108 protein-coding genes and 1 other RNA gene (1 of these 109 running past the window's edge) are annotated in these 113,398 nt (G+C 62.0%); 69 read left to right on the top strand and 40 right to left on the bottom strand.

All coding sequences use genetic code 11. From position 1 onward, the window contains the following. Positions 1-17 precede the first annotated feature (17 nt). Together CO657_RS21345 and CO657_RS21340 are read left to right on the top strand one after the other, a co-directional pair. Positions 18-227, top strand: coding sequence for a KTSC domain-containing protein (locus CO657_RS21345; RefSeq protein WP_003589248.1), 210 nt, complete (start codon positions 18-20; stop codon positions 225-227). Positions 228-604: 377 nt separating this feature from the next. Beyond that, the gene (locus CO657_RS21340; protein WP_054182157.1) at positions 605-844 is read left to right on the top strand and encodes a CrpP-related protein; all 240 of its coding nucleotides are present in this window, start codon (positions 605-607) and stop codon (positions 842-844) included. Here the strand turns inward: CO657_RS21340 and pncB are convergent. The 7 genes from pncB to CO657_RS21305 form a co-directional block, all read right to left on the bottom strand. Continuing rightward, a complete protein-coding gene (gene pncB, locus CO657_RS21335) occupies positions 826-2,130 on the bottom strand; it encodes a nicotinate phosphoribosyltransferase (RefSeq protein ID WP_054182158.1) in 1,305 nt (434 codons plus the stop codon). The two genes, CO657_RS21340 and pncB, sit on opposite strands and share 19 nt — an antisense overlap. A 187-nt stretch (positions 2,131-2,317) precedes the next feature. Next, positions 2,318-2,683, bottom strand: a complete 366-nt coding sequence (locus CO657_RS21330; RefSeq protein ID WP_197283870.1) for a hypothetical protein — start codon at positions 2,681-2,683, stop codon at positions 2,318-2,320. Positions 2,684-2,875: 192 nt separating this feature from the next. Next, complete coding sequence (locus CO657_RS21325) at positions 2,876-3,835, bottom strand: 2-hydroxyacid dehydrogenase (RefSeq protein WP_003589254.1); 960 nt, start codon at positions 3,833-3,835, stop codon at positions 2,876-2,878. 8 nt (positions 3,836-3,843) lie between these two features. Beyond that, positions 3,844-5,481: an ABC transporter ATP-binding protein gene (locus CO657_RS21320; protein WP_054182159.1), complete on the bottom strand. Its 1,638-nt coding sequence runs from the start codon at positions 5,479-5,481 to the stop codon at positions 3,844-3,846. After that, positions 5,478-6,626, bottom strand: coding sequence for an ABC transporter permease (locus CO657_RS21315; protein WP_054182160.1), 1,149 nt, complete (start codon positions 6,624-6,626; stop codon positions 5,478-5,480). Before CO657_RS21315 ends, CO657_RS21320 begins: the two co-directional genes overlap by 4 nt. Beyond that, positions 6,626-7,714: a microcin C ABC transporter permease YejB gene (locus CO657_RS21310; RefSeq protein ID WP_003589260.1), complete on the bottom strand. Its 1,089-nt coding sequence runs from the start codon at positions 7,712-7,714 to the stop codon at positions 6,626-6,628. The genes CO657_RS21315 and CO657_RS21310 overlap by 1 nt, the downstream gene beginning before the upstream one ends. 150 nt (positions 7,715-7,864) lie before the next feature. Further along, positions 7,865-9,697 (bottom strand): extracellular solute-binding protein, encoded by a 1,833-nt coding sequence (locus CO657_RS21305; RefSeq protein WP_054182161.1) that lies wholly within the window; start codon positions 9,695-9,697, stop codon positions 7,865-7,867. A gap of 247 nt (positions 9,698-9,944) precedes the next feature. Between CO657_RS21305 and mepA the strand changes: the two genes are divergently transcribed. The 6 genes from mepA (at position 9,945) to CO657_RS21275 (ending at position 15,956) form a co-directional block, all read left to right on the top strand. Next, the gene (gene mepA / locus CO657_RS21300) at positions 9,945-11,021 is read left to right on the top strand and encodes a penicillin-insensitive murein endopeptidase (protein ID WP_054182162.1); all 1,077 of its coding nucleotides are present in this window, start codon (positions 9,945-9,947) and stop codon (positions 11,019-11,021) included. A gap of 101 nt (positions 11,022-11,122) precedes the next feature. After that, complete coding sequence (locus CO657_RS21295) at positions 11,123-11,503, top strand: methylglyoxal synthase (protein WP_003589264.1); 381 nt, start codon at positions 11,123-11,125, stop codon at positions 11,501-11,503. A 17-nt stretch (positions 11,504-11,520) separates the two neighbouring features. After that, positions 11,521-12,546: a glucokinase gene (locus tag CO657_RS21290; protein ID WP_054182163.1), complete on the top strand. Its 1,026-nt coding sequence runs from the start codon at positions 11,521-11,523 to the stop codon at positions 12,544-12,546. A gap of 125 nt (positions 12,547-12,671) precedes the next feature. Next, positions 12,672-14,459: an ABC transporter ATP-binding protein gene (locus tag CO657_RS21285; RefSeq protein WP_003589266.1), complete on the top strand. Its 1,788-nt coding sequence runs from the start codon at positions 12,672-12,674 to the stop codon at positions 14,457-14,459. Positions 14,460-14,474: 15 nt separating this feature from the next. Continuing rightward, the gene (gene dapB, locus CO657_RS21280; RefSeq protein WP_054182164.1) at positions 14,475-15,299 is read left to right on the top strand and encodes a 4-hydroxy-tetrahydrodipicolinate reductase; all 825 of its coding nucleotides are present in this window, start codon (positions 14,475-14,477) and stop codon (positions 15,297-15,299) included. Between the two features lie 21 nt (positions 15,300-15,320). Next, a complete protein-coding gene (locus tag CO657_RS21275) occupies positions 15,321-15,956 on the top strand; it encodes a 2,3-bisphosphoglycerate-dependent phosphoglycerate mutase (RefSeq protein ID WP_003589269.1) in 636 nt (211 codons plus the stop codon). A gap of 166 nt (positions 15,957-16,122) precedes the next feature. On the opposite strand, the gene phnF is transcribed toward CO657_RS21275, so the two are convergent. Next, a complete protein-coding gene (gene phnF, locus CO657_RS21270) occupies positions 16,123-16,860 on the bottom strand; it encodes a phosphonate metabolism transcriptional regulator PhnF (RefSeq protein ID WP_054182165.1) in 738 nt (245 codons plus the stop codon). Positions 16,861-16,973: 113 nt separating this feature from the next. Between phnF and phnG the strand changes: the two genes are divergently transcribed. The 15 genes from phnG (at position 16,974) to CO657_RS21195 (ending at position 29,595) form a co-directional block, all read left to right on the top strand. After that, positions 16,974-17,450: a phosphonate C-P lyase system protein PhnG gene (gene phnG / locus CO657_RS21265; protein ID WP_054182166.1), complete on the top strand. Its 477-nt coding sequence runs from the start codon at positions 16,974-16,976 to the stop codon at positions 17,448-17,450. Beyond that, complete coding sequence (phnH, locus tag CO657_RS21260; RefSeq protein WP_054182167.1) at positions 17,450-18,058, top strand: phosphonate C-P lyase system protein PhnH; 609 nt, start codon at positions 17,450-17,452, stop codon at positions 18,056-18,058. Before phnG ends, phnH begins: the two co-directional genes overlap by 1 nt. A 4-nt stretch (positions 18,059-18,062) precedes the next feature. Then, positions 18,063-19,169, top strand: a complete 1,107-nt coding sequence (locus tag CO657_RS21255) for a carbon-phosphorus lyase complex subunit (protein ID WP_054182168.1) — start codon at positions 18,063-18,065, stop codon at positions 19,167-19,169. Then, positions 19,166-20,041 carry an alpha-D-ribose 1-methylphosphonate 5-phosphate C-P-lyase PhnJ gene (locus CO657_RS21250; RefSeq protein ID WP_054182169.1) on the top strand — a complete coding sequence of 292 codons (876 nt, stop codon included), beginning with the start codon at positions 19,166-19,168 and terminating at the stop codon, positions 20,039-20,041. The genes CO657_RS21255 and CO657_RS21250 overlap by 4 nt, the downstream gene beginning before the upstream one ends. Continuing rightward, the gene (phnK, locus tag CO657_RS21245; protein ID WP_054182170.1) at positions 20,038-20,814 is read left to right on the top strand and encodes a phosphonate C-P lyase system protein PhnK; all 777 of its coding nucleotides are present in this window, start codon (positions 20,038-20,040) and stop codon (positions 20,812-20,814) included. Before CO657_RS21250 ends, phnK begins: the two co-directional genes overlap by 4 nt. Positions 20,815-20,840: 26 nt before the next feature. Continuing rightward, positions 20,841-21,548, top strand: a complete 708-nt coding sequence (phnL, locus tag CO657_RS21240) for a phosphonate C-P lyase system protein PhnL (protein WP_054182171.1) — start codon at positions 20,841-20,843, stop codon at positions 21,546-21,548. Continuing rightward, the gene (locus tag CO657_RS21235) at positions 21,545-22,189 is read left to right on the top strand and encodes a DapH/DapD/GlmU-related protein (protein WP_054182172.1); all 645 of its coding nucleotides are present in this window, start codon (positions 21,545-21,547) and stop codon (positions 22,187-22,189) included. The genes phnL and CO657_RS21235 overlap by 4 nt, the downstream gene beginning before the upstream one ends. An 88-nt stretch (positions 22,190-22,277) precedes the next feature. Further along, complete coding sequence (gene phnC, locus CO657_RS21230) at positions 22,278-23,123, top strand: phosphonate ABC transporter ATP-binding protein (RefSeq protein ID WP_054182173.1); 846 nt, start codon at positions 22,278-22,280, stop codon at positions 23,121-23,123. A gap of 88 nt (positions 23,124-23,211) precedes the next feature. Beyond that, a complete protein-coding gene (gene phnD / locus CO657_RS21225) occupies positions 23,212-24,117 on the top strand; it encodes a phosphonate ABC transporter substrate-binding protein (protein WP_054182174.1) in 906 nt (301 codons plus the stop codon). A gap of 65 nt (positions 24,118-24,182) precedes the next feature. Beyond that, positions 24,183-25,142 (top strand): phosphonate ABC transporter, permease protein PhnE, encoded by a 960-nt coding sequence (phnE, locus tag CO657_RS21220; RefSeq protein ID WP_054182175.1) that lies wholly within the window; start codon positions 24,183-24,185, stop codon positions 25,140-25,142. 7 nt (positions 25,143-25,149) lie between these two features. Then, complete coding sequence (phnE, locus tag CO657_RS21215; protein ID WP_012559518.1) at positions 25,150-26,493, top strand: phosphonate ABC transporter, permease protein PhnE; 1,344 nt, start codon at positions 25,150-25,152, stop codon at positions 26,491-26,493. 141 nt (positions 26,494-26,634) lie between these two features. Beyond that, positions 26,635-27,330, top strand: coding sequence for a DUF1045 domain-containing protein (locus CO657_RS21210; protein ID WP_054182176.1), 696 nt, complete (start codon positions 26,635-26,637; stop codon positions 27,328-27,330). A gap of 13 nt (positions 27,331-27,343) precedes the next feature. Then, the gene (locus tag CO657_RS21205; RefSeq protein ID WP_054182177.1) at positions 27,344-28,483 is read left to right on the top strand and encodes an alpha-D-ribose 1-methylphosphonate 5-triphosphate diphosphatase; all 1,140 of its coding nucleotides are present in this window, start codon (positions 27,344-27,346) and stop codon (positions 28,481-28,483) included. Further along, positions 28,480-29,076, top strand: coding sequence for a phosphonate metabolism protein/1,5-bisphosphokinase (PRPP-forming) PhnN (gene phnN, locus CO657_RS21200; protein WP_054182178.1), 597 nt, complete (start codon positions 28,480-28,482; stop codon positions 29,074-29,076). Before CO657_RS21205 ends, phnN begins: the two co-directional genes overlap by 4 nt. Before the next feature lie 15 nt (positions 29,077-29,091). Further along, the gene (locus CO657_RS21195; protein WP_054182179.1) at positions 29,092-29,595 is read left to right on the top strand and encodes a GrpB family protein; all 504 of its coding nucleotides are present in this window, start codon (positions 29,092-29,094) and stop codon (positions 29,593-29,595) included. 15 nt (positions 29,596-29,610) lie between these two features. Here the strand turns inward: CO657_RS21195 and CO657_RS21190 are convergent, their stop codons facing one another. After that, a complete protein-coding gene (locus CO657_RS21190) occupies positions 29,611-30,582 on the bottom strand; it encodes a LysR substrate-binding domain-containing protein (protein ID WP_245292946.1) in 972 nt (323 codons plus the stop codon). Positions 30,583-31,039: 457 nt separating this feature from the next. On the opposite strand from CO657_RS21190, the gene CO657_RS21185 reads away from it, so the two are divergent. The 4 genes from CO657_RS21185 (at position 31,040) to CO657_RS21170 (ending at position 35,231) form a co-directional block, all read left to right on the top strand. Further along, a complete protein-coding gene (locus tag CO657_RS21185) occupies positions 31,040-32,089 on the top strand; it encodes an ABC transporter substrate-binding protein (protein ID WP_054182180.1) in 1,050 nt (349 codons plus the stop codon). A 112-nt stretch (positions 32,090-32,201) separates the two neighbouring features. Further along, complete coding sequence (locus tag CO657_RS21180; RefSeq protein WP_003589295.1) at positions 32,202-33,275, top strand: ABC transporter ATP-binding protein; 1,074 nt, start codon at positions 32,202-32,204, stop codon at positions 33,273-33,275. Next, a complete protein-coding gene (locus CO657_RS21175; RefSeq protein ID WP_054182181.1) occupies positions 33,272-34,441 on the top strand; it encodes an ABC transporter permease in 1,170 nt (389 codons plus the stop codon). The genes CO657_RS21180 and CO657_RS21175 overlap by 4 nt, the downstream gene beginning before the upstream one ends. 1 nt (position 34,442) lies before the next feature. Further along, entirely contained in the window at positions 34,443-35,231 is a 789-nt protein-coding gene (locus tag CO657_RS21170) for an ABC transporter permease (protein WP_003589297.1), read from the top strand. 40 nt (positions 35,232-35,271) lie between these two features. On the opposite strand, the gene CO657_RS21165 is transcribed toward CO657_RS21170, so the two are convergent. Both CO657_RS21165 and polA read right to left on the bottom strand, forming a co-directional pair. Next, entirely contained in the window at positions 35,272-37,635 is a 2,364-nt protein-coding gene (locus CO657_RS21165) for a DNA translocase FtsK (protein ID WP_054182182.1), read from the bottom strand. Positions 37,636-37,806: 171 nt separating this feature from the next. Beyond that, a complete protein-coding gene (gene polA / locus CO657_RS21160; protein ID WP_054182183.1) occupies positions 37,807-40,806 on the bottom strand; it encodes a DNA polymerase I in 3,000 nt (999 codons plus the stop codon). Between the two features lie 406 nt (positions 40,807-41,212). On the opposite strand from polA, the gene CO657_RS21150 reads away from it, so the two are divergent. Next, positions 41,213-41,629, top strand: coding sequence for a MarR family winged helix-turn-helix transcriptional regulator (locus CO657_RS21150; protein WP_003583451.1), 417 nt, complete (start codon positions 41,213-41,215; stop codon positions 41,627-41,629). 19 nt (positions 41,630-41,648) lie between these two features. Here the strand turns inward: CO657_RS21150 and CO657_RS21145 are convergent, their stop codons facing one another. Then, a complete protein-coding gene (locus tag CO657_RS21145; RefSeq protein WP_054182184.1) occupies positions 41,649-44,033 on the bottom strand; it encodes a bifunctional diguanylate cyclase/phosphodiesterase in 2,385 nt (794 codons plus the stop codon). Positions 44,034-44,258: 225 nt separating this feature from the next. Here CO657_RS21145 and CO657_RS21140 point away from each other — a divergent pair, with 225 nt between their 5' ends. The 7 genes from CO657_RS21140 (at position 44,259) to CO657_RS21110 (ending at position 53,986) form a co-directional block, all read left to right on the top strand. Further along, positions 44,259-45,647 carry a dipeptidase gene (locus CO657_RS21140; protein WP_054182270.1) on the top strand — a complete coding sequence of 463 codons (1,389 nt, stop codon included), beginning with the start codon at positions 44,259-44,261 and terminating at the stop codon, positions 45,645-45,647. 403 nt (positions 45,648-46,050) lie between these two features. After that, positions 46,051-46,749 carry an SH3 domain-containing protein gene (locus CO657_RS21135; protein WP_054182186.1) on the top strand — a complete coding sequence of 233 codons (699 nt, stop codon included), beginning with the start codon at positions 46,051-46,053 and terminating at the stop codon, positions 46,747-46,749. A gap of 540 nt (positions 46,750-47,289) precedes the next feature. Continuing rightward, positions 47,290-47,511: a hypothetical protein gene (locus CO657_RS21130; protein WP_012559505.1), complete on the top strand. Its 222-nt coding sequence runs from the start codon at positions 47,290-47,292 to the stop codon at positions 47,509-47,511. Between the two features lie 196 nt (positions 47,512-47,707). Further along, a complete protein-coding gene (locus tag CO657_RS21125) occupies positions 47,708-50,053 on the top strand; it encodes a transglycosylase domain-containing protein (protein ID WP_054182187.1) in 2,346 nt (781 codons plus the stop codon). Positions 50,054-50,334: 281 nt separating this feature from the next. Further along, positions 50,335-52,254: a molecular chaperone DnaK gene (dnaK, locus tag CO657_RS21120; RefSeq protein ID WP_003589308.1), complete on the top strand. Its 1,920-nt coding sequence runs from the start codon at positions 50,335-50,337 to the stop codon at positions 52,252-52,254. 85 nt (positions 52,255-52,339) lie between these two features. Continuing rightward, positions 52,340-53,470, top strand: a complete 1,131-nt coding sequence (dnaJ, locus tag CO657_RS21115; protein WP_012559503.1) for a molecular chaperone DnaJ — start codon at positions 52,340-52,342, stop codon at positions 53,468-53,470. Positions 53,471-53,785: 315 nt separating this feature from the next. After that, positions 53,786-53,986, top strand: a complete 201-nt coding sequence (locus CO657_RS21110; protein WP_003589312.1) for a hypothetical protein — start codon at positions 53,786-53,788, stop codon at positions 53,984-53,986. A gap of 48 nt (positions 53,987-54,034) precedes the next feature. Here the strand turns inward: CO657_RS21110 and CO657_RS21105 are convergent, their stop codons facing one another. Beyond that, positions 54,035-54,400: a helix-turn-helix domain-containing protein gene (locus CO657_RS21105; RefSeq protein WP_003589313.1), complete on the bottom strand. Its 366-nt coding sequence runs from the start codon at positions 54,398-54,400 to the stop codon at positions 54,035-54,037. A gap of 375 nt (positions 54,401-54,775) precedes the next feature. On the opposite strand from CO657_RS21105, the gene recF reads away from it, so the two are divergent. From recF to CO657_RS21090, 3 genes are read left to right on the top strand one after another with little or no spacing between them, the layout of a single operon-like run. Beyond that, the gene (gene recF, locus CO657_RS21100) at positions 54,776-55,900 is read left to right on the top strand and encodes a DNA replication/repair protein RecF (protein WP_054182188.1); all 1,125 of its coding nucleotides are present in this window, start codon (positions 54,776-54,778) and stop codon (positions 55,898-55,900) included. Then, positions 55,897-56,721, top strand: a complete 825-nt coding sequence (locus CO657_RS21095; RefSeq protein ID WP_054182189.1) for a molybdopterin-synthase adenylyltransferase MoeB — start codon at positions 55,897-55,899, stop codon at positions 56,719-56,721. The genes recF and CO657_RS21095 overlap by 4 nt, the downstream gene beginning before the upstream one ends. Then, a complete protein-coding gene (locus tag CO657_RS21090; RefSeq protein ID WP_054182190.1) occupies positions 56,718-57,206 on the top strand; it encodes a GNAT family N-acetyltransferase in 489 nt (162 codons plus the stop codon). The genes CO657_RS21095 and CO657_RS21090 overlap by 4 nt, the downstream gene beginning before the upstream one ends. Positions 57,207-57,219: 13 nt before the next feature. Here CO657_RS21090 and CO657_RS21085 read toward each other — a convergent pair whose 3' ends face one another. Beyond that, a complete protein-coding gene (locus CO657_RS21085) occupies positions 57,220-58,221 on the bottom strand; it encodes a 2-hydroxyacid dehydrogenase (RefSeq protein ID WP_003589319.1) in 1,002 nt (333 codons plus the stop codon). A gap of 184 nt (positions 58,222-58,405) precedes the next feature. Here CO657_RS21085 and CO657_RS21080 point away from each other — a divergent pair, with 184 nt between their 5' ends. Next, positions 58,406-58,945, top strand: coding sequence for an SH3 domain-containing protein (locus CO657_RS21080; RefSeq protein ID WP_003589321.1), 540 nt, complete (start codon positions 58,406-58,408; stop codon positions 58,943-58,945). Here the strand turns inward: CO657_RS21080 and CO657_RS21075 are convergent. Next, positions 58,938-59,930 (bottom strand): adenosine kinase, encoded by a 993-nt coding sequence (locus tag CO657_RS21075; protein ID WP_054182191.1) that lies wholly within the window; start codon positions 59,928-59,930, stop codon positions 58,938-58,940. The genes CO657_RS21080 and CO657_RS21075 overlap by 8 nt on opposite strands. Before the next feature lie 474 nt (positions 59,931-60,404). Here CO657_RS21075 and CO657_RS21070 point away from each other — a divergent pair, with 474 nt between their 5' ends. Beyond that, positions 60,405-61,352: an AEC family transporter gene (locus CO657_RS21070; RefSeq protein ID WP_003589323.1), complete on the top strand. Its 948-nt coding sequence runs from the start codon at positions 60,405-60,407 to the stop codon at positions 61,350-61,352. A gap of 175 nt (positions 61,353-61,527) precedes the next feature. Here the strand turns inward: CO657_RS21070 and CO657_RS21065 are convergent, their stop codons facing one another. Beyond that, positions 61,528-62,094, bottom strand: coding sequence for a c-type cytochrome (locus CO657_RS21065; RefSeq protein ID WP_003589324.1), 567 nt, complete (start codon positions 62,092-62,094; stop codon positions 61,528-61,530). A 153-nt stretch (positions 62,095-62,247) separates the two neighbouring features. Between CO657_RS21065 and CO657_RS21060 the strand changes: the two genes are divergently transcribed. Both CO657_RS21060 and CO657_RS21055 read left to right on the top strand, forming a co-directional pair. Next, on the top strand, positions 62,248-63,003 hold the full coding sequence (locus CO657_RS21060; protein ID WP_003589325.1) for a 3-deoxy-manno-octulosonate cytidylyltransferase: 756 nt from the start codon (positions 62,248-62,250) through the stop codon (positions 63,001-63,003). A 123-nt stretch (positions 63,004-63,126) separates the two neighbouring features. Next, a complete protein-coding gene (locus tag CO657_RS21055) occupies positions 63,127-63,981 on the top strand; it encodes a prephenate dehydratase (RefSeq protein WP_003589326.1) in 855 nt (284 codons plus the stop codon). 75 nt (positions 63,982-64,056) lie between these two features. On the opposite strand, the gene CO657_RS21050 is transcribed toward CO657_RS21055, so the two are convergent. The 5 genes from CO657_RS21050 to CO657_RS21030 all read right to left on the bottom strand — a co-directional run bounded on the left by CO657_RS21050 (position 64,057) and on the right by CO657_RS21030 (position 66,957). Next, entirely contained in the window at positions 64,057-64,425 is a 369-nt protein-coding gene (locus tag CO657_RS21050) for a VOC family protein (RefSeq protein ID WP_054182192.1), read from the bottom strand. A gap of 134 nt (positions 64,426-64,559) precedes the next feature. Next, entirely contained in the window at positions 64,560-64,820 is a 261-nt protein-coding gene (locus CO657_RS21045) for a hypothetical protein (protein ID WP_054182193.1), read from the bottom strand. Positions 64,821-64,893: 73 nt separating this feature from the next. Beyond that, positions 64,894-65,586: a helix-turn-helix transcriptional regulator gene (locus tag CO657_RS21040; RefSeq protein ID WP_003589329.1), complete on the bottom strand. Its 693-nt coding sequence runs from the start codon at positions 65,584-65,586 to the stop codon at positions 64,894-64,896. Positions 65,587-65,590: 4 nt separating this feature from the next. Further along, the gene (gene nudC / locus CO657_RS21035) at positions 65,591-66,550 is read right to left on the bottom strand and encodes an NAD(+) diphosphatase (RefSeq protein WP_054182194.1); all 960 of its coding nucleotides are present in this window, start codon (positions 66,548-66,550) and stop codon (positions 65,591-65,593) included. Further along, positions 66,547-66,957: an HIT domain-containing protein gene (locus CO657_RS21030; protein ID WP_054182195.1), complete on the bottom strand. Its 411-nt coding sequence runs from the start codon at positions 66,955-66,957 to the stop codon at positions 66,547-66,549. The genes nudC and CO657_RS21030 overlap by 4 nt, the downstream gene beginning before the upstream one ends. Before the next feature lie 89 nt (positions 66,958-67,046). Here CO657_RS21030 and ffs point away from each other — a divergent pair. From ffs to CO657_RS21015, 3 genes are all read left to right on the top strand, one after another. Beyond that, an RNA gene (gene ffs / locus CO657_RS21025) (signal recognition particle sRNA small type) lies at positions 67,047-67,143 on the top strand. 45 nt (positions 67,144-67,188) lie between these two features. Next, a complete protein-coding gene (locus tag CO657_RS21020) occupies positions 67,189-69,069 on the top strand; it encodes a DNA polymerase III subunit gamma/tau (RefSeq protein ID WP_012559495.1) in 1,881 nt (626 codons plus the stop codon). 20 nt (positions 69,070-69,089) lie between these two features. Next, on the top strand, positions 69,090-69,413 hold the full coding sequence (locus CO657_RS21015) for a YbaB/EbfC family nucleoid-associated protein (RefSeq protein ID WP_054182196.1): 324 nt from the start codon (positions 69,090-69,092) through the stop codon (positions 69,411-69,413). A gap of 84 nt (positions 69,414-69,497) precedes the next feature. On the opposite strand, the gene CO657_RS21010 is transcribed toward CO657_RS21015, so the two are convergent. After that, positions 69,498-70,115 carry an MOSC domain-containing protein gene (locus CO657_RS21010; protein ID WP_197283871.1) on the bottom strand — a complete coding sequence of 206 codons (618 nt, stop codon included), beginning with the start codon at positions 70,113-70,115 and terminating at the stop codon, positions 69,498-69,500. 57 nt (positions 70,116-70,172) lie between these two features. On the opposite strand from CO657_RS21010, the gene recR reads away from it, so the two are divergent. Continuing rightward, positions 70,173-70,778: a recombination mediator RecR gene (gene recR, locus CO657_RS21005; protein ID WP_012559493.1), complete on the top strand. Its 606-nt coding sequence runs from the start codon at positions 70,173-70,175 to the stop codon at positions 70,776-70,778. Positions 70,779-70,960: 182 nt separating this feature from the next. Then, complete coding sequence (locus CO657_RS20995; protein WP_054182198.1) at positions 70,961-72,232, top strand: lytic murein transglycosylase; 1,272 nt, start codon at positions 70,961-70,963, stop codon at positions 72,230-72,232. A 3-nt stretch (positions 72,233-72,235) separates the two neighbouring features. On the opposite strand, the gene CO657_RS20990 is transcribed toward CO657_RS20995, so the two are convergent. Then, the gene (locus CO657_RS20990; RefSeq protein ID WP_054182199.1) at positions 72,236-72,691 is read right to left on the bottom strand and encodes a GNAT family N-acetyltransferase; all 456 of its coding nucleotides are present in this window, start codon (positions 72,689-72,691) and stop codon (positions 72,236-72,238) included. Positions 72,692-72,699: 8 nt separating this feature from the next. Then, complete coding sequence (locus CO657_RS20985) at positions 72,700-74,241, bottom strand: MFS transporter (RefSeq protein WP_245292948.1); 1,542 nt, start codon at positions 74,239-74,241, stop codon at positions 72,700-72,702. A gap of 333 nt (positions 74,242-74,574) precedes the next feature. On the opposite strand from CO657_RS20985, the gene rimP reads away from it, so the two are divergent. The 10 genes from rimP to CO657_RS20935 all read left to right on the top strand — a co-directional run bounded on the left by rimP (position 74,575) and on the right by CO657_RS20935 (position 86,943). Next, positions 74,575-75,180, top strand: a complete 606-nt coding sequence (gene rimP / locus CO657_RS20980) for a ribosome maturation factor RimP (protein ID WP_003589345.1) — start codon at positions 74,575-74,577, stop codon at positions 75,178-75,180. 59 nt (positions 75,181-75,239) lie between these two features. After that, positions 75,240-76,847 (top strand): transcription termination factor NusA, encoded by a 1,608-nt coding sequence (gene nusA / locus CO657_RS20975; RefSeq protein ID WP_054182200.1) that lies wholly within the window; start codon positions 75,240-75,242, stop codon positions 76,845-76,847. Continuing rightward, positions 76,844-77,542, top strand: coding sequence for an RNA-binding protein (locus tag CO657_RS20970; RefSeq protein ID WP_172643259.1), 699 nt, complete (start codon positions 76,844-76,846; stop codon positions 77,540-77,542). Before nusA ends, CO657_RS20970 begins: the two co-directional genes overlap by 4 nt. A gap of 101 nt (positions 77,543-77,643) precedes the next feature. Further along, positions 77,644-80,397 (top strand): translation initiation factor IF-2, encoded by a 2,754-nt coding sequence (gene infB / locus CO657_RS20965; RefSeq protein WP_054182201.1) that lies wholly within the window; start codon positions 77,644-77,646, stop codon positions 80,395-80,397. Positions 80,398-80,558: 161 nt separating this feature from the next. Beyond that, positions 80,559-80,963: a 30S ribosome-binding factor RbfA gene (rbfA, locus tag CO657_RS20960; protein WP_003589349.1), complete on the top strand. Its 405-nt coding sequence runs from the start codon at positions 80,559-80,561 to the stop codon at positions 80,961-80,963. A 13-nt stretch (positions 80,964-80,976) separates the two neighbouring features. Beyond that, positions 80,977-81,909, top strand: a complete 933-nt coding sequence (truB, locus tag CO657_RS20955; RefSeq protein WP_054182202.1) for a tRNA pseudouridine(55) synthase TruB — start codon at positions 80,977-80,979, stop codon at positions 81,907-81,909. Between the two features lie 118 nt (positions 81,910-82,027). After that, positions 82,028-82,879, top strand: coding sequence for an alpha/beta fold hydrolase (locus CO657_RS20950; protein WP_054182271.1), 852 nt, complete (start codon positions 82,028-82,030; stop codon positions 82,877-82,879). A 153-nt stretch (positions 82,880-83,032) separates the two neighbouring features. Then, positions 83,033-83,302 carry a 30S ribosomal protein S15 gene (gene rpsO / locus CO657_RS20945; protein ID WP_003571238.1) on the top strand — a complete coding sequence of 90 codons (270 nt, stop codon included), beginning with the start codon at positions 83,033-83,035 and terminating at the stop codon, positions 83,300-83,302. Between the two features lie 356 nt (positions 83,303-83,658). Then, the gene (gene pnp / locus CO657_RS20940) at positions 83,659-85,797 is read left to right on the top strand and encodes a polyribonucleotide nucleotidyltransferase (protein WP_003589352.1); all 2,139 of its coding nucleotides are present in this window, start codon (positions 83,659-83,661) and stop codon (positions 85,795-85,797) included. 129 nt (positions 85,798-85,926) lie between these two features. Then, the gene (locus CO657_RS20935) at positions 85,927-86,943 is read left to right on the top strand and encodes a class I SAM-dependent methyltransferase (RefSeq protein ID WP_054182203.1); all 1,017 of its coding nucleotides are present in this window, start codon (positions 85,927-85,929) and stop codon (positions 86,941-86,943) included. Positions 86,944-86,946: 3 nt separating this feature from the next. Here CO657_RS20935 and CO657_RS20930 read toward each other — a convergent pair whose 3' ends face one another. From CO657_RS20930 to fabA, 5 genes are all read right to left on the bottom strand, one after another. After that, positions 86,947-87,342 (bottom strand): type II toxin-antitoxin system HicB family antitoxin, encoded by a 396-nt coding sequence (locus CO657_RS20930; RefSeq protein ID WP_054182204.1) that lies wholly within the window; start codon positions 87,340-87,342, stop codon positions 86,947-86,949. Continuing rightward, a complete protein-coding gene (locus CO657_RS20925; protein ID WP_012559482.1) occupies positions 87,339-87,536 on the bottom strand; it encodes a type II toxin-antitoxin system HicA family toxin in 198 nt (65 codons plus the stop codon). Before CO657_RS20925 ends, CO657_RS20930 begins: the two co-directional genes overlap by 4 nt. Before the next feature lie 103 nt (positions 87,537-87,639). Beyond that, positions 87,640-88,446, bottom strand: a complete 807-nt coding sequence (fabI, locus tag CO657_RS20920; protein WP_054182205.1) for an enoyl-ACP reductase FabI — start codon at positions 88,444-88,446, stop codon at positions 87,640-87,642. A 4-nt stretch (positions 88,447-88,450) separates the two neighbouring features. Next, a complete protein-coding gene (fabB, locus tag CO657_RS20915; RefSeq protein ID WP_054182206.1) occupies positions 88,451-89,683 on the bottom strand; it encodes a beta-ketoacyl-ACP synthase I in 1,233 nt (410 codons plus the stop codon). A gap of 43 nt (positions 89,684-89,726) precedes the next feature. Beyond that, complete coding sequence (gene fabA / locus CO657_RS20910; RefSeq protein WP_003589358.1) at positions 89,727-90,242, bottom strand: 3-hydroxyacyl-[acyl-carrier-protein] dehydratase FabA; 516 nt, start codon at positions 90,240-90,242, stop codon at positions 89,727-89,729. Between the two features lie 300 nt (positions 90,243-90,542). Here fabA and irrA point away from each other — a divergent pair, with 300 nt between their 5' ends. Beyond that, entirely contained in the window at positions 90,543-90,962 is a 420-nt protein-coding gene (gene irrA / locus CO657_RS20905) for an iron response transcriptional regulator IrrA (RefSeq protein ID WP_003555773.1), read from the top strand. 12 nt (positions 90,963-90,974) lie between these two features. On the opposite strand, the gene CO657_RS20900 is transcribed toward irrA, so the two are convergent. Then, positions 90,975-91,610 (bottom strand): trimeric intracellular cation channel family protein, encoded by a 636-nt coding sequence (locus CO657_RS20900; RefSeq protein ID WP_003583389.1) that lies wholly within the window; start codon positions 91,608-91,610, stop codon positions 90,975-90,977. A gap of 175 nt (positions 91,611-91,785) precedes the next feature. Between CO657_RS20900 and CO657_RS20895 the strand changes: the two genes are divergently transcribed. Beyond that, on the top strand, positions 91,786-92,259 hold the full coding sequence (locus CO657_RS20895; RefSeq protein ID WP_003589362.1) for a hypothetical protein: 474 nt from the start codon (positions 91,786-91,788) through the stop codon (positions 92,257-92,259). Between the two features lies 1 nt (position 92,260). Here the strand turns inward: CO657_RS20895 and CO657_RS20890 are convergent, their stop codons facing one another. Together CO657_RS20890 and CO657_RS20885 are read right to left on the bottom strand one after the other, a co-directional pair. Next, positions 92,261-93,049 (bottom strand): YdcF family protein, encoded by a 789-nt coding sequence (locus tag CO657_RS20890; protein ID WP_054182207.1) that lies wholly within the window; start codon positions 93,047-93,049, stop codon positions 92,261-92,263. Positions 93,050-93,117: 68 nt separating this feature from the next. After that, entirely contained in the window at positions 93,118-93,840 is a 723-nt protein-coding gene (locus tag CO657_RS20885; RefSeq protein ID WP_054182208.1) for a YoaK family protein, read from the bottom strand. A gap of 247 nt (positions 93,841-94,087) precedes the next feature. Here CO657_RS20885 and CO657_RS20880 point away from each other — a divergent pair, with 247 nt between their 5' ends. The 3 genes from CO657_RS20880 (at position 94,088) to CO657_RS20870 (ending at position 98,310) form a co-directional block, all read left to right on the top strand. Beyond that, positions 94,088-95,314, top strand: coding sequence for an alpha/beta hydrolase (locus CO657_RS20880; protein ID WP_054182209.1), 1,227 nt, complete (start codon positions 94,088-94,090; stop codon positions 95,312-95,314). A gap of 11 nt (positions 95,315-95,325) precedes the next feature. After that, the gene (locus CO657_RS20875; protein ID WP_054182210.1) at positions 95,326-97,263 is read left to right on the top strand and encodes a mechanosensitive ion channel family protein; all 1,938 of its coding nucleotides are present in this window, start codon (positions 95,326-95,328) and stop codon (positions 97,261-97,263) included. A gap of 87 nt (positions 97,264-97,350) precedes the next feature. After that, on the top strand, positions 97,351-98,310 hold the full coding sequence (locus CO657_RS20870; protein WP_054182211.1) for a hypothetical protein: 960 nt from the start codon (positions 97,351-97,353) through the stop codon (positions 98,308-98,310). 97 nt (positions 98,311-98,407) lie between these two features. On the opposite strand, the gene CO657_RS20865 is transcribed toward CO657_RS20870, so the two are convergent. Further along, positions 98,408-100,216, bottom strand: a complete 1,809-nt coding sequence (locus CO657_RS20865; RefSeq protein ID WP_054182212.1) for a hypothetical protein — start codon at positions 100,214-100,216, stop codon at positions 98,408-98,410. Positions 100,217-100,729: 513 nt separating this feature from the next. Between CO657_RS20865 and cax the strand changes: the two genes are divergently transcribed. The 3 genes from cax (at position 100,730) to CO657_RS20850 (ending at position 102,619) form a co-directional block, all read left to right on the top strand. Beyond that, positions 100,730-101,824 carry a calcium/proton exchanger gene (cax, locus tag CO657_RS20860; protein ID WP_054182213.1) on the top strand — a complete coding sequence of 365 codons (1,095 nt, stop codon included), beginning with the start codon at positions 100,730-100,732 and terminating at the stop codon, positions 101,822-101,824. A gap of 47 nt (positions 101,825-101,871) precedes the next feature. Beyond that, positions 101,872-102,180 carry a potassium channel family protein gene (locus tag CO657_RS20855; RefSeq protein ID WP_128715577.1) on the top strand — a complete coding sequence of 103 codons (309 nt, stop codon included), beginning with the start codon at positions 101,872-101,874 and terminating at the stop codon, positions 102,178-102,180. Between the two features lie 202 nt (positions 102,181-102,382). Next, entirely contained in the window at positions 102,383-102,619 is a 237-nt protein-coding gene (locus CO657_RS20850; RefSeq protein ID WP_003589377.1) for a hypothetical protein, read from the top strand. Positions 102,620-102,680: 61 nt separating this feature from the next. Here CO657_RS20850 and CO657_RS20845 read toward each other — a convergent pair whose 3' ends face one another. The 5 genes from CO657_RS20845 to CO657_RS20825 form a co-directional block, all read right to left on the bottom strand. Further along, a complete protein-coding gene (locus tag CO657_RS20845) occupies positions 102,681-103,838 on the bottom strand; it encodes an AI-2E family transporter (RefSeq protein WP_054182214.1) in 1,158 nt (385 codons plus the stop codon). Positions 103,839-103,855: 17 nt separating this feature from the next. After that, complete coding sequence (gene ppk2 / locus CO657_RS20840) at positions 103,856-104,701, bottom strand: polyphosphate kinase 2 (protein ID WP_003589379.1); 846 nt, start codon at positions 104,699-104,701, stop codon at positions 103,856-103,858. A gap of 83 nt (positions 104,702-104,784) precedes the next feature. Then, positions 104,785-106,476: a SulP family inorganic anion transporter gene (locus CO657_RS20835; protein WP_245292947.1), complete on the bottom strand. Its 1,692-nt coding sequence runs from the start codon at positions 106,474-106,476 to the stop codon at positions 104,785-104,787. Between the two features lie 111 nt (positions 106,477-106,587). Beyond that, positions 106,588-107,745 (bottom strand): HlyD family secretion protein, encoded by a 1,158-nt coding sequence (locus CO657_RS20830; protein ID WP_054182216.1) that lies wholly within the window; start codon positions 107,743-107,745, stop codon positions 106,588-106,590. Then, a complete protein-coding gene (locus CO657_RS20825; protein WP_003589382.1) occupies positions 107,745-108,086 on the bottom strand; it encodes a DUF3302 domain-containing protein in 342 nt (113 codons plus the stop codon). The genes CO657_RS20830 and CO657_RS20825 overlap by 1 nt, the downstream gene beginning before the upstream one ends. 321 nt (positions 108,087-108,407) lie before the next feature. Between CO657_RS20825 and CO657_RS20820 the strand changes: the two genes are divergently transcribed. From CO657_RS20820 to CO657_RS20810, 3 genes are read left to right on the top strand one after another with little or no spacing between them, the layout of a single operon-like run. Continuing rightward, positions 108,408-108,719 (top strand): hypothetical protein, encoded by a 312-nt coding sequence (locus CO657_RS20820; protein WP_054182217.1) that lies wholly within the window; start codon positions 108,408-108,410, stop codon positions 108,717-108,719. Between the two features lie 42 nt (positions 108,720-108,761). Further along, the gene (locus tag CO657_RS20815) at positions 108,762-110,147 is read left to right on the top strand and encodes a DUF3300 domain-containing protein (RefSeq protein WP_054182218.1); all 1,386 of its coding nucleotides are present in this window, start codon (positions 108,762-108,764) and stop codon (positions 110,145-110,147) included. Positions 110,148-110,176: 29 nt separating this feature from the next. Further along, positions 110,177-111,115: a DUF2950 family protein gene (locus CO657_RS20810; protein WP_054182219.1), complete on the top strand. Its 939-nt coding sequence runs from the start codon at positions 110,177-110,179 to the stop codon at positions 111,113-111,115. Positions 111,116-111,153: 38 nt separating this feature from the next. Here the strand turns inward: CO657_RS20810 and CO657_RS20805 are convergent, their stop codons facing one another. Together CO657_RS20805 and CO657_RS20800 are read right to left on the bottom strand one after the other, a co-directional pair. Beyond that, positions 111,154-111,639: a CYTH domain-containing protein gene (locus CO657_RS20805; RefSeq protein ID WP_054182220.1), complete on the bottom strand. Its 486-nt coding sequence runs from the start codon at positions 111,637-111,639 to the stop codon at positions 111,154-111,156. Between the two features lie 22 nt (positions 111,640-111,661). Next, positions 111,662-112,129 carry a hypothetical protein gene (locus CO657_RS20800; protein ID WP_003589388.1) on the bottom strand — a complete coding sequence of 156 codons (468 nt, stop codon included), beginning with the start codon at positions 112,127-112,129 and terminating at the stop codon, positions 111,662-111,664. 261 nt (positions 112,130-112,390) lie between these two features. Here CO657_RS20800 and CO657_RS20795 point away from each other — a divergent pair, with 261 nt between their 5' ends. Next, positions 112,391-113,398, top strand: the 5' portion of a protein-coding gene (locus CO657_RS20795; protein WP_054182221.1) for a hypothetical protein. It continues 783 nt past the right edge of the window; the window shows 1,008 of its 1,791 coding nt (coding positions 1-1,008); its start codon is at positions 112,391-112,393; its stop codon lies beyond the right edge, outside the window.

Below are 113,398 nucleotides of genomic sequence, written 5' to 3'. Positions count from 1 at the left end.
AAAAGGAGATTAAACAGGTGGAAGAACTTTCGGTAAAGTCGAAGATCATCAAATCAGTCTATTTCAGCCAGGACGACGGGCGGCTCAGGATTTGCTTCAAGAATGGCGAGGAGCGGCTGTTCGAAGGCGTTCCGTCCTCGGAAGCCCATGCGATGACAGTGGCGCCGTCTCCAGGCCATTATTACCTCGACCGGATCAGAACCCGGTTTCGGAGACTGGCTGCCTGACAAGCCGGGAATGCCGCCGTCTCCGTCCGGGATTGCGTGGGATCGGGACAGGTCCGGTGGATATTAACGGCCCTTTAACCCTCTCCATCATCTTGGTTGGATCGCGTCGGCCGGAAGGCGGCAACGTGTCGGCGCTGCCGGCTTCTTCAAGCTCGGCTAGCCGGGAGGCTCGGTGGCGGACCCCAGCCAGGAAGCCGAGCCTCCCCGTCACGCAATTCTTGCTGATCGCATGATCCCGGGCCGTTGCGATCGCCGTTACCCGTGAACTAGCGATTTGGGGCTAATCCTGTGAAAAACTCCAATTATCGTATCCGGACTCGACAACGCTTTATTAGCATGATTGCATAAATCTATCGGATTGGACCAAGGGGGTGACGATGTTCGAGACTCTACTTGAGATGCAGGAGCGTGGCGTCCGGGACCGTGCGCGTGGCCGCAGCCTGGCCGACAATCCGATGTCGAAACCGGATATCCTGCCGATCACCGATTTCCAGGAATGGTACTCGATGTTCGACGCCTGGCGCTTCGGCTGGTCGATCGAGGATGCGATGGCCGGGCATAACAATGTGCCGCGGGATGGCGGCGCCGTGTCGCTTGCCTACACCAGAACGGTCTGATCGATCCGGTCCTCGGCGCCGAAGAATTTCAGGTAGCGCTCGACCTCTGCCGGGTCGCCTGTGGCCTTCTGCGGATTGTCGGAGAGTTTTACCGCCGGGCGGCCGTCGGCGTCGCTGACCTTGCAGACGACCGAGATCGGATTGAGACCTGAGATCTCGGTCGGCGCGCAGCCGGAAAAATCATTCGTCAGGTTGGTGCCCCAGCCAAAGCTCATGCGCACGCGGCCTTCGAAATGCCGGTAGGTGTCGATGATGGCGTCGACATCGAGACCGTCGGAGAAGATCAACAGCTTCTGGCGCGGATCGCGGCCCATCTTCTTCCACCAGTCGATGATCTTTTCACCGCCTTCGATCGGCGGGGCGCTGTCGGGGCGGAAGCCGGTCCAGTCGGCGACCCATTCCGGCGCGTCGCGCAGGAAAGCGGCAGTGCCGAAAGCATCCGGCAGGACGATCAGAAGGTTGCCGCCATAAAGCTTGTTCCAGTCGCGCAGGATCTTGTAGGGCGCGTTGCGCAACTGCTCGTCGGTTTGCGCAAGGGCGGCAGCCACCATCGGCAGTTCGTGCGCATTGGTGCCGACGGCCTCGAGATCGGAATCCATCGCCAGCAAGACGTTGCTGGTGCCGGTAAAGGCCGGGCCGATGCCTTCCTTCAGCGCCTCGACGCACCAGCGCTGCCAGAGGAAACTGTGACGGCGGCGGGTGCCGAAATCGGAGATGCGCAAGCCCGGCAATTCCTTCAGCCGCTCGACCTTCGACCACATCTTCGCCTTGGCGCGGGCATAGAGCACATCGAGGGTGAAGGGACCGAGCGCTCTCATCGCCGAACGCGACCGCAGCTCGTTGACGATGGCGAGTGCGGGGATCTCCCACATGGTGGTTTCTTTCCAGGACCCGTGGAAATCCAGGACATACTGCCCGTCTTTCTTCGACAGCTCATATTCGGGGAGCTGGAAGTTGGAAAGCCAGGCAAGGAATTCCGGCTCGAAGATCTGCGCGCGGCCGTAAAAACTGTTACCCGCCAGCCAGATCATCTCTTTCTTGGAGAGTTTCAGTGTGCGGGCATGATCGAGCTGGTCGCGCAATTCGCCTTCGTCGATCTCATCGGCCAGCCGCACGCGCTTGGTGCGGTTGATGAGCGTGAAGGATGCGTTCACATCCGGATAGAGCTTCCAGATCATCTGCAGCATCAGGAGTTTATAGAAGTCGGTATCGATCAGGCTGCGGATGATCGGATCGAGTTTCCAGGCATGATTGTAGACGCGTCTTGCAATATCGGTCCTGGCCATAAAATCCCTGCCCCTGTCCACTCCGGTCAGGTGCTGCCAAATTCCCGGGTGTTTGCGAAGTTCCCGGCCGGCGCACGAACCGGCTCGTGCGCCTTGTTATCGAAAAATCGACAGACAAAGTCCAGACAAAACAACAAGCATCCCGCCGCGCATGGCGGCGGGATGCGAGGTGTCGTCCACCGACTGTTTATTGTGCCGGTGTCGCCGGCTGGGCCGGGGCTGCAGGCGCAACACCGGGGGCGCCCGGCGCCGTGTTCTCAGTCTCGGTCGGAACCGCAGTGCCGTTTTGCAGTGTTGGCGCAGGTGCCGTGTTAGGCTGCTGCGACTGCAACTGCTGGCCAGGCTGCTGCGGCGCCACCTCGGCTGCTTCGCGCTTGCCCCAAATCTCGACGGGGATCCAGACGACGAAAGCGAGCACCAGTGCGGCGAGTAGCACCAGCAGGATGCGATAACCCGCGCGGCCTTGCCTTGCCTTCACCGGCGGGATCTGTTCTTCCCGATGAAGCTTGCCGTCGGACTTTTCCCAGCGTGTTTCCGTCTGATGCGCCATCATCGTCTCCTTCCGCTGTCTTGACAGGCCGATCCGGCCCAAAGAACTTCCGCAGAGAAAACGGTCGGCTGTGTGGAAGGTTCCCGATGCCTAAAAGCGCGTCGCGATCGTTCAGATTCGCTCTTAGCGCTTCAGCCCTTTGTTTGTACGCATGTCGTTATCGCATACCCGCGGCACAGTTTTGCCTGACATGCTCTAATAGCCGACGGCGCGGTCGACCAGGAATTGCAGCGGCTCGCCGCGCTCGAAACGGGCGATTTGCGTCTCGACGTGACGGAACAGCGCGTTTTCTTCCGAAACCGCCGCGTCGTGCGGCGTGATGAAGACGTTTTCCAGTTCCCACAGCGGGTTGTCTGAACCAAGCGGCTCCGCCTCGAAGACATCGAGGGAAGCGCCGCCGAGGGTGCCGTCGCGGATTGAAGAAACGATATCGGCTTCGACCTGGCTTTTGCCGCGGCCGGCATTGATGAAGACTGGGCGCCCGAGCGCGCCGTTGCGACGCAGCTTCTTAAATAGCCCGCTATCATAAAAGCCTGTCGTCTCAGGGGTCAGCGGCAGGAGGCCGACCAGGATGTCGGTCTTCCCGAGGAAGCTATCCAAGGCGCCGGCATCGAAGGTTTCGACGCCGTCGATCTCCTTGCGGGTGCGCGACCAGCCGATAACGTTAAACCCCATGACCTTCAGCTTGGCGACCGCATCCAGCCCGAGAATGCCGAGGCCCATGACGCCGACCGTGACCTCCGCCGCCTCAGGCGCGATCAGCTTGGCCCATTGGCGCTGCCGCTGGTGGCTGTCATGGGCGTACTGCCCGCGCAGATGCATCAGGCATTGCATGACCACCCATTCGCTCATGCGGGTCGTCAGGCTGCGGTCGACGAAACGGACGATCGGGATCTCGGGCAGGCCGTTCATGCCGATGATGTGGTCGACGCCGGCGCCGCCCGAGAAGATCACCTTGAGCTTCGGCGCCCGAGCGAAAAGGTCGGCATCAGGCTTCCAGAGCAGCGCATATTCTGCTTCGCTGAGATCACGCCCCCGATCGGCAGGGTTTGCGAGATTGATGCTGCCGCGATCGGAAAAGGCCGTCTCCAGCGCGCGGGCAACGCCTTCGGGATTGAACTTGATATCGACGAGAACGGGAGGAAGTGTCGGCATGATGATCTTTACTGCTGCACGGCGGATGTCGGCACCGCCTCGATGTTGAAGGCGGCCGCCATCAGCGCCCTGGTGTATTCGTCCTTCGGCGCGCGGAAGATTTGCGATGACGGGCCCTGCTCGACCACCTTGCCGAAACGCATGACGATGACGTCGTTGGCAAGCGCCTTCACCACCTTCAGGTCGTGGCTGATGAAGAGATAGGCGAGGTCATGCTTCTTCTGCAGATCGCGCAGGAGATCGACCACCTGGGCCTGCACGCTCATGTCGAGCGCGGAGGTCGGCTCGTCGAGCATGACGAAGCGCGGTTTCAGCACCATAGCGCGGGCAATCGCGATGCGCTGGCGCTGGCCACCGGAAAATTCGTGCGGGTAACGCCAGCGGGTCAGGGGATCGAGTCCGACTTCCTCCAGCGCCCAGCAGACGCGCTGGTCGCGCTCTTCCGCTGTCAACGAGCGCTCATGCACCTTCAGCCCTTCGGCGACGATATCGCCGACCGACATGCGGGGGCTGAGCGACCCGTAAGGATCCTGGAAGACCACCTGCAGCTGGTTGCGCAACGGCCGCATCTCGCTGAACGAATAGCCGGCTATATCCTTGCCGACAAAGGCGATCCGCCCTTGCGAGGAAATCAGCCGGGTGAGCGCCAGGCCGAGCGTGGTCTTGCCGGAACCGGACTCGCCAACGACACCGAGCGTCTGCCCGGCCCGCAGCGAAAGATCGATGCCGTCGACCGCTTTCACGTGATCGACGACGCGGCGCATCAGCCCTGCCTTGATCGGGAACCAGACGCGAATGTCGGAGCCTTCCATCACCATCGGCTTGGCGGGGTCGGCGAGCGGCGGCTCGCCGCGCGGTTCGGAGGCAAGCAGATGGCGGGTATAGTCGTGCTTCGGATTGGCGAAGACCTCCTCGACCGTTCCGGTTTCGACGATCTTGCCCTTGGTCATGACGCAGACGCGATCGGCGAATTTGCGCACGATGCCGAGATCATGGGTGATGAACAGCATCGACATGCCGTGTTCGCCCTTCAGCTGCCGCAACAGCTCGAGGATCTGCGCCTGAACGGTAACGTCAAGCGCCGTGGTCGGCTCGTCGGCGATCAGCAGTTCCGGCCGGTTGGCGAGCGCCATGGCGATCATGACGCGCTGGCGCTGGCCGCCTGACAGTTCGTGCGGATAGGCCTTCAATCGCTTCTCCGGCTCGCGGATGCCGACCTGGTTCAACAATTCCAGTATACGCTGGCGCGCTGGCTGGCCGGTCAGCCCCTGGTGCAGTGCCAGGATCTCGGCAATCTGCTTCTCGATCGTATGAAGCGGATTGAGCGAGGTCATCGGCTCCTGGAAAATCATGGTGATGTCGTTGCCGCGCACCTCGCGCAACGCACGTTCCGATGCCTTCAAGAGATCCTTGCCCTTGAACACGATCTCGCCGGAGGGATGGCTGGCCGAGGGATAAGGCAGAAGCCGCAGGATCGAGTTGGCCGAGACGGACTTGCCGGAGCCGGATTCGCCGACCAGCGCCACGACTTCACCCTTGGCGATATCGAAGGAGATGCGATCGACGGCAAGCGAGGTCTGGCCGCCCTGATGAAAGGCAACCGAGAGATCGCGGACGGAAAGGAGCGGTTCTGTCATGTCACTCATTGAAACGTCTTCCTCGGATCGAAGGCATCGCGCACGGCTTCGCCGATGAAGATCAGCAGGGACAGCATGATCGACATGGCAAAGAAAGCCGTCAGCCCGAGCCACGGCGCCTGCAGGTTGCTTTTGCCCTGGGCGATCATTTCGCCGAGCGAAGGGGAGCCAGGCGGCATGCCGAAGCCGAGGAAATCCAGCGACGTCAGCGTCGTGATCGATCCGGAGAGGATGAAGGGCAGGAAGGTCAGCGTCGCCACCATGGCGTTCGGCAGCATGTGGCGCCACATGATGGTGCGGTTGTTGACACCGAGCGCGCGGGCGGCGCGGACATATTCGAAATTGCGGGCGCGCAGGAATTCGGCGCGCACGATGCCGACGAAGCCGACCCAGGAAAAGAGCAGCATGATGCCGAGCAGCACGAAGAAGCCGGGCGGCAGAATGGCGGCGATGATGAGCAGGATGTAAAGCACCGGCATCGACGACCAGATCTCGATGAAGCGCTGCAGCAGGAGATCGGTCCAGCCGCCGAAATAGCCCTGCACGGCGCCTGCCGTCACGCCGATGATCGCCGAGCAGATGGTCAGAGCCAGGCCGAAGAGCACCGATATGCGGAAACCGTAAATGACGCGCGCCAGCACGTCGCGGGCCTGGTCGTCGGTGCCGAGCCAGTTGAGATTGCCGAGCGTGCAGGCAGGATCGTTCACCCCTTCAGGATAACCGGAGCACCGCTCCTCCTTGCTCATCAGCCAGAAGGGGGCGGTCGGCGCCGAATGCGGAATGTTCGAGTTGACCGAGCGGTAGGAATAGCGGATCGGCGGCCAGACCATCCAGCCATTGGCATTGATCTCGTCTGCGATCACCGAAGATCGGTAGTCGGTCTCGGCGAGAAAGCCGCCGAACTTCTCCTCTGGATAGTCGACCAGAACCGGAAACAGGATCTCGCCCTTGTAGGAGGCGATGATCGGCCGGTCGTTGGCGAGGAATTCGGCAAACAGACTGAGGATGAACAGCAGCAGGAACAGCCACAGCGACCAGTAACCGCGGCCGTTCGCCCGGAAATTCTGCCAGCGGCGAATGTTGGTCGGTGACAGCAGGCCCTTGCGCGGCCGCTTGACGGGTGTTGCGACAGCAGGATTTGCGGCGGCGTCCATCAGACATCCCTCCGCTCGAAATCGATGCGCGGATCGATCCAGGTATAGATCAGGTCGGAAACCAGGCTGACGACGAGGCCGAGCAGCGAGAAGATATAGAGCGTGGCGAAGACGATCGGGTAATCCCGGTTGACGACCGAGAGATAGCCGAGACGGCCGAGACCATCCAGCGAGAAGATGTTTTCGATCAACAGCGAGCCGGTGAAGAAGGCGGAGATGAAGGCGCCGGGAAAACCGGCGATGATGATCAGCATGGCGTTGCGGAACACATGGCCGTAAAGCACCTGCCGCTCATTCAGGCCTTTGGCGCGGGCGGTAACCACATACTGCTTCTTGATCTCCTCGATGAAGGAGTTCTTCGTCAGCAGCGTCGTCGTGGCGAAGGCGGCCAGCGACAGCGAGATCAGCGGCAGGGTGAGGTGCCAGAAATAATCGAGCGGCTTCTGCCACCAGGCCAGTTGGTCGAAATTGTCGGAGACCAGACCGCGCAGCGGAAACCAGTCATAGAAGGAGCCGCCGGCGAAAAGCACGATCAGCAGAATGCCGAAGAGGAAGCTCGGCACGGCGTAACCAACGACGATGACGCCCGACGTCCAGACGTCGAAGGTCGATCCATCCTTGATCGCCTTGCGGATGCCGAGCGGGATGGAGATGGCATAGGAGAAGATCAGGATCCAGATGCCGAGCGAGATCGACACCGGCAGCTTCTCCTTGATGAGATTGAGCACGGAGGTATTGCGGAAGAAGCTCTCGCCGAAATCGAAGCGGATGTAATTCCACATCATCTCGCCGAAACGCGTCAGCGGCGGCTTGTCGAAGCCGAACTGCTTTTCGAGCTTGGCGATCAGCTCCGGATCGAGCCCCTGGGCGCCGCGATATTTGGAGCCTTCGTCGCTGCCGCCGCCGCCGAGAAGGTCGCCGCCGCCGGACAGGCGCTGGTCGGCACTATCGGCCTGACCGGTCAATTGCGCGATCACCTGCTCGACCGGGCCGCCGGGGGCGAACTGAATGACGATGAATGAAATCGCCATGATGCCGACAATGGTCGGGATCATCAAAAGCAGGCGACGAATGACATAAGCGCCCATCAGCTTTCAGCCTCCGGAAATTTCATTCTTGTCTGCCCGCCGTCCAGTCCAATGCCGCTCAATCCGCCAGCCTTCCCTTGCCGGCCCTGCCGGCGTGTCGTGATTCGTTCGTGCCATTTGGAGCCCACGGCCCCTGCATTGCAAGCCCGCTCATTTTGCCGAGGCGGACCACCAGGCTTCCGGGAAACCCAGTCCATAGGTCGGGAAGTCGGTGGGATGCGTAATCGTGTTCCAATAGGCGAGGTTATAGGTATCGCGATAGAACAGCGGGATGACGTAGTGGTTTGCCAGCAATACGCGATCCATTGCCTTGATCGCTGCGACCTGTTCCGCACGATTGGGTGCGAAGATGATCATGTGGATGAGCTCATCGACCGCCGGATTGGCGATGCCCGCATAATTGTGGGAGCCCTGCTGGTCGACCGAACCCGACCCCCAATAATCTGCTTGCTCGTTGCCCGGGTTCATCGTCTCCGCCCAGACATTCCAGATCATGTCGTAATCGAAACTGCGTTCGCGGTTGACGGCTTGCGAGGCGTCGACTGTGCGCACCCGCGCATCGATGCCGATTTTCTTGAGATTGTTGGCATAGGGCACCGCCCAGCGCTCCAATACGGGGCTGGACAACAGGATCTCGAAACTCATCGGCTGACCGGTCTTGCCATTGACCATGCGATTGTTCTTGATCTCCCATCCGGCTTCTTTGAGCAATGCAATCGCCTTGCGGAGGTTGTCGCGGCTTTTCTGCGGATCGCCCCCAACCGGATTGGTGTAGGGCGTCGTGAAGACCTCAGGCGGCACCTTGTCCTTCATGGCCTGCAGTATTTCCAGTTCACGCCCCTGCGGCAGGCCGGAGGAGGCGAGTTCGGTGTTCCAGAAGTAGCTGTCGATGCGCTTGTAGCTGTTGAAGGCAACGGTCCGGTTCAGCTCCTCGAAATCGAGGCCGTAATTCAGCGCCTCACGGACCCGTTCATCCTTGAAAAGGTCACGCCGCATATTGGGCACGAGCGCTTGCAGGATGCCGGTGGAGCGCAGCGGATTTGCAACCTCTTCTTTCTTGACGCGTCCTTCCTTCACTGCGGGAAAATCATAACCCGTCGCCCAGCGGGACGCCGTAGTCTCCTGCCAGTAGTCACTATTGCCGGCGCGAAAGGCTTCGAATTCGACATCGCGATCGCCGAAATAGGTGTAAATGACGTTGCGGAAATTGTTCTGGCCGACATTCACATTGAGATCCTTGCCCCAATAATCGTCGCGCAGTTCATAACGGATCGTCGCGCCGGACGAAAAGGATGCGATCTTATAAGGCCCCGATCCCATCACAGGCTCGAGCGTCGTCTTTGAGATGTCGCGCGGCTTGCCGTCCGGCCCCTGCCCCTCCCACCAATGTTTCGGCACGATCACCAACTGGCCGAGAATATTCGGGAGCTCGCGATTGTTCTTTTCGTCGAAGGTGAAAGTGACGTCGCGATCGCCCGTCTTTTCGGCCTTCACCACGTGCCGGTAATAGTTCGCGGTGGCAGCGTTTAATTCCTTCGTCTTATCCAGACTGAAGATGACGTCGTCGGGCGTTATCGGCTGGCCATCCGCCCATGTCGCTTCCTTGCGCAGGCGAAAGGTCGCGCTTGAGACGTCATCCGGATAGGACAGCCCCTCGGCAAGCAGACCATAGGAGACAAGGAGCTCGTCATCGGTCGGCTTCATCAACGTGTCGTAGACGAGCGAGAGCCCTGCCGCTATCTGGCCTTTGGCAAGGATAGGATTGAAGGTGTCGAAAGCGCCGCTTGCAGAAAGGCGCAGGTCTCCGCCTTTTGGGGCATTGGGATTGACGTAGTCGAAATGCGCAAAGCCCGGCTTGTACTTCATCTCACTGATGACGGAACTGCCGATCTGAAACGGCTGGTCCTGACCCGTTGCGGTCATGGGCGCCAAGACACCCGCAAGCGATACAAACAAACCGATCTTCGACCACAAAGCCGCCATTCACGCTTTCCCCTCATTATTGGTGGGTTCGACAATACGAAAAATACAGGCGAAAAACAGGTGAGAGTTTGGTTTTTGCCGGACTCGCGAAAATTTGAGCCGTTGGCGTCGCGACCCTCGCAACTTGCGGTGCAACGCTGCGGCGATCCGTCACCGTTGCCTGCTATCCCCGCCAGCCAAAACATCGATTCACCAAAATCACTTTTCACGATAGATTCGAACGCAAATCACTTCTCAAGGAAACAGCATGGCTTTCGGCTTCGCTCAGGCTTTCAGGACATTCGGCAAACTGACGCTTGCCGGCGCAATCGGCGCGAGCCTTGCCGCCGGCGATGTCGGCGCCGAGCAAAAGACGCCGAGCCCCGGCAGCGCCAAGGGCCAGTTCGGCGCCGTCGGCCTGCCGACGCAGGGACCGGCGCAGCCGATCGGGTTTTACGCCAAGGGCTGCATGACGGGTGCGGTGGCGCTGCCGGCCGACGGGCCGACCTGGGAGGCGATGCGGCTTTCGCGCAATCGACGCTGGGGCAATCCGGCGATGATTTCGCTGCTCGAACGCCTTTCACAGGATGGGGTCAAATATGCCGGCTGGCCGGGCCTTCTCGTCGGCGACATAGCGCAGCCGCGCGGCGGGCCGATGTTCAACGGTCATGCCTCGCACCAGATCGGCCTCGATGCCGACGTTTGGTTCACGCCGATGCCGGCGCGCCGCATGACGGCCAAGGAGCGCGAGGACCTGCCCTTCACCACCATGCTGCAGAAGGACAAGTTCCTGACCGTCGACCCCAATGTGTGGACGCAATCGCGGGCGCGGCTGCTGATGCTGGCGGCAAGCTATCCCGAGGTGGAGCGCATCTTCGTCAACCCGGCGATCAAGAAGAAGATGTGCGACACCTGGACGGGCGACCGCACCAACCTCGGCAAGCTTCGGCCGGAATACGGCCATGACTCGCATTTCCACATCCGCATCAAATGCCCGGCCGGTGCGGCCGGATGCACGCCGCAGGCGCCTGTTGCCGCCGGCGACGGCTGCGACAAGTCGCTCGCCTGGTGGTTCACGCCGGCCCCCTGGGCGCCGCCGAAACCGCCGAAGCCCGGTGCCAAGCCGCCGAAGCCGCCGCGCGAGATGATGGTGTCCGACCTGCCGAAAGCCTGCGCCGCCGTGCTCGATGCCGCCTCCGTCACCTCGATGCAGGCCGCCACCTATGGCGGGCCCTCCGCCGCAAGCGCGCTGACTGCCGCTCCGGCAGCAGAGCCGGCCGCCGATCCCGATGAGGCACTGCCGGATGTCGGCCCGGTTCCGAACGACAAGCCGTCGATCCAATGAGAACGGCCGAGGCGGAGGAACAGTGGGCTGTCTTTCAAATCGCAAACTCTTGGTATAGAAGCGGTCAAATCGATTGAATTGCTTGGGCGGAGATAGGATTCATGGCCGGCGGCAAATGCCTTGCATTGATTGCGCATGACCAGAAGAAAGACGACATGGCGGCGTTCGCCCGCGCCCACAGCGACATTCTCTCCCGCTGGAAGATCGTCGCCACCGGCACGACCGGCGGGCGCGTGCTCGACGCCGCCCCGGATCTCGACGTCACAAGATTGAAAAGCGGACCACTTGGCGGCGACCAGCAGATCGGCGCGCTGATTTCGACCGGCGAGGTCGGAGCCCTGATCTTCTTCGTCGACCCGTTGACGCCGATGCCGCACGATGTCGACGTCAAGGCGCTGATGCGGCTCGCCATCGTTTACGATATTCCGATGGCGCTCAATCACGCGACCGCTATAAAACTTCTTCCCACACTCGAAGCCTGATCAGCACGGAACCGGCCATGCCAAAACCGAACCACAGCACCGCTCCGCTGCCTTTCCCGATCCTGATCGGCGATATCGGCGGCACGAATGCCCGCTTCTCCATCCTGACCGACGCCTATGCCGAGCCGAAGCAGTTTCCGAACGTGCGCACGGCGGATTTCGCCACGATCGACGAGGCGATCCAGCAAGGGGTGCTCGACAAGACCGCCGTGCAGCCGCGTTCGGCGATCCTTGCCGTCGCCGGCCCGATCAACGACGACGAGATCCCGCTGACCAATTGCGACTGGGTGGTGCGGCCAAAGACGATGATCGAAGGCCTCGGCATGGAGGACGTGCTGGTCGTCAACGATTTCGAGGCGCAGGCGCTCGCAGTCGCCGCTCTTTCGGATGCGAACCGCGAACGCATCGGCGAGGCCACCGGCGACATGATCGCGTCGCGCGTCGTGCTTGGACCCGGCACCGGGCTCGGCGTCGGCGGGCTGGTGCATGCCCAGCACAGCTGGATCCCGGTTCCCGGCGAAGGCGGCCATGTCGATCTCGGACCGCGCAGCAAACGCGACTATCAAATCTTCCCGCATATCGAGACGATCGAAGGGCGCGTGTCGGCCGAGCAGATCCTTTGCGGGCGCGGCCTCGTCAACCTCTACCATGCCATCTGCGTGGTCGACGGCATCCAGCCGACCATGAAGGATCCCGCCGACATCACCTCGCACGCGCTTGCCGGCAGCGACAAGGCGGCGGTCGAGACCGTCTCGCTGTTTGCCACCTATCTCGGCCGGGTGGCGGGCGACATGGCGATGGTGTTCATGGCGCGCGGCGGCGTTTATCTCTCAGGCGGCATCTCGCAGAAGATCCTGCCGGCGCTGAGGAGGCCGGAATTCCGCTTGGCCTTCGAGGACAAGGCGCCGCATACAGCACTGCTTCGCACCATCCCGACCTATGTGGTGACGCATCCGCTGGCAGCGCTTGCCGGGCTTTCCTCATATGCCCGCATGCCGGCGAATTTCGGCGTCTCGACGGAAGGCCGCCGCTGGCGGCGCTGAGCCCGGCGCGCGCGCCATCCGGGCGGGCGGCGCTCTAGCCAAACCAATCCCAACTCTTTATAGAGCCGGCAAAAGTACGCGTCGCACCCTGCGCCGCGTTTGGCGCGAGACAGGAAACCCGATATTTGGAAGCGGCGGAAAGCAGAACGCAGAGCGTCAGCAGCGATACCGTAACCGGCATCCTCAAGCGCATCATCGCTGAAAACGGCCGCGACCATCTCTGGGGCTATGTCTTTGCGATTGCCTGCCTGATCGTCGTGGCGCTTTCGACGGCGTTTACTGCCTGGATCATGCGGGCGATCATCGATGAGGCCTTCGCCAACAGGCGCGCCGACGTCGTCTGGATCATCTGTCTTTCGATCTTCATCGCCTTCGTGCTGCGCGGCTTTGCGAGCTACGGCCAGGCGGTGGCGCTGTCCAAGGTCGGCAACGACATCGTCGCGCGTTACCAGCGCCGGCTCTATTCGCATCTGATGACGCTGTCGGTCGGCTTCTTCAGCGAGGCGCGCTCAGCCCATATCGCCGCGCAGGTGAGCCAGAACGTCAGCGGCATCCGCGACGTGCTCAACCTGACGATCACCTCGACGGTGCGCGACCTGCTGACCTTCGTGTCGCTGCTCGCCGTGATGATCCTCCAGGATCCGTTGCTCAGCCTTGCGGTGTTCATCATGGCCCCGCCGCTGCTTTATGCGCTGCGCTATGTTTCCAAGCGGCTGCGCTCGGCGACCCGCGAGGCGGTGCATTTGAACAGCCACGTTCTCGGCGCCATGCAGGAGACGATCCAGGGCATCGCCATCGTGAAGGCCTTCACGATGGAAGACGAACTGGAGCGCAAGGTCACCAAGCTTATCAAGGGTGCCGAAAACAGGGCGAACCGGATTGCCCGGCTTTCCGAACGCACCTCTCCGCTGACCGAAAGTTTCGCGGGTTTTGCCGTTGCCAGCGTGCTGGCCTATGCCGCCTACCGCTCGATCTACTACAATGTGCCGCCGGGCGCCTTCTTCTCCTTCGTCACGGCGCTGCTGCTTGCCTATGACCCCGCCCGCCGGCTTGCCCGCCTGCAGGTGCAGATGGAGCGCGCCGTCGTCAATGCGCGGATGATCTACGAATTGCTCGACATGGAGCCGCGCCAGCGCGACCTGCCGGATGCCCAGCCGCTGACGGTGACGCAAGCCCGGATCGAATTCCGCAATGTGTCCTTCGGCTACGGCAGTGAGAGCGTGCTGAGCGGTGTGAGCTTCATCGCCGAGGGCGGCGCGACCACGGCGCTGGTCGGTCCTTCGGGGGCCGGCAAATCCACGGTCATCAACCTCATTCCGCGCTTTTACGATCCGCGCGAGGGCGAGATCCTGATCGACGGACAGGACATCGCCCACATCACCAAGAAATCGCTGCGCCATCAGCTCGCCTATGTCTCGCAGCAGCCCTACCTGTTCGAGGGCACGATCCGCGACAATATCCGCTATGGCCGGCCGGAAGCGAGCGATGCCGACGTGGAAGAAGCGGCCCGGCTTGCCTATGCACATGACTTCATCTCAGCGCAGCCGCAGGGTTACGACACGCCGGTCGGCGAAAACGGCGTGACGCTTTCGGGCGGTCAGCGCCAGCGGCTGTCGATTGCGCGCGCGCTGGTGCGCAATGCGCCGATCCTGCTGCTCGACGAGGCGACGTCTGCGCTCGATACCGAATCCGAAGCGGCCGTGCAGAAGGCGCTCGACGAGGCAATGACCGGGCGCACCGTCGTCGTCATCGCTCACCGGCTTTCGACCGTGGTTCGCGCCGACAAGATCGTCGTCATGCAGCAAGGCCGCGTCGTCGAGGAAGGCAATCACGAGACGCTTGCGAAGGTCAGCGACGGTCTTTACGCTCGCCTCAACAATCTGCAGAGGCCTTCGGCCTCCGATTCAAACTGACCTGGTGAGACTGACATGAGCGATGCTGCGATGAAACTGGTGGTGGTTGGCGCAGCCGGGCGCATGGGGCAGACACTGATCCGGCTCATCCATTCCATCGAGGGCGCGACGCTGCATGCGGCGGTCGAGCGCACCGGCTCGCCCTTTATCGGCAAGGATGCCGGCGAGATTGCCGGTCTCGGCCCGAGCGGCATCATCATCGGCGACGATCCGCTCAATGCCTTTCTGCATGCCGAAGGCGTGCTCGACTTCACCTCGCCGGCCGCAACAGCGGAATTCTCGGGCCTGGCCGCGCAGGCCCGCATCGTTCATGTCGTCGGCACCACAGGCTGTTCGGCCGAAGACGACGCCAGGATCGCCGCGGCAGCCCGCCATGCCCGTATCGTCAAGTCCGGCAATATGAGCCTCGGGGTCAATCTGCTCAGCGTGCTGACCGAGCAGGCAGCGCGGGCGCTCGATCCTGTTGATTGGGATATCGAAGTCCTGGAAATGCACCACAAGCACAAAGTCGACGCCCCTTCCGGCACCGCGCTTCTGCTCGGCGAAGCGGCGGCCAAGGGCCGCAATATCGATCTCGCCTCGAAATCGGTCCGGGTGCGCGACGGCCATACCGGCGCCCGCGAGGCGGGCACGATCGGTTTTGCGACGCTGCGCGGCGGCTCCGTCATCGGCGAGCATTCGGTGCTTTTCGCCGGCGAAGGCGAGATCGTCACCCTGTCGCACAGCGCCGCCGACCGGTCGATCTTTGCGCGCGGCGCCATCAAGGCAGCGCTCTGGGCGCGCGACAAGAAGCCGGGTCTCTATTCCATGCTCGACGTGCTCGGGCTTTCCCCTCAATAACGACATCTCGGAGGCATATTCATGAGCGGTACCCTCGTCCTCGTTCGCCACGGCCAGAGTGACTGGAACCTGAAGAATCTCTTCACCGGCTGGAAGGATCCCGATCTGACGGCGCTCGGCATCGAGGAAGCCAATGCCGGCGGTAAGGCACTGGCCGAATACGGAATCAAATTCGACGTCGCCTATACCTCGGTGCTGGTGCGCGCGCAGCACACGCTGAAGCTCATCCTCGACAAGGTCGGCCAGCCCGATCTGCCGACGATCCGCGACCAGGCGCTGAACGAGCGCGACTATGGCGATCTCTCCGGCCTCAACAAGGACGACGCCCGCGCCAAATGGGGCGAGGAACAGGTGCATATCTGGCGCCGCTCCTATGACGTCCCGCCGCCCGGCGGCGAAAGCCTGCGCGACACAGGCGCCCGCGTCTGGCCCTATTACCTGACCGAAATCCTGCCGCGGGTGCTGCGCGGCGAGAAGGTGCTGGTTGCCGCACACGGCAATTCGCTGCGCTCGCTGGTCATGGTACTCGACAAGCTGACCAAGGAAGGCGTGCTCGCCCTCAATCTCGCGACCGGCGTGCCGATGGTCTACAAGCTGAAGGCGGATTCCACCGTCGCCTCGAAGGAAGTGCTCGGCGACATGTCCGGCGCACACTGAATGCAATCGCCTTCCCTGTTCCGACAGGGAAGGCTGTTCTCAAAGCGCGTCGCGTCAACTTGATTTATGCGACGCGCTTTAGCTCTTTGTTTTACGCATGTCGTTGCGGCAAAAGCGCTTCGCGCTTTGCCTGGCAAAACCGCTGCACACTTTTGCGCGACATGCTTTAGTTCTCGATGGTGAACTGCACCCGGTCGGCCGCAAACCGGCTGATCGAATATTGCACCGGCACACCGTCGAGATCGGTGTTCATCGCCTTGGCGATCAGAAGGATCGCGCCGGGGGTCAGTTCCAGATCGGCGAGATCCGCCGTGTTCGCATGGGCGGCCGTCACTTCGGTCGTCGCACGGACATAATCCGACAGGCCAAGATCGGCGAAGGCCTTGGTGATCGATTCGCGCTTGCGATAGGCCTCGCCGATCCCGGCGAAGCGTGCGGCGGGAAACCAGCTCGTCGCCTTTGAAACCGGCCGCTTGTCTGCCTGGCGCAATGTTTCCAGCCGGATCACCTGCTCCCCCTGCTTCAGACCCAGCCAGCGGGCGACCTCGGCGCTGGCTTCCTCCTGCACCTCATCGAGCAGAAGGCTGCGCATTTCGCGCGCCTGGTCGCCGATGCCTGAAGTGAAGCGGGTGCGCCGGGTGATCGGAAAATTCAGCCGCTCCTTGCGCTCGATCAGCGTGCCGCGACCTTGTACCGCACGGACGATGCCTTCCTGCGCCAGGGCCGCCAAAGCGCTGCGCACCGTATGTCGGTTGACGCCGAATTGCAGCGCCAGGACCGTTTCCGGCGGCACCATTCCGGTTTCGTCATAGGTACCGTTGCCGATCGTCTCGCGAATCCGGTCAGCGATCTGACGCCAGAGCGCCACACCGGTCTGCCTTTGCACCTGCTTCAAACCTGCCATTCGTTCCCGCCATTTCCCGCGCCCGATGTCACACGCTTGTCACGACACCGATTTAGGACTAAACATAGCTTGTATGGTTGTCTATATCAATAGACATTTTAGGGAAAGCGACAATGATATTAGCGGACAGGACAGACGCTGCGTCACAGACGGCATCCGGGCGCAAACGCGCCGCCGATCTGCTGGCGCGCGCGGAACGCAGCGAACTCTCGGCGGTCTGGGATGCTTTGCCGGAAAAGCCCGCGGCGCATCCGGTGCGCGGACCCGAGACCGGGCTGGTGATGGTCCGCGGCCGCATCGGCGGCGGCGGCGCGCCCTTCAACCTCGGCGAAGTGACGGTGACCCGGGCCACGGTCCGGCTCGACTCCGGCTCGATCGGCCATGCCCAGGCGCTCGGCACCGATCGCGAGAAGGCTCGGCTGGCGGCGATCTTCGATGCGCTCTGGCAGGATGAAGCGACGCAGGATTTCGTCGAACAGGCATTGCTCTTGCCGATCGCCGAACGGATCGCCACAGCCGAACGCCGCAAGGCGGACGAGACGGCGGCCACCCGCGTCGACTTCTTCACCATGGTCAGGGGAGACAACTGATGGGCCTGAAGACAGAAGCCTTGACCGGCGGCTTTGCCGACCCGGTCTTCGATGCCCAAAGTGTCTTCAAGATGCTGATGGACGGCATGGCCCGCCCCGGCACGATCCAGACCGTTCAGCCCGATATCGCGCCGCCTCTGCCACTCGGCATCGCCGCCGGCACGATCGCGTTGACGCTTTGCGACCACGACACATCAGTCTGGCTTTCCCAGGGGCTGGCGAAATCGGCGGTGCCGGAATGGCTCGGCTTCCACACCGGCGCGCCTTTGACCACTGAGAAGGCCGAGGCACGCTTTGCGTTCACGGAAGCCGGCATCCCGCTTTGCCCGTTCAGCCTCTTCGCCTCGGGCACGCAGGAATATCCCGACCGCTCGACGACGCTCGTCATCGAACTTTCCGCACTCGAAGGTGGGCGCAGGCTGGCGCTGATGGGTCCCGGCATCCAGAGCGTGGCGGAAGTCGCGCCTGTCGGCCTGCCGGAGACCTTCCTGCGGCTCTGGACCGAGAACCGCGCGCTCTTCCCGCGCGGCATCGACATCGTGCTGACATCGGCGACACGTTTTCTCTGCCTGCCGCGCACCACCAAGATCACAGCAACGGAGATCTGAGCTCATGTATGTTGCCGTCAAGGGTGGCGAGGCCGCCATCGCCAATGCCCACCGCCTGCTCGCCGACCGCCGCCGCGGCGACCGTTCGCTGCCGGCAATCGGCATTGACCAGATCGTGGCGCAGCTGGCGCTCGCCGTCGACCGGGTCATGGCCGAGGCTTCGCTTTTCGACCGCACGCTCGCAGCACTCGCCGTTCGCCAGTCGCGCGGCGATATGATCGAGGCGATCTTCCTGCTGCGCGCCTATCGCACGACGCTGCCGCGTTTCGGCTATTCGAGGCCGCTCGACACGGCTGATATGACGATCGAACGCCGCATCTCGGCGACCTACAAGGATCTGCCGGGCGGCCAGCTTCTCGGCCCCACCTTCGACTATACCCACCGCCTGCTCGATCCCTCGCTGCTTCAGGACGAGGCGATCGAGGAGCCCGCGCTGCGTCCAGCCGAAACCGGCCGCGTCATGCGCGTCTCCGAAATCCTCGGCGAGGAAGGCCTGATCGAGGCCGATGGCGACATGCCCGAAGATCATGAGATCGGCGACCTGACCCGCGAGCCGATGGAATTCCCGATGACGCGCGACCTGCGCCTGCAGGCGCTTGCCCGCGGCGACGAGGGCTTCCTGCTGGCGCTCGGTTATTCCACCCAGCGCGGCTATGGCCGCAACCACCCCTTCACCGGTGAAATCCGCATCGGCGAGGTCGAGGTGGAATTCGACGTGCCGGAACTTGGTTTTGCCGTCTCGCTCGGTGTCATCCAGATCACCGAATGCCAGATGGTCAACCAGTTCAAGGGTTCGGCCAAGGCGCCGCCGCAATTCACCCGCGGCTACGGCTTGGTCTTCGGCCAGAGCGAGCGCAAGGCGATGGCGATGTCGCTTGTTGATCGGGCGCTTCGCGCCGAAGAGCTTGGCGAGGATATAACCGCGCCGGCACAGGACGAGGAATTCGTCATTTCCCATTCCGACAACGTCCAGGCGACAGGCTTCGTCGAGCACCTGAAGCTTCCGCATTATGTGGACTTCCAGGCCGAACTCGATCTCGTCCGCCGCATGCGCCGCGAATTCGAAGCCGGCCGCAACGGCGGCGAAGACATGAAGGAAGCCGCCGAATGACCGATCTCGCCAGCTACAACTTCGCCTATCTCGACGAACAGACCAAGCGGATGATCCGCCGCGCCATCCTGAAGGCGATCGCCATTCCGGGCTACCAGGTGCCCTTCGCCTCGCGCGAAATGCCGATGCCCTACGGCTGGGGCACCGGCGGCGTGCAGGTGACGGCCTCGATCATCGGGCCTGATGACGTGCTCAAGGTCATCGACCAGGGCGCCGACGACACGACCAACGCCGTTTCCATCCGCGCCTTCTTCCAGAAGGTCGCCAATGTCGCGGTAACGACCCATACCAGCGACGCGACGATCATCCAGACGCGTCACCGTATTCCGGAGGAAAAGCTCAAGGCCGGCCAGGTGCTCGTCTACCAGGTGCCTATCCCCGAACCGCTGCGTTTCCTCGAACCGCGCGAGACCGAAACCCGCAAGATGCATGCGCTCGAAGAATACGGGCTCATGCATGTGAAGCTCTACGAGGACATCGCCCATAACGGCCGCATCTCGCGGACCTACGCCTATCCGGTGAAGGTCCACGGCCGCTATGTCATGGACCCGTCGCCGACGCCGAAATTCGACAATCCGAAGATGCACATGTCGGATGCGCTGCAGCTCTTCGGCGCCGGACGCGAGAAACGCATCTATGCGGTTCCGCCCTATACCGACGTCGTCAGCCTGGATTTCGAGGATTATCCCTTCGATATCCAGCGCTTCGACAAGCCCTGCGCCCTTTGCAGCGCTGAAGATGTCTATCTCGACGAAGTGGTTCTCGACGACAAGGGCGGGCGCATGTTCGTCTGCTCAGACACCGATCATTGCGGAGACCGCCGCGCGCAGGGGCATGCCGGCGAGATGCTGGCCCGGGAGGCTGCAGAATGAGCGATATCCCGCTTCTCAAAGTCCATGACGTTTCCAAATTCTACGGCAACCGCATCGGCTGCCGCGACGTCTCCTTCGAGCTCTGGCCCGGCGAAGTGCTCGCCATCGTCGGGGAATCCGGCTCCGGCAAAACGACCCTGCTCAACTGCCTCTCCACCCGGCTGCTGCCGAGTACCGGCAGCGTCGAATATCACATGCGCGACGGCAGCTACCGCGATCTCTACCGCATGAACGAGGCCGAGCGGCGCTTCCTGATGCGCACGGACTGGGGCTTCGTGCACCAGAACCCGGCCGACGGCCTGCGCATGACGGTATCGGCCGGCGCCAATGTCGGCGAACGGCTGATGGCGATTGGCGACCGGCACTACGGCAAGATCCGCGCCTCGGCGATCGACTGGCTTGAACGCGTCGAGATCGACGCCGACCGCATCGACGACCAGCCGCGCGCCTTTTCCGGCGGCATGCGCCAGCGCCTGCAGATCGCCCGCAATCTCGTCACCGGCCCGCGCCTCGTCTTCATGGACGAACCCACAGGCGGCCTCGACGTTTCGGTGCAGGCGCGCCTGCTCGATCTGGTGCGCGGCCTTGTCAACAATCTCGGCCTCTCGGCCATTATCGTCACCCACGATCTTGCCGTCGCCCGCCTGCTCTCGCACCGGATGATGGTGATGAAGGACGGCTACGTCATCGAACACGGGCTCACCGACCGCGTGCTCGACGATCCGCGCGAACCCTATACGCAGCTGCTCGTCTCCTCGATCCTGCAGGTCTGAGGTCCCAAACCAAGGAAGAACAAATCATGGCAACGCCCCTCGTCGTTTCCGAAGTCTCGAAGAGCTTCACCATGCACCTGCGCGACGGCATCAGGCTGCCTGTTGTCTCCGATGTCGCGTTCTCGGTCGCCTCAGGCGAGTGCGTCGTGCTCGGCGGCCCCTCGGGCATCGGAAAGAGCTCGCTGCTCAAGATGATCTACGGCAATTATGCCGTTGATACCGGCCAGATCCTCATCCGCCACGATGGGCGCATCGTCGATCTGGCCTCAGCCGATCCGCGCACCGTGCTCAACGTGCGGCGCAACACGCTCGGCTATGTCAGCCAGTTCCTGCGCACCGTGCCGCGCGTGGCGGCAATCGACGTGGTTGCCGAACCACTGGTGGCGCGCGGCGAGGAAGCCGCTTCGGCACGGGAAAAGGCCGGCGCCCTGCTTGCCAAGCTCAACCTGCCGGAAGCGCTCTGGCAGCTTCCGCCCGCCACCTTCTCCGGCGGCGAGCAGCAACGCGTCAACATTGCCCGCGGCTTCATCACCGAGCATACGATCCTGCTTCTCGATGAACCCACGGCCTCGCTCGATGCCCGCAACCGCGCCGTCGTCGTCGAGATGATCGCGGAAAAGAAGAAGGCGGGCGTCGCCCTTCTCGGCATCTTCCACGATGAGGAAGTGCGCGAAGCCGTCGCCGACCGGACCCTCGACGTCCAGCAGTTTTCGCCGAGAAAGATTGCCGCATGAGCCGCAAGCTTGGTATCGAGCCTTACGTCCATGAGACGGCATCCGTCAGCGATTCCACCTTCGGGCGTTATACGGAGGTGTCCGAACGCTGCCGCATCAGCGAAGCCACGTTCGGCGACTATTCCTACATCATGCAGGACGGCTCCGTCTGGTGCGCGACGATCGGCAAGTTCGTCAATATCGCCGCCGCCGTGCGGATCAACGCCACCAACCATCCGACCTGGCGCGCGACGCTGCATCATTTCACCTATCGGGCCGCCGACTATTGGCCGGATGGCGATATGGAAACGGATTTCTTCGAATGGCGGCGCGCAAACCGGGTGACGATCGGCAATGACGTCTGGATCGGCCACGGAGCGACCATCCTGCCCGGCGTCAACGTCGGCAACGGCGCCGTCATCGGGGCCGGCGCCGTCGTGTCCAAGGACGTCGCGCCCTACACGATCGTCGGCGGCGTGCCGGCCAAGCTTATCCGCGAGCGCTTTCCAAAAGAGATCGGCGAGCGGATGGACAGGCTCTCCTGGTGGGACTGGGAGCACGACCGGTTGCGCCTGGCTCTGGACGATTTTCGCAACCTGAGCGCGGAAGATTTCCTCCCGCTACGAGGGTTAAACCCCCGATTTAGGGGTGAAGAATTGTGACACGACTTACACAAATATGACACGTGAGGTTCATCAAGCGGGACTAATGCGATGCTGACCAAGGCCTGGAGTGCAAGGGAAAAGCATGATGTTCGAGCTGAAGAATGTCACACGTCGTTTCGGACAAAAGCTCGCCGTCGATTCCGTCACGCTCGACATTCCTCAGGGCCAGATGGTCGGCATCATCGGCCGCTCCGGCGCCGGCAAGTCGACGCTGCTGCGCATGATCAACCGCCTTCAGGAGCCGAGCTCCGGCTCCATTCATTTCGCCGGCCTCGAAGTTTCCGGGCTTCGCGGCCGGGCTCTGCGCAACTGGCAGCGCGACTGCGCGATGATCTTCCAGCAGTTCAACCTGGTGCCGCGCCTCGACGTTCTCACAAATGTCATGCTCGGCCGCCTCAATCACCGCTCGACGCTTCTGAGCCTGCTCAACATTTTCAGCCGCGAGGAGCGTGTGCATGCCATCGCGGCACTCGAACGTCTCGGCATCGAACAGACGGCGCTGCAGCCGGCCGGCACGCTTTCCGGCGGCCAGCAGCAGCGCGTGGCGATCGCCCGCGCGCTGATGCAGAACCCGAAGATGGTGCTCGCCGACGAGCCGATCGCCTCACTCGACCCGCTGAACGCGAAGATCGTCATGGATGCGCTGCGCGATATCAACGAGCGCGAGGGCATCACCGTCATCACCAACCTCCACACGCTCGATACCGCCCGCAGCTATTGTGAGCGCATCGTCGGCATGGCCGGCGGCCGCGTCGTCTTCGACGGCAAGCCCTCGGAGCTGACGGCAGAAGCGGTAAGGGAAATCTACGGGACGGACAAGGACGGCGCCGGCATCGACGAAACGATGACCTCGACGTCGATCAACATCGCCCCGGAGCGGGCAGACAATCAAACCGCCGGCATCCAACCGCTGGCGCTGGCCGGCCTCTGAACAAGGCGGCAGCGATCGAGCGCCCGCGTCAAGGGCACACTTCTTCGTAACGGAAGGCCGGGGGATACCGGTCAATAGGAGAGAACTCATGTTGAAGAAAGCACTCTTTGCGGCAACGGCGCTCTTCGCGCTCGCCGGCGCCGCCAATGCTGCAGACCTCAAGGAATTCCGCATCGGCATCCTCGGCGGCGAAAACGAAACCGACCGCCTGCGCAACTATGCCTGCCTGGCAGACCACCTGAAGCAGGAATTCGGCTTCGAGAAGGTTTCGCTCTTCCCGGCCGCCGACTATGACGGCGTTATCCAGGGCCTTCTCGGCGGCACGCTCGACTTCGCCGAACTCGGCGCTTCCGGCTACGCAGCCGTCTACATCAAGGATCCGAAGGCTGTCACGCCGATCCTGACGACGCAGCAGAAGGATGGTTCAACCGGCTACCACTCGATCGGTCTCGCTCTGAAGTCCTCGGGCATCAAGACCATTCAGGACGCCAAGGGCAAGAAGCTCGGCTACGCCGATCCGGATTCCACCTCGGGCTATCTCGTTCCGCTGACGCAGATCCCGAAGGACACGGGCATGCCGAACGACAAGTTCTTCGCCTCGACCCAGTTCAACGGCGGCCATGAGAACAACCTTCTCGCCGCTTACGACGGCAAGGTCGACGTCGCCGTCGACGATAGCTCGGGCATCGGCGATTTCAAGGATGGCTACACCTCCGGCACCTTCCGCAAGGAAGTCGACAAGGGCGCCGTCGATCCGAACAAGCTGGTTGAAGTCTGGCGTTCGCCGCTGATCCCGAACGGCCCGCTCGTCGTTCGCAACGCTCTCGGCGAGGACTGGCAGACGAAGCTCGCAGCCTTCTTCACGGCCCTGCCTGAGAAGGATCACAAGTGCTTCGCAGCCATCGAAGGCGGCGACTACAAGGGCTACGCCCCCGTCAAGCACGAATTCTACAACACCGTCGTCGAAGTGCGTAAGGCTGCCATCGGCGGCTGATCGGCCTTTGGAATGCGGGGCGGCCGGAAACGGCCGCCCTTTATCTTTGATCGGGCGAGGCGTCCATGACTGTTGCCGATACACAGCCGCACATGCAGAGCACTGGGGATATCCGCACCGCCTGGGAGCGGATGGTCGCCAGGCGCCGTTTCTACACTATTCTCGGCCTGGTTATCCTGATTGCGGCTTTCGTCAGTTCCGTGCGCTTCGCCGACGAGAGCAATGCCGGCCATTTCTTCGACCGCCTGCCGCATCTCTTCGACTTTTTGAGCTGGCTCATCCCCAAGGACTGGAACGATGTCTGGCGCGCACTTTTCGACATTGCGAGCGTCAACGACAAGGGCGGCGAAGAATTCAATTTCGACAAGGGTCGCGTCTATATATCAGGCGCCTTCTACATTCCCGAATATTTCGAGCTGATGATCGTCACCATCAACGTGGCGCTGATCTCGACGATCGTCGCCTTCGTCTTTGCCGTTCCGTTGAGCTTTTTTGCCGCGCGCAACCTGACGAGTTCCTGGCCGCTGCGCGTCTTCACCAAGCGTCTGATGGAATTCCTGCGCGCCTTCCCCGAGATCGTCATTGCCGGCCTGTTTTCGGCGATCCTGTCGATCGGGCCGGTCGCCGCCATCATCGCCATCACCCTGCACACGATCGGCGCACTCGGCAAACTCTTCTACGAAGTGGCCGAGAATATCGACATGAAGCCGCATGAGGGCATGAAGGCCGTCGGCGCCAACTGGTGGGAGCGCGTGCGCTTCGCGGCTCTGCCGCAGGTGCTGCCGAATTTCACCTCCTATGCGCTCTTGCGCCTCGAGATCAACGTGCGTGCCTCGACCATCATCGGCGCCGTCGGCGGCGGCGGCATCGGCGAGGAACTGAAGCTTTCGATCTCGCGCGGCTTCGGCGCCAAGACGATGGCGCTGGTTCTGCTGCTGTTCGTGACGATCGTCGCCGTCGACCAGTTCTCCGCGTGGCTGCGCCGCCGCCTCGTCGGCGAGCATGCCTTCCTCCTGCAACATTGAGGCTGCCATGACGGTGATCGACGCAAACCGCATGAACGAAATCGAAGCGCGCTATCCGGAATATTTCCACCGGTCGTTCCGCCAGCGTTTCGGCGGGCTGATGATCCTGATCGCGACGCTGCTCTACAGCCTCTATGCCGTCTGGTTCTTCGACCTGCCCAAGCTTTTCGCCGAAGCCCATTGGGAGCGCGTCGGCATCTATCTCAGCCAATGGGTGAGCTACGACGTTCAGCCGGAATTCCGCATCGAGGACGACGGCTCGATCGACATCCGCTATCCGCGCTTCTCGCCGCTCGGCGACAATCCGCATCCGGACTGGCTGGTCAACAATCCCGATGGCAGCATCACCGTTTCGATCAGCGGCACCAGCCGCACCGTCACCGTTTCGAAGAGCCAGACGATCGTCACCGCCCACGGCATCAGCGTCCCGGTCGATGTTTCGAGCGGTGCGCCGAAAGTCGTCGGACCAGTGCCCGGCTGGATGACCGTCTATGATGACAATGTGCTCGCCGATCTCGGCTTTGCCGGCAATGTCAGCATCTCCGTCGATCGGGTGAAAATCCGCAAGCGTTTCATCGGCTGGGCGAATTTCATCTTCGACACGCAATCGTCCTTCTTCGACAAGCCGGTCGGCGAGGTCGTCGGCCTGATCGTCTCCGGGCCGCGCATCAAGCCCGACCAGTCCAATCTGTCGCTCGCCTTCGACGACATCTGGAACAACAGTGAATGGCAGCACGGCGACGTCTGGACCAAGCTTTTCCAGACGATCGTGATGGCATTCCTCGGCACGCTGCTGGGGTCGCTCACCGCCTTCCCGCTCGCCTTCCTGGCGGCGCGCAATATCACGCCGAACCGGCTGCTCAATCAGATCCTGAAGCGCTTTTTCGATTTCCTGCGCTCGGTGGACATGCTGATCTGGGCGCTGTTCCTGACGCGCGCCTTCGGGCCCGGCCCGCTTGCCGGCAGCGGCGCGATCTTCCTCACCGAGACCGGCACGCTCGGCAAGCTCTATTCCGAAGGGCTGGAGAATATCGACAACAAGCCGCGGGAAGGCATCAAATCGACCGGCGCCCAGCCGGTGCTTGTCCAGCGTTACGGCATTATGCCGCAGATCGTTCCCGTCATCGTCAGCCAGACGCTCTACCAATGGGAATCGAACGTGCGCGGCGCGACCATCATCGGCGCCGTCGGCGCGGGCGGCATCGGGCTTAAATTGTGGGAGGCGATGCGCACCAACGCCAACTGGGAAAACGTTGCCTACATGGTCATCCTGATCCTGATCGTCGTCTTCCTTTTCGACGCCGCTTCGAACGCGCTGCGCCACCGGCTGATGGGCACGAAAACCCACTGATTCATCCGCTCGAGAGGTCGTGGCGGCTGCTCCCCATCATCATTCTGTCACGGAAATCTTTTAGCCGGGAGCTGCTTGCGGTTCGCCGCCAAATCACTGCACAGTGCGCTCCCCGTTTCGACGATCCCCAGGATAAAAGCCTTGCGCTACGCTCTCTATTTCTCGCCGCCGAAGGATGATCCCCTGACCGGCGCGGCCTCGCTCTGGCTCGGCCGCGATGCATTTAGCGGCGAGACCTATCCTGCGCCGGATGAAGCGCAACTCGGTGCGGCAGAACAGTTCGAACTGACCGCCGACCCGCGCCGCTACGGCTTTCACGCGACGATCAAGGCGCCGTTTTCGCTCGCCGCCTCGGTCACCGAGAAGGATCTGATGGCGGTCGCCGAGGAGTTTGCCGCGCGCACTGAAGCTTTCGAGATTCCCGAACTGGTGCTCGGCCAGCTCGGCCGTTTTTTTGCCCTTGTTCCCGGTTCTCTTCATCAACCTCTTCAGGATTTCGCCGCGAAGGTGGTAAGGTCCTTCGAACCGTTTCGCGCAGCGTTGTCCGAGGCCGATATGGCGCGGCGCAACCCGGAGAAGCTCAGCGACAGCCAGCGCGCCAATCTGCAGCGCTGGGGTTATCCTTATGTGATGGAGGATTTCGGCTTCCACATGACGCTTACCGGCCAGGTGCCCGAGACACGCGCCGCGGTGATGAAAGCCATTCTGACCGAGCGCTTTGCCGATTTCACCGGCCGGCCGATTACGATTTCCGGCCTTGCCGTCTTCATCGAGGAAACGCGCGGCGCCCCGTTCAAAGTTCATTCCTGGCTGCCGCTTTCCGGCGCCAAAAGCTGAAAGACCCGACGAGATGAGCAAAGAGACCGTGTTTTCCAACGCCCGCATCGTTCTCGAGGATGACATCCTCGCAGGCTCGATCCTCATTCGCGACGGCAAGATCGCCGACATTTCCGAGGGAAGCTCGGTAGCCGGCGAAGATTTCGAAGGCGATTACGTCATTCCCGGCCTCGTCGAACTGCACACCGATCACCTCGAAGGCCATTACCAGCCGCGTCCCGGCATTCGCTGGAACAAGACCGCCGCGGTCCAGGCGCATGACGCCCAGATCGTCACCTCCGGCATCACCACGGTGTTCGACTGCCTGCGCATGGGTGCGGACGAGGACGGCGGCTTCGAACATGGAGAGATGCGCGAAATGGCCGACGCCATCCAGTCGGCAGAGAAGGAAGGCCGGCTGCGCGCCGAGCACCTCCTCCACCTGCGCTGCGAGGTCTCGGCCGACAATGTGCTCGAACATTTCGCCGATTTCGAAAACGACCGGCATGTGCGGCTCGTCTCGCTGATGGACCATGCGCCCGGCCAGCGGCAGTTCCAGACGATGGACCAATATATCTTCTACTACCAGAAGAAGCGGGGCTTAAGCGACGAGGTCTTCGCCCGCTTCGTCGCCAAGCGCCAGGCGGAATCGGCGCGCAATTCGACGCCGCATCGCAACGCCATCGCCAAGGTCTGCGCCGAGCGCGGCATCACAGTGGCGAGCCATGACGATGCGACCCTGTCGCATGTCGGCGAGGCGATCGACAACGGCGTGCGGCTTGCCGAATTCCCGACCAGCTTCGACGCCGCCCGCGCCTCGCACGAACACGGCATGAGCGTGTTGATGGGGGCGCCGAACATCGTGCGCGGCAAGTCCCACTCCGGCAATATCGCCGCCCGCGACCTCGCCGAGATGGGCGTGCTCGACGTGCTGTCCTCCGATTACGTGCCGCTCAGCCTGCTGCATGCGCCCTTCATCCTCGCCGATGAAGTCGAGAGCATTACCTTGCCGAAGGCGATCGCCATGGTGACGTCGACGCCCGCCCGCACCGTCAGCCTCGACGATCGCGGCCGGATCGCGACGGGACTGCGCGCCGATCTCGTCCGCGTCCACCGCGCGCATGGCGTGCCGGTGACACGCTCCGTTTGGCGCCAGGGACGCCGTGTCGCATGAGCCCGCGCGAACCCCACGCCGCAGCCGGAGCCGAGCGCGGCATCATGGTCGTCGTCGTCGGACCGAGCGGCGCCGGCAAGGACACGCTGATGAATCTCGCGGCCCGGCGTTTTGCCGGCCGTGAAAACGTTCACTTCACCCGCCGCGTCATCACCCGCCACCGCGATGCCGGCGGCGAGGATCATCTTTCCGTCTCCCTCGAAGGGTTTGCCGCGATGGAGCAGTCAGGCTCCTTCGCCGTCTGGTGGGAAGCGCACGGCCTGAAATACGGCATTCCGGCCGAGGTCTCGGTGGCGCTGTCGCGAGGCCATATCGTCGTCGCCAACGGCTCGCGCTCGGCGCTGCACCGCTTTCAGGCGGCCTTCCCGCGGCTGAAGGTCATCAACGTCACCGCCAGCCCCGAAGTGCTCGCCGGCCGGCTGGAGGCGCGCGGACGTGAGACGCATGAGGATATCATGGCGCGGCTTGCCCGCGGACCGCTGACGGTGCGCGGCGAATACGACGTGACGGAACTCGACAATAGCGGCTCGCTCGAAGAAGCCGAGCAGAAGATGATCGCGATCCTGGACGAATTGCTCGCCGAGGTTCACTGAGATCGGAAGGAAGGCATGCGCGCCATCAAGGTCGTCGACTACGATCCTTCTTGGCCGCTGCTCTTTGCCGACATCAGCGCCGAGATCTCCACCCTGCTCGGCGATCTCGTGCTGTCCATCGACCATATCGGCAGCACCTCGGTGCCTGGACTTGCGGCCAAGCCAAAGATCGACCTCGATGTCGTGACGATCTCCGACGACGTTCTGCCGATGGCGATCGAAATGGTGCGCGCTGCGGATTTTGTCTTCCACGGCGATAGGGGAGAGAAACGCTGGGCCTTTACCCGCGATCACGAAGGTCATGGCTTCAAGCTCTATCTTTGCGGCTGCGGTAATCGCGCCCATCGGGAGCGCATCCTGTTTCGCGACTATCTCCGGGATCACTCCGAAAGGGCCACGGCCTATGCCGATCTGAAACGCCGGCTGGCGGCGGAAGCAGGCAACGATTGGGATTTCTACACCGGCGGCAAGACCGCGTTCGTCGGCGAGACGCTGCGATTGGCAAGCTTGAAAACGTGAGATCGGAGCACACGCTTATCGACTGGGATTACCGCTTTCATGAGAGGCGTGACCTCCGGTGGTTTCAGCGATCGACTGCTGCAGCCATGCTCGGAAACGCGCCGACGTCACCTCATTCCAACGCTCCCGAGGTCCGACCAAATAATAGCCGCCGAGCCGGACGTCGGTTTCCAGCAATTCGACGAGCCGCCCGGCGCGCAAATCATCTGCGGCGATCAGGCGGGTGGCCAGTGCTATGCCTTGGCCGGCCACCGCCGCGTCGACGGTCAGGTTGGCCGACCACAGCCGCGGGCCATTCAAGGTCACTTCATGCTCGAAGCCAGCCTTGCGAAACCATTGCCGCCACTGATCGCGGCTTTCCTCGTGGATCAGCGGCTGTCGCACCAGATCGTCAAGGGTCCGTATCGGCGCGTTTCGGCTGATCCATTCGGGGCTGGTGACCGGGAACATGCGCGGCCTTTCCAGCAGGATCCAGCGGACATTCCCCCTTGGCTCCTCGGAATAGCGGATGTCGACATCGGCCTCATAGCGGGTGAAATCCGGCTCGAGATCGGTCGCGCGCATCACGAAATCGATGCCGGGCAAGGCAAGCTGGAGCTGGTTGAAGCGCGGCGTCAGCCACCGTGTCGCGAAACCGGGCACGCACCAGATGCGCAAGACCGTGCGATTGACTGCCGGACGCAGTTCGGCCGTCGATTTGGCGATGAGGTCGAAAGCCGCCCCCACCGTCTCGGCAAAAACCCTGCCTTCCGCCGTCAGCCTGATGCCGCGCGGTCCGGCATCGACAAGCCGCGTGCCAAACCAGGCTTCGAGATTGCGGACGTGGCGGGATATGACGGTGTGACTGAGATTGAGATCGTCCGCGGCTCGCCGCATCGACCCCAGGCGGCTGACCGCCTCGAAGGCGCGCACCATCGAAAGCGGCGGCAAACGTCCGCGTTTCGGAACGCCTTCCTGTTCATCTGGCGATGATTTCCCCCTGCGCAATCCTGTCTCCCAGAACGGAAATTGGTTCCGCCGAACCAAGATCGGAATGCCATCTGCATTTCCATATGCCATGGAAATCGCAATCTTGGCGTAACGAAGAGTGGTGCACGGTGGTGCATAAAATGCACCACTCGCCTACCGGCTGACAATTGCGTTTTTCGCCTTTCGCAAGCGAAACCATCAAATTTGCGGGGCGGTGCGGCCACTTTCCTGGAAAGACTGGTCGGGAGCGGTGCATCCATGTGTCCACCGCGGTCAACAAAAAGCGCCTTCCCGCCCTACCGGACATCCGCCAGCATTGCCCGCAACACGCCGCTCCGCCTCGGAGACGACACCAAGTAAAGTCTGCAGACGCCGGCTTTGCCCATCTCTTGCGAGCGGCCGCGATTGCCAACGATCCCAAGGTTCGTGGCTTTCACCGGCGTCAGACGGACGCTCAACAAGCAAGGGAACGCGAATGAAATTCAAGAACACTTCGACGATTACGGCTCTCGGCCTGCTATCGCTGGCGCTCGCCGCGGGACCGGGCGTGGCCCGGGATCTTACCATAGCGTCCTGGGGCGGGAATTTTCAGGATGCGCAGCGGGAGATCTATTTCAAGCCGTTCTCCAATGTTACCGGCAAGCCTCTGCTCGACGAGGCCTGGGACGGCGGCATCGGCGTCCTTCAGGCAAAGGTCAAGGCGGGCAACCCTTCCTGGGATGCCGTGGAGGTCGAAGCCGATGAACTCTCGCTCGGCTGCGCCGACGGGCTTTTTGAGAAGGTGGACTGGGACAAGCTTGGCGGCAAGGATGCATTTCTGCCTTCGGCGGTGAGTGACTGCGGCGTCGGCGCCATCGTCTGGTCGACCGCCATCGCTTATGACGGCGCCAAGATTGCCGATGGCCCCAAATCCTGGGCCGAGTTCTGGGACGTGAAGAAATTCCCCGGCAAGCGCGCCCTGCGCAAGGGACCGAAATATACGCTCGAATTCGCGCTGATGGCCGACGGCGTGCCGGCAGACAAGGTTTACGACGTCCTGGCGACGCCTGAGGGCATCGATCGCGCCTTCGCCAAGCTTGATGCGTTGAAACCGAACCTTGTCTGGTGGACCTCGGGCGCGCAGCCGTTGCAACTGCTGGCTTCCGGCGAAGTGGCCATGACCAGTGCCTATAACGGCCGCATCACCGGCATCAACCGGTCGGAAGGCCGGCAGTTCAAAGTTGTCTGGCCGGGCAGCATCTATGCCGTGGATAGCTGGGTCGTTCTGAAGGGCGCTGAAAACAAGGATGCGGCCTTTGACTTCATCGCCTTCGCCAGCAAAGCGGAAAACCAGGCAAAACTGCCGCAATATATCGCCTACGGCCTCCCGAACAAGGAAGCCGGCAAGAGCGTGCCGCCGGACCAGCTGGCCGACTTGCCCACCACCGAGGCCAACATGCAAGAAGCAGTCAGCCTTGATACGGACTTCTGGATCGACAATTCGGAAGCGCTGACCAAGAGATTCGACGCCTGGCTGGCACAATAGCGGACGGAATATCGCCCCCGCGGGATCGCTTCTGCCGATCGACCCGTGGGGGCTTCCGCACATCTTCGTCACTTCGCTCCCCAGGAGCCGACAATCCGAACGGAGGGCCGCCATGGCTGCGCCGCGCATACGCTTTGAAAGAATCTCCAAATCCTTTGGCCTGCACCAAGTCGTCAAAGACCTGTCGCTCGACATCGAGAGGGGCGAGTTCGTCAGCCTTCTGGGACCTTCGGGTTCAGGCAAGACGACTTTGCTGATGATGCTGGCGGGTTTCGAAAACCCGACCGCCGGCGGCATTTTTCTCGACGGCCGCCGCATCGACCATCTGCCTCCGCATCGGCGCGAGATGGGCGTCGTCTTCCAGAATTATGCGCTCTTTCCGCATATGTCGATCGCCGACAACATCGCCTTTCCTCTCAGGATGCGAGGTGTCGGTCGCAGCGAGATCGAAGAGCGTGTGAAACGCGCCCTTGAGATGGTGCAGCTGTCGGCCATGAGCGGACGCAAGCCCGCCCAGCTTTCGGGCGGACAGCAGCAGCGCGTGGCGCTTGCCCGTTCCCTGGTGTTCGAGCCAGCGGTGGTGCTGATGGACGAGCCGCTTGGGGCACTGGACAAACAGTTGCGCGAACAGATGCAACTCGACATCCGCGCCCTTCACAAGCGGCTGGAACTGACCGTGGTATTCGTGACCCATGATCAATCCGAGGCGCTGACCATGTCGGACCGGATTGCGGTCTTCAACCGCGGCAACATCGAGCAGATCGGTACGCCGCGCGATATCTACGACCGGCCGCAGACACGCGCCGTCGCCGAATTCATCGGCGAAACCAATCTGATAGAAGGAACGGTCAAGGCGACGGGCACGACCGGCACCTCGGTCGAGATCGCCGACGGACGGCATGTGATCGTGCCTGGCAGTAATTCCCTCTCTGTCGGCAGCCGCGTCCATATTTCCGTTCGCCCCGAGCGCATTTCTCTGGCGGCCGGCAGCATCGGCGCGGCGGCGAACGCCCTGCCGGCAAAAATACTCGATAGCGTCTATCAGGGCGACCATTTGCGGGTGCAGCTCGACGAGGATGCCTTCCGCTTCGTGGTCCGGACCGACATGCGGTCGGCGGAGTGGCCGGTCGGAGCCGATGTGGTGGCGCACTTCACGCCTGAAGACTGCTGGGTGATTGCAGCATGAATGCTTTCCGTCGACACACCGGCACCTTTGCCCTCGTCTTTCCGTTGACCCTGTTCCTGGGCGTCTTCTTCATCTGGCCGCTTCTGACCGTCCTGCAACAGGCGGTGTCCGATCCGGTCGTCAGCAAAAACCTGCCGCGGACGACAGCTGCGGTCTCGGCCTGGAACATTACCTCCGAACCCTCGGACGAAATGCGGACAGCTCTTGTCGACGACCTGAAATCGCTCGACGACGACCAGAAACTCGGAGAGGTGGTTCGAAGACTGAACAGCGCCCAGCCGGGCTTCCGCACATTGATGCGAAAGACCGTCGCGGCCGTGAGAGACAGCACCGGGCCGATAAGCCTCGCAGAGATCGACGCCCGATGGAACGACGTTGCCTTCTGGCGGGCAATCGCCGAAGCCACCGAGCCTTACACCGATCGCAACCTGCTTGCCGCAGTCGATCTTCAGCATGACGCTTCCGGGGCGATCGTGGCGATGCCGGCTGGAGAGTCCGCCAATCAGGCGATTCTGCTGAGAACATTCGCCGTGGCCGCCGTCGTGACCCTGGCGACCTGTCTCATCGGCCTGCCCTACGCGATGCTGGCCGCCGCCTTGAGCGGCTGGCGGCGGCAGCTCCTCCTTGCCGCGGTACTGCTGCCGCTGTGGACATCGCTGCTGGTGCGCACCGCGGCCTGGTACATCCTCCTTCAGGACAAGGGGCTCATCAACTCCCTCCTCGTGTCGCTCGGCCTTCTCGACAGTCCCTTGCCGCTTCTTTTCAACCGGACGGGTGTCGTCATCGCCATGACGCATGTGTTGCTGCCGTTCATGGTTCTGCCGATCTACAGCGTCCTCATCGCAATCCCGCGAAATCTCATGCCAGCGGCAGCCTCTCTTGGCGCGAGCCCGATCCGGGCCTTTCTGCATATCCTGCTGCCCCTGGCCCTGCGCGGCATCGCCTCCGGCGGACTGCTCGTCTTCATGGCAGCGCTCGGTTACTACATCACACCGGCGCTCATCGGCGGGCCGAAGGATCAGATGATCAGTTCGGTGATTGCCTTCTACGCCACCGGCTCGGCCAATTGGGGCATGGCCGGTGCGCTCGGCATGGTGCTGCTCGCCGTGACGATCGTGCTCTACGGCGTTTATGGCCGGCTATCCATGAAGACGACGGGGGCGTGACATGACAATTCGATTGCTAAAATTTCTGTTCGGCGCGGCAACGGTCATTTTTCTGCTGGCTCCGCTTTTGGCGATCCTTCCGATCGCATTTACCTCCAGCAGCTTCCTGGCCTATCCCATTCCTTCTTTTTCGGATCGCTGGTTTGCGGAACTGGCAACCGAGGACGCCTGGCGACGGTCTATCGTCAACAGCTTGCTGATCGGAGCGGGGACCACCTTGCTTTCCACCGTGCTCGGCATTCTGGCCGCACTGGCGTTGCGCAGGCGCGTTGTTTTTGCCGCGGCGCTGAGGACGATATTCCTCCTGCCGATGGTCGTTCCCGCCGTCGTGCTCGGCGTGGGGCTGCAGATCCTGTTTGCCGGCCTCGGATTTCCAAACACATTTGCGGCCGTCATCGTGGCACATACGGTTGTCGCCGTGCCTTTTGTGCTGGTCAGCATCACCGCCTCGCTTGAGGGCATCGACTATCGGACCGAGCGTGCGGCCGCGAGCCTCGGGGCTTCTCCGGCGAAGGTCTTCTGGAAAGTGACGCTGCCGCTCGCCATGCCCGGCGTCCTTTCCGGCGCGGTGCTTGCCTTTGCGACATCGCTTGACGAAGTCGTGCTGACGCTGTTTGTCGCCGGACCAAACCAGCTGACGCTGGCGCGCCAGATGTTCTCGTCGATTCGCGAAAACATCAGTCCGGCCATCGTGGCGGCAGCATTTCTGTTTATCGTCGGGACGATCTTTCTCGGAGGCCTGCTCGCGGTGGTGCACAGACGCGCCGCCCGGTCTGCGGCCCCGGCCTGAGGCCAGGGCCGTTCGTCCTTCGGGGAACCGACGGCTCCCGTTACTCGCCGTCGCCCCGACCGGACACGATCTCGCGCTTGCCGACATGATTGGCCGGGCCGACGAGGCCTTCCTTTTCCATGCGTTCGACCAGTGAGGCGGCTCTGTTGTAGCCGATGCCGAGCCGGCGCTGGATGTAGGAGGTCGAGCACTTCTTGTCGCGCATGACGACCTTGACCGCCTGCTCGTAGAGTTCGTTGCCATCCTCGGAGGCCATGGCGCTCTTGTCGAAGACGGCGCCGGCTTCTTCCTCTTCGGGCTCTTCCTCCTCGTCGGCGGTGACGGTGTCGAGATATTCGGGACGGCCCTGGGTCTTCAGGTGAGCAACGACCTTTTCGACCTCGACATCCGAGACGAAGGGACCGTGGACGCGGGAAATCCGCCCGCCGCCCTGCATATGCAGCATATCGCCCTGGCCGAGCAGCTGCTCGGCGCCCTGTTCGCCGAGGATGGTGCGGCTGTCGATCTTCGAGGTCACCTGGAAGGAGATGCGGGTCGGGAAGTTCGCCTTGATCGTGCCGGTGATGACGTCGACCGACGGACGCTGCGTCGCCATGATCAGATGGATGCCGGCGGCGCGGGCCATCTGGGCCAGACGCTGGATCGCGCCTTCGATCTCCTTGCCGGCGACCATCATCAGGTCGGCCATCTCGTCGACGATGACGACGATATAGGGCATCGGCGTCAGGTCCAGCGCCTGGTTTTCCTCGATCGGGGCGCCGGTGCCCTTGTCGAAGCCGACCTGGACCATGACATGGATCGTCTCGCCCTTGTCGCGGGCCTGCGCCACGCGGTCGTTATAACCGTCGATATTGCGCACCCCGAGGCGCGACATCTTGCGGTAACGCTCCTCCATCTCGCGCACCGCCCATTTCAGCGCCATCACCGCCTTCTTCGGATCGGTGACGACCGGCGTCAGCAGATGCGGGATACCGTCATAGACGGAGAGTTCGAGCATCTTCGGATCGACCATGATCAGCCGGCACTGTTCCGGCGTCATGCGGTAGAGCAGCGACAGGATCATCGTGTTGATGGCGACCGACTTGCCGGAGCCGGTGGTGCCGGCGACGAGCAGATGCGGCATCTTGGCAAGCTCGGCAATCACCGGCTCGCCGCCGATGGTCTTGCCGAGGCCGAGCGCCAGCTTGTAGCCGCTCTTCTCGAAATCCTGGCTTTCGATCATCTCGCGGAAATAGACGGTTTCACGGGTGACGTTCGGCAATTCGATGCCGATGACATTGCGGCCGGGCACGACGGCGACACGGGCCGAAAGCGCCGACATCGAGCGGGCGATATCGTCGGCAAGGCCGATGACGCGCGACGACTTCACGCCGGGCGCCGGTTCGAATTCATAAAGGGTGACGACAGGGCCCGGGCGGACATGGATGATCTCGCCCTTGATGCCGAAATCCTCGAGCACACTTTCCAGAAGCCCGGCATTCTGCTCCAGCGTCTCCTGCGACATGATCTCGCCAAGGCGTTCCGGCGGCTCCTGCAGGAGGGCACGCGGCGGGAATTCGTAGCCGGAGGCGTCGATCTTTTCGGGCCTCGCCGCCAGGCGCGGCGACGGCAGAACCGCGGCAACCGGCGGCGTGCGCTGGGGCGCCGGCGCGGCCTGAGGGGCTGACGCCACGGGAGGAGCGGACGCCGCCTGAGGCGCGGGCGCAATCGGAGAGGTCACCACAGGCTGAGGGGCAGGTCTAACCGGGGCCTCGACGGGAATGCGCCTCGACCGTTCCAGGGATATGGCGGCCGACGGGCGCGGGGCGGGCTTTGCGGAGACCGTCGCGGCCGGCGAGACCGGGCGGGAGGCGACGGGAGCGGCGGCCGGCCGGCCGGGGCGCCATTCCATGATGCGAAACAGCGACGTGATCGATTCGGGCGCTGTCTCGGCCTTCGGGAACGAGATCACGGCAGGCGCGCGAACCGGCTCGGCCTCTTCGAAGGCCATGACTTCCCAGAAGGCGAAATCCGAAATGGAGGAAAGCTCGGCGGTGGCCCGGAAAGCAGGTGCGGCCGGCGCGGCGGGAACGAGTGACGGCTGCAGTTCGATCGTCTGCGGTGCTGCGGGACGTTCGTCCGGCTCCGGCAGATAGATATCGAAGGGCACGTCGACGGCAACCGGCTCGATCCGGATCGCCTGCTGCCCCATCTGCGAATCATCGCGCGCAGGTTCATCCGGCGCCCGCCGCTTGCTGATCAACGTTTCCGGCGTGCGGGTGAAACGGACATTCGGCGCGAGGGAAAAATTGCTCTGCCAGATCGGCGCCGCCGGCTTTTCTCCTGGAATTACCTCCGGAAGGTCCGTTTCAATCCCGCTGGAAAAGTCCCCGGCGTCCGTCAAATTGGTTCTGGGAAAACGCATGCGTCCGCTACTCACTCATGCCTAACAAATTACGACCCTACCGGGATAGAAAAGGAAGGTTAATAAGTTCCTTCCCGTCGTATCGTTCCGATACGGCTCCGGGACGTAAGTTGCCGCTATTTCAATGAGTTGTGTTCGGCGGAAAAATCTTTCTCATTTTCGGGCAAGCCGTCAATGCGCCTCGTCCCAGTTGCTGGCGGCGCGCGCGTCGACGCGCAGCGGCACGCGCATTTCGAGCGCCGGCATGGTGGCGTTTTCCATGACCGAGACGATGATGGGCATTGCCTTCTCGACATCCTCGTCCTCGACTTCGAAGATGAGTTCGTCATGCACCTGCAACAGCATGCGGACGCGATCGCCAAGACCGACTTCGGCCAGCGCCGGCTCCATCCTGATCATCGCCCGGCGGATGACGTCGGCGGCCGAGCCCTGGATCGGCGCGTTGATCGCCGCACGCTCGTTGAAGGCGCGCACGGATGCATTGGAAGAGCGGATTTCGGGGTAGTTGATTCGCCGCCCGAAGATCGTCTCGACATAACCCTTGTCGCGCGCCATCGCCTTGCGGCTTTCCATATAGTCGCGGATGCCCGGGAAACGCTCGAAATACTTCTTGATGTAGTCGCCGGCTTCCGAACGCTCGATCGACAGCTGGTTGGCAAGGCCGAAGGCCGAGATGCCGTAGATGATGCCGAAATTGATCGCCTTGGCGCGGCGGCGGACTTCGCCCGGCATGCCTTCGACTGGCACGCCGAACATTTCCGACGCGGTCATCGCGTGAATGTCGACGCCATCCTCGAAGGCCTTGGTCAGTTGCGGGATCTCGGCCACATGGGCCAGCACGCGCAATTCGATCTGGCTGTAGTCGGCGGAGATCAGCTTGTGGCCCGGCGTCGAGATGAAGGCGGTGCGGATCTTGCGGCCTTCGGCGGTGCGCACCGGAATGTTCTGCAGGTTCGGCTCGGAGGAGGAAAGGCGCCCCGTCGTCGTCGATGCCAGCGAATAGGAGGTGTGGACCCGCTTGGTCTCGGCGTGGACATAGCCGGGAAGCGCGTCGGTATAGGTGGATTTCAGCTTGGTCAGCTGGCGCCAGTCGACGATCTTGCGCGGCAGCTCGAAACCGGCAGCGGCCAGATCCTCGAGCACCTGCGCGGAGGTGGACCATTGCCCGGTTTTCGTCTTGCTGCCGCCGGCAAGGCCCATCTTGCCGAACAGGATATCGCCGAGCTGCTTCGGCGAGCCGATATTGAACCGCTCGCCGGCGAGCACATAGATCTCGTCTTCCAGGCGCGCGGCGCCCTGGGCGAGCTCGCCGGACAGGCGCGACAGGATCTGCCGGTCGACGGTGATGCCGCGCGCCTCCATGCGCGCCAGCACCGGCAGCAGCGGCCGTTCCAGCCGTTCATAGACGCTGGTCAGCCCGGCCGCGGCCAGCCGCGGCTTCAGCACCAGCCAGAGCCGCAGCGTCACGTCGGCATCTTCGGCCGCATAATGGGTGGCGCGGTCGATATCGACGAGATCGAAGGTGACGTTCGCCTTGCCGCTGCCTGCCACGTCCTTGTAGGGGATCGGCGTATGGCCGAGGAATTTCTCCGAGAGCGGGTCCATGCCGTGGGCGCCGGTGCCGGCGTCGAGCACGTAGGAGATCAGCATCGTGTCGTCGAAACTCCTGGTCTCGATGCCGTAGCGCTGCATCAGCAGGTAGTCGTATTTGAGGTTCTGCGCGACCTTGAGAACCGCAGCGTCCTCCAGCAAGGCCTTCAGCCGCGGCAGGGCATCGCGCATGGGGATCTGGTTGTCGGCAAGGCCGCCGCCGAGCAGATCGCCGACGCCGTTCTTATGGGCGAGCGGTATATAGGCGGCACGGATCTTCGTGCCGGTGGGGTCGGCGGTATTGTCGGCAATCGCCAGCGAGAAGCCGACAAGCTCGGCCTGCATGGCATCCAGCGACGTGGTCTCAGTGTCGAAAGCAACGAGGCCCGTGGCGCGCGCATCGGCGATCCACCGGTCGAGGGTGGCGAGATCGCGGATCGTGACATAGGCCGTATGATCGAAGGGCAGTGTCGCAAAGGCTTCGGCCCGCGCCTTGGCCAGATCGGCGGGCGAAAAGGCACCTTCGACTGAAGCCTTGGCCTTTACGCGCGGCAGCACCGGCACCGATTCGCCGGAAACCTCGGGGATGCCGCCGGCAACCGGGGCCGGCTCGGCCGCATCGAGATCGGGGCCATGGGCAGCCTTGCCCCATTCGACATTGACGATCGCCGGTTCGATGGCGCTCGCATCGCAATCGCAGACTTCGGCAACGCGGCGCGTCAGCGTCGTGAATTCCATCGTCTTCAGGAAGCCGATCAGCTTCGGGCCGTTCTGCGGCTCCAGCACCAGCGCGTCGAGATCGAGGTGGAGCGGCACATCGGTGCGCAGCCGCACTAGGTCGCGCGAGAGCCTGGCCATATCGATATTGGCGAGAATGGTTTCGCGGCGCTTGACCTGCTTGATCTCGGTGGCGCGTTCGAGCAGCGTGTCGAGATCGCCGTATTCCTCGAGCAGCTGGGCGGCGGTCTTCGGACCGATGCCGGGAATGCCGGGAACATTGTCGACGGAATCGCCGGTCATCGCCTGCAGGTCGATCATCTTTTCCGGCGGCACGCCCCATTTCTCGATGACATCGGGAATGCCGATCTGCTTGTCCTTCATGCTGTCATACATATGGACATTCGGGCTGACGAGCTGCATCAGATCCTTGTCGGAAGAGACGATGGTGACATCGGCGCCCGAGGCCTCGGCCTGGCGGGCATAGGTGGCGATGATATCGTCGGCCTCAAAACCTTCGGTCTCGATGCAGGGCAGATTGAAAGCGCGGGTCGCCTCGCGGATCAGGCCGAATTGGGGAATGAGCTCTTCCGGCGGGGCGGAGCGGTTGGCCTTATAGGCGTCGTAGAGATCCTTGCGAAAGGTCTTGGCGGAATAGTCGAAGATGACGGCAAGATGCGTCGGCGTCACCCCGACATCGGTGTTGCGCGCGTCGCGCAACAGCTTCCACAGCATGTTGCAGAAACCGGAAACGGCGCCGATCGGCAGGCCGTCGGTCTTGCGGGTCAGCGGCGGAAGTGCGTGAAACGCCCGGAAGATGAACCCGGAACCATCGACTAGGAAGAGGTGATCGCCTTTTTTCATGGCTGCATGGATAGCGCGGGCACGGGACGAGGTCCATATAAAGTTCGGCGGGCGACACGGAAGATTCCGCTCACCAAACTGTTACCGATTTGTAACGATCCCCCTCCCTTGAAAAACCACATTCTCAGGCACAAATCCATGTCACCGGCGCTTGATCGCGCCGCGGGTCTGATTACCGGCTTGTCCCCCGCCGCGTCAGGCTTGGACAAAGGCCTTATCCCCCTCTCCGGGCCTTTGTCCCCACTTTAAGGTCGCCATGGCCAACCTCCAGGCCATGGCGACTTTTGTTTTTCCAGACCCTCGAAATTATCATCGCCCGTCGCATATTTTGACGTATCGCATGCGATTTGCTGCATTGTCTCCGGGATGGTTTTGAGCCTAACTTGCAATCATGGGATTTAACCGCATGGATTCGGGAGCCTACCTTGCCAGCCAGCTGGCGAAGGGTTTTGCCCGCTCGCTGCATCAGCGCGCGGTCGGGCTCGGTTTTTCTCCCGGCCAGTTCCCCATCCTGCTGGAATTATGGGCCGAGGATGGGCTGACCCAGAAACAGCTTCTCGAGCGGGTCGACATCGAGCAGGCGACCATGGCCAATACGCTGTCGCGCATGGTCCGCGACGGTCTGATCGAACGCCGGCCGCATCCATCCGACAAGCGGGCACAACTGCTCTTCCTGACGCCGAAGGCCCGCGCCATGGAGGCAGAGGCGATCGAAACCGCACGCGAGGCCGACCTTGCGCTGTTTAAAGGTTTTCGGGTTTTCGAGCGCGAACTGACGCTCGAATATATCCGCCGGCTTCTGGAAAACGCCAAGGCGCTCTAAGCAGGATCATTCGCTGGGATTATTCGCTGACGAGGCGCGTGCGCCGTCGCGGCGGCATGCCGGTTCCCGCCTGTCCCGCCGGGACGTTTTTGCGAACGGCTGGTTTCATGCTCGGCTCGATATCCGGCTTGCCGAGCAGCAGGCCCTGCACCTGCGCGCAGCCTTCCTCGACGACGATCCGGCGCTGCGTCTCGGTTTCCACACCCTCGGTGACGACGGGCATGCCGAGGCTGTGGCCGAGACCGATAATCGCGCGCACGATCGATCGCGCCGCCGCGTCATGCTCCAGCACGCCGGTGAAACTCCGGTCGACCTTGATCTTGTCGAAGGGAAACGAGCGTAGGTTCGAGAGCGAAGAGTAGCCGGTGCCGAAATCGTCCATGACGATGTGCACCCCCAACTTGCGCAGGCGCTGCAGCGTTGCCACCACCCTGTCGCGATCGCGGATCAGCGCGGCCTCGGTGATCTCAAGCTCCAGCCGATCGGCGGCGAGCCCCGTCTCGTCAAGGACCGCCTCGACCCGTTCGCACAGGTTGGGCAGCATGAACTGCACCGGCGAAACATTGACTGCAATCGTCAGCGGCTGCGGCCAGCGCGCGGCCTCCCTGCAGGCCTGCAGCAATATCCATTCGCCGAGCTGAACGATCGATCCGCTTTCCTCGGCGATCGGGATGAAAATGTCGGGCTCGGTCATGCCGTGGCCCGGCCGGTGCCAGCGCATCAAGGCCTCGTAGCCGCTGATCTCGCCGCTCTGCGCGTTGAGGATCGGCTGATAGCTGACATGGAGTTGGTTGCGGATGATCGCGTGGCGCAGGTCGCTTTCGATCTGGCGGCGGTTGCGCGCCGCTTCGTCCATTTCCGCGTCGAAGAAGCAGGCCCTGCCGCGGCCATCATGCTTGACGCGGTAGAGCGCGGTATCGGCGTTATTGCAGAGTTCTTCGGCCGTGCTTCCATCTCTTGGATAGAGCGCGATGCCGAGGCTGACGCCGACGGCTGTGGGGTCACGGGCCGTGTCCATCTCGGCGGCGAATTCGTCGATGATATCGGCCGCAAGCTTTTGCGCCGCCGCCGGCTGCTGCCCATCGGACTGGATGATGGCGAATTCGTCGCCGCCGAGCCGGGCGATCGTATCGCTCTCACCGGCCACCCGGCGCAGGATAGCGGCGACCTTGCGGAGAATGCGGTCGCCTTCGGCATGGCCGAAGATGTCATTGACGGCCTTGAACCGATCGAGGTCGAGACAAAACAGCGCGACCTCGGTATTCTTGCGTTCCGCCACCTGCAGCGCCTGCCGGATGCGGGTGTCGAACAGCGACCTGTTGGGCAGATCGGTGAGCACGTCGTGATGGGCGAGATGCTCGATCATCTCCTCGGCCTGCTTGCGCTCGGTGAGATCGCGCACCGCCAGCACCTCGCAATCGCGGCCACGATAGACGATCTTGCTGGAGTTTACGTCCACGGCAATCTCTCCGCCGGTGCGAGTGTTCAGCAGCGTCTCGCCGGGCCTGTTCTCCCGGGGCGCCTGAACGGCCGTCAGCACGTCCGAGGGCGCCTTGCCCGAGAGATCGGCAAGCTTCCAGCCTGATAAGGCCTGGAACCGCTCGTTGACATCGATGATCCGGCCTTCGCGCAGGATCAGCAGCCCCTCCTGCGAGGCGTTGGCAAGTCCGCGCAGATCCGTCAGGTGGCTTTGGACGAAGACCACGGCAAGGGCGACCAGGATAAGAGCCGTTGCCGCCACCACGACGATCGCGGCAAGCACCCGGGTGTCGAGCACCAATGTCGGAACCCCCTTGCCGGGGTCCGGCACGAGGGTAATGCTGCCCATCGAAATGAAATGAAGAGTGCAGATGGCGAGGACGAAGACCAGTGATGCGCTGAAGAGACGCCTCATGCCCTTCAGATTGGAAAAAATATGGAAGGCGGCGCTCGACAGAAGCATTCCGGCAGCGACCGCCGTCAGTGTCATTGCGGGATCGTAGAGGATTACCGCCTGCGTCTCGATCGCCTGCATGCCAGTCAGGTGCATGGAGGCGATGCCGAGTGCCATCAGCACCCCGCCGCGGGTGGAGGAAAATCTTGCCTCACGTTGCGAGGCGGCGAAGATCGCCACCCATGAGCCTCCAACCGACAGGAAAAAGGAAAGCAGCGTCAGGTCGAGCGCGTAAGTGATCGGCGTGCCGCCATCATAAGCGAGCATGGCGATGAAATGCGTTGCCCATACGCCGGTGCCGAAGGCAAAGCCCGACGCGCCGATCCAGAGTTTGCGCTGCCCGGCGTCGCACTCCTGGGCCCGGGAATACAGCAGCATCGCCGCCATGGCGCCCACCAGGCAGACCACGGCCGCCACGATGACCAAGCGCCAATCGTGATTGTCGCGAATACAGGCAATGACCGAAAACATCTGCGCGCCCCCCGAACAGCTGGTTTTCGGCCGATGCTATTTAGGTTGTGCTAATTAACTGTAAATTGAATTAGATCTTTCTTTCTTATCGCAGCATGCCCCTTCCACAAGACCGAATTGCATCGTCTCGGCATGCTTGCGCGCTCCCGATTTTTTGCTTTTTCCGCCTCGCCTGCTTTCCCGGTTTGGTCTATCGTCCCGCCCAATTTCGAAAAGGAGTCGAAAATGGCCGACATACAACCGGTTCTTTCGCGTGCGGACCAGAATCTTTCATCGAGCCTCGAAAAACTGTTCGAGCTGCTGCGCATCCAGTCGATTTCCACCGATCCCGCCTACAAAGCCGAATGCCGCAAGGCCGCCGAATGGCTCGTCACCTATCTCGAAACGCTCGGCTTCGAAGCCTCCGTTCGCGACACGCCAGGCCATCCGATGGTCGTCGCTCACCATGCCGGCGCCTCCGCTGACGCGCCCCACGTTCTGTTCTACGGCCATTATGACGTCCAGCCGGTCGACCCGATCGAGCTTTGGGATAACGACCCCTTCGAGCCGTCGATCAAGGATGTCGGCGACGGCCGCAAGATCCTGACCGGCCGCGGCACCTCCGACGACAAAGGCCAGCTGATGACCTTCGTCGAAGCCTGCCGCGCCTATAAGGAGATCAACGGCGCGCTTCCCTGCCGCGTCACCATTCTCTTCGAAGGCGAGGAAGAATCCGGCTCGCCGTCGCTGAAACCCTTCCTCGAAGCCAATGCCGCCGAGCTCAAGGCCGATTATGCGCTGGTCTGCGATACCGGCATGTGGGACCGCGACACGCCGGCGATCGCCGCGGCACTGCGCGGTCTCGTCGGCGAGGAAGTCACCGTGACGGCCGCCGACCGCGACCTGCATTCCGGCCTCTTCGGGGGCGCTGCCGCCAATCCGATCCACATCCTCGTCGAGGCTCTCGCCGGCCTGCATGACGAGACCGGCCGCATCACGCTCGAGGGCTTCTACAACGGCGTCGAGGAAACGCCCGACAACATCAAGGCCTCATGGGAGACGCTGGGCAAGACCGCCGAGACCTTCCTCGGCGAAGTCGGCCTTTCCATTCCATCCGGCGAAAAGGGCCGTTCGGTGCTGGAACTCACCTGGGCGCGGCCGACCGCCGAAATCAACGGCATCTGGGGCGGATATACCGGCGAAGGCTTCAAGACGGTGATCGCCGCCAAGGCCTCGGCGAAGGTTTCGTTCCGGCTTGTCGGCACGCAGGATCCGGCCGCCATCCGCGAAGCCTTCCGCAGCTATATCAGTTCGAAGATTCCCGCCGATTGCTCGGTCGAGTTCCATCCGCATGGCGGCTCGCCGGCGATCCACCTCTCCTATGATTCACCGGTTCTGACCAAGGCGAAGACGGCACTGTCCGACGAGTGGCCGAAACCCGCCATCGTCATCGGCATGGGCGGATCGATCCCGATCGTCGGCGACTTCCAGAAAATGCTCGGCATGGAATCGCTGCTCGTCGGTTTCGGCCTCAGCGATGACCGCATCCATTCGCCGAACGAGAAATACGAGCTTGTCTCCTACCACAAGGGCATCCGCTCCTGGGTGCGGATTCTTCAGGCGCTCGCCGCCTGAACGAAAGGGCGTGCCAGATCGCAATAACAAAAAGGCCGGTTAAAACCGGCCTTTCGTCATCCGCTCGCTCAGTGCCAGTTCATCCGTGGTCAATGAGAAGCAGGTATTGCAGCCAGACTGCCGTCTAAAGGTTAACAGATCGTTAACGCATCGCAGAGCCGACGGCTTCACCTCCTGCGCGTTTGCGATTTCATCCGGCATATCGAAAATGCCATATCGCATCACAAAATCCCCCTCGTTCAAGCTGCGTTCATCGCGACCTGGATATAAACCATTGAAAGACAAGGAAAATGGCGGCGACCTAACAAATGCGGGCGATCGCTCTATCTTTCCTACAGATGGCATATGCCAAGAAAAGGCAGCGCCGCGCTGCCTGAAAACGCGCCAACCAGGAGTGAGAAGCGTGAAAAGTCTCATTGTTAAAATCGCCGCGGCTGGCCTGTTTGTGCTGGCACCGGTGATCGCACAGGCCGCCGAGGGCTACTCGACGGCGAACGTCAACATGCGAGCGGGTCCGAGCACCCGCTACCCAGCCGTCGCAGTCGTGCCTGCCGGTTCCCCCGTCGAAATTCGTGGATGTCTTTCCAACGTCAACTGGTGCGACGTCGAATTCTATGGCGGTCGCGGCTGGGTGTCCGGCCAATATGTACAGGCCGTCTACCAGCAACGCCGTGTCTATGTCGGTCCGCAATATTACCGCCCGCTCGGCATTCCGATGATCAGCTTCAGTGTCGGCAATTATTGGGACCGCAACTACCGCGACCGCGATTTCTACCGCGAGCGCGACCGCTGGAGCCGCGGCCCGGATTATTACTACCGTAACCGGGATCGGGATCGCGACTACGGAGACCGCAACCGGGATCGCGATTACGGGGATCGCAATCGGGATCGCGACCGGGACTGGCGCGACGACAATCGAAGGGACGACCGCAGAGACGAAAGCCGCAGGTCGGACCGTCGGGATGACAACAGAGGTAACACCAGGAGTTCGGATTTCCGCGACCTGCCGCAGTTCAAGGGCGGGAAGGCCGATACCTACAATCGCCCGGACCCCAGGGCTTCGCCCTTCGTCTGCCGCCCGGGCGATCCGTCCTGCGACTGAGATATCAGGAGCGGCGGCCGCAAGGCTGCCGCTTATCTTAATGACAGCGTCCTTCGCGCGGAAAAGGCGAGAAGGGCGATATAAGAAAAAGCCCGGCGCTCCCATGAGGGATGCACCGGGCCTGATGTCGATCGGCGCGTGTTGAGGGGAGACGGCCGATCATGCGCGGGACGTGAGGGGTTGAGGGGGTGTCCCGCTTCTTCCTAAACTATCGCGGACGCACTTGGTTCCGCCGACCGCTTAGAAGATTGCGGCGGCGTAGCGAAAGCAGCCCGCACAGTTCGGCGCAACGCCTGGTCAGCCTGGTTTCCTCGCTGCTCTCGAGGCAGCATTGCCGCGCGAAAGTAAGCACGCTCCAGGCGTGCGAAAGTCGGCGCAATGCATGTCAGATCGTGACAATTGCAACGACCGGCAATCATGCCTGCGGGAGGTCACCGACAATTGATGTGAGAGCATCGTGATGCTCTTGTCTTGCAGGATTCTTTGTTGCAGTTTTGAGACGTTGCGGATCGATTTTGATCCGTTCGAGGCTGGACCCTGATGACGCGAGACTACCTGGTTTTCCCAAGGCTTTTCGGCGCTCGGGCAGCCGTTATAGATGTTACCGTCTGGCATAAACACAACCCCCTCCTTCCTGTGCGACTGACCGATGGGGCGAACCTCAATCCTTCCGGCCAGATCTGGCGGCGCTTTCATCTCGGCGAATGGGAATATAAGCAGGACCCGGAAACGCTCGACGATTACGAAGCCCGCCAGTTCTGACATGCATAGAATTAAAGCGCAGCGCACGAAGCCGGAATGACGCACAGCGCTTTATCGGCGCGTTCTGCTTTACTTTCCATAATTAACACCCCGTTAAATCGCCGCATTTACAGTTCAGTCGGGTGACGGCGCCTGCAAGAGTGCCGTTGTGCGAAGTCACGCTTCGCGATCGAACATGGGGTGTGACCGGTCGGCGATGGCAGGCAGAAGCAGATCAGGCGACAGAATCGAACCGTCCTTCAGCGGCCGCCCGGCGCGCGACGATGACGAGTTTTCCCTTGATGCCGATGACCGCATTGCCGGAAGCCGATCCACTCGGCGCGGCGGCTCAAAACCGCCGCCGCAGCGTGCCGCCCCCCGGCGGCGGCGCGAGCCGCGGGAACGCGAAGGCGGCGGCTTGTTCGGCTTCGTGCGCCGCGTCATCTACTGGTGCGTCGTGCTGTTCATCTGGGCCGGCATCGGCGTTGCCGGGCTGGTGGTCTATTATGGCTCGCGCATGCCGAGCGCCAGCACATGGGCGATCCCGGAACGCCCGCCGAACGTCAAGATCACCGCCGTCGACGGCAGCGTCATCGCCAATCGCGGCGCCACCGGCGGCGAGGCGTTGTCGCTCGAAAACATGTCGCCCTATATTCCGGAAGCCGTCATCGCCATCGAAGACCGGCGCTTCTATTCGCATTTCGGCGTCGATCCGCTCGGCCTCGGCCGGGCGATCGTCACCAACTTCACGGCCGGCCACATGGTGCAAGGTGGCTCGACGCTGACGCAGCAGCTCGCCAAGAACCTCTTCCTATCCCCGGAAAGAACACTGGAACGCAAGGTGCAGGAGGTGCTGCTCTCGCTCTGGCTGGAGCAGAAATACACCAAGGACCAGATCCTTGCCATGTATCTCAACCGGGTGTTCTTCGGATCGAACGCCTATGGCGTCGAGGCGGCATCACGCCGCTATTTCAACAAATCGGCGCGTGACGTGAACCTCGGCGAGGCCGCGGTGCTGGCCGGTCTGCTCAAGGCGCCGTCGCGGCTTTCGCCGGCCCGCGATGCGGACGCCGCCAATGCGCGCGCCCAGCTCGTGCTTGCGGCAATGCGCGAACAGGGTTTCATCACCGATTCCGAGGTCAAGACCGCGATGTCGCAGACCCCGGCTTCGGCCAAGAGCTATTGGTCGGGCGCCGGGCACTATGTCGCCGACATGGTGATGGACGAGCTGCCGGGTCTGATCGGCGACGTCAAGGAAGACGTCATCGTCGATACGACCATCGACAAGTCGCTGGAAAAGAAAGCCGAGCAATCGCTGGTCGACGTGCTCGACAAGGAGGGCGGAAAGCTCGACGCTTCGCAGGCGGCCCTCGTCTCGATCGACGGCACCGGTGCGATCCGGGCGCTCGTCGGCGGCAGGGATTATGCGACGAGCCAGTTCAACCGGGCCGTCAAGGCCAAACGCCAGCCAGGCTCCTCGTTCAAGCCCTTCGTCTATGCCGCCGCGCTCGAAAAGGGACTGACGCCCTTTTCGGTGTTCAACGACGCGCCGATCCGCATCGGCGACTGGACGCCCGAAAATTACGAGAAGAAATACAATGGCGAGGTGACGCTGGCGACCGCACTTGCCAAGTCGCTGAACACCGTGGCCGCCCAGCTGGTGATGTATGACGGGCCGGACCAGGTGATCAAGCTTGCCCACCGGCTCGGCATCGAAAGCGAGCTGCAGCCGAATGCCTCGATCGCGCTCGGCACCTCTGAAGTGTCGCTGATGGAACTCACCGCCTCCTATGCCGCCTTCATGAACGGCGGCTATAAGGCGACGCCGCACGTCATCCGCCGGGTGACGACCGCCGAGGGCAAAGTTCTCTACGAAAATACCTATGACAGCCCGCCGCGCGTGCTGTCCGAGCAGATCGTCGCCGAAATGGATGCGATGATGATGGGCGTCATCGACAACGGCACCGGCAAGAGCGCCAAGATCCCCGGCTGGCAGGCGGCGGGAAAGACCGGCACGACGCAGAATTCGCGCGACGCGCTCTTCGTCGGCTTCACCAGCAACCTCACGACAGGCGTCTGGTTCGGCAATGACGACGGCAAACCGATGAAGAAGGTGACCGGCGGCGGCCTTCCGGCCAAAGCCTGGAAAGAATTCATGATCGCCGCCCACAAGGGTCTTTCGCCGGCGCCGCTGTTCGGCAACGGCCAGTTGATCGCCGATCCGAACAGTGGTCAACCGATGGCGCAGGCAGCCCCTGGTAATGGACAAGCGGGCGATGGACAATCGGGCAGCGGGCAGCCGATGACCGCCGAGGCGCCGCCTTCGACGATCGGCGGCATTATATCAGGCGTCTTCGGCGGCGACGACAGCGCCAACCGCTATCCGCAGGCGCCTGTGCGGCAACAGGGCGCGACCTCCGGCAACGGGCCGGTTCCTCCCGCCGACGTTGCCGAAGGCGGCTACGACAGCATGGTGCCGCCCGGCGATGTCGGGGGGCCGCAATCGACCTCTTCGGTCCAGCCGCGGCGCACCACCCTGCTCGATCTGATCATGGGCCAATGAGATCTTTGGCTGCATCGCCGACACAAGCCGGACGCGCCGGAAATCGGCCGCGTCCCGGACGGCGGGCGGCCTCTTTCCCGATGACTATAAAAATTGAATGCAACACATTCGTTTTGCTGGATTCCGGGCCATTTCTCGCCTTGCAGTCCAGAAAACCGCTCCTTATATACGCCGCATCACCGCAATCACGATTGCGTAATCTTAAGTAGACCCATCCCGTAAGGGGCTGTCAGGGAATGCCTTCTCGGGGTTCAGACAGCTTGCTTCAAGGAGAGAATGACATGGCAAAAGTAATTGGTATCGACCTTGGAACGACGAATTCCTGCGTCGCAGTCATGGACGGCAAGGACGCGAAGGTTATCGAGAATGCGGAAGGTGCACGCACGACCCCTTCCATGGTGGCATTTTCCGATGATGGCGAACGCCTCGTCGGTCAGCCGGCCAAGCGCCAGGCGGTCACCAACCCGACGAATACGCTCTTTGCAGTCAAGCGCCTGATCGGCCGCCGCTACGAAGATCCGACCGTCGAGAAGGACAAGCACCTCGTTCCCTTCACCATCGTCAAGGGCGACAATGGCGACGCCTGGGTCGAAGCCAATGGCAAGGGCTACTCGCCCGCACAGATTTCCGCGATGATCCTTCAGAAGATGAAGGAAACCGCCGAATCCTATCTCGGCGAAAAGGTCGAGAAGGCCGTCATCACCGTTCCCGCCTATTTCAACGACGCGCAGCGCCAGGCAACCAAGGATGCCGGCCGCATCGCCGGCCTTGAAGTTCTGCGCATCATCAACGAGCCGACCGCTGCCGCACTTGCCTACGGCCTCGACAAAAAAGAAGGCAAGACGATTGCCGTCTACGACCTTGGTGGCGGTACCTTCGATATCTCGATCCTCGAGATCGGCGACGGCGTCTTCGAAGTGAAGTCCACCAACGGCGATACTTTCCTCGGCGGTGAAGACTTCGACATGCGTCTGGTCGAATATCTCGTCGGCGAATTCAAGCGCGACAACGGCATCGACCTGAAGAACGACAAGCTTGCCCTGCAGCGCCTCAAGGAAGCTGCCGAAAAGGCGAAGATCGAGCTTTCGTCCTCGCAGCAGACCGAAATCAATCTGCCGTTCATCACGGCCGACGCCTCCGGCCCGAAGCACCTGACGCTGAAGCTGACCCGCGCCAAGCTCGAGAGCCTGGTCGACGATCTCGTCCAGCGCACGATCGCACCGTGCAAGGCAGCCCTCAAGGATGCCGGCGTCACCGCCGCCGAAATCGACGAAGTGGTTCTCGTCGGCGGCATGAGCCGCATGCCGAAGGTCCAGGAAGTCGTCAAGCAGTTGTTCGGCAAGGAGCCGCACAAGGGCGTCAACCCGGATGAAGTGGTTGCACTCGGCGCCGCCATCCAGGCCGGCGTTCTGCAGGGCGATGTCAAGGACGTGCTGCTGCTCGACGTCACCCCGCTGTCGCTCGGCATCGAGACACTCGGCGGCGTCTTCACCCGCCTGATCGAACGCAACACGACGATCCCGACGAAGAAGAGCCAGACCTTCTCGACGGCCGAAGACAACCAGCAGGCCGTGACCATCCGCGTTTCGCAGGGCGAGCGTGAAATGGCTGCCGACAACAAGCTGCTCGGCCAGTTCGACCTCGTCGGCCTGCCGCCGTCGCCGCGCGGCATGCCGCAGATCGAAGTCACCTTCGACATCGACGCCAACGGCATCGTGCAGGTTTCGGCCAAGGACAAGGGCACCGGCAAGGAACAACAGATCCGCATCCAGGCTTCCGGCGGTCTTTCCGACGCCGACATCGAGAAGATGGTGAAGGATGCCGAAGCCCATGCCACCGAGGACAAGAAGCGTCGCGAGGCCGTCGAAGCCCGGAACCAGGCCGAAAGCCTGATCCATTCTACGGAAAAGTCGCTGAAGGATTACGGCGACAAGGTTTCCGAGGCTGACCGCACTGCGATCTCGGATGCGATCGCCGCGCTGAAGACGGCTTCGGAAGCGACCGAGCCGGATGCCGACGACATCAAGGCGAAGACCCAGACGTTGATGGAAGTGTCGATGAAGCTCGGCCAGGCGATCTATGAAGCGCAGCAGGCCGAAGGCGGCGCAGCTGCCGGCGATGCCTCGGCGGAAGGCGGCGACAATGTCGTCGACGCCGACTACGAGGAAATCAAGGACGACGACCGCAAAAAGTCCGCGTAATCCGCGACGGCGTGGTTATGCTTCAACACCTGATCCGGCTGCTCACCATGGCAGCCGGAAATCCATTTCCGGGGTTTAATCCTTAATGGCAAAAGCGGACTTTTACGAAACTCTGGGTGTAGCCAAGACGGCGGATGAGAAAGAGCTGAAGAGCGCCTTCCGCAAACTGGCGATGAAATTCCATCCGGATAAAAACCCGGATGACAAGGACGCCGAACGCAAGTTCAAGGAGATCAACGAAGCCTACGAGATGCTCAAGGACCCGCAGAAGCGGGCGGCCTATGATCGTTATGGTCATGCGGCGTTCGAGCATGGCGGCATGGGCGGCGGTGGCGGCGGCGGATTTGCCGGCGGCGGCTTCTCCGACATCTTCGAGGATATTTTTGGCGAGATGATGGGTGGCGGGCGTGCACGCCAGCGCTCGTCGGGCGGCCGCGAACGCGGCGCCGATCTTCGCTACAACATGGAGATCACGCTGGAAGAGGCTTTCTCCGGCAAGACGGCGCAGATCCGCGTTCCCACCTCGATCACCTGCGACGTCTGTTCGGGTTCGGGCGCCAAGCCCGGCACGCAGCCGAAGAATTGCGGCACCTGCCAGGGAAGCGGGCGCGTGCGCGCCGCACAGGGCTTCTTCTCGATCGAGCGGACCTGCCCGACCTGCCACGGCCGCGGCCAGATCATTCCCGATCCCTGCCCGAAGTGCCACGGCCAGGGCCGGGTGACGGAAGAGCGCTCGCTCTCGGTCAATATCCCCGCCGGCATCGAGGACGGCACACGCATCCGCCTGCAGGGCGAAGGCGAAGCCGGCGCCCGCGGCGGACCGGCAGGCGACCTTTATATCTTCCTGTCGGTGAAGCCGCATGAATTCTACCAGCGCGACGGCGCCGATCTCTATTGCGCCGTTCCGATCTCGATGACGACGGCTGCTCTCGGCGGCACCTTCGACGTGGCAACGCTCGACGGCACCAAGTCGCGCGTCAGTGTGCCCGAAGGCACGCAGGCGGGCAAACAGTTCCGCCTGAAGAGCAAGGGCATGCCGGTGCTGCGTTCGGCGCAGACAGGCGATCTCTACATCCAGATCCAGATCGAGACGCCGCAAAAGCTGACCAAGCGCCAGCGCGAGCTGCTGCAGGAATTCGAGCAGTTGTCCTCCAAGGAGAACAATCCCGAATCGACGGGCTTCTTCGCCCGGATGAAGGAATTCTTCGAAGGCTGAGCCGATCGATAGAGCATCTCGAAAGCCGGGGACGGAGACGTCTCCGGCTTTTCTCGTTTCAGCAGATCCCGATTTGAGACACTTGCCGTTCGACGCCGCCGGTTTGTCCCAGATCGGTACGGCGATGGGTCGGCTCATGACTTGCGTTAACGCAGCCGCGTGATGCCGCTTGCAAGTTTTCCAAATGAATTCAGTCTCTGCCGTCAGCGCATAAGCCCGAAAAATCGGAATCGCTATCCGGAAAGGATTAGGCGCGGAATCAAAGCAACAGAGCGTCCTCAGACGCGCGGGACAATCAAACCAAGGGTATCAGCCATGGCGCCAGCTTTTTCCTCTCAGTCCGAAGACGTCGACGTTCTCGCCGGCGCCATCTACACATGGTGCGCCGAGCGCAACATCAAGCTTCGCAGCCAGCAGGGCCTTTCCATCGCCAGCATCGCGATCGACCTTTATCATGCCGGCCACCAGACGCAGGACGAGCTGCTGATGGCGCTGCACGAATGCGAGATCCACTGAACGCAGCGTGCAGACCGTGAACGAGCGCGCTATCCCGCTCCGGCCAGGTCAGGCGGCGTTTTCGGCCGTTTCCCCACTCATGATCGTGACGATGGTCTTGACCGCTTCCTTGCCCGCCGATGAGTTCAGTCTGTCGTAGCTCAGCGCGAGCGCATAGGCGTCGGGGCTGAGTTCGATACGGCTGCCGAATTGCGACATGCCGGCTCCCTCGAAAAGAGCGGAGATCTCCACATCGAGAAAAACTGCGATCTGATGCAGCTTGCTGGCGGAAACGCGGTTCGTCCCTTTTTCGTATTTCTGAATCTGCTGGAACGTCAATCCGAGTGCTTCGCCAAGCTCGAGCTGGGACACACGGCGAAGGGCGCGAAACTGTCTTACGTTGCGACCAACGATAATATCAACCGGATCTGGCACTTCATCACTCTCTGATACATAAACAGTTCGTTTACCATATCGGTTTCAGAGGATAACTCAACCCTACAGTTGCAAAATTCAACCAACTTTTTTTGGGCTTTACGTAGCGTCAGTTGGCCGCGAAGATTGTGGCAGAAGCCCGAATATACCGGGTTCGCAGACACTCAAATAAACTCCCGGCCACAGCGCCCGGGCGGCTCCGGAACGTCCTCCCCCAGGTTGTATTTTCATTGAGAAGTTGGTTCCGCGCTGCATCGTGCCTGGAGCTCATCCCGCACCGAGGGCAGCACCAATGATCCACGGCAGCGAAGTTGCGAGCCTTGCCATCAACGCCGCTTGGGCTTAGCTGTCACGCTTCACGATTCCGGACATTCGATGCCGCACAAGGTTTCTCTTTCCCGCCTGAAGCTGACAGACTTCCGCAATTATGCGGCGGCGGCGCTTGACCTTGACGGCCGCCACGCCGTGCTGACGGGAGACAACGGCGCCGGCAAGACCAATCTCATGGAGGCGGTCTCGCTGCTTTCGCCCGGCCGCGGCTTACGCCGCGCCGCCTATGGCGACATTACCCGCGTCGGCGCGGCCGGCGGTTTTTCGATCTTCGCGGCACTCGACGGCATGGAAGGCGAAGTCGAAATCGGCACCGGTATTGAAACGGGCGAGGAGACCACGGCCCGCAGGCTGCGGATCAACGGTACCCAGGCCAAGACCGCAGACGAACTTACCGACCATCTGCGCCTTCTCTGGCTGACACCGGCGATGGACGGCCTCTTTACCGGCGCCTCCTCCGACCGGCGCCGCTTTCTCGACCGGCTGGTGCTGTCGCTCGATCCCGCCCATGGCCGTCGCGCCAGCGATTTCGAGCGCGCCATGCGCAGCCGCAACAAATTGCTCGATGAAGGCCGCTTCGACCCCTCCTGGCTTGCCGGCATCGAGGAACAGATGGCCAACCTCGGCATTGCCATGGCGCTCGCCCGGCAGGAGATGCTCGGCCTGCTGACCCGGCTGATCGAGGAAACGCGCGAGACGTCGCCCTTCCCTTCGGCATCGCTGCAGCTTTCCGGCTTCATGGACGGACAATTTTCGCGCCCCTCGGTCGATCTCGAAGACGATTATGCGGCCATGCTTTCAGAGAGCCGCTACCGCGACGCCGGCGCGGGGCGCACGCTTGACGGGCCACACCGGGCCGATCTTATCGTGCACCACCGGGAAAAGGCGATGGAGGCGGAGCGCTGCTCCACCGGCGAGCAAAAGGCGCTGCTTGTCGGCCTGGTGCTTGCGCATGCGCGCCTCGTCGGCAATCTCACCGGCCACGCGCCGATCCTACTGCTCGACGAGATCGCCGCCCATCTCGACGAGGGCCGCCGCGCCGCGCTGTTCGACCTCATCGACGGGCTGGGCGGCCAGGCCTTCATGACCGGAACCGATCGCGCGATGTTTTCGGCGTTGGGCGACAGGGCTCAGGTCTTCACGGTGGCCGACGGAAAGGTATTCGAATGACGGAGGCGGCTTTTCCCGGTATCGAGCGCCATGATAAGATCGGCGCCATGGAACCGCTCAGCCCCGACGAAATCGCCCGTTATCACCGTCACATCCTGCTCCCGGAAATCGGCGGCGCGGGTCAACAGAAGTTGAAAGCCGCCCGTGTGCTGGTGATCGGCGCAGGCGGCCTCGGTGCGCCGGTGCTGCAATATCTGGCCGCAGCCGGGATCGGCACGCTCGGTATCGTCGACGACGACCGGGTGTCGCTGTCGAACCTGCAGCGCCAGGTGATCCATGATTCCGGCACGATCGGCGAATTGAAGACGGAAAGTGCCGCCTTCGCCATCGCCAGGCTCAATCCGCATGTCCGGCTGATCCGCTTCGAGGAGCGCTTTTCCGCTGAGACCGCCGGCCGGCAGCTCTCCGGCTTCGATCTGCTGATCGACGGCTCCGACAATTTCGACACGCGTTATGCCGCCGCCGATGCGGCTGAGGAAGCCCGCCTTCCGCTTGTCAGCGGCGCCGTCGGGCGCTTCGACGGTTCGCTGACAGTTCTCAAACCCTATGAGAGCGCCGAGGACGGGACGCCCAACCCCCGATATCGAGATCTCTTTCCGGAAGCGCCGCCGGCGGGGCTCATTCCCGCCTGCGCCGAGGCCGGGGTCATCGGCGCGCTCACCGGCGTCATCGGCACGATGATGGCCATGGAAGCGATCAAGCTCGTCACCGGCACCGGAGAGCCGCTGGTCGGACGGCTGCTGCTCTATGACGCGCTCTCGGCCCGGTTCGACACGGTCCGCTACAAAAGACGCGGCACAACACAAAGACAGGCCGGATGACGTTTTTTCCTCTTGATCATAATTTCACGCGCTGGGACGAGTTGCTCGCACTGATCCTCACCGCCTTCGCCTCGATGAACGGCAGGATCGATCCGCCATCCTCGGCGCTGACGCTGACGGCAGAGTCGCTGGCCGAAAAGGCAAGAGCCGAGATCGGTCATGCCGCCGTCGATGACGGAAAGCTGGTCGGCTGCCTGTTCCTCAGGCCGGAGGCCGATTGTCTCTATGTCGGCAAGCTCGCCGTTCTGCCTGAAGTCCAGGGCAAGGGTCTCGGCAAGCGGCTGCTGGCGATTGCCGAGGAAACGGCCGCAAGGCTTGGCCTTCCCGCCTTGCGGCTGGAGACGCGCATCGAGCTCACCGACAATCACGCCGTCTTCGCCGCCTGGGGATTTTCGAGAACCGCCGAGAAGGCGCATCCGGGCTTTGCCAGGACGACCTTCGTCGAGATGCGCAAGACCCTTGCGCCTCAGATCGAGGTCGCCTGACTCCAGCTTGGCTTCAGCGGCCGGGCAGCACCCGGTTCGGCGGCCTGTGACCGTCGATGAAGGTGCGGATATTGATGATGACCTTATCGCCCATGTCGATGCGGCCCTCGATCGTCGCCGAACTCATATGCGGCAGCAGCACGACCTTGCCCTCATTGGCGAGCTTGACGAGCTTCGGATTGACGGCGGGCTCGTTTTCGAAGACGTCGAGGCCGGCGCCGGCGATCCGCCCCTCCCTCAACGACTTGATCAGCGCAGCTTCATCGACGACGTCGCCGCGCGCGGTATTGACGAGATAGGCCGTCGGCTGCAGCAGCGCCAGCCGGCGCGCCGAAATCAGGTGGAAGGTTGCCGGCGTCGACGGGCAATTGACCGAAACGATGTCGACGCGGGCGAGCATCTGGTCGAGGCTTTCCCAATAGGTCGCTTCCAACTCGTCCTCGACGGCCGGATTGACGCGCTTGCGGTTGTGGTAGTGGATCGACAGGCCGAAAGCCTTGGCGCGGCGGGCGACCGCAGTGCCGATGCGGCCCATGCCGACGATGCCGATGCGTTTGCCGTGAATACGCCGGCCGAGCATCCAGGTCGGAGACCAGCCGGCCCATTCGCCGGGCTTGTCGGTGAGCACGCGCGCGCCTTCGCCGAGCCGTCTCGGAACCGCGAGAATGAGCGCCATGGTCATATCGGCGGTATCCTCGGTTAGGACGTTCGGCGTGTTGGTGACGGTGATGCCCTTGCGCGCCGCCGCCTCGACGTCGATATGGTCGGTGCCGTTGGAGAAGCTCGCAATCAGCTTCATCTGCGGCCCCGCCTCATCGATCAGCGCCGCATCGATGCGATCGGTGACGGTCGGCACCAGCACGTCGGCGGTCCTGACGGCGGCGATCAGCTCGGGCACGGAGCGCGGCGCGTCGTCGATGTTAAGCTCGGCGTCGAACAGCTCGCGCATGCGCGTTTCGACGGCATCGGGCAGCTTGCGGGTGATATAGACCTTCGGTTTTTTCTTCGCTGTCATGGCTGGCTGTGGTGCCTTGTTCAGAGGTCTTTAACCAAGAGGGGTGATAATTTTCCCATCCGGGCATTTTCTACCAGACCCGCACGCGAAGACAAACAAAACTCGCGGTGCAGGTGGGGAATGTCAGAGCCCGGACCGCGAACAGGCCGGGCCTGCCCGCGAATTCGAGCAAACGGAAACTTCCATGCGCAGCAAAGTCCTGAAGTCCTGCCTTGCCCTTGCCATCGCTCTGGCCGCATCCATGGGAACCGTCGAATTGGCCCATGCGCAGGCCGCCAAGGGGCCAAGCGGGCTGCCATTGCCGCGTTTCGTCACGCTGAAATCCAAGCGCGTCAACCTGCGCATCGGCCCGGGAACGGATTATGCCGTTTCGTGGATGTATCTGAAATCCGGATTGCCGGTGGAGATCATCCAGGAATACGACAACTGGCGCCGCATCCGCGATGCCGACGGCACCGAAGGCTGGGTCAACCAGTCGCTGCTGTCAGGCCAGCGCGCGGCGATCGCCGCTCCGTGGATGAAAACGAAGGCCAAGGGCGTCTTCGTCAATCTGCGCCGCGAGGCGCTGCCCTCCGCGTCGATCGTCGCCAAGTTGGAACCCGGCGTGATGCTGACGATCGGCGAATGCAACGGCGACTGGTGCCGCGCCGAAACCGACGGCGCCTCCGGCTGGGTGGCGCAGTCGGAAATCTGGGGCGCCTATCCCGGCGAAGCCTTCAAATAAGCCCAGCCTGCTTGGCGGCCTCGGACAGCGAGGTCATCGGGCGCGGGCCGATCTGCTGGATAACGATGCCGGCGGCGAGGCAGCCGAGCTTGCCACAATCTTCCAGAGAGCGTCCCTGCGTATAGCCATAGAGAAAGCCGGAGGCGAAGAGATCGCCGGCGCCCGTGGTATCGACGACTTCCCTGATCCTGATCGCATCGACGTAATAACGCTCGCGGCCCTTCAGGATGACGGCGCCATCCTCGCTCATGGTCACGGCGGCGATCTTGCAATCGGCAGCGATCCTGTTCAGCGCCTCTTCGAAATCATCGGTTTCATAGAGCGACAGCGCTTCCTGGCGATTGGCGAAGACGATATCGATCTTGCCGGAGCGCATCAGATCGAGGAATTCACCGCGATAGCGGCCGACGCAGAAGCTGTCGGACAGCGTCATCGACACTTCCCGGCCGTTTTCATGGGCAATACGGGCGCAATCGAGGATCGCTTCCTTGGCGCGCGGCGGATCCCAGAGATAACCTTCGAAATAGGTGACCTTGGCGTTAGCCACGACGTCGGCCTCGACGTCCTCCGGCCCGAGCTCGACGCAGGCGCCGAGATAGGTGTTCATCGAACGCTCGCCGTCCTCGGTGACGAAGATCATCGAGCGCGCCGTCGGCGGGAAGGTTCCCTTGGGCTTCGTCTGGTAGTGGACGCCCTGGGCGCGGATGTCGTGGGTGAAGATGTCACCCAGCTGATCAGCGGCAACATTGCCGAAATAAGCGGCCTTACCGCCGAGGTTGGCAACGCCCGCAGCCGTGTTGCCGGCGCTGCCGCCGGAGGCTTCGAGCGCCGGCCCCATGCGCGAATACAACAGTTCGGCCCGCTCGGCATCGATGAGGTTCATCGCCGCCTTGGTGATCTGGTTGTCAATGAGGAACTGGTCGTCGCAACGGGCAATGATGTCCACGATTGCGTTGCCGACTGTCAGAACATCGAATCTTGTCATGAAATGGGGAGTCCCGGATTTGTGATAGCCGGGGTTCGGTCTTAGCGAAATTTCCGCGGTTTGGAAGGATAAATGGTGGATGGCGCATCTATTTCTTCGCAAAACTGCCGCTTGTTCGTCATGCCCCTGTCACTTTCGAAATCTAGATATAGTCGCGAGAAGACCGGCATGAGCAGCTTTCAGTTGCAGCCGGACGCACGAGGGATGAACCCCTCGATCTTACTGACGCGATGCTGACCACGGATGAACTGGCAGCTTCGCGATCGCTCCGGCAAGGCCGGAGCGGAAAAGCGGGCTGTGCCCGCTTTTTTTGCTTCTCGGATGCCGCCGGATCGGCGGCGATCGGCTCTTCAATCCAAGCCGTTTGCTGCTGCAGCGGTTTCAAGAGCTGCATTATTTATCCTTAAATCGATTCCGATTTACGGAATTATGCGGTAGAGGTGCGACACTCCCCCGCGCAAAGCAGCTTCCCCCATGTCAGCCATCATTCTCGACGTTCTTCCCATCTTCATCCTCATCCTCATCGGCTGGGTGATCGTCCGCAGCGGCTTGATGGCATCGAATGTCGGCGAAGCGCTCAGTGAATTCGTCTTCAAGATCGCCGTGCCGCTGCTGCTCTTCCGCACCATCGCCGAGGCGGATTTTCACGGCGCCTCGCCTTTCCGGCTGTGGATCGTTTATTTCTCCGGCGTTGCCATTACCTGGGCGACCGGCCATATCGCCGCCACTCGCCTCTTCGGCCGCGACGAACGGATCGGCGTACTGGCCGGCGTTTCCTCGGCTTTCGCCAATAATATCTTCATCGGCCTGCCGCTGGTCGAGCGCACTGTCGGCGATGAAGGGCTGGTGGCGCTGTCGATCCTGCTTGCCGTGCATCTGCCGGTGATGATGGTCGCCGGCACGGTGCTGATGGAGCATGCCGAACGCAAGATCGCCGGCAAGAGCGATCGCAGCATGGTGCTGGTGCTTCGCCAGATCGCCGTCAATCTCGTGCGAAACCCGCTGGTGATCGGGCTTGCGGCCGGCATGGCCATGCATCTTTCCGGCCTCACCATGCCGGTAACGCTCGAAACTGTCGTCAAGCAGATCGCCGGCATTGCCGGCCCGGCGGCGCTGATCTCGCTCGGCATGGCGCTGGAGAAATACGGCATTTCCGGCAATCTCGGCATCGCCAGCGTCACATCGAGCTTGAAGCTGCTGCTGCTGCCCGGCTGCGTGTGGGCGGCGAGCCATCTCCTCGGCCTCAGCCCGGAATGGACGGCGGCGATTGTGCTGACATCCTCGGTGCCCACAGGCGTCAACGCCTGGCTGATCGCCAACCGATTCGGCGTCGGCCATAGTATTGCTGCCTCGACGATCACGGTGACGACGGCGCTCGGCGCCATCACGGTCTCGCTCTGGGCCTATTTCCTAGGTGCCTAAAGCGCATCACGATCTTACAGATTCGTTCCTTGCGCTTTAGGTCTTTATTTTCTCGCAGGTCGTTGTCGCAAAACCGCTCCACACTTTTACGCGACATGCTTAAACGGCCCTCCGCATAGCAAAAAGCCCGGCTTCGCGGGCCGGGCTTTCATGAGATGCGATCATTCCGTCCGCGTCACTGCGTCGCGGTCTTCGGGTCCGGCAGCGGCACCGGCGAATCGGCGAGCGTGTGCAGGTAGAGGATGACGTTGGCGCGGTCCTGATCCTTCGCCAGACCGGCAAAGCCCATGGCAGTGCCGGGAACGTCCTTCTTCGGCGCCATCAGGAACTTGTTGAGGAATTCGAAAGTCCACTTCTCGCTGCTGCCCTTGGAGAAATCCTTCATGGCGGCGGAATAGCCGAAACCTTCATGCGAGGCGATCGGGCGATCTACGACACCAAAGAGGTTGGGACCGACCTTGTTCGGTCCCCCTTTGGTGCCGTCATGACAGGCCTGACACTTCTTGAAGACCGTTTCACCGGCCTTGGCATCGGCAGAAGCGAGCAATTGCGCGATCGGAACGGCAGCAGCGGCAGGCGCAGCTTCGCCACCAGCGGCGGGCGCCTCTTCGGCAACGATCGCGAAACCTTCCTTTTCCGGTGCTTCGGAATGGAAGATCCCTTCGGACGCGATAGAGACCGACATCAGAACGAAAATCGTTCCGAGCAGTGCCCCCACGGCCGTATTGACGTATGAATTCATCTGCAATGCTCCCCTTGCAGCCGGCAGACCATAACCGGACCATCTTGAAATCGCGCGGAACCTATGTCTTTTGGCTGATCGTTGCAACTGTCTAAATGGTCTTGTGCGTGAGACTTTTTGACACTTTTCAGCCCGGAATAGAAGGCCCGACCAATGAGTGATTCAAATTTAGACGGTGTGCTCGTACTGATCCCGGCGCGGATGGCCTCCACCCGGCTTCCGGGCAAGCCGCTCGCCGATATTTGCGGGCTGCCGATGATCGTCCAGGTGGCGATGCGCGCCCAAGAGGCAGCCATCGGCCGCGTCGTCGTCGCCGTCGACGACACCAGGGTGTTCGATGCGGTTTCTGCCGCCGGATTCGAAGTCGTCATGACCAGCAGCGATCATCAATCGGGTTCCGATCGGATCTTCGAGGCGCTGCAGAAAGTCGATCCTGCCGGCAAAGCGAAATTCATCGTCAACGTCCAGGGCGATCTGCCGACGATCGATCCGGAAACCGTGCGCGCCGCTTTGCGCCCTCTCGAGAATGAGGCGGTCGATATCGGCACGCTGACGACCGAAATCGATAATGAAGAGGACAAAACCGCGCCGCACATCGTCAAGGTCGTCGGCTCGCCCGTTTCCGACACCCGACTGCGCGGGCTCTATTTCACGCGCGCGACCGCACCTTACGGCAAGGGACCGCTCTACCACCATATCGGCCTCTACGCTTATCGGCGCGCCGCCCTGGAACGGTTCGTTTCGCTTGGGCCTTCGACGCTCGAAAGGCGCGAAGCGCTGGAGCAGCTGCGGGCGCTGGAGGCCGGCATGCGCATCGACGCCGAGATCGTTGACACGGTTCCGCTCGGTGTCGATACTCCCGCCGATCTCGAAAAAGCGCGGCGCATCCTCTCCGCCAGAACAGGATGATTTTAGGCTCGGTTGGCCTAAAATCTGAATCCTGTTCTCAATTAAAGAGTTAGAGCATGATGTCGTCCGAAAACCGCTCACACTTTTCGGCATCATGCTCTAAGTCGAACTGACGGAACCATCATGAACATCAAGACCAACAGGATCGCCTTCCAGGGCGAATTCGGCGCCAATTCCGACATGGCCAGCCGCGACATGTTTCCGACCATGGAGCCGCTGCCCTGCCAGACCTTCGAGGATGCGTTTACGGCGGTCGACAACGGCGACGCCGATATCGGGATGATCCCGATCGAGAACACGATCGCCGGGCGCGTCGCCGATATCCACCATCTGCTGCCGGAATCGCGGCTGCACATCATCGGCGAATATTTCATGCCGATCCGCTTCCAGCTGATGGTGCTGCCGGGGGTGACCAAGGACGAGATCCGCACGGTGCACAGCCATATCCACGCGCTCGGCCAGTGCCGCAAGATCGTGCGCGCCAATGGCTGGAAGCCTATCATCGCCGGCGATACGGCCGGCGCGGCAAAGCTGGTGAAAGAGACCGGCGACCGTTCGATGGCCGCCTTGGCGCCACGCCTTGCCGCCGATCTCTACGGGCTCGAGATCATCGCCGAAAATGTCGAGGATACCGAAAACAACGTCACCCGCTTCGTCGTGCTGTCGCGCGACGAGGAATGGGCGCAACGGAATTCGGCGGATGAAAAGGTTGTCACCACCTTCGTCTTCAACGTCCGCAACATTCCGGCCGCGCTCTATAAGGCGCTCGGCGGGTTCGCCACCAACAATATCAACATGACCAAGCTCGAAAGCTATCAGCTCGGCGGCAGATTTGTGGCGACGCAGTTCTACGCCGATATAGAGGGCCACCCGAACGATCCGAACGTGCGCCGGGCATTGGAAGAACTGCGGTTCTTCTCCGAGAAGGTGCGCATCCTCGGCGTCTACAAGGGACATGCGATGCGAGGGCTGCTGTAGCTCTTAGTTCTATGCATATGCCCGGAAGCGCTGCACACTTCCGGGCATATGCATGAGAGTCCCCGACATCAGCTCTTATTTATCCGGCTCGCAGACCCGCAGACGATGACCGTCCGGATCGAGCACGACGAAGGTCGGGCCGAAATCCAGTTCGGTCAGTTCCTGGGCGATCGGCAGGCCGCGGCCGCGCCAGTCCTCGTAATGATTGGCGACGGCGTTTTCCCCCTTGACCATGAAGGCCACTTCGCCGCGGTTGCCGATGGCGGAAGGCTGCGGCTCGACCTTGCTGCGCCGCCAGAGGCCGAGGGTGAAGCCGCCCTCGAGCGGAAAGGCGACAAAATTCGGCGCTTCCACGGCCGGTTCGCGGTTCAGGAGGTTGCGGTAGAAGCTGGTGCTTTCGCCGGGATCCTTGACGTAGAGGATAATCAAATTGGGGCTGGTCATTTCGGTTCTCCCTGTGGTGTGAAATGTTGGATGAGCGATCGCCTGCTGCCAGTTTATGGCAGCAGGCTGCGGAGAGCGTTGCTCAAGCAACGCCCCGGTCTCGTCGGGTGGAATGTCGATGATGATGAGGCGGATTAGAGCGGGAAAAGGTCTTCGCGGCGCGGGTTGCGCCCATCCATGAAGCCGAGGTCACGCTTCAGATAGTCAGGTGTCGCTTCAACGTCGAGTTTGGGGCGGCTTCCCCCGGGGATCCAGAAGATGCGCATGGCGAGATGCAGCAAGCTGGAGCTCGCCGATTGGCGGACGTCGGCAAAAGTTTCGGCCGAAATGACGTCGGCAAAGCTGTCGGTTGCGAAGCGGTCACCGGCCTGCTGAATGACTGGAGGCATTGCCATGATCAGTACTCCTTTCCTGGTGGATTGGTACTGATGATAACGCCGACTGCTGACAGTTTATGGCAGCAGCGTTTCAGTTCTCAAGTGGCACGTCCTGCTCGCGCCATTCCTTGAGGAGAACCGTGCGGCGGCGCGGATAACGCACCTCGTGCAGCGTCATGTCGATAATGCGGTCGGTGCGGAAATGGCGGAAGTCCTGGCGCAGTTCGCACCAGGCCATGAGGACCCGCACATGCTCGAAATAGCCGAGTGCGAAAGGCCAGACGCGGCGACGCGAGATCCGGCCCTGTTCGTCGCCGTAATGCAGTTCGAGAATACGCTCGAGACGGATCGCCCGGCGGATGGCCGAAACGTCAGCCTTGTCCTCGTCCCGGCGCTTGGGGCCGACGAAAAGGGCGGCCGAATCGATCATGTCCCGCATATCGGCCGGCAGCACCGCAGCAATCTTGGCCAGCGCATCGGCGCCGGCGCCGGCCAGGCGCGGCTCGGCGGCGCGGGCGACCCAGCGCGAGCCGAGAACCAGCGCCTCCAGTTCTTCTTCGGAAAACATCATCGGCGGCAGCATGAAGCCGGGCTTCAGCACGTAGCCGATACCGGCTTCGCCTTCGATCATCGCCCCCTGGGCCTGCAGGCTGGCGATATCGCGATAGAGCGTCCGCAGGCTGACGCCGGTCTCCTCGGCAAGCACGATACCGGTCACCGGCCGCCTGTAACGCCGAAGCGTCTGGAGCAGCGTCAGCAGCCGTTCCGAGCGCGCCACCGGCATGGCGTTACCGCTTCCACTCCACCCAGTCGCGCATCAAGCGGTGGGCGATCGCCCCTTTCGGCGGCGAGGCCTTGCCTGTCGCGCTCGGGCGTTCCAGCATCTCGATCGTTTCCGCGCGGGTGAACCAGCGGCAATCCTCCAGCTCCGTCTCGTCGCGGGTGATTTCGGTGGATTTGGCCTCGGCGTAACAGCCGATCATCAGCGAATGCGGCATCGGCCAGGGCTGCGAGGCGTGGTAGCGGATGCGGCCGGTGCGGATGCCCGATTCCTCCAGCGTTTCGCGGCGCACGGCGTTTTCGATGGTCTCGCCGGGTTCGACGAAGCCGGCAAGACAGGAATACATGCCGGGCGCGAAATGCGGGCTGCGGCCGAGCAGGCAGAGGTCGCGGCTCTCGTCGATGGTCAGCATGATGACGACGGGGTCGGTGCGCGGGAAGATCATGTGTTCGCAGGCGGCGCAGACACGCTTGTAGCCGCCGATGTGGATCTCCATCGCCGAGCCGCAGCGACCGCAGAAGCGGTTGTCGCCATTCCAGCGGATGAGGCTCGCGGCCTGGGCGAATTCCCCGAGCAGCACCTCGTCGATCAGCATCTCGCGAAACAGCGTGCGGCCGTCGGCGGGCTTATACTGGCTGGCGAGGTTCTCTACGTCGATGCCGACGGGAACGGCAAGGCGCGGCTCGCCTGATTTGCGGTAGCCGAGAAGCACCGTCTCGTCCCAATCCGGCTGCAATTCCTTCAGCTCGTAGCGGGCAAAGAGCGGATCGAGCACCTGGCCGTCATGCTTCAGCACCAGCTTATCCCCAGCGAAGGCGAAGATATGGGTGCCGTCTCTTGCCAGCGCCTTTTCGACGGAGTGTTCGTCGCGATGCTCGGAATCACGATTGAGGTCGTTGGCGGCAAAAGCCGTGAGATTGCTGGGTTCGGGATGCGGCACATCCGAATCGAAAAGCGAATGACTCATGATGAAAGGGCTTCCCGCAGCTTCGCTATGAATTCGTCTCTCTTTCCGTCCTCGTAAGGCTCCGCCTGTCCGAAGCCCCAGACGGGACCCGGCCAGTTGGCATCGCCTTCGAAGCGGGCAATGACATGAACATGAAGCTGGCGGGCGATATTGCCAAGAGCCCCGATATTGATTTTTGCAGCACCGGTGATCTCTTTCAGGGCTTTGGCGACAAGCTCCGTCTCGAAGGCAAGCAGCACCTGGTCGAGCGGCGTCAGCTCGAAGATTTCGGTGATTTCAGCCCGGCGCGGCACGAGAATGAGCCAGGGCCAGCGGGCATCCCTCGACAATCTGAGATCACAGAGGCCGGTGATCATGACGCTTGTGCTGTCGTTTTCCAGCCGAGGGTCGAGCGCGAAACCATCCAAAGGGCATTCTCCTCATGTTTTCCAACGACTAGCAGTTTTTTCGCATGTTGGCTTGCTTTTGATGACGATATTGCCGATATGTGCATCCGGGAGGTTGGTGGTGGACGAGCCACTCGCCAACCGGGTCAGGTCCGGAAGGAAGCAGCCCTAACGAGCCCGGCACGGGTCATCGTGCCAGCCTCCCACCTTCTCTCCACGAAGTGCCCGACGATCCGGGCGACAAGCAGGGCGATGAGCGACACCGAGCGACAATCAAAAGATGCCGCCTCGACGGGCACCGGGTACCGGGTGCTGGCTCGCAAATACCGCCCCAAGGATTTCACGGACCTGATGGTCGGCCAGGAGCCGATGGTCCGCACCCTCACCAACGCCTTCGAAACCGGCCGCATCGCGCAGGCCTATATGCTGACCGGCGTGCGCGGCGTCGGCAAGACGACGACGGCGCGCATCCTGGCGCGGGCGCTGAATTACAAGACATCCGATGTCGACAAGCCGACGATCGACCTTCGCACGCCCGGCGAACACTGCCAGGCGATCATGGAAGGCCGGCATGTCGACGTGATCGAAATGGATGCCGCCTCCCATACCGGCATCGACGATATAAGAGAGATCATCGAGCAGGTGCGCTACCGGCCGGTTTCGGCGCGCTACAAGGTCTATATCATCGACGAAGTGCACATGCTGTCGACGCAGGCCTTCAACGGCTTGTTGAAAACGCTGGAAGAGCCGCCGGAGCATGTGAAGTTCATCTTCGCCACCACCGAAATCCGCAAAGTGCCGATCACCGTGCTGTCGCGCTGCCAGCGTTTCGACCTGCGCCGCATCAGCGCGTCGGATCTCGTCGGGCTGTTTTCGACAATCGCCGCCAAGGAAGGCATCGAGGCCGAACCGGACGCGCTGGCGATGATCGCACGTGCCGCCGAAGGCTCGGCGCGCGACGGGCTGTCGCTGCTCGATCAGGCGATCGCCCATGGCGCAGGCGCCGTCCAGGCGGAAGCCGTGCGCGGAATGCTCGGCCTTGCCGACCGCGCCCGGATCGTCGATCTCTTCCAGCATGTCGTCAAGGGTGACGTGGCAGCAGCCCTCGGCGAATTCCAGAGCCAGTACGAGGCCGGCGCCAATCCGGTGGTGGTGCTGACCGATCTTGCCGATTTCACCCATTTGGTGACGCGGCTGAAATATGTGCCGGATGCGGCGAACGATCCCTCGCTCAGCGAAGTCGAGCGCACCAAGGCGGCGGAATTCGCCAAAGGCGTCGCAGTCACGACGCTGTCGCGCATCTGGCAGATGCTGCTGAAGGGCATTCCGGAAACGGAAGGCTCGTCGCGGACGGCGGGTGCGGCCGAAATGGTGCTGATCCGCCTCGCGCATGCCGCGCATCTGCCGGCGCCCGAGGATGCGGCGCGGCGGCTTGGCGAATTTTCCGGCGACAATGCCGGCCCGCGGCCCGCCTCCTCGCCATCAGGCAATGGCGGCGGCAGCGGCACGCGTGTTCCCTATCAAAGCAGTGTCGCCGCACGCGCGCCGGAAATCGCACCCGGCAAGCCGCAGGCGTCCGCGCCGGTGGCGATGCTGCGCGCCGTGCCGAGCAGCCAGCCCGAGACGCTGCCTGTCGGACGGATCGAGACGAAACCGGTCGAGACACCGAAGCCGCTCGTCCCGGTCAATTCGGTCAGCGATATCGTGGAGCTCGCCGCCGAGAAGCGGGACGTCAAGCTGAAGGCGCTGGTGCGCAACTTCGTACGGCCCGTCCGCATCGAGCCCGGCCGGCTTGATGTGAACCTCACCGAGGGCGCACCAGGCACGCTGCTGAACGAGCTTGCCGTCAAGCTCAAGGAATGGACGGGCATCCATTGGATCGTCAGCACCAGCCGCGAAGAAGGCGGGCCGACGATGGTCGAGGCGGAAGCCAAGGCTCAGCAACAACGCGTCAGCGATGCACGCCAAGACCCTGATGTCGCGGCGATCCTTGCACAGTTTCCGGGCGCCAAGATCATCGACGTGCGCGTAAGGGCGCCGACGCCGGAGGAGGAAGCCGAAGAGGCGATCCCGCCTGCCGCCGCCGAATCGGAAGACGGTGATATCCTGCCCGGCGACGACATAGAATTCTGATTTCAAGAAGGAGCGAGACGATGCGCGACATCATGGGCATGATGGGCAAAGTCAAGGAAATGCAGGCCAAGATGGAGCAGATGCAGGCGGAGATCGCCGAGCTCACGGCCGAAGGCAAAGCCGGCGGCGGCCTCGTTACCGTCATCATCTCCGGCAAGGGCGAGCTGAGGAGCCTGAAGATCGACCCCTCGCTGTTCAAGGAAGACGATGTCGAGATCCTCGAGGACCTGATCGTCGCCGCCCATAAGGACGCCAAGGACAAGGCCGAAGCGCTCGCCGCCGAAAAGACCAAGGCGCTGACCGCCGGCCTGCCGATCCCGCCCGGCTTCAAGCTGCCGTTCTGATAGCAGGCAACTTCATTTATTTCACCGCTGTCCGGATGGAGTATGCGGCTGTCGCCCTCGCGATCTGAGGGTGACAAAGTGTTCCTAGCGCTGCGCTTCCAGCATTGCCCGCAGCTTGTAGTGAATAGGAGCGGCGAGGTATCGCGCCCGGTCCGCCGCGGAAAGCCGCCGGCCAAAGGTTTCCATCAGCTCCGCAATCGTCACCTTTTCTCCGCGAAAAGGCTGATATTCCACCGGCATTCCGGGTTTGGCCACGCCACCCGTGACAACCCGGCAATAGATGCCGGGTCGGGCAGCGACGGTATAGCGCTTGACGAATTTCGGATCGTTCATTTTGGCAGCGAAGGTGGCGCAGGGGATACGGCATGCACTGACTTCGAGGACGAGATCGCCTGATATGAAGCGATCGCCGACGGAAACGTCGCGATTGTCGAGACCTGAGATCACCATTTTTTCGCCGAAGGTGCCGGGCTCATGCGGCCGGCCAAGCTCGCCGCTCCACCAGTCGAGCGTCAGCGATCCCTCGATATAGACGGCCTGATCGATGCCGCCATGGTGTTTGCGGTTGCAGATGGCATCACCGACCAGCCCCTCGGCATCGATCATCATCGCGCCGTTGACGGCATGTTTGAAGATGCCGGTCTTGTAGCTCTTGCCCGGCAGCCTTTGCGGATTGCCGATGCACAGCGCCAGGATTTTCATGGGACGGCCGATCCTTCCGCGATTCCGTTTTCGTTGCATATCAGCTAAGAACGGCGCATGGCAAAACGAGTCACCGGCCCCGAAATCGAAAAACTCATCCAGCTTCTGGCGAAGGTGCCGGGCCTCGGGCCGCGCTCGGCTCGCCGGGCGGCACTGCATCTGATCAAGAAGAAAGACCAGTTGCTGGGGCCCCTGTCGAATGCGATGGGCGAGGCCTACGACAAGGTGAAGATCTGTTCGCGCTGCGGCAATGTCGATACCGTCGATCCCTGCACCGTCTGCACCGACACGCAGCGCGATCAATCCATCATCATCGTCGTCGAGGACGTATCGGACCTCTGGGCGCTGGAGCGGGCAGGCGCGATGAACGCCGCCTATCACGTGCTCGGCGGCACGCTGTCGCCGCTCGACGGGATCGGGCCCGACGATCTCAATATTCGCGGGCTGATCGACCGGATCGGCGAAGGCGGCATCCGGGAGCTGATCATCGCGGTCAACGCCACCGTCGAGGGGCAGACGACGGCGCATTACATCACCGACCAGCTGCAGGGGCTTAACGTGAAGATCACCCGGCTGGCGCATGGCGTGCCGGTCGGTGGCGAGCTCGACTATCTCGACGAAGGCACGCTTGCCGCAGCACTTCGGGCACGGACGGTGATATGAAGGGCTTGCGTATGCCGAAAGATACCCCCCTCTGCCCTGCCGGGCATCTCCCCCACAAGGGGGGAGATCGGCAAGTTTCACCGGCGTCGCGAAATTTTGACCGCGCGCCAGGCGGCGGCGATCTGCAGCGTTTGGTTCGGACGAGAGGGTGCCCCCAGCCGATCTCCCCCCTTGTGGGGGAGATGTCCGGCAGGACAGAGGGGGGTGTTCCACGACGGCTGCGGATATTCGCATTGGCGATAATGACCGCCCTCCTCCCCCTCTCCGCACACGCAGCCCCTTCAAAAACCGATGTCGAGGCGCAGTTCGAGACGTGGGTGCAGAAGGACCTCTGGCCGGAGGCGAAGGCGAACGGGATTTCCGAGAAGAGCTTCAAGGCCGCTTTCTCCGGCATCACCCTGAACTGGAACCTGCCCGATCTCGCCCCGCCCGGTTTCCCGCCGCCGAAGGAGCAGAAGCAGACGCAGGCGGAGTTTTCCTCGCCCGGTCCCTATTTCAACGAGGACCATCTGAAGAGGCTTGCCGCAACCGGCCGCGGCTTTGCCGCGCAATATGGCTCGACGCTGAAGCGGATCGAGAAGACCTATGGTGTGCCGGGGCCGATCGTGCTGGCCATCTGGGGTCGGGAGACCGGCTTCGGCGCCGCGAAGATCCCGAATTCGGCGATCGAGGTGCTGGCGACCAAGGCCTTCATGTCGACGCGCAAGGAGATGTTCCGCACCGAACTGGTGGCGGCGCTGCATATTCTCGACGGCGGCGACGTGACGCCTGCCGATTTCAAGGGTTCGTGGGCCGGCGCGCTCGGGCAGCCGCAATTCATGCCGACGAGCTACCTGAAATATGCCGTCGATTTCGACGGCGACGGCCATCGCAATATCTGGACCTCGGTGCCGGATACGCTCGCCTCGATCGCCAATTTCCTGGTCAAGAAGGGCTGGCAGCGTGACCGCGACTGGGGCTTCGAGGTGTCGATACCAGAGGCGGTCTCCTGCGCGCAGGAAGGCCCGGATCTGGCAAAGCCGCTGTCGCACTGGGCCTCGCTCGGCATCGACCGCATCTCCGGCAAGGATTTTCCCTCGGGCGAAATGAAGGCCGAGGGCATGATGCTGGTTCCGGCGGGCCGCGACGGGCCTGAGTTCATCGTCACGCCGAATTTCTACATCATCAAGGAATACAATAATTCCGATCTCTACGCGCTCTATATCGGCAATCTCGCCGACCGGATCGGCTCGAATGGCGGCGCCTTTCAGGGTCGCTGGGGCGATGTCGGCAAGATGCTGCGCTCGGATGTCGCCGCCATGCAGAAGGCGCTGGAACGGCAGGGCTACGATGTCGGCGGTTCCGACGGCCTGCCGGGCTACAAGACCCGGCGTTCGATCGGCCAGTGGCAGGCGAAGAACGGCATGAAGCCGACCTGCTTTCCCGAAGCCACGATGAAAGGCAAGCTCAAGTAGCGTTCAGAGATTGCGCTTCAGCCCTTCGTGGCTCGCGACGAAGCCGAGCCTCTCGTAGAAGCGGATCGAATCCGCCCGCGTCTTGTCCGATGTCAGCTGCACGAGGCCGCAGCCGCGCGCGGCGCATTGGCCAATCGCCCATTCGATGAATGCGGAGCCGAGGCCCGAGCCGCGAAGATCGCTCGCGACGCGCACGCTTTCGATCTGGCCGCGCCACATGCCCGTCCTCGACAGGCCGGGAATGAAGCTCAGTTGCAGACAGCCGACCACCCGATCGGAAGCGTCGATTGCAACGGCCAGAAGCTGATTGGCATCCGCCTCGATCGCGGCAAAGGCCGAGAGATAACGCGCGTCGACGGGCTCCGAGATGATCTCTCTGGTGCCGCCGAGATCGTCATCGGCCAGAAGCCGGACGATGGCGCCAAGATCGGATTGGCGGGCAAGCCTGAAATTATACATGACTCACCTCAATGATGCAGATCGATCGGCGCCTTGTGGAAGACGTCGGTATCGGGCGGAATGGCCTGGCGTTCGATCATGCGGTGGACATGCAGCGGGCCTTCGCCGCGATGAAGCGCACGAAGTCTGTCGGTGTTTTCAGCATCGGCCTGCGTGCGCCGCTGGTTGTGTCTTATATATTCAACCCAGGTCGGCGTGTGATAGGTTTCCGTCCAGAGCCCGGGATTTTCGAGATCGCGCATCAGCGCCCAGTTGCGGGCGCCGTCGCGGATGCGGATACGGCGGCGTTCGCCCATCAGCTGCATGAATTCGGCAAGGTCTTCATCTCCGATCTCGTAATCGACCTGGATGACGATCGGGCCGCTGCGGGGGGTGATGTCGAGGCTGAGAGCCGGCTCGGTGAAGCGGTTCAGCGGATCGAGATTGAGCGAGGCAAAGGCCGGCATGGAAAAGCGCAGGCCGATGACGATGCCGAGCAGCATGACGACCGATGACATCAGCAGCGCATCGGCGACACCGTAGCGATCGGCGGCCACACCCCAGAGCCAACTGCCGCCGGCGATGCCGCCGAAGGTGACGGTCTGGTAGAGCGACAGCGCCCGTCCAACCACCCAGCGCGGCGTCGACAGCTGGACGATGGTGTTGAAGAGCGACAGTGCGGAGACCCAGCAGGCGCCGGAGATGAGCAGCCCGGCCGAGGTCAGCACTGCGCTTAGGCTGAAGGCGGCGATGACGGCGCTCAGCGCGAAGCCTGTAAAGGCCAGGCGGATGATCATCTCGCTGGACAGCATCTGGCGCAGCCGCGCATTCAACACCGCGCCGCCGATCGCGCCGATGCCGAAGGCGCCGAGCATGAAACCATAGGTCAGCGGGCCGCCGCCGACGAGATCGAGTGCCACGACCGGCAGCAGCGCCAGGATCGAGCTGGCGCCGATGCCGAAGAGCAGCCCCCGGAGGAGAACCTTTTCGAGATTGGGCGACATCGAGACATAACGCAGGCCGGCGAAGATGGCGCTGCCGAGCGCCTCGCGCGGCAGGGTCGAGACCGGCGTACTCGGGCGCCAGCGCAACAGGGCATAGATCAAAGCGAGGTAGCTCACGGTGTTCACCGCGAAGGCCGCCGCCGCGCCGGCTGCTGCGACGATGACACCGCCGATTGCCGGGCCGACGCTGCGGGTAATGTTGAAACCCATGCTGTTCAGCGTGACGGCGCCCGGCAGATCGGCGCGCGGCACCATGTCGCCGACCGAGGCCTGCCAGGAGGGATTGTTGAGTGCAGTGCCGCATCCAATCAGGAAGGTGAAGAAGAGCAGCAGCCAGGGTGTGATCCAGCCGAGAAGGGCGAAGATCGTCAGCAGAGCCGAGACCGTCAGCATCATGCACTGGGCCGTCAGCATCACCCGGCGGCGGTCGTAATTGTCGGCGAGAGCGCCCGAGATCAGCGAAAACAGCATGATCGGCAGCGCCGTCGAGGTCTGCACCAGCGCGACCATGTCCTCCGAGGCGGTGATCGTCGTCATCATCCAGGCAGCACCGACCGCCTGGATCAGGCCGCCGAAATTCTAGGACAGGCTGGCGAACCAGATGGTGCGGTAGGTATCGTGCCGCAAAGGCGCCAATGTCGACGAAGTGTAGGCCACGATTTCTCCGCTTTTGTTGTTGCGCCCCACGGCAATATATGCGCAAGACCGGCGCTGGCCATAGGTCTCGTCGCCTCGCCGGAAGCGAATTGGCCGAATCGGTCGCAGACCTTGCAATTTCGGAAAAACCCGACTATATGGCTCTCAAATTCTTGATCGCTTGATGAAGAGTGGGCCGCAAGGACCCGCTCTTTTTTATTAGCGCGATCCCTAAAAAGCATGAAATTGCGAGGAGCGCATCGCTTGTCGGACATGACAAACGCAGGCAACGAACTTGAGCCGCGGCTGATTACCGAAACCGGGCTCGACCAGCGTCTTGCCGATATCATTGAACCCGTCCTGATCGGCATCGGCTTCCGGCTTATCCGCGTCCGCATGCTGAACCAGAACGGCGTGACGATGCAGGTGATGGCCGAACGCAACGACGGGACGATGACGGTTCAGGACTGCGAAGAAGTCTCGATGGCGATTTCTCCTGTCCTCGATGTGGAAGATCCGGTCGATAAAGAGTATCATCTCGAAGTGTCTTCGCCCGGCATCGACCGTCCGATGGTGCGGAAATCCGATTTCGTCCGCTGGCAGGGCCACCTTGTGAAATGCGAGACGTCGATTTTGATCGACAATCGCAAGCGCTTCCGCGGCAAGATCGTCGAGGCAGGCGTCGATGGTTTCACGCTCGAGCGTGACCAGGTCGCTTACGGGGAAGAGCAGAAGGTCACCATTCCCTTCACGGCGCTTAGCGATGCGAAGCTCATTCTGACCGACGACCTGATCCGTGATGCGTTGCGCGCCGACAAGCTGGCGAAAGCCCAGGCCGCCAACCAGAACGAAGCGGACGACCAGGAATAACCGATCAACAGACCGCTACAGGGACGGGAACCCTGGAGTAAAGACGGAGAAACAAGACAATGGCAGTCAGTGCGAACCGGCTCGAACTTCTGCAGATCGCAGATGCAGTGGCGCGCGAAAAGGTCATCGACCGCGAGATCGTGCTGGCCGCAATGGCCGACGCCATCCAGAAGGCGGCACGCTCCCGTTACGGCACCGAGTCCAACATCCGGGCCGACATCAATCCGAAGACCGGCGAAATCCGTCTGCAGCGCCTGCTCGAAGTCGTCGACAAGGCCGAGGATTATTCGACGCAGATCCCGCTGGAGCTTGCCCGCGACCGCAACCCGGACGCCGCCCTCGGCGATTTCATCGCCGATCCACTGCCGCCGATGGATTTCGGCCGTATCGCCGCACAGTCCGCCAAGCAGGTGATCGTGCAGAAGGTGCGTGAAGCCGAGCGCGACCGCCAGTTCGACGAATTCAAGGATCGCGTCGGCGAAATCGTCAACGGCACGGTCAAGCGCGTCGAATACGGCAACGTCATCGTCGATCTCGGCCGTGGCGAAGGCATCATCCGCCGCGACGAAATGATCCCGCGCGAAAATGTCCGTTATGGTGATCGCGTCCGCGCTTATGTCTACGATGTCCGTCGCGAACAGCGCGGCCCGCAGATCTTCCTGTCGCGCACGCATCCGCAGTTCATGGTGAAGCTGTTCACCATGGAAGTGCCTGAAATCTACGACGGCATCATCCAGGTGAAGTCGGTCGCCCGCGACCCGGGCTCGCGCGCCAAGATCGCCGTGATCTCGAACGACAGTTCGATCGATCCGGTCGGCGCCTGCGTCGGTATGCGCGGTTCGCGCGTTCAGGCCGTCGTCGGCGAGCTTCAGGGTGAGAAGATCGACATCATTCCGTGGAGCCAGGACCCGGCGACCTTCGTCGTCAACGCCCTGCAGCCGGCCGAAGTCGCCAAGGTCGTTCTTGACGAGGACGCCGAGCGTATCGAAGTCGTCGTTCCCGACGAACAGCTGTCGCTTGCGATCGGCCGCCGCGGCCAGAACGTCCGCCTCGCCTCGCAGCTGACCGGCTGGGACATCGACATCATGACGGAGGCCGAGGAATCGGAACGCCGCCAGAAGGAATTCAACGAGCGCACCAACCTGTTCATGGATTCGCTCGACGTCGATGAAATGGTCGGCCAGGTTCTGGCCTCTGAAGGCTTTGCCGCGGTCGAAGAACTGGCCTATGTCGATCTCGACGAAATCTCCTCGATCGACGGTTTCGACGAAGAGACGGCGCAGGAAATCCAGCAGCGTGCCCGCGAATTCCTCGAGCGTCTCGAAGCCGAGATGGACGAGAAGCGCAAGGCGCTCGGCGTTCAGGACGAGCTGCGCGAAATCAACGGCATCACCGCCCAGATGATGGTGGCACTCGGCGAAGACGGCATTAAGTCGATCGAGGACTTTGCCGGTTGTGCCGCCGACGACCTCGTCGGCTGGTCGGAACGCAAGAACGGCGAAACGAAGAAGTTCGAAGGCCTGTTCTCGAAGTTCGACGTCTCGCGCGTCGAAGCCGAACAGATGATCGTCCAGGCCCGCCTTTCGGCCGGCTGGATCACCGAAGAGGACCTGGCTAAGGGGACCGAAGAAGAGGTCACCGAAGCCGAAGCCGAACAGGAAGTATGATGACCGCGCATGAGCCGGACGCTCTCCCTGATGAGGACGACGATCTTGCAGGTTATGACGTGAACGGACGCATGTGCATCGTGACGCGCGAAAGCGGATCGCCGGAAGAGCTGATCCGCTTCGTTGCCGCTCCCGATGGAACGATTGTCGCCGACCTGAAGCGCGAGCTTCCGGGACGCGGATGCTGGGTGAAGATCGACCGGTCGCTGGTCGACAGGGCAGTGGCGAAGAAACTCTTTGCCCGCGCGCTGAAAATGGATGTGAAGGCGGCGGACGATCTCGGCGCGAGCGTCGATCGGCTGCTCGCGGCGCAATTGATGCAGATGATGAACATGGCGCGGAAAGCCGGCCAGTTCGTCAGCGGATCCTCGAAAGTGGATGCCGCAGTCAGAAGCGGGGCAGCCCTTGCGGTGTTCCATGCGACTGATGCAGCGGACGACGGCGTCCGGAAAATCGACCAGGCCCGCAAGGCCTGGCACCTCGGAATGGAGACCGAGGAGGAGATACCTTCCTTCCGTCTCTTCTCGGAGAGCGAAATGGAAGGCCTGATGGGCCAGAATGCTTTTATCCATGCCGCAGTGCTTGCAGGGCAGGCGGGTGAGGGTGTAGTGAAGCGCGCAAAGATGCTCGAACAGTACCGTATTGGCGGTCAGTCCCGGGCAGCAGCGGGCGACGCTGGCCGGCAAAAACAATGAGGCGGTCACCGGCATCGGCCGGTCGCATTCTCATTGATCGACAGTATTGAACGACAGGGTCTGATCTAGTCATCGCTCCCTGTCCGAAGGAACGGGAACGAATGACCGATAGTAACGACGACAAGACAATCAGCGTGACGGGCAAAAAGACGCTTTCCCTGAAACCATCGGGGATGAGCCAGGGCACCGTTCGCCAGGATATGGGTCGAGGTCGCACCAAGGCGGTTGTCGTCGAGACCCGCAAGCGGCGCCCGATGCGCCCGGAAGACGAAAAGCCGATCACACCTGCCGCTCCGGTGGCCCCTGTGCGTGCTGCCGAACCGGCGCCCGCGCCTGTGCAGGCGCGCCCGCAGCAGCCGACGCCGGCACCGCGGATCCAGCAGGGCAACAACAACAGCCAGACGAACCAACGTCCGCAGCAGTCTCACCAGTCGCCGCGCCAGAACGATCGTCCGCGTCCGGTGGTGCTGAACCATCTGTCGCCTGAGGAAATGGACGCCCGCCGCCGTGCGCTTGCCGACGCTCAGGCGCGTGACGCCCAGGATGCGATCCGCCGCGCCGAGGACGAAAAGCGCCGTGCCGCCGAAGAGGTTGTCCGTAGGGCGGCCGAAGCGGAAGAAGCTGCCCGCAGGGCCGCTGAAGAGGCCATCCGCCAGGCTGAGGCGCCCGCCGTGGTTGCTGAACCTGCTGCCGCAGCAGCGGCTCCGGCCGAAGCACGCGCCGACGCCCCGCAGCAGCCGGCATCGTCGGCACCTGCCGCGCGCCGGCCCGATGCGGCTGGAGCACCGGCTGCTGCCCGTCCGGCAGCGGGCGCTGCTGTTCCCGGCGCCGTTCGCGGCCGCCGCGACGAAAAGGAAGAAGAAGATCGGGGTGCCGCGCGCGGCGGTCCGGTCCGTGGCCGTGTCGTTCGCCCGGAACCGGCAAAGCCGGTCACCACGCGTCCGAAGACGGATGAAGAGCGCCGTCGCGGCAAGCTGACGATCTCTACTGCCAACGTCGACGGCGACGACAATGCCCGCGGGCGTTCGCTCTCGGCCATGCGCCGCCGGCAGGAGAAATTCCGCCGCGGTCAGATGCAGGAAACCCGCGAGAAGATCTCCCGCGAGGTGGTTCTGCCGGAGACCATCACCATTCAGGAACTGTCGCAGCGCATGTCCGAACGCGCCGTCGACGTCATCAAGTACCTGATGAAGGAAGGCCAGATGATGAAGCCAGGCGACGTCATCGACGCCGACCTTGCCGAACTCATCGCCAGCGAATTCGGCCACACGGTCCGGCGCGTGTCGGAATCCGACGTCGAACTCGGCATCTTCAACGTCTCCGACGAGGATGGCGAACTGGTTTCGCGCCCGCCCGTCGTCACCATCATGGGCCATGTCGACCACGGCAAGACCTCGCTGCTCGACGCCATCCGCCATGCCAACGTGGTCTCCGGCGAAGCCGGCGGCATCACGCAGCATATCGGCGCCTATCAGGTGGAGCAGAGCGGCCAGAAGATCACCTTCATCGACACCCCCGGCCACGCCGCCTTCACGGCCATGCGTGCCCGCGGCGCCCAGGCGACCGACATCGCGATCCTGGTCGTTGCAGCCGACGACAGTGTGATGCCGCAGACGATCGAATCGATCAACCACGCCAAGGCGGCCGGTGTTCCGATCATCGTTGCGATCAACAAGGTCGACAAACACGAGGCCGATCCGCAGAAGGTCCGCAACCAGCTGCTGCAGCACGAAGTCTTCGTGGAATCCATGGGCGGTGAAGTGCTCGACGTCGAAGTTTCGGCCAAAACCGGCAAGAACCTCGACAAGCTGCTCGAGGCGATCCTGCTGCAGGCGGAAATTCTCGATCTCAAGGCCAACCCGAACCGGACTGCCGAAGGCACCGTCATCGAAGCCCAGCTCGATCGTGGCCGCGGTTCGGTCGCGACCGTGCTCGTCCAGAAGGGCACGCTGCGTCCGGGCCAGATCATCGTCGCCGGCGACGTCTGGGGCCGCGTGCGCGCCCTCGTCACCGACAAGGGCGACCATGTGAAGGAAGCCGGTCCCGCGACCCCGGTCGAGGTTCTCGGACTTTCCGGCACGCCACAGGCGGGCGACAAGTTCGCCGTCGTCGAAAGCGAAAGCCGCGCCCGCGAGATCTCCGAATATCGTCAGCGTCTGGCCCGTGACAAGGCAGCTGCCCGCCAGTCGGGACAGCGCGGTTCGCTGGAACAGATGATGATGCAGCGCCAGAGCGCCGGCATCAAGGAGTTCCCGCTGGTTATCAAGGGTGACGTACAGGGCTCGATCGAAGCGATTGCCGGCGCACTGGAAAAGCTCGGCACCGACGAGGTCCGCGCCCGTATCGTCCATTCGGGCGCCGGCGGCATCACCGAGTCGGATATCTCGCTCGCCGAAGCGTCGAACGCGGCCATCATCGGCTTCAACGTTCGTGCCAATACGCAGGCACGCCAGTTCGCCGAGCGCGAAGGCATCGAAATCCGCTACTACAACATCATCTACGACCTGGTGGATGACGTGAAGGCGGCAATGTCGGGCCTGCTCTCTCCGGAACGGCGCGAAACCTTCATCGGCAATGCCGAAATCCTCGAGGTGTTCAACATCACCAAGGTTGGCAAGGTCGCAGGCTGCCGTGTCGTCGAAGGCAAGGTCGAACGTGGTGCGGGCGTCCGCCTCATCCGCAACGACGTCGTCGTTCACGAAGGCAAGCTCAAGACCCTCAAGCGCTTCAAGGACGAAGTGTCCGAAGTGCCGATGGGCCAGGAATGCGGCATGGCCTTCGAAAATTACGAGGATATGCGCGCCGGCGACGTCATCGAGTGCTTCCGCGTCGAACATATCACGCGCACGCTCTAAACCGCCGCGCTTTAAGCGCAGCATCAGCTTTCTGAAAGCCATTCGCCAGCCGGCGGATGGCTTTCGGGCATCCGCCGGCTTGACCTTTTCGGCCAAAGGAGTCATTGACGCTCTCCTTTGACGGGTTCGATTCCCAGCCGCATCGGCAAATAGAGATAACAATGACCAGAGCAACTTCTTCCGCGCCTTCGCAGCGCATGCTGCGCGTTGGCGAACAGGTCCGCGCCGCGATCACCCAGGTACTGCAGCGCGGCGAAGTGCGCGACGACGTCATCGAGGCGACGGTGATCTCGATCTCGGAAGTGCGCATGTCGCCCGACCTGAAGATCGCCACCGCCTATGTGACGCCGCTCGGCGTTTCCGACCACAGCGTCGTCATCGAGGCGTTGAACCGTCATGCGAAGTATATCCGCGGCAGGCTCGGGCAGCAGCTTCGGCAGATGAAATACATGCCGGAAGTGCGCTTCCGCGACGATACCAGCTTCGACAACTACAAGAAAATCGACGAGCTGCTGCGTTCGCCCGAGGTGAGCCGCGACCTCGACGGCGATAACGACGAACAATAAACAGAAGAGACGCATGTCCAAACCACGCAAACCCAAAGGCCGGCCGATTTCCGGCTGGCTGATCCTCGACAAGCCGGTGGATTTCGGCTCGACGGAAGCCGTTTCCAAGATCAAATGGCTCTACAAGGCGCAGAAGGCCGGTCATGCCGGCACGCTCGATCCGCTCGCCTCCGGCATGCTGCCGATTGCGCTCGGCGATGCAACGAAGACCGTTCCCTATGTGATGGACGGCCGCAAGATCTATGAATTCACCGTCAGCTGGGGCGAAGAGCGGGCGACGGACGATCTCGAAGGCGAAGTGACCGCAAGCTCTGACAGCCGTCCCAGCGAACAGCAGATCCGCGATATCCTGCCCGGCTATATCGGCACCATCAGCCAGGTGCCGCCGCAGTTTTCGGCGATCAAAATATCGGGTGAACGCGCCTATGATCTGGCGCGCGAAGGCGAAACCGTCGAAATCCCTTCGCGCGAAGTCGATATCTTCCGGCTGACCCTGCTCGCCTGCCCGGATGCCAATAGCGCGCATTTCGAAGTGGAATGCGGCAAGGGCACCTATGTCCGGGCGCTCGCCCGCGATTTCGGCCGCGAGCTCGGCTGTTACGGCCACGTATCGGGTCTCAGGCGCACCTTTGTCGCGCCCTTCGCGGAAGAGGCGATGGTGCCGCTCGCAGACCTCGTGGCGCTGGAGGCGATCGAGGACATGGACGAGCGGCTTGCCGCCCTCGACGCGCTGCTGATCGACACTTGCGAGGCGCTATCGGCCCTGCCCCATCTCGTCATCAACGACGACCAGGCGCACCGGCTGAAGATGGGCAACCCGATCCTCGTGCGCGGCCGCGATGCGCCGATTGCCGAAAGCGAAGCCTATGCGACGGCCCGCGGCAGGCTGATCGCGATCGGTGAGATCGGCCAGGGCGAGTTTCGCCCGAAGCGGGTTTTTGCCTGAACCTATGCAGCTGACGATTGTCAGGCGGTAGCGATGCGATATCTTCCTTTCGGGCCATAACGGCCCGAGGGGCCATTGCGGCCCGAGGGGCCGTGGCGGCCCGACAAGGGGGATGATGATGCGCGCAACCGCGATCGGCCTGCTGACGTTCTTTTCGATGTTTCTCACCGTTACCGGTGCCCAATCCGGCGAGCGCTGGGCAGAGCTTCCGGCTTTTCCGGCGATGCCCGTGCCGAAGACCAGCGGCATGGCTGAAGTGAACGACATCAAGATGTATTACGCCGAATACGGTGAAGGCGAGCCGATGCTCTTCATCCATGGCGGGCTTGGCAATGCCGATGTCTGGGGTCACCAGATCGCCGAATTCTCCAAAGACCACCTGGTCATCGTTGCCGACAGCCGCGGGCATGGACGCTCGACGCGCAGCCAAAAGCCCTTCGGCTACGACCTGATGACATCGGATTTTGCAGCCCTCCTCGACCATCTGAAGATCGGCAAGGTGACGCTGGTGGGATGGTCGGACGGCGGCATCATCGGCATCGACATGGCGATGAACCATCCGGAAAAGCTGACGCGCGTCATTGCCCAGGCGGCCAACGTCACGACCGACGGCGTCAAGCCTGACGTCATGAGCAACAAGACCTTCAACGACTATATCAACGTCGCCGGCGAACAATACCGAAAGCTGTCGCCGACGCCGAGCGAGTACGACGCCTTCGTCACCCAGATCTCCGAGATGTGGGCGACCCAGCCGGCCTGGACGGCAGCGGATCTCGGAAAGATCACGGTGCCGGTCACGCTCGCCATCGGCGATCACGATGAAGCCGTGAAGCTCGACCATACAGAGATGATGGCGAAAGAAATTCCGGGCGCAAAGCTGGTGATCCTGAAAGAGGCCAGCCATTTCGCCATGCTGCAGGATCCCGCGGGTTACAATGCGATGATCCGGGAGGCGATGGCGGGCCGCTGAAAACCGCTGCCGGCGCTCCCCTCTTTCCATCGCTGCTTAATTGGTTTATAGGCAGCGCCAGCGTCAGGTTCGCCTGCTCGCATTCACGGCCAAAGCTGGACGACATCCCGGCTTTTGGCGACCTTTATCTCCTCTCTTAGAAAGGATCACCCGATGTCGATCACTGCTGAGCGCAAGTCTGCGCTGATCAAGGAATACGCAACCGTCGAAGGCGATACCGGTTCTCCGGAAGTCCAGGTCGCGATCCTGACCGAACGCATCAACAACCTGACCGAACACTTCAAGGACCACAAGAAGGATAACCATTCCCGCCGTGGCCTGTTGACGATGGTTTCGAGCCGCCGCTCGCTTCTTGATTATCTCAAGAAGAAGGATGAAGGCCGCTATTCCAAGCTGATCTCCAGCCTGGGTATCCGCCGCTAAGATTGTCCGGCGGGCGCTTTCCGAGCGCCCGCCGGATCCTGTTTGGGGACACGGTTCCCGATGAAATGTTCCAGCCGCGCCCTATCTGAAAGCGGTGGAAAGATCGGCGGACCCGGATGGGCCGGTTCTGCCAAACCAACCGTTGACCTGTCATGGGGCAGGATTGCCGGATGCTTTCGGCCAAGGCTTCTTCAAAGCTTTGGCCTGGTTTTCCAAGGGATCTCGGATTTATCGAGGAACCGAGGATGAAAAGCCTCCCGTTGTCTTGCCCGTGATACGTCACATTATTTGCGGTCGACTGTGCGCTGCGCCTTGGTATCGGCGATGGCGCGTGCTCCCGCATTGAAGGACAAGTCATGTTTGATACACACACAGTCGAAATCGAGTGGGCCGGCCGCCCGCTGAAGCTCGAAACCGGCAAGATCGCCCGTCAGGCCGACGGCGCGGTTCTTGCCACCTACGGCGAAACCGTCGTTCTCGCCACCGTCGTTTCGGCCAAGGCGCCGAAGCCTGGCCAGGACTTCTTTCCGCTCACCGTCAACTACCAGGAAAAGACCTACGCAGCCGGCAAGATCCCCGGCGGCTATTTCAAGCGCGAAGGTCGTCCGTCCGAGAAGGAAACACTGGTTTCCCGCCTGATCGACCGTCCGATCCGCCCGCTCTTTCCGGAAGGCTACAAGAACGACACCCAGGTCGTCGTCACTGTCGTCCAACACGATCTTGAAAACGATCCCGACGTGCTGTCGATGGTTGCCGCTTCCGCAGCGCTGACGCTTTCCGGCGTTCCCTTCATGGGCCCGGTCGGCGGTGCGCGCGTCGGCTACATCAATGGCGAATACGTTCTCAACCCGCATCTCGACGAGATGGACGAGTCGAGCCTCGACCTCGTCGTCGCCGGCACCTATGACGCCGTGCTGATGGTTGAATCCGAAGCCAAGGAACTCAACGAAGAAGTCATGCTCGGCGCCGTCATGTTCGGCCACAAGGGCTTCCAGCCGGTTCTCGACGCGATCATCAAGCTCGCCGAAGTGGCCGCCAAGGAGCCGCGCGATTTCCAGCCGGAGGATTACTCCGAGCTCGAAGCCGAAATGCTGAAGCATTTCGAAGCTGAATTGCGCGAAGGCTACAAGATCACCCAGAAGGCCGATCGCTACGCAGCCGTCGACGCCGTCAAGGCAAAGGTCAAGGCTCACTTCTTCCCTGAAGGCGTTGAGCCGAAGTACACTGCTGAAGTCATCGGCGCCGTTTTCAAGCACCTGCAGGCGAAGATCGTTCGCTGGAACATCCTCGACACCAAGAGCCGTATCGACGGTCGTGACCTGTCGACCGTTCGCCCGATCGTTTCGGAAGTCGGACTCCTGCCGCGCACGCACGGTTCGGCCCTGTTCACCCGCGGCGAAACGCAGGCGATCGTCGTTGCGACGCTCGGCACCGGTGAAGACGAACAGTATGTCGACAGCCTGACCGGCATGTACAAGGAGCGCTTCCTGCTCCATTACAACTTCCCTCCCTACTCGGTTGGCGAAACCGGCCGCATGGGCTCCCCGGGCCGTCGTGAAATCGGTCACGGCAAGCTTGCATGGCGCGCGATCCGCCCGATGCTGCCGACGGCTGAGCAGTTCCCCTACACGCTGCGCGTCGTTTCCGAGATCACCGAGTCGAACGGCTCGTCCTCGATGGCGACCGTCTGCGGCACTTCGCTCGCGCTGATGGATGCCGGCGTTCCGCTGGCAAAGCCGGTTGCCGGTATTGCCATGGGTCTGATCCTGGAAGGTGATCGCTTCGCCGTCCTCTCCGACATTCTCGGTGACGAAGACCACCTCGGCGACATGGACTTCAAGGTTGCAGGGACCGCCGACGGCATCACCTCGCTGCAGATGGACATCAAGATCGCCGGCATCACCGAAGAGATCATGAAGGTCGCTCTTGGCCAGGCTCAGGGCGGTCGCGCCCACATTCTCGGCGAAATGGCGAAGGCCATCACCGAAAGCCGCGGCCAGCTCGGCGAATTCGCTCCGCGCATCGAAGTCATGAACATCCCGGTCGACAAGATCCGTGAAGTCATCGGCTCCGGCGGCAAGGTCATTCGCGAAATCGTCGAAAAGACCGGCGCGAAGATCAACATCGAGGACGACGGCACCGTCAAGATCGCCTCCTCCTCAGGCAAGGAAATCGAAGCGGCCCGCAAGTGGATCCACTCGATCGTCGCCGAGCCTGAAATCGGCCAGATCTACGAAGGCACGGTTGTCAAGACCGCCGACTTCGGCGCCTTCGTCAACTTCTTCGGCGCCCGCGACGGCCTCGTCCACATCTCGCAGCTGGCTTCCGAGCGCGTTGCCAAGACGCAGGACGTCGTCAAGGAAGGCGATAAGGTCTGGGTCAAGCTGCTCGGCTTCGACGAACGCGGCAAGGTTCGCCTGTCGATGAAGGTCGTCGACCAGGCGACTGGCCAGGAGATCCCGAACGAGAAGAAGAAGGAAGAAGCGGCCGAATAAGCCGCGTCTCCCCGATTTCATTCCGGGCGCGGGAATCTTCCGCGCCCTTTTTGTATCCTGGTTTTGCGCATGTCGTGGCCGCAGAACCGCTCAAACTTTTGCGCGACATGCTTTAACGAGACGAGACCCATGAGCCGCGAGACGCTGAAGACCCTGTTCCATCCCTTTGCCAGCGGCACAGTCGCGGCGCCCGGCGAGGGCGAGCGCGTGCTCTTCCTCGGCGCCGAGGCAGGCTTTGCGCTGCCGGAAGGTTTTGCCGCCGCGCTCAGCGCCGTCCAGGGCTTCCGGCCGCTCTACCGGCAGCTTCAGGCGCAGCGGATCGAAGCAAAGCCCGAGATCGACGGCGAGGACTACGATGCTGCCTTGGTGCTCTGCACGAAACACAAAGGCGAGAACGAGGCCAATCTTGCCGCGGCCATCGCCCGCACACGGGTCGGCGGCCTGATCGTCGTTGCCGGCGCCAAGGAAGACGGCATTCAGCCGTTGCGCAAGCGCCTCGAAGGCTTCGGCCTCGCCATCGACCATATGCCGAAATATCACGGCGTCGCCTTCTGGTTCGGCCGCCCTGCCGATGCCGACGAGATCGTCTCGAAGCTGGCAAAGGCGCCGGTGCGCGTCGACGGCCGCTTCAACGCGACCGCCGGCATGTTCTCGCATGACCGGATCGATGCCGGGTCGGAACTGCTCGCCTCGCGCCTGCCGCAGGATTTTAGCGGCGACGTGGCGGATTTCGGCGCCGGATGGGGTTATCTCTCCGTCGAGCTGGCACAGAGGTCGCGCGGACTGACCCGCCTCGACCTCTACGAGGCCGATCACGCGGCTCTGGAGGCTGCTAGGGATAATCTGGCGGAGAACTGCCCGAACGCGCCTGCGCGCTTCTTCTGGCACGATCTGGCGGGCGAGCCGGTCAAGGACAAATACGATCTCGTCATCATGAACCCGCCCTTCCACGAAGGCCACGCCGCCGATCCGGCACTCGGCCAGGCAATGATCAAGACCGCCGCATCGGCCCTTCGCGGCGGCGGCCGCCTGATGCTGGTCGCCAATCGCGGCCTGCCCTACGAGCCGGTTCTGGCGGCGAATTTCAGGGAAAGCGGTGAAACCTGCCGCAACGCCCGCTTCAAGGTGCTGTGGGCGAAGAAATAGAGCTCAGGCGGCTTCGATTTCCTTGCGGGCCGCACTTGCAAGGAAAGCCGAACGGGTCAGGCCGCGCTCTTTCGCGGCCTTGTCGATTGCCTCAAGCATGCCTTTGTCGAAAGTGACATTGGCTCGAACGGTGCGCGTGGCGTCTTCGATAAAGGGAACACGCGTCAGGAAAGCACCGGCAGCCAGTTGCTCGCGGATATCCTGCCGAGAACTGATCTCGTCATATGAGGATGGCATCGGCAAAGTTTCATCTTCCGCCCAGAGGCGAAGGGTTTCTATGGCGTTGGCAGTCAGGTCTTCTTCCTCATCGGCGGCCGAAAATACCGCCGGCAGATCTGGAAAGCTGATCCCAAATGCGCTGTCGCTGTCCTTATGCACGAGAGCAATGAAATATTTCATGATTTGTCACTCGCATTCCATCCGGCTTGCTTGGCAATAGCAAGCGCCGTGCCGATCGGCAGATCCTTCTTCGGGTGCGGAACGATGATGGTTTGATTGCCTCTTCGAAGCTTGTGGTGCGAGCCCTTGATCGAAACGATTTCGAAGCCCTCCCGCTTCAGCCTGGCGATGATCTTCTGACTGTTCCGCTCCACGGATCGCCCCAAATCCCTGTTCAATATAATTCTTACAGCCAAAAACAGCAAGGCCATGCGCATCATGATGCGCATGGCCTTTTAGACACATCGGAACAAGTTCTTACTCGACGTCCGCCCTGCGCAGCGTGTCCAGCGTCGGCATGGAGGTGACGTTGAAGCCCGCGTCGACGAAGTGGATTTCGCCGGTGACGCCGGCGGAAAGGTCGGAAAGCAGGTAAAGCGCCGAATTGCCGACCTGGTCGATGGTGACGGTCTTGCGCAGCGGCGCATTGCGCTGGTTCCAGGAGAGGATCGCGCGCGCATCGGAGATGCCGGCGCCGGCCAGCGTCCGGATCGGGCCGGCCGATATGGCGTTGACGCGGATGCCGCGCGGGCCGTAATCGGCGGCGAGATAACGCACCGAAGCCTCGAGCGCTGCCTTGGCGACGCCCATGACATTGTAATTCGGGATGACCCGCGTCGAGCCGTTATAGGTCAAGGTCAGCATCGCACCGCCGTCTTCCATCAACGGCGCGCAGCGCTTGGCGATCTCGGTGAAGGAGAAACAGGAAATGACCATGGTGCGGCTGAAATTCTCGCGCGTCGTATCGGCGTAGAGACCCTTTAGCTCGTTCTTGTCGGAAAAACCGATGGCATGGACGATGAAATCGAGCTTGCCCCAGCGCTCTTCGATCGCGTCAACGAGGGCGTCGACCGAGGCGACGTCTTCGACGTCGCAAGGCATCACGAAATCCGAGCCGACTTCGGCGGCAAGCGGCTTGACGCGCTTGCCGAGCGCATCGCCCTGATAGGTGAAGGCAAGTTCCGCACCCTGTGCGGCAAGAGCTTTTGAAATTCCCCAGGCGATCGAGTGGTTGTTTGCGACGCCCATGATGAGGCCGCGCTTACCCTGCATGATTCCAGTCATTTTATTATCCGTTATAGCGCTGGAAGACGAGCGTGGCGTTCGTCCCGCCGAAGCCGAAGGAGTTGGAGAGGGCGATATCGATCTTCGCATCGTCGATACGCTTGCGCACGATCGGCACGCCTTCGAATTCGGGATCGAGCTCGGTGATATGGGCGCTTTCGCCGATGAAGCCTTGCTGCATCATCAGCAGGGAATAGATAGATTCCTGCACGCCCGCCGCACCCAGCGAATGGCCGGTCAGCGACTTGGTCGACTGGATATGCGGGATCTTGGCGCCGAATACCTCGCGGATAGCGCCGATTTCCTTGCTATCGCCGACCGGCGTCGAGGTGCCGTGGGTGTTGACATAGTCGACATCGCCTTTGACGGTGGCGAGCGCCTGGCGCATGCAGCGGATCGCGCCCTCGCCCGAGGGGGCGACCATGTCGTAACCGTCCGAGGTTGCGCCGTAGCCGACGATTTCGGCATAGATCTTGGCACCGCGGGCCTTGGCGCGCTCCAGTTCCTCGAGCACCAGCACGCCGGCGCCGCCGGCGATGACGAAACCGTCGCGGTTGACGTCATAAGCGCGCGAGGCGCTGTCGGGCGTATCGTTGTACTTGGAGGACATGGCGCCCATGGCGTCGAAGAGGTTGGACATCGTCCAGTCGAGATCTTCGTGGCCGCCGGCGAACATCACGTCCTGCTTGCCCCACTGGATCATCTCTGCAGCGTTGCCGATGCAATGCGCCGATGTCGAGCAGGCCGACGAGATCGAGTAATTGACGCCGTGGATCTTGAACCAGGTAGCAAGGGTCGCCGATGCGGTCGAGGACATCGCCTTCGGCACGGCGAAGGGGCCGATGCGCTTCGGGCTGTTGTTCTTGACGGTGATGTCGGCCGCCTCGATCAGGGTGCGGGTGGACGGGCCGCCGGAGCCCATGATGATGCCGGTGCGCTCGTTCTGAGCGTAGTCCTTCTCTTCCAGCCCGGAATCGGCCAGTGCCTGTTTCATGGCGACATGGTTCCAGGCGCCGCCCTGCGACAGGAAGCGCATGGCACGGCGATCGACCAGTTCGGCAAGCTCCGCAGCGCCGAGCTTGGGGCTGCCCCAAACCTGGCACTTGAAGCCGTGCTCGGCGAAATCGCTGGAGAAGGAGATACCCGACTTTGCCTGCCGCAAGGATTCGGTGACTTCGGCGGCGTCGTTTCCGATCGAGGACACGACACCCAGACCCGTGACAACTACCCGTCTCATCTGATCAAACCTTTTTTGTTTCGTGAGCCGCTCGAGATGCGGTTCAGGCCGTCTTGTCTTTCGAGAGACCGACGCGAAGATCGGCCGCCTGATATATGGTTTCGCCGTCCGCCTTCAGCCAGCCGTCGGCCGTGCCGAGGACCAGACGGCCGCGCATGACGCGCTTGAAGTCGATGCCATATTCGATCAGCTTGGTGTGCGGGCGGACCATGCCCTTGAATTTCACTTCGCCTGTCGACAGCGCCATGCCGCGGCCTTCCTCGCCGAGCCAGCCCAGGAAGAAGCCGGTCAGCTGCCACATGCCGTCAAGGCCGAGGCAGCCCGGCATGATCGGATTGCCTTCGAAATGGCAGGGAAAATACCAATCGTCGGGGCGTACGTCGTATTCGGCCCTTAGATACCCCTTGTCGAAAGTCCCGCCCGTTTCGGAAATATCGGTGATGCGGTGAACCATCAGCATGGGCGGCAGCGGAAGCTGCGCATTGCCGGGCCCGAACAGCTCGCCATGTGCGCAGGCGATGAGTTCGTCGTACGAGAAGCTGGACTGTCTGGTCGTCATAAAGTTTCTTTTCCCTCCCGCGTGAGCCCATAGATGTGAACGTGTAGTCCAAGTTCTTCAGAAAATGAAGCACGAGCAAGGCGGCTTCATTCATGGTCCCGGACCAAGCTTGCGCTATTATTTGGTGGTCGCATACAGGAAGGCCAGGGCTGCGACCAGACCTATTTGCGTTAAAAGCCGGTTTTGGCGGCGTTTATCAGGCTCTTGTCCCCATTGAACTATTGAAAGGCTCCTGTGCAAAAGTTATACCGCTTGAAGAAACATGATTGAATTATGCAGGAATAACCGGAGTTGGTTTTGATGACGGGTGCACTCCCGATCGCCATAGAGGTCAGGCTGCGCGGCGCAGGCCTTCGGCCTACCCGCCAGCGCGTCGCGCTCGGCGACCTGCTGTTTGCCAAGGGTGACCGGCATTTGACGGTCGAGGAACTGCATGAGGAGGCGGTTGCCGCCGGCGTGCCGGTGTCACTGGCAACCGTCTACAACACGCTGCATCAGTTCACCGAAGCCGGCCTCATCCGCGTTCTCGCCGTCGAGAGCGCCAAGACCTATTTCGACACCAATGTTTCCGACCACCACCATTTCTTCGTCGAAGGCGAAAACGAGGTGCTCGACATTCCCGTCAGCAACCTGACGATCGCCAATCTGCCGGAGCCGCCTGAAGGCATGGAGATCGCCCATGTCGACGTGGTGATCCGGCTGCGGGCGAAGCAAGGCTGACAACACGCTGTTTCACATGACATCGTCGGGGTGCCGGCCGGGCTTGTGCCTGTAAGTCGGAAAAGTCCAGCCGAACCACAGAGCGCCGCCGCGCACCGCAAAGGCCGCCACGACGCCGCAGGCAGACGCCAGATAGAGCGGCATTCCCAGCCCATTGGCGAGCGTGAAAACGCCGGCGCCGATAAGGGCGGCGGTCACGTAGATTTCCGGCCTGAGCAGCACCGAGGGCTCGTTTGCCATCAGATCGCGCAGTATGCCGCCGAAGGTCGCTGTCAGCGTGCCGGTGACGATCGCGATGGTCGGTGAGCCGGTGGCGGCAAGGCCCTTGGCGGCGCCGAGCACGCAATAGGCGGCAAGGCCGATCGCATCCAGCCAGATCAGCAGGCGATAGCGCGATTCCAGCAGGTGGGCGGTGAAGAAAACCACGACGCCGACGATGCAGCAGACGAGGATATAGGCCGGATTCAGCACCCAGAAGACCGGAACGCGGCCGAGCACGATATCGCGCACGGTGCCGCCGCCCGTTCCCGTCACCATGGCGAAAAACAGAAAACCGATCAGGTCCAGCTGCTTGCGCGAGGCGGCGAGCGCGCCTGTCGCGGCAAACAGCGCGATGCCGGCGTAATCGAGATAAACGAGCAAGGACATGCAAACCCCGGATCGGCGGAATATTTCACCAAAAACCACGGCGGCAAGGGCGGCGCAAGGCGGTGCGGCCATAAAGATAAAGTGTTTATTGATGCATGTCGTTGACCAAAAACCGCTGCACACTTTGTGGGCGACATGCATCGGGCTGCAGAGCCTTATCCAAAAGAGGAAAGCCGTGAAAACGCTGGTGCTCGCCGTTCTGAATATTCTCCTGCTGGTGATTATGCCGGCTGTGGCCTTCGGCCAGCAATCGCTGATCTCCGATCCGGAGATCTACGAGAAGAAACATTTCCAGGCGCAATGCAAGGCGGCCGAATTCGCCGATGGCTTCGTCACCCGGCAGGACATCAACAATGACGGGCTGATCGATGCCGTGGTCAATGAGGGCCAGCTGACCTGCGACGGTGAGAAGGGGCCGCAATGCAACGATGATGGCTGCACCTATAATTTCTATCTGCAGGTGGCCGAAGGCGGTTATTTCATGATCGCGACGGCGCAGATCTACGGCTACGACTTCGTCCAGCGCTTCGGCAACATGGTGCTGGCGATGAAGATGCATCCGCGTTTCTGCGACCGCACCGAAGGTGACCCCTGCATCGTGACCGCGCGGGTGCGCGGCACGAAGTTCGTCACCATTTCAAAAAAGTAACTCAGCGCGGATAAAGCGCCGAGGTCCGGCCGGCGAGATAATAGCCGACCAGGCCGTACCACTCGCGGATCGCCGTCGCCATGTTCTGCGCGTTGAGGTTCGGCTGGGTGAAATCCAAGCCCGCCTTCACCTGGCCGTCGGTGCGATAATCGGTCGGCCAGGGCACGATATCGATGCCCAGCTTGCGGAAGATGCCGACGGAGCGCGGCATATGGAAGCCCGAGGTGATCAGCAGGCAGTTGGAAAGCCCCTGGCTCGCCAAAAATTCCTTGGTGTTGACGGCGTTTTCGAAGGTGGTGCGCGACTGCCTCTCCTCAATCAGGCGATCCTTGCCGACGCCGAAGAGCGGGAAGAAGCGCTCGGATGCCGCCGCATCGCCTTCATAGATGCCCGAAAGGGAGCCGTCGCCGCCCGACACCAGAATGCGCGACTGCGGAAATTTCTGCGCGAGCCGCAGCGCTTCGACGAAACGATCGGCCGCGGCGTTGAATTCGATGCCGTGGCGCGCCGTGTTCACCTCGTTTTCGAAGCCGCCGCCAAGCACGATCATGCATTGCAGGCTATCGGGGTCGGCGGCGGGTTTTGCGAAGCGCTGCTCGAGGCCTTGCATCATCAGGTTGCCGGCCGTGGTGTAGAGCGTGACGAAGAGGATGAGGGCCGAACCCGTTGCGCTAAGCATACTCAAGGTCCGCCAGCGCAGCAGGCCGGCAATGAGGGCAAGAAAGACGAGGAAGAATGCCAGCGACAGCGGCTGGGCGAAAATCCAGACAAGCTTCGAAATGACGAACAAGACCTACTCCTTGAGGATGGGCGGCGGTCCTTCCTATCCGATTCGATGGTAACAGGAATGCGACGGTTCTATTTCGTCGGCGCAACGGCCGGTCGATGCGGCGCGATCTTCTGGTTGAAGCGCCGCTGCAGTGGACGGGGGATGAACATGGCGGCAAGTGCAAGCACCATGGCAAAGAGAGAAATCATCCACAGCGCATGCGCACCGGTCAGCCGCGTCAGGACGGCGCCGGCGATCGCGCCGAGCACCATGCCGCCCCAGGGCACGATCTGGATCGTCCATCCGATATGGCGATCGCCGATGATCCAGCGGCCAATGCCGCGGCCGAGGCGCGACAAGGCGCCGGTGACATAAGTCAGGCCGATCGGCAGGCCCTCGATATGCTCGACAGCGGCGTTCACCATGCCCATGGCGAAAACGATCATATAGAAGCGGGCAAGCAACAGGCCCTGCATCGTCGTCACCGAGGCGAGCGCCAGGACGAGACCGACGCAACCGAGCACCACGAAAATGCGGCGCTCGGAGATATGGGCAACGACGATGCCTGCCGCATTGCCGAGCACGAAAACGAGGATGGCGGAGATCAGCACCGCCGCGTGGTAGAGATTGCCATCACTCAAGGCGAGTGCCGCCCGCGTCGTATTGCCGGTCATGAAGGACACGAAATCGCCGGTCAGCAGCAGCCCGGTCGCATCGGTCATGCCAGCCAGAAAAGAGATCGAGCCGACGAGGCCAACCCCGGTCAGGGTTCGCCTAGTACGGATGAGGCGGCGGCGTCTTGCTCTGGTCATGACTGCTAGTCCCGAAGCCGAATCGCTGAGATTCCGGCAGCAAATATACATGCTGTTCATTGAGGAATTGGCAAAGACGATCAGCCGGACTGCAGCAGTTCGCCCAGGTTGGATCGGGACTTGTCGATCGATGATCTCCATCGCCTTGAACGCCACAGATATTACGTGATGCTACAGGCGCCGGTATAACCCGCCTGCTAGTATCCAGGGCTCGGAACGCCCTCTCGAGCGATTGCTGGATGCGTGAATGGCAAAGCGTAGCGTGGCTCTTTTTCTTCTACTTCTTCTGGCAAGTTGCGGGCATCCGGGCGGCGTGATGACGCCAGTTTCAACCTCATTGTCTTCATCGTCGACAGCGCCGACCTCCACGGTCGACATGCTGGTTGCGACCACGCGCGAGCCTTCCGGGAACCCGGCGACGCTCTTCAACGGCGAGCGCAGTTCCAAGCCGCATCTGACGCAGATCTCGATTTCGATCCCGGCAAAGCGCGAAGCCGGCACCGTGCAGTGGCCGAAGCGGCTTCCGCCCGATCCGGCCACCGACTTTGCCGTCACCCGTGTTCAGCAGATCGACACCGTGGCAGAGGGCCGCGTCTGGTTCCGGCAGCATGTGCACGGCGGGCATGCGCTCGTCTTCATCCATGGCTTCAACAACACCTATGAGGATTCCGTCTTCCGATTGGCCCAATTGGTGCATGACAGCAAGATGCAGGCGACGCCTGTGCTGTTCACCTGGCCGTCGAGAGCGGAGATCACCGCCTACCAATACGACAAGGAGAGTACGAATTATTCGCGGACGGCGCTGGAGCAGGCGCTCCGCACGCTGGCAGCCGACCCCGACGTCAAGGACATCACCGTCATGGCCCATTCGATGGGAACATGGCTTGCCATGGAATCGCTGCGGCAGATGGGGATACGCGACGGTCACGTCATTTCGAAGATCCACAATGTCATCCTGGCCTCGCCCGACATCGACATCCAGGTCTTCGCCAAACAATATGTGGAGATGGGCGAGCCGCGTCCGAAATTCACGATCTTCGTTTCCCAGGACGACAAGGCTCTTGCGGTTTCGAGCTTCATCACCGGACGCGTTTCCCGTCTTGGCGCGATCAATCCGGCCGAGGAGCCCTACCGCTCGAAGCTGGAAAATGCCGGCATCACCGCCATCGACTTGACGAAGGTGAAGACCCACGACAGGCTCAATCACGGCAAATTCGCCGAAAGTCCCGAGATCGTCCAACTCATCGGCCAGCGCCTCATGGCCGGTCAGACCTTGACCGATTCCAAGGTCACCCTGGGCCAGGGCATTACGGCCGTCGTCGGCGGAACGGTATCGACGATCGGCACCGTTGCCGCGACCGCTGCCGCGGCGCCGGTTGCGATCATCGAACAGCCCGTCACGCGGAAGAAACCTCCGAGATCCGCCAACGAGACGCTCGACGGCGACCTGAAGCAACAGACGCTGACACAGTGAGGAGTTTCAGGTTGAAATGGCTTCTTTCCTTCACCGCTGCTTTTCTCTTCGCGTTGAGTGCTTTGGCGCAGACGCCGCCGGTGGGCCAGCAGCAGAAGATCGACGACCTCGTGCGCCTTCTGCAGGATCCCGAGGTGAAAGCCTGGCTGGATAGCCGCAAGGCGGAGAGTGCGCCTGTGACACCTGCTTCACCGGCCGGCAATTCGGCCTTGGCCCGGTGGGAGGCCGGCGCGCGGGAACGTGTGAACGCTGTTCTGACGGCGATTCCGGCGATCCCGGCAGAGGTGACGGCGGCGGCAACACGAGCAAGGCGCGAAGCTGCCGGCAGAGGCTATGCGCCGGTCTTCGTCATATTCGGCGGGCTGGTCGCTTTCGGTCTCGCCGCCGAGGCGGTGTATCGCAGATTTGCCGCGCGCCGCGAGGCACTGCTTGGCCGGCTTATCCCGGTCGGCATATTCGCGGGAGCGATGGGCATCGTCTTTTTCGCAGTGGAATGGCCGCCGCTCGCGCGGGTGACGCTGCTTGCCTATCTCTCGGCCTTCATCCTGTTTCGATTGGCGGCCGCGCTTCTGTCGGCGGCGACGATAGGCTCGTCGCTGCGCAGGCGGCTCTTGATCCTGTTCGGGGTCATCAGTTTTGCGATCGCGACAGCAGCCGTCGGCGAGCCGCTCGGCGTTTCCCCTGAGGTCAGCAGTGCCATCACCTACTGCTTCTCGGTGATCGGGCTGTTGCTTGGGATCGAGGCCGTATGGTCGATCTCGGACGGAAGCCGCGCCTGGAAAGCCGCGAGAACAGCCTTTCTCGTCGTCCTGTGGCTCATCTGGTGCGTCAATATGAAGGGCCTGTTCTGGATCGGCATCTATGCGCTGGTGTTGCCGGGGATCCTGAATGCCGTCGGCCGCATGGCGCTCTCCTTCACCAGCGATCCAGGCAGCCTGCGCGGCATTCTGGTCGCCCGAGGCGCGCGCGCCGCGGTTATCGCGGCCGCCGTGGGATGGCTGGCGCTCGTCTGGCATCTCAATCCGGATACGCTCGGTCAGCGCGACCCGATGATCGCCGCCTTGTTTTACGGCTGCCTGAAGAGCGTGCTGATCCTCGTGGTTGCCGACCTTCTTTGGCAAATAGCGCGGGGCTGGATCGACCGGACGCTGCGTGTCTCCACAGGCACGACATCCCTCGCGCCGGCCGACGCCGCCCGACGCGCCCGGTTTCGCACACTTCTTCCGATCTTTCGCAACGCCCTGGCCGTCGCTGTCGCGGTCATGGCAGGGCTGATCGTGCTGGCGCAATTGGGTGTGCAGATCGGCCCGCTGATTGCCGGAGCGGGCATCTTCGGCGTCGCCATCGGTTTCGGCTCGCAGACCCTGGTCAAGGACGTCATCAACGGTGTGTTCTACATGCTCGACGACGCCTTCCGGGTGGGCGAATACATTCAGGCCAAGGACTACAAAGGGACGGTGGAGAGCTTCAGCCTGCGCTCGGTTCGTTTGCGCCATCATCGCGGCCCGGTGTTCACGGTGCCGTTCAGCGAGTTGGGTGCCGTCGAGAACATGAGCCGGGACTGGGTGATCGACAAGTTCAGGATCACCGTCGGTTTCGACACCGACATAGACAAGGCGCGCAAGCTGACCAAGAAGGTCGGAGCCGAACTGATCGAAGATCCGGAACTCGGCCAGCACTTCATCGAGCCGCTGAAAATGAAGGGCGTCGAGCAGTTCGGCGATTATGGCATCGTGTTGAGCTTCGCCATGACCACAGTGCCGGGCATGCAGACCTATATCCGCCGCAAGGCCTATGCCAAGATTCGCGAGGTGTTCCTCGCCAACGGCATCGCATTTGCGCAGCCAACGGTGCAAGTCGGAGGCGACGACAAGGGCGGCGGCGCGGCGGCAGCCGCGCAAGCGATCCGCGCGCAGCAGGCGGCAAACACGGCGGCGCCGGCAAAGTGACCTCGCCGGCCGCTGTGGCAGGCGACCGCCGACAGATGGATAAAACGATCAGCCTTGGGTGATATGACCGCATCGCGGGAGGTCTAAATGGCACCGGAAGAACGAGGAGACAGCCAGGCCCGTCAAGACCCCGAAGGCGTTCGCGCGCAGCTTGATCGTATCCTCGCAAGCCCGGAATTCCTTGCGCCTGAACGCGGGCGCCGCTTTCTGCAATATATCGTCGAAGAGACGCTTGAAGGCCACGGCGACCAGCTTAAGGCCTTTGCGATCGCACAGGCGGTATTCGGCCGCGATGCCTCCTTCGATGCCCAGAACGATCCGGTTGTCCGCATCGAAGCGGGGCGCATCCGTCGCGCCCTCGAACGATACTATCTCGTCTGCGGAAGCGGCGACCCGATACAAATCACCATTCCCAAAGGGGGCTATGCTCCGCATTTTTCCAGCGATGACGAAGGCTCCACCCCTGGTGGGGCGGCCACGCCGCCAAACCGCCAGGGCCATGTGCCCGGGCATGAGCGACCGCTACGCTATCGCGATCTTCTGCTGCCGATCGGGATTCCTGCCCTCTTCGGTGCAATCGCGGTACTTGCCCTCATCCGTCCGATCGAATCCTATCTCTCGCCGCAGAAAACGCCGGCAGCACCTGCCGCCTCGACATTGATGGGCAAGACCAGGATGGTTGTCGAACCCTTCGCGGCCCTCGGCGGCACCGCGCGCGCGGCGGATTTTGCCAAGGGGCTGGTCGATCAGCTGATCGCCAAGCTCATGAAGTTGGATAGTCTTGTCGTGCTTGCTCCCGGTCGATCCGGCATGGAGACGACAGGCTCGCTGTTCAATCTTCAGGGCAGCACCGTAGTCGAGGGCAGGGTCCTGCATCTGCATGTCCGCCTGGTCAACGGCGCCGACGGCGCGGTCGTCTGGGCAAATCAATATGAACGCGAGCTGCGCGATCAAACCATTCTCGATGTCGAGGACGAAATTGCCGCTCAAATCATTATGGAAATTTCAAGTAGCCGCAAACTGAGCGGCGCAGGGCCGCTTCCGTAGCCGCGGTGCAAACGATCGTTCTTCAGATCGCCGGCGACCGTCCAGCCGGCTGCGACGCGCTTTAGCGGAACCGCTGCACACAGCCGGGCGACATGGATTATCCTCCCGACGGCAGGTCAACGGCGACGCCTGCGGCGCGCAGTCCGGCAAAGACCTTTTCCTGATCCTCCAGCCGCTGCAGGCGCAGGGAAATCTCCTGGCGGATGTTCGTCATCAATGCCGGCGCGTTGGCAAGGAGCCAATCCTGCTCCAGCTTGGCCTCAGCCATCTTACCCGCTGCCCCGAGAATGGACAGCAGGGCAAGGTGGCGCATGGGATTGAAGTCGAGATCGGATATTCTCGACCATTGTTCCGCCGCTTCGATATCGCCCCGCATAAAGGCGCACATCGCCATGCCGCCCGCGTAATAGCCTCTGGGGCCGACATTTTTGTCGAATGCGATCGAAACCAACTCGCAGCCCGATTGCCATTTCCCCGACATCGCCAGACGCAAACCGTACTCGCCCGCAACTTCCACATCGTCGGGGTCTGCAGCATAGGCCGCCGTTCCAGCCGCCAGTGCTTTGTCGATATCTCCCCGGAAGAAATTCACCAGCATGACGGCGCGGAGCACGCGGGTATTGTCCGGCGCGAGCGATGCCGCCCGTTGCGCTGAAGCATTCGCCAATTCGAGAGGTTCGGCCGAAGATGGGGTGCCGAGCCTGTAGCGAAATCGCACTTCGTCAAGATAGACAAGGGACAAGAGCGCCCAGGACGTAGCATTATCAGGGTTACGCTGGGTTGCCTGTCGCAGGCACTCGCGCACGACACCATGGCTTTGCGCAGTCATCGTCTGCAGATAGCTATCATAGGCCCGGCTACAGGCTTCAGCATTTTGGTCTGCCTTTAGGCCCGACCGCGCGATCATCGCTGGCTCGGCCTGAAAGATCGCGCCATGGGGCTGCGCTATCGCACCGGCGATTTGCCGGGCGACGTTTGCTTGAATTCCAAGCTTGTTTTGAGCGCGAAAATCGGCATCGAAATTATCGGCCCAGATGACGACCCCGTCCCTTTGCCGCACCAGCCTGGCGACCGAACGTAACCTGCTGCCGTCCATCTGGATGTTGCCTTGCAGCGCGTAGTCGGCAGCAACGGCACGATCACCCGTCGGCGGATCGGCGACGACGATGACCTTATCGCGCTGAGCAAGCTGGCCGATAATATCATCCCTCAGGCCGCGGGCGATATCCGCCCTGGAATCGACGGAGCTGCTTTCGGCGAACACCTCGACGGCAACCGTCGGCACGGAGGCTGCCGGCGGCGGCGCGCGCACCGGGACACCTCGGGCAATAAAAAGTGCAGACACCAATGCGAGGAGAAGAAGAACGAAGATGGCCGGTAGAGCGATCCCGCGGCCGCGACCCGCCGGCAGCGTCGGAGGGTGCGCCTCCGGAAGCGGATGAGCTTGATGCGCGAGGTCAGCGATCCGAGCATTTTCCGGCTCGTTCAGCGGCGGCGCCATCGCCGCATCGCGGACATATTCGAAATGCGGGACATATCCGCCTTTCGGCATCGTAATAATGACCTCGTCCGCCTGGCCCGCGACGAGATAATACCGCTCCAGGGCCTTTCGTATCCGGCCGGCCTCGATCCGGACGACCGGATCATTCTGCGGATCGAAGGACGCTTCCCTGCCAAAAACCACATTTGCGATGGTGAACGCCTTCAGGAAGCCAGATCGGCCGGCGAGCGTCTCGTTGACGACAAACTCCAGGAAATTTCGCCCGCGCTGCGGCGCGTGAAATTCTTCACTTGCGAGAATTCGCTCGGCCTGCCGGCAGATTTCCTCAGCCGTCGGCCCAAGACTGCTGAATAGATTGACGTTTGTCGCGTTTCTCATGATCGCCCCCACGACAAGATCACGCATTTATGTAAGCTTCTTCTAAAGCATCATATCCGAGGAGCTTGCAGTTGCAAGCATCGCTTCGATTTATCGAGCGCCGGCCGGCCTGGGGGCGCGGCAAGCGTGGATGCAATTTCTCCCGGTCCGGTGGGTGGGCAATCCTTGTAGTATCGCGTAGCCTCTCTTGCTCGTCGAAGGTCTTGGGTGCAAATCTATAGGCGGCGCCGGATTTCATCGCCATTGGTTGGGCTCAAAGCCCCGCCTTCGGGGAGACAATCACAATCTATCGCAGCAAACGGTCTTCGATCAGCGTCCGCGCCGCGCATAAAATCGGCCCCGTGCCGACAGTGACCAACAGGCGCAGGCAATCCGGTCTGCTGCACGTTCCAGGCGTCTGGCCTTCCTTGCAAACGACGTTTCCGGAGGCCGCGTCCGGGATAGGGGAACGAGCAAGGCAGAATCCTCGGCGTTGGGTAGGAGCAGATCATCTCCCGCTGACATTGCTGCAACGCGCGAGGATAATCACGGGGGGAAAGGTTGAGCCCACTTTTCAAAGAGATTCGCGGCAGCCCCATACTCTGGCTGCTGGCCGCTGTGCCGGTGGTGTTCTTGGCTGCGGCACTCTTTCCCGAAGCCCACACGGCGCTTTTCGTCCTGTCGGTGTTGGCCATCGTGCCGCTCGCCGGGCTACTCAGCCATGCGACGGAATCTGTTGCCGCCAAGACGGGTGACGCAGCCGGCGGGCTGCTGAATGCGACCCTCGGAAATCTGACCGAGCTGGTCATCGCGCTGGCTGCGCTGCAGGCCGGTCAATATACGCTGGTCAAGGCATCGATCGCCGGAGCGATCGTCACCAACACGCTGTTCATGCTGGGCGCTTCGTTTCTGCTCGGCGGGCTCAAATACCACATTCAGGAATTCAACCGCGCCAGTGCGCGTCTTCAGGCCGGCCTGCTTTTCCTGGCTACAGTCGCCCTGCTGATGCCTTCGGTGCTTGGCGGATTGGACACGGCATCGGTTGCCCCGGTCACCCAAACGCTCAGCCTCAGCCTAGCCGTTCTGCTGATCATCGGATACGGCCTGGGGCTGTTGTTCACGCTTGGGACGCACCGGGAATTTTTCTCTTCAGCAGATCATGCCGAGGCCGGTGAGGCGCCGTGGCCGATCGGCCTTGCTCTCGGCACGCTTGCCGGGGTCACTGTCCTTGTGGCCTTGGTGAGCGAGATTTTCGTCGAATCCGTGCAGGAAGCGGCCGTCGCCTTCGGAATGACCCCCGCCTTTGTCGGTTTCATCGTCGTCGCATTGGTCGGGGCCGCCGCCGAAATGGCCTCGGCGTTTTCCGGCGCGCGTAAGAACCGGCTCGATCTGAGCGTCGGCATCGCGCTCGGGAGCGCGTCCCAGATCGCGTTGTTCGTCGCGCCGGTCCTGGTCTTGATGAGTTACGTGATCGGCCCGTCACCGATGGATCTGCAGTTCTGGCCGGGGGCCGTGATGATGATGTTCCTTGCTACAGTGACTGCGATGTTCGTCACCAACAGCGGGCGATCGGCGTGGTTCGTCGGCGTCCTGGTGCTGATGGTGTACATCATTTTCGCCACAACCCTGTATGTCTTGCCGCCGGCAGTGCGATGAGGTTCCGCGTTCCCAAGCAATCAGGCGGCGAACCGCAAACTCAAAAGATGAGGCGGTTGTTCTTCATCGCACTCGCAAAGCAGCTTCGCGTCATCTGGCCGATCCTTTCCGGCATCGTATCGATCATGGTCGCGTCTGGTCTTGCAATTTGGCAGATCGAGGATTGGCGGATCGATGAAGCGCTTTATTTTACCTTCGTGACGGGACTTACCATCGGCTACGGCGATTTCACGCCCAAACATGTTTCGGCACGAATCCTGGCCTTGCTCATCGGTTTTGCAGGGATCGTCCTGACCGGCGTCATTGCGGCCATCACAGTAAAGGCTTTAAACGCAACGGACCGAGACGGCGGCTAATGCATGTCGCCCGGACGTGTGCAGCAGCTCCCGGGATAACGACATGCATAAAAGCAAAGAACGCGTTTTAGGCCTGGTTAGATTGCAGGCTCCGCGCCACTCCGTTTCCAAATCCGTACATTAATTCGTGATCTCGGGAACGATCCGCTCCCTCGGCGACTTCGTATCCATTGCAGGAGTGTTTTGAATGCGGAGCTGACCCATGAGCCAAGAGCGCGGCCGCAGAAAATTGATGTTGAGACTTCCCGATATCCGGCATCTGCTGGCGAGCATGACTAGTGAGGCCCTCGCTGAAATGTTTGAATCCTACGATCTCGCCGTCGATGCACTGGAGCGGTTCCGCAATAAGAGCCCCAGCGAAGAGAGGCTGATCAGCGAGTATGAACAGCTCTGCCGCGAAATCGAGCAGGAGGTTGTCGTCTACTGCAAGAACCGGTGAATCCCGCCAGACGCTGACTGCGACCTATCGGGACGGGGATGACATCTGCCTCGGCAGACCGTCATTGCCTGTGCTCGATGCGTTCCGGCAGAGCATCGAGCTTGGCTGGGCCGCTATTTTCCGACACGGTCTGGACTGAGGGCCAGGCCCAGGCTTTCAGCAGCTCGTAGAAGACGCTGAGTACGACCGGCCCCAGAAATAAGCCCAGCAGCCCGTGGGAAAGTGTGCCGCCGATGACTCCGATCAGGATGACCGGCATCGGGGTCGAGAGACCCCGCGCCATCAGCACGGGCTTCAATATGTTGTCGATGAGCATGATGGGCACGGTAATGGCGGTAAAGGCAAAAGCAGCGGCGGGCGACCACGAAAACCACGACCAGATGATAACGGGAAGAAGCACGAGCCCCGGCCCCAGTTGCATCAGGCAAAACATGAAGATCACGAATGTCAGCGCCCCACGCGCCGGGACGCCAAAGAAAGCGAAGCACAATCCGCAGAGCAATGTCTGCAGGAAGGCAACGCCGATGACACCCCGCGATACATTGCGCACCGTGGCTCCCGCCAGCCGGGCAAAGCCGACACCCTTTTCACCGGCGATCCGGTTTGCCAGCACTTGTATGGCCGCCGCCAGACGTGCTGACCGCGTGAGAAATATTCCCGAAAGCATGATCGAAACGACAAAGCTCAACACGCCGCCGCCGATCGAGGCAAGCTTTGTGACGATAACGGCCGTCACTTCACGAATGGGCGCCTGAAACTTGATAATCGTCGCGGCCAGATCGCTTGCAATCTGATTCCACGCGTCGTGGAGCCGCTCGCCGACCACGGGCCACTCCCGAATGGCGGCCGGCGCCGAGGGGAGCGTGAATTCCCCCGCCCGCAACTTGCCGATCAATGCCTGCGCGGTGTCGGCAAAATTGACCGCGACCAGAGCCAGGGGCGCAATGATCAGGACGAGGCAAAAGACGACGATGATGCTGGCTGCGATGACAGGCCTGTTTCCAAGCAGCCTGCAGAGCGCTTGGAATATCGGGAATAGCGCCACCGCCAGAATGGCCGACCAAATAACGATCAGCGCGAAGGGAGCAATCAAGACGATCGTCCAATAGGCGAAAAGCCCGATGATGCCCAACCGGACAAGATCGCTTATTCTCGCCTCTACCGAAATCTGCCCTGACCCGGCTCCCTGCGCTGCCGTATCGCCTGTGTTCTCCGCCATGTTCGGCTAAAGCCGTATTATGACGTCGCGTCGGGCACAACATGGCGGACGCTGAGGTCCTCCACGAAATCCGCCGGCCGCTTCTGACGTTTGCCGAGATCGGGCGCCTCAAACTTCACCCGTTCATAGGGAATGGATTGCAGGATGTGCGAGATGCAGTTGACCCGGGCACGTTTCTTGTCATCCGAGGGCACCACCCACCACGGCGCGTGATTGCTGTCGGTCATTCGCAGCATCTCGTCATAAACACGCGTGTAGTCCCACCAGCGCTGATAGGATTCGACATCCATGGGGCTGAGTTTCCACTGTCGCAGCGGGTCGTCGATCCGGCGTCTGAAACGCCGTTCCTGCTCATCCTCGCTGACCGTCAGGAAGTATTTCAGCAGAACGACACCACTTTCGACGATCGCCGCCTCGAATCGGGGCGCCAATTCAAGAAAGCGCTGCGCCTTCTTGTCGCTGCAAAATCCCATGACGCGATCGACGCCGGCGCGGTTGTACCAGCTGCGGTCGAATATGACGACTTCGCCGGCCGCCGGCATATGCGCGATATAGCGCTGCATGTAGATCTGGGATTTTTCCCGATCGGTCGGCGCCGGCAATGCGACGATGCGAAAGACCCGCGGACTGACCCTTTCGGTGATACGCTTGATCATGCCGCCTTTGCCGGCGGCATCCCGCCCCTCGAAGACGATGACGATCCTCGCACCGGATTTCTTGATCCAGGCTTGCAAATGGGCCAGTTCCACCTGCAGCCGCCCGATTTCCTTGTCATAATCCCATGATTTCTTTTTCTTCTTCTTATCCTTTCCGACGCGGCCTGCCTCTCCATCCGTCCGGCTGGGTTCGTAATTCTCGTCCATTTTCTCTCCCTCCTTTTAGCGAAACCTCTTTGTTTTCACACAATTGCGGACGCAAACCGCTGCGCAGCTTTGCCAGAATTGCTCTAGCCCGCCGACGCGGCACTGCCGGCCTCGCCGACAGTGCCGATCAGCGCTCTCAGTGCTTCTTCCCTGCCATTGAAGAGATTGTGGGCGCCGATCGCCTCGATGACCCCGGCACGCTCGAGGATGCCGCGGCTTTCTTCGCTGAGATCGGCCATGGCGAAGACGATATTCCGCTTTGCCAGGATCTCGGCCACGGCGTCGAGTGCGGCTGCGCCGGTGCTGTCGATATGGGTGACGGCGCCGGCATCGAGCACGAGGCATCTGGTCTCGGCGGGAAGTGCCTTGGCCACCGAGGTCAGCCGCGTGCGCACGTAATCGGCGTTGTAAAACAGAATGCTGCCTTGAATGGCGAAGACGGCAGCACCCTCGACGGGGCGCGCTTCCGGAAAGCGGGCAAGATCGAAAAAGCCGTGCCGTCCCTCGATGCGGCCAAGCAGACCGTCGCGGGGAAACATCGTCTGCCGCAAGAGGTAGACGAGGGTTGCCGCAACCGCGACGATGACGCCGTTGAGAACACCGAAGCTGATTGCGCCCCACATGGCGATCAGCGCGAAAATGAACTCCATGCGGCTGATGCGCCAGATCTTTTTCAATTCGTGAATATCGATGAGGCTGATCGCCGCCGTTGCGAGGATTGCGGCGAGTGCGGGGATGGGGAGTATGCGCAGGGCGCTGTGAAGGAACACAAGGGCGGCAACCAGCGTCGCGGCCGATACCAGTCCCGCCGCCTGGGAGACGCCGCCCGTCGACAGGTTTATCGCGGTTCGGGAATCCGAGACGCTGACCGGAAACGAGCCGAACAGAGCGGGCGCGATGTTGGCGGCGCCAAGTCCGACCAATTCCTGATTGGCGTCGACCTCCTCGCCGGTTCGCGACCCGAAGCTCCTTGCCGCGACGATGCCGGCGCCGAAACTGACCAGAAAGATCGCGGCCGAACCGAGCACGATTTTATCGAGAGGCATCTGATGCAAGGCAGGCAGAGACAGGCTCGGCAGTCCGCTCGGGATATCGCCGACAACGGCAATGCCCCGGCCTTGGAAATCGAAGATCGCCGAAAGAACGACCGAGAGGACAACCACCAGAACGGGGCCTGGAACTCTGAACCGGAAGGCTTTGACGATCCATAACAAAGCGAACATCACCAGGCCAAGGACGAGCGAAGGCCAGTGGATCAGACTGCTCTTGGCGAGCATTTCGACAAGCGGCGGGATCAGTCCATCCGATTGGATCTTCACCCCCGTGAAGCGGCCGATTTGCCCGACAAGGATCGAGAGCGACACGCCGGCGAAGAAGCCCACCAGGATGGGACGGGAGAGAAAGCTCGCGAGGACGCCGAGCCTCAGCAATTTCGCAGCGATGCAGAAGACGCCGACGCCAAGCGCAAGGGCCGAGGCAATGGCGACCCTGTCGACACTTGCCGTCGCGGGTTCGGCGGCGATGATGGCACCCATGGCGGCCGCCAGCACGGTCATGGTCGCAGCGTCTGGCCCGACGACCAAAAGCCGGGAAGGACCAAAGATCGCATAGGCGATCGGCGCGACGATGCTGGCATAGATGCCGGTCTCCGGCGGCAGGCCGGCGATGGCGGGATAGGCAATCGCGCTCGGCAAGCCGACTGCGGCGATCGACAGGCCGGCCGGAATGTCACTGCGGAGCCAGGCTCTGTTGAAGCCGGCCAGGCCGCGCAACATGGGAAGACTTCCTATCACCCCTGGCTCCCTATCTGATGCCGTTGGCCCCCGTGCCCGCTCAATCTTTGTGTTTGCGGTGCAAGCCTAGGCAAGGTGTTTGCGGACATGGCCTTAGTGTTCGAGGAACACGAAGTTCATCCAGCTGCTCATGCGCAGCAGCACCTTGCGAAGGACAGCGACATGGTGCCAATGGTGGGTGTAGACCGCGACCTCGGCGACGACGCCGCCGGGCAGTTGATATTCCTCGGTACTTTCGAGCAACTCGATCCGAGCCAGCGTTTGTCCCGGCGAGACGCGCTCGGGCGATTGCGGATCGATCAGCGCACCGCTCGGCTGCAGTTGGCCCTGGGCCATCACATCGATGACCTCCTGAACCCGCGCCTTGAAAATCTTGCCGGGCACGGCTTTGAAAGAGACCTCCGCCTCATCGCCGACACGGACGCGCTGCAGCGAGTTCTGGATGAAGGCTGCCGCCAGCATGCGGTCCTGACTGTCGATGAACACCATGACCGGCCGCAGGGGTAGCGGGTTGGCCATCATTCCAGGGCGCAGGAAGACCTGCGTGACGTAGCCATCGGTCGGCGCCCGCACAACCGTCTGGTCGAGTTCGTACTCGGCATTGTGCAATTCCGCTTGCAGCCTTGCGACTGTCGGGTTGGTTCCGTCGATCTCGGACTCATAGGCAAGCTTTGCCTGCACCGCTTGCGCGCGGGCCGTGGCGACCGCAGCCTCCGATGTCAGGTAGATGCCGCGTCGGTTTTCGACCTCGAGTTCGGAAAAGGCCGCACCCTTGCCGCTCGACTTCGCATTCTCGTTCGTCTGCTGGAACTTTTCGAAGGCCTGCTGTGACCTGTCCCTCGTGGCCTCGGCGCCCGTGACCCCTGATTCGGCGGCATCCATGGCGGCTTTCAACTGCAGGACGGACTGCTCAGCCTCGGCGAGCGCCGCTTTCTTTTGATCGACGGTAAACTGATAGGGCCGCGGATCGATGCGAAAGAGGATATCGCCCTTTTTGAGAGGCGCATTCGGTGTCACCGGCACCTCGACCACCTGGCCTCCGACGACGGGAATAACGGGCGCCGAGGTGAAATAGATGCGGCCATCGCTCGAATAGGGATGGTTGTAGCTCATCAGGAGCAGGAGGGTGGACAGAAGGAAGATCCCTCCAAGGACGGCGGTTGCGAGCGTCCACTGGTTTACCGGGATCCTGAATATTTTGAAGATTGCCCAACAGATCGCGGCGTAGGTGAGTATCAGGAGCAGATCCATCAGGCGTTCTCCTTCTCCGGCGTCTTTGCTTCGAGTTCGGCGATTCTTGCATGGAGACGGGCGATTTCCGCATTCGCCTCAACTTCCGCCGATAATTTTCCGTCCTGCCGGATGCCCCAGCCCCTGTCTTCGCGGTAAAGCGTTGCCCAAATGAACAGAAACGGCCAGATCACGTGGAGCGTGAAGAGGCTGACCCATCCGGCAACATGGATGGCGTCTTGATGGGGATGATTTCGTGCCTTGGCCATCAGGTGGGGAATGTCGTGAATGGCAATCACGGCATAGAAAAGCGTGATCACGACGAAGACCAAGACGCCCAAGGCAAAATAGTCGAGAAACACGGATCCCCCTTCTGGCTTGGTCTGCCCGAGCCAATCTGATCGCAAGCGACAACCGGATAATAAGCACGTTTCGGCGCAAAGACCCGTAGCATCGCGTAATCTCTATCGAGACTTTCGCAGCCGATCCGGCTGGCGAGATTGCCTGCCCAGGAAGGAAAGATGCGCGATCGGCCGACGATCCCCATTCGTCCTCTCGAATGGCGACGGGGATGCGGCAGTCAGGAGCCGGCGACCGTAGGTTCGCGTATTTTACGTCTCCTGACGGTCCGGCTGTTATATAGTTTCCGCACTGCTTAGCGCAGTTCGTCGGCGGGGGCGGAGATGGCGTCGGGAGAAAGTGGTTCGACATATTTGTCCGCCCTTGAAACGGCAGAGACTTATTTTCCCGACCAGGCGAGGCTGGTGCAGCGGCTTTTCTACGTCAATGAGGCCTTTCACAGCATGTGCGAGGATCTGGCTGCCGCGGCGCAGGCTTTGGCGCATGCCGAACAGTTACCCGACACGTTGAAGGAGGCGCGGCGGCTCGAATATGCAGGCCTGGTCGACGCCCTGTTGAAAGAGATGAGGGAGGCGATTTCACAATCGAAAATCGTGATGCTCCGGCGGTTACCTGTCACCGGCCGAAAAAAGTAAACGCGTCCGTCCTTCAACCGATTCAAGGGAGGTGCATGTGCGATGAAAGCAATTTCCCGCAAACTGCTTGGTGGATTATCGGCTCTGGCGATCATGGTGCTGCAGCCGGCCTTCCCCGCACGAGGACAGACCCCCGCGCCGGCTGCGGCGCCCACCCAGGCCGGCGCCGAACAGCCCGCGGCCGCCCTTCTTTCAGAGGATGAGCTCGAGGTGCTCGTGGCGCGGATCGCGCTCTATCCGGACGAACTGGTCGCGGCAATTTCGGCCGCTTCGCTCTTTCCCCTGCAGATCATCGAAGCGCAGCGTTTTCTGGACGCGAAAAAGAAAAGTGCCGACCTCAAGCCCAAAAGCGATTGGGACGGCAGCGTCGTTTCGCTTCTCAACTACCCCGACATTATCAAGATGATGAGCGAGGATCTCGATTGGACTCAATCGCTCGCCGATGCGCTCGCCAATCAACAGAAGGACGTGCTGATCGCCATTCAGCAGCTTCGCGACGAGGCGGTGGCAAAGAACATCATCAAGACGGATGACAAGGTGACGGTCGTCACCGAAAACGACAATGTCATTATCCGTCCGACCGATCCGGAAAAAATCTATATCCCGCAATATGCGCCGGAGATGCTTTACGAGCCCGGCTATGCTTCTGAGCCGATCTCTTACTATCCGGAGCCGTACGACAATTATTACTATCCCGGAGCCACTTTTTTTGCCGCCGCGGTCACTGGGCTCGCCTGGGCGGCCGTCGTTAATTGGGACGACTGGGGGGTGTGGGGCGGTCGCTGGGGCGGTGGTGATATCGACATCGATTGCAACAACTGCCTGAACAATCGCGACTTCAACGGAAAAATGAAGTGGAACGATGTCGACTGGGCGAATGTCGACCGCAGCAAGCTGAGCATCGGCAAGGATCAGCTTGCCAAGCTGGACCGATCGGCGATCAAGTCAGGACTTCAGACCGACAATCGCAATCAGCTGCGCAACAAGGCAGCAGATATGCAGGCAGGCCAGAGGCCGGGCAATCGCGGGACTGCCGCTCGCGCGGAAGATATCCGAAAAAACACCGCGCAAGGGCTGAAGGCCAAACCGCAGGCGGACAGGCCGACGGCGGCCAATCGCCAGAACGCGTCGCGGCCGGAGAACCGTCCCAATCAATCGGCCAATCGCCCGTCGGCTAAACCCGCGCAGAAATCCGTCAAGAAACCCAGCAAACCGCAGATGGCTGCGATGCCCGACAATCGCGGGCGCCAGTCGAGCGCACTCGGCAATGTCCAGTCCGGCCGCCAGCAGACCGTCGCTTCGAAACGAGGCGCGCAAAGCATGGGCGCTCACCGCCCGGCAGCCCGTCCCGTTCAGCATTCGCGCCCGATGCCGTCTCGCGGCGGTGGCGGCCGCGGTGGCGGTGGCGGCGGCAGGGGACGGAGATAACACCCTTTACGAGCCCATGGAGTTACATCATGAGACGTCAATCGATCGTAATCCCGCTCATGCTTGCGACAGCGCTTTCTACGATGCCGGCGACACCGGCGCTTTCGCAGGCGCAGACAGATCTCGGCGAATACAAGGCGGCAAAAGCTTCGCCGAAATTCGACAGCCCGACTCTCGCCCTCGACCGGCTGAAATCGGTGCTCGGTTCCAACAATATCGGCGATCTTGCGGATCTGCTCGGTCTGAACGCAGACAGGCTGCGGGCGAGCAACGAGGCGATGATCGCTTATGGATTGATCCGAGAGGGCGCCGAGCGACAGATGATCCTGAAAGACGCAAACGGTGCCAAAGTCGTTGCGATCGGCGATCGGCTCTGGCCCCTGCCGTTTCCGCTGACCGAGGACAAGGACGGGAAATGGTCCTTCGACACGCGGCGCGGCCTTGAGGAGATCGTCAATCGGCGCATCGGTGAAAACGAACTCGCGACGATCGACACGATGCACGAATATGTGGCGGCGCAGTATCAATATGCCTCCGACGATCGCGACGCTGACGGTATTTACGAGTTCGCCAAAAAATTGATCAGCAGTCCGGGCAAGCTGGACGGCCTTTACTGGGATCCGAGCCTCTCTGCGGAGGAAAGCCCGGCAAGCGCCCTGGTCGAGACGGCCGCCTTCGGCGCCGCCAAACGCGGGGAAGGTTATTTCGGTTATCGCTATCGCATCCTGACCGCCCAGGGCGACAATGTGCTCGGCGGCAAACAAAGCTACCTCGTCAATGGTTATATGACCGGCGGTTTTGCGCTCATCGCCTGGCCGGTCACCTATCGGGTGACCGGCGTGCAGACTTTCGTCGTCAACGGCATGAGCGTCATCTATCAACGCGATCTCGGGGCCCAAACGGAACAGCGCGCCGCCGCGATTAAGGATTTTAACCCGGACGCCAATTGGACCATCGTCAGCGAATAGGGTCTTACAGCGCGCGCCTCTTCAGACGGGCGCCGTCATCAGCCACCGCATGCACCCAGAGGCGGCTGACGTGAGGCCTCAGCCATAGCGCGATTGGAATAGCGCTTGTTACCCGTGACTTCCCGCCCAAGCCATTGCGGCAGGGCCGGCAGATCGTCTTCGCCAGCCATTTCGATCTCGGCGAGCGTCAATCCCTCATAGGCGCCGGCAAAAACGTCCACATCCCAGTTTCTGCCCTCGTGCAGGACCCGGTAGCGCGTTTTCTCAATGACATGGCCGGTCGCATGGCGAAGCAGGTCCCGTGCCTCCTCGACAGGAATCTCGTATTCATATTCGTCTTTGGCGAGCCCTGCCGTGCGGAATTTGATCGTCAAGCAAGCAGAACGGCCGTCAATCAGACGAACACGGACCGAGTTCTCATCGCGAGACAGATAAGCCTGCTGCAGGACATGCGGAATGCCGGCGCAATCGCGCCAGCTATCGTTGCGCACAAGAAACTTGCGCTCGATCTCGATCGCTTTCACGTTGATCGCCCCTACGTGCTGGTCACTCGACAGGCGGCTCCCAAGTGAGGAAGAAGCCGACGTCTCCGGGCATGCCATCGGGGAAGTTGATGATCATGGCCTTCAGCCCATAACCCTGCGGCCTGGCGACCTCCTCGAAGAGTTCCAGGAGTTCCTTTGCCTTTCCCTGCAGCGTCTTCTGCCATCCGGACAGGTTGTTGTTGATGGCTCGGCCGCTGTCGGAGCAGAACGTCGATGGAAAACTATAGATCAGTGCTTCGTATTTGCCGTCTGCGGCCGCTTTCATGACCAGCCGCTTGATGGTGGCGCGTTCCGTTTCGCCAATCTGCTTGCGGAAAAAATCCTCGACGAATTCCGCGTGTTTCTTCGCTTCACGCGCCTTGATCCTTTCGCTGCGCTCCATCTCGACGAGCTGAAGCTCCAGAGCACGTTTGCGCAGTTCCTCCGCGCTTGTCATGGGATGGGGTGTAGAGGTCTCAGGTGATGTCATCGCAGCCTCCTCCAGAATACACGGCGATGATAGGGCGAGCTTGGAGACTAAGGCAGTAAGATACATGACGGCGCCGGTAGAATACGGTATCCTACGCTGGCATTTCGTAAGCCGTGACTACGTCCATCCTTGGCTAATCATCGGATTCGTTTAGCGTTGGTTAGGGTATTCGGCCGGTCGCCATTGCCGTTACGCGGCGGCGAGACTATCGTTTAAGACAGCGTGCTGCAGGTTGTTCGCAATCGGCGTCTGGGGGAACCGATGACGAGTGCAGGCATAAATAGGATCGCCGCCTCGCAGGAGGAGGTAGAGCAGCAGCTTGAGCGCATTCTTTCCAGCCGCGAGTTCCGCCTGCCCGAACGAACGAGGAAGTTCCTCGAATTCGTGGTCACGGAAACGCTGGCGGGCCGTCGCGACTATCTGAAGGCCTTTACCATCGCACAGGCCGTTTTTGGCCGGGACGCGAACTTTGATGCCCAGCAGGATCCCTGCGTTCGTATCGAAGCCGGCCGGCTGAGACGGGAACTCGAACACTATTACCTCACAGCCGGCGGCACCGACCGGATCATCATCACCATCCCGAAGGGCGGCTACGCGCCGGTCTTCGATGTCATCGGCGGCGCTGAACCCGCTGATATCCTGCCGCTCGGGCAGCCCGAACGGCCGGGCGTGTCAGGCGCCGATCACGGACAGATCCATGCGGGAACGGATGCGACCAGCCGGAACACCGGGGGCTGGCGCCTTTCGCCTCGATATTGGCTGCTTGCGGCAGGGGCGGTGATTATCCTCGCCTCAGCAGCAGCTCTGCTTCGGCAGGTCGAATCGCCGAGTGCGGAGCGCGAGGCGGGACAGAGCGCCAATAACCGCCCCACCATTATCGTCGAGCGTTTTGAAAGCGGCTCCGGTGGGAACCTTGCCTCCGATATTTCTCGCGGCATGACCGACGACATCATCGAGAAGCTGGTGCGCTTCAATGACATCGTTGTCGTCACCGCCATGCCGCGGAATAAATCCGGCCAAGTTTCGGCAGAGTCGCTCTATGCGCTGCAAGGAAGTGTGCGGCTCGAAGGCAGCATGCTGCGCTCGACGGCAAGGCTCGTGCGGCGGGCGGATGCGGCTGTCATCTGGGCAAGCAATTACGACGCCGATATGACGGTGCAAGGCATCCCGAAAACGCAAGCGAGCCTTGCCGGGGATATCGCGACTGCGGTCGCGCGCCCGTTCGGCGTCATGTTCCAAACCGATACCGCGACCATCGCCGGACGCACG

The organism is Rhizobium acidisoli (assembly GCF_002531755.2).
GTDB lineage: Bacteria > Pseudomonadota > Alphaproteobacteria > Rhizobiales > Rhizobiaceae > Rhizobium > Rhizobium acidisoli.
Note: the sequence above shows the minus strand (reverse complement) of the source record. Positions and strands in the feature narration are given on the sequence as shown.

Excerpts from the sequence above, each read along its gene's own strand:
- recR (WP_012559493.1), top strand. The coding sequence starts at position 70,173 with ATGGCAAAACGAGTCACCGGCCCCGAAATCGAAAAACTCATCCAGCTT.
- CO657_RS21095 (WP_054182189.1), top strand. The coding sequence starts at position 55,897 with ATGACGGAGGCGGCTTTTCCCGGTATCGAGCGCCATGATAAGATCGGC.
- phnF (WP_054182165.1), bottom strand. The coding sequence starts at position 16,860 with ATGGCAGGTTTGAAGCAGGTGCAAAGGCAGACCGGTGTGGCGCTCTGG.
- CO657_RS20835 (WP_245292947.1), bottom strand. The coding sequence starts at position 106,476 with ATGTTGCGCGGCCTGGCCGGCTTCAACAGAGCCTGGCTCCGCAGTGAC.
- CO657_RS21275 (WP_003589269.1), top strand. The coding sequence starts at position 15,321 with ATGAGCGGTACCCTCGTCCTCGTTCGCCACGGCCAGAGTGACTGGAAC.
- CO657_RS21145 (WP_054182184.1), bottom strand. The coding sequence starts at position 44,033 with ATGTTTTCGGTCATTGCCTGTATTCGCGACAATCACGATTGGCGCTTG.
- truB (WP_054182202.1), top strand. The coding sequence starts at position 80,977 with ATGTCCAAACCACGCAAACCCAAAGGCCGGCCGATTTCCGGCTGGCTG.
- pncB (WP_054182158.1), bottom strand. The coding sequence starts at position 2,130 with ATGGCCAGGACCGATATTGCAAGACGCGTCTACAATCATGCCTGGAAA.
- CO657_RS21015 (WP_054182196.1), top strand. The coding sequence starts at position 69,090 with ATGCGCGACATCATGGGCATGATGGGCAAAGTCAAGGAAATGCAGGCC.
- CO657_RS21165 (WP_054182182.1), bottom strand. The coding sequence starts at position 37,635 with ATGCGTTTTCCCAGAACCAATTTGACGGACGCCGGGGACTTTTCCAGC.
- CO657_RS21185 (WP_054182180.1), top strand. The coding sequence starts at position 31,040 with ATGAAATTCAAGAACACTTCGACGATTACGGCTCTCGGCCTGCTATCG.
- rbfA (WP_003589349.1), top strand. The coding sequence starts at position 80,559 with ATGACCAGAGCAACTTCTTCCGCGCCTTCGCAGCGCATGCTGCGCGTT.
- fabI (WP_054182205.1), bottom strand. The coding sequence starts at position 88,446 with ATGACTGGAATCATGCAGGGTAAGCGCGGCCTCATCATGGGCGTCGCA.
- CO657_RS20870 (WP_054182211.1), top strand. The coding sequence starts at position 97,351 with ATGGCACCGGAAGAACGAGGAGACAGCCAGGCCCGTCAAGACCCCGAA.
- CO657_RS21020 (WP_012559495.1), top strand. The coding sequence starts at position 67,189 with ATGAGCGACACCGAGCGACAATCAAAAGATGCCGCCTCGACGGGCACC.
- CO657_RS20935 (WP_054182203.1), top strand. The coding sequence starts at position 85,927 with ATGAGCCGCGAGACGCTGAAGACCCTGTTCCATCCCTTTGCCAGCGGC.
- CO657_RS20830 (WP_054182216.1), bottom strand. The coding sequence starts at position 107,745 with ATGGATCTGCTCCTGATACTCACCTACGCCGCGATCTGTTGGGCAATC.
- CO657_RS20850 (WP_003589377.1), top strand. The coding sequence starts at position 102,383 with ATGAGCCAAGAGCGCGGCCGCAGAAAATTGATGTTGAGACTTCCCGAT.
- fabB (WP_054182206.1), bottom strand. The coding sequence starts at position 89,683 with ATGAGACGGGTAGTTGTCACGGGTCTGGGTGTCGTGTCCTCGATCGGA.
- CO657_RS21045 (WP_054182193.1), bottom strand. The coding sequence starts at position 64,820 with ATGGCAATGCCTCCAGTCATTCAGCAGGCCGGTGACCGCTTCGCAACC.
- CO657_RS20820 (WP_054182217.1), top strand. The coding sequence starts at position 108,408 with ATGGCGTCGGGAGAAAGTGGTTCGACATATTTGTCCGCCCTTGAAACG.
- CO657_RS21065 (WP_003589324.1), bottom strand. The coding sequence starts at position 62,094 with ATGAATTCATACGTCAATACGGCCGTGGGGGCACTGCTCGGAACGATT.
- CO657_RS21050 (WP_054182192.1), bottom strand. The coding sequence starts at position 64,425 with ATGACCAGCCCCAATTTGATTATCCTCTACGTCAAGGATCCCGGCGAA.
- CO657_RS20990 (WP_054182199.1), bottom strand. The coding sequence starts at position 72,691 with ATGTATAATTTCAGGCTTGCCCGCCAATCCGATCTTGGCGCCATCGTC.
- CO657_RS20970 (WP_172643259.1), top strand. The coding sequence starts at position 76,844 with ATGATGACCGCGCATGAGCCGGACGCTCTCCCTGATGAGGACGACGAT.
- CO657_RS21235 (WP_054182172.1), top strand. The coding sequence starts at position 21,545 with ATGAGCCGCAAGCTTGGTATCGAGCCTTACGTCCATGAGACGGCATCC.
- nudC (WP_054182194.1), bottom strand. The coding sequence starts at position 66,550 with ATGAGTCATTCGCTTTTCGATTCGGATGTGCCGCATCCCGAACCCAGC.
- CO657_RS21315 (WP_054182160.1), bottom strand. The coding sequence starts at position 6,626 with ATGGACGCCGCCGCAAATCCTGCTGTCGCAACACCCGTCAAGCGGCCG.
- phnD (WP_054182174.1), top strand. The coding sequence starts at position 23,212 with ATGTTGAAGAAAGCACTCTTTGCGGCAACGGCGCTCTTCGCGCTCGCC.
- CO657_RS20930 (WP_054182204.1), bottom strand. The coding sequence starts at position 87,342 with ATGAAATATTTCATTGCTCTCGTGCATAAGGACAGCGACAGCGCATTT.
- CO657_RS21320 (WP_054182159.1), bottom strand. The coding sequence starts at position 5,481 with ATGAGTGACATGACAGAACCGCTCCTTTCCGTCCGCGATCTCTCGGTT.
- CO657_RS21110 (WP_003589312.1), top strand. The coding sequence starts at position 53,786 with ATGGCGCCAGCTTTTTCCTCTCAGTCCGAAGACGTCGACGTTCTCGCC.
- CO657_RS21085 (WP_003589319.1), bottom strand. The coding sequence starts at position 58,221 with ATGACAGCGAAGAAAAAACCGAAGGTCTATATCACCCGCAAGCTGCCC.
- CO657_RS21170 (WP_003589297.1), top strand. The coding sequence starts at position 34,443 with ATGACAATTCGATTGCTAAAATTTCTGTTCGGCGCGGCAACGGTCATT.
- CO657_RS21130 (WP_012559505.1), top strand. The coding sequence starts at position 47,290 with ATGACGCGAGACTACCTGGTTTTCCCAAGGCTTTTCGGCGCTCGGGCA.
- CO657_RS21310 (WP_003589260.1), bottom strand. The coding sequence starts at position 7,714 with ATGGGCGCTTATGTCATTCGTCGCCTGCTTTTGATGATCCCGACCATT.
- CO657_RS21175 (WP_054182181.1), top strand. The coding sequence starts at position 33,272 with ATGAATGCTTTCCGTCGACACACCGGCACCTTTGCCCTCGTCTTTCCG.
- CO657_RS21125 (WP_054182187.1), top strand. The coding sequence starts at position 47,708 with ATGGCAGGCAGAAGCAGATCAGGCGACAGAATCGAACCGTCCTTCAGC.
- CO657_RS21055 (WP_003589326.1), top strand. The coding sequence starts at position 63,127 with ATGAACATCAAGACCAACAGGATCGCCTTCCAGGGCGAATTCGGCGCC.
- phnE (WP_012559518.1), top strand. The coding sequence starts at position 25,150 with ATGACGGTGATCGACGCAAACCGCATGAACGAAATCGAAGCGCGCTAT.
- CO657_RS21090 (WP_054182190.1), top strand. The coding sequence starts at position 56,718 with ATGACGTTTTTTCCTCTTGATCATAATTTCACGCGCTGGGACGAGTTG.
- CO657_RS20995 (WP_054182198.1), top strand. The coding sequence starts at position 70,961 with ATGTCCGGCAGGACAGAGGGGGGTGTTCCACGACGGCTGCGGATATTC.
- CO657_RS21075 (WP_054182191.1), bottom strand. The coding sequence starts at position 59,930 with ATGACAAGATTCGATGTTCTGACAGTCGGCAACGCAATCGTGGACATC.
- CO657_RS20950 (WP_054182271.1), top strand. The coding sequence starts at position 82,028 with ATGCGCGCAACCGCGATCGGCCTGCTGACGTTCTTTTCGATGTTTCTC.
- CO657_RS21180 (WP_003589295.1), top strand. The coding sequence starts at position 32,202 with ATGGCTGCGCCGCGCATACGCTTTGAAAGAATCTCCAAATCCTTTGGC.
- CO657_RS20885 (WP_054182208.1), bottom strand. The coding sequence starts at position 93,840 with ATGACCAGAGCAAGACGCCGCCGCCTCATCCGTACTAGGCGAACCCTG.
- ppk2 (WP_003589379.1), bottom strand. The coding sequence starts at position 104,701 with ATGGACGAGAATTACGAACCCAGCCGGACGGATGGAGAGGCAGGCCGC.
- CO657_RS21330 (WP_197283870.1), bottom strand. The coding sequence starts at position 2,683 with ATGATGGCGCATCAGACGGAAACACGCTGGGAAAAGTCCGACGGCAAG.
- CO657_RS21070 (WP_003589323.1), top strand. The coding sequence starts at position 60,405 with ATGTCAGCCATCATTCTCGACGTTCTTCCCATCTTCATCCTCATCCTC.
- CO657_RS20845 (WP_054182214.1), bottom strand. The coding sequence starts at position 103,838 with ATGGCGGAGAACACAGGCGATACGGCAGCGCAGGGAGCCGGGTCAGGG.
- phnG (WP_054182166.1), top strand. The coding sequence starts at position 16,974 with ATGATATTAGCGGACAGGACAGACGCTGCGTCACAGACGGCATCCGGG.
- dnaK (WP_003589308.1), top strand. The coding sequence starts at position 50,335 with ATGGCAAAAGTAATTGGTATCGACCTTGGAACGACGAATTCCTGCGTC.
- CO657_RS20865 (WP_054182212.1), bottom strand. The coding sequence starts at position 100,216 with ATGCGTGATCTTGTCGTGGGGGCGATCATGAGAAACGCGACAAACGTC.
- phnC (WP_054182173.1), top strand. The coding sequence starts at position 22,278 with ATGTTCGAGCTGAAGAATGTCACACGTCGTTTCGGACAAAAGCTCGCC.
- CO657_RS20880 (WP_054182209.1), top strand. The coding sequence starts at position 94,088 with ATGGCAAAGCGTAGCGTGGCTCTTTTTCTTCTACTTCTTCTGGCAAGT.
- CO657_RS20815 (WP_054182218.1), top strand. The coding sequence starts at position 108,762 with ATGAAAGCAATTTCCCGCAAACTGCTTGGTGGATTATCGGCTCTGGCG.
- CO657_RS21340 (WP_054182157.1), top strand. The coding sequence starts at position 605 with ATGTTCGAGACTCTACTTGAGATGCAGGAGCGTGGCGTCCGGGACCGT.
- phnL (WP_054182171.1), top strand. The coding sequence starts at position 20,841 with ATGGCAACGCCCCTCGTCGTTTCCGAAGTCTCGAAGAGCTTCACCATG.
- phnE (WP_054182175.1), top strand. The coding sequence starts at position 24,183 with ATGACTGTTGCCGATACACAGCCGCACATGCAGAGCACTGGGGATATC.
- phnN (WP_054182178.1), top strand. The coding sequence starts at position 28,480 with ATGAGCCCGCGCGAACCCCACGCCGCAGCCGGAGCCGAGCGCGGCATC.
- phnK (WP_054182170.1), top strand. The coding sequence starts at position 20,038 with ATGAGCGATATCCCGCTTCTCAAAGTCCATGACGTTTCCAAATTCTAC.
- nusA (WP_054182200.1), top strand. The coding sequence starts at position 75,240 with ATGGCAGTCAGTGCGAACCGGCTCGAACTTCTGCAGATCGCAGATGCA.
- CO657_RS21195 (WP_054182179.1), top strand. The coding sequence starts at position 29,092 with ATGCGCGCCATCAAGGTCGTCGACTACGATCCTTCTTGGCCGCTGCTC.
- infB (WP_054182201.1), top strand. The coding sequence starts at position 77,644 with ATGACCGATAGTAACGACGACAAGACAATCAGCGTGACGGGCAAAAAG.
- CO657_RS21040 (WP_003589329.1), bottom strand. The coding sequence starts at position 65,586 with ATGCCGGTGGCGCGCTCGGAACGGCTGCTGACGCTGCTCCAGACGCTT.
- phnH (WP_054182167.1), top strand. The coding sequence starts at position 17,450 with ATGGGCCTGAAGACAGAAGCCTTGACCGGCGGCTTTGCCGACCCGGTC.
- polA (WP_054182183.1), bottom strand. The coding sequence starts at position 40,806 with ATGAAAAAAGGCGATCACCTCTTCCTAGTCGATGGTTCCGGGTTCATC.
- CO657_RS21295 (WP_003589264.1), top strand. The coding sequence starts at position 11,123 with ATGGCCGGCGGCAAATGCCTTGCATTGATTGCGCATGACCAGAAGAAA.
- CO657_RS20810 (WP_054182219.1), top strand. The coding sequence starts at position 110,177 with ATGAGACGTCAATCGATCGTAATCCCGCTCATGCTTGCGACAGCGCTT.
- rpsO (WP_003571238.1), top strand. The coding sequence starts at position 83,033 with ATGTCGATCACTGCTGAGCGCAAGTCTGCGCTGATCAAGGAATACGCA.
- CO657_RS21010 (WP_197283871.1), bottom strand. The coding sequence starts at position 70,115 with ATGAAAATCCTGGCGCTGTGCATCGGCAATCCGCAAAGGCTGCCGGGC.
- mepA (WP_054182162.1), top strand. The coding sequence starts at position 9,945 with ATGGCTTTCGGCTTCGCTCAGGCTTTCAGGACATTCGGCAAACTGACG.
- CO657_RS21140 (WP_054182270.1), top strand. The coding sequence starts at position 44,259 with ATGGCCGACATACAACCGGTTCTTTCGCGTGCGGACCAGAATCTTTCA.
- CO657_RS21205 (WP_054182177.1), top strand. The coding sequence starts at position 27,344 with ATGAGCAAAGAGACCGTGTTTTCCAACGCCCGCATCGTTCTCGAGGAT.
- CO657_RS21150 (WP_003583451.1), top strand. The coding sequence starts at position 41,213 with ATGGATTCGGGAGCCTACCTTGCCAGCCAGCTGGCGAAGGGTTTTGCC.
- CO657_RS20900 (WP_003583389.1), bottom strand. The coding sequence starts at position 91,610 with ATGTCCTTGCTCGTTTATCTCGATTACGCCGGCATCGCGCTGTTTGCC.
- CO657_RS21250 (WP_054182169.1), top strand. The coding sequence starts at position 19,166 with ATGACCGATCTCGCCAGCTACAACTTCGCCTATCTCGACGAACAGACC.
- dnaJ (WP_012559503.1), top strand. The coding sequence starts at position 52,340 with ATGGCAAAAGCGGACTTTTACGAAACTCTGGGTGTAGCCAAGACGGCG.
- CO657_RS20800 (WP_003589388.1), bottom strand. The coding sequence starts at position 112,129 with ATGACATCACCTGAGACCTCTACACCCCATCCCATGACAAGCGCGGAG.
- CO657_RS21325 (WP_003589254.1), bottom strand. The coding sequence starts at position 3,835 with ATGCCGACACTTCCTCCCGTTCTCGTCGATATCAAGTTCAATCCCGAA.
- fabA (WP_003589358.1), bottom strand. The coding sequence starts at position 90,242 with ATGACGACCAGACAGTCCAGCTTCTCGTACGACGAACTCATCGCCTGC.
- recF (WP_054182188.1), top strand. The coding sequence starts at position 54,776 with ATGCCGCACAAGGTTTCTCTTTCCCGCCTGAAGCTGACAGACTTCCGC.
- CO657_RS21305 (WP_054182161.1), bottom strand. The coding sequence starts at position 9,697 with ATGGCGGCTTTGTGGTCGAAGATCGGTTTGTTTGTATCGCTTGCGGGT.
- CO657_RS21290 (WP_054182163.1), top strand. The coding sequence starts at position 11,521 with ATGCCAAAACCGAACCACAGCACCGCTCCGCTGCCTTTCCCGATCCTG.
- CO657_RS21060 (WP_003589325.1), top strand. The coding sequence starts at position 62,248 with ATGAGTGATTCAAATTTAGACGGTGTGCTCGTACTGATCCCGGCGCGG.
- dapB (WP_054182164.1), top strand. The coding sequence starts at position 14,475 with ATGAGCGATGCTGCGATGAAACTGGTGGTGGTTGGCGCAGCCGGGCGC.
- CO657_RS21255 (WP_054182168.1), top strand. The coding sequence starts at position 18,063 with ATGTATGTTGCCGTCAAGGGTGGCGAGGCCGCCATCGCCAATGCCCAC.
- CO657_RS21080 (WP_003589321.1), top strand. The coding sequence starts at position 58,406 with ATGCGCAGCAAAGTCCTGAAGTCCTGCCTTGCCCTTGCCATCGCTCTG.
- CO657_RS20855 (WP_128715577.1), top strand. The coding sequence starts at position 101,872 with ATGAGGCGGTTGTTCTTCATCGCACTCGCAAAGCAGCTTCGCGTCATC.
- pnp (WP_003589352.1), top strand. The coding sequence starts at position 83,659 with ATGTTTGATACACACACAGTCGAAATCGAGTGGGCCGGCCGCCCGCTG.
- irrA (WP_003555773.1), top strand. The coding sequence starts at position 90,543 with ATGACGGGTGCACTCCCGATCGCCATAGAGGTCAGGCTGCGCGGCGCA.